Origin of the sequence: Microbacterium sp. LWH3-1.2, from assembly GCF_040675855.1 — a bacterium.
GTDB lineage: Bacteria > Actinomycetota > Actinomycetes > Actinomycetales > Microbacteriaceae > Microbacterium.
The window spans coordinates 1,980,653-2,093,265 of sequence record NZ_JBEGIK010000001.1 but is presented as its reverse complement, the minus strand read 5'-3'; the positions used below and the strand labels follow the sequence as shown (position 1 = coordinate 2,093,265).

The window sequence follows — 112,613 nt, the reverse complement described above, 5'->3', positions numbered from 1 at the left end:
CTCGTTGCCCAGCCCCGTGCCCGTCTCGCCGAGGCCGGCGTACATCATCGCGGCCACCGTCACGCCGACGTAGGTGAAGAGGAGGATCACCGTCGTCAACAGCGCCGCGCGACCCGGGATGCGCTTCGGATCCTTGGTCTCCTCGTTGAGGGCGAGGCAGGTGTCCCAGCCCCAGTAGATGAACAATGCCAGCAGGACAGCCTCGACGAAGCCGCTCCACTCGGTGAACGCGAACGGGTTGAACCACGACCAGTCGAACGGCGTCGGGTCCGGGGCGGTGCCGGCGAAGAACTGCCACAGCGCCGCGACCACGAAGATCGCAAGAGCCAGGTACTGGATCGCCAGCAGCACGTTCTGGATGCGCTCGCCGATCTCGACGCCCCGCCAGCTCACCCAGGTCATCGCCGCGATGAACACCACCCCCGTCGCGGTCACGAGCGGGACGTTGTCGGCGAGCAGCGCGTCCTCAGGGTTGCCGACGACGCCATCCACGAGCGCCCAGAAGTAGATGCCCGCGATCTGCGCGAGGTTCGCCAGCACGACCATGCCGGCGACGGCGACGCCCCATCCGCCCAACCAGCCGACCCACGGGCCGAAGGCCTTGGTGCCCCACGTGAAGGTGGTGCCGCAATCGGGGACGTCGCTGTTGAGCTCGCGGTACGCGAAAGCGATGAAGAGCATCGGGACGAACGCGATGACGAACGCGATGGGCGCCTGCGCACCGACCGCCAGCACGACGAACCCGAGGGTCGCCACCAGCGAGTAGACGGGCGCGGTCGACGCGAGGCCGATGACGGTGGAACCCCACAGTCCCAGCGTGCCCGCGGCGAGTCCCTTGCCCTCAGGCCGTTGCAGATCGATAGGGGTTGTAGCCACAGGCCGACGTTAGGGCGTGCGAGAAGCGCCGGTCAAGGCGTCCGCCCGACGGTCAGACCGGACATCTCATGATGGGAGGACAATGCGGACGGGGTCGGCTCCGGCGGAGATGAGCCACGCGCGCGCGGCACCCGGTTCGCAGTAGGGCGGCACCCCGCGGAATCCCGCGAGGACACGGAGCTCCGACGCACACGACGTGTCGATCACGAGGTCGTGGTCGCCCCGCACATCGGCGAGCAGGCGCCAGTGCCGCTGCCAGTCGTCTGGCTCCCCCACCACGACCAGGCGCGCGGTCGCAGCGGCACCGGGATCCGCGACGTAGTCGTCCACTGCGAGCACCCGATCTCCGTGCGCCTCCCAGGCGGCGAGCGCACGCCGGCCCGCCGGCGACCTGCGGGCCACGACGCCGGTGAGCGGAGCGAGCGGCATCCATTCGGGGTCGGGGACGGTCGGTTCACGGGGCGCGAGGGGCGCGATCGCGAGCTGGAGCGTCCGCCCGTCGAGTCGGCCGCGCCCGGCGGGCGCAGCGGCGTCGAACGTCGAAGGGTCTGCCCCGGCAGACGCGTGGTCGACGCGCGTGGGGTAGGGCAGCACGAGCCGTCGCGGGAAGAGCTCGGCGACGCGTGACACCGGCCCGCTCAGCCGGTGTGCACCCGCGACCACGAGCATCCCTGCGGCGCCGGCACGGCGCACGAGGCCCTCGATCCGCTCCATGACGACGTGCGCGTACTCGGGTGGCAGACGCAGCGGGATCGTGTCGAGGTCGTCGACGAGCACGGCCGATCCGGGGCGCGGCAGCTCCTCGTGGAGCGCGGCCACGGCGTCCCACAGTGCCTCGGGGTGAGCCGGAAGGCGTTGCGCCGTCCCCCGCAACTGCGCCGCGATGAGATCCAGCACGTTCGACACTCCGGACGCCGGCCCGCCGACTACCAGCAGTGCACGGTCGGACCCGCCGAGGAACGCCACCGGCTGCCGCTGTCGCTCCGGTTCGTCTGCGAGGCCGAGCAGCACGGTGCCTGCGGGAGGCGCCTCCGGCTCCGCCGTCGGGCGCGCGATGAGTTCGCCGAGGGTCAGCAGTCTCGGCAGCTCGGGCAGCCAGGGCCTGCTCGGTGTGCCGTTCCCGATCCGCAGCGCGGCGGCCGCCACATCGTCCGGGCCGGACAGCGCGATGCGCACCTGCTGCGGGCTCGCGTCGCCGGCGCGACGGACGAACGCCGTCCCGCGCCCCGACACCCCGCCGGGCAGTCGTGCGGCGTCGTCCGTCCCCAGCAGCGCCCGACTGTCGGCCGCGTCGGTGACGCGAAGGCTGACCCGCAGCGGGCAGTTCGCCAGCAGGTTGTCGCGGATCACGCCCGCCGCCCGCTGTGTGCCGAGGATGAGATGGATGCCGAGGGCACGGCCGCGTGCCGCGAGATCTGCGAAGAGCCCGTGCAGCTCGGGGTGATCGCCCAACAGGGCGGCGAGCTCGTCGACGACCACCACGAGCCGAGGCAGCCGCACACGCGGATCGCCGATGTCGCGGGCGCCCGCAGCGGCGATGGAGGCCTCACGGCGGCGCAGCTCGGCCCGCAGGCTCTCGATCGCGCGGCGAGCACCCGAGCCGTCGAGGTCGGTGATGACCCCGCTGACGTGCGGAACCCCCGCCAGCCCGTCGAACGCGGTTCCGCCCTTGAAGTCCGCGAGCAGGAAGGTCACCTCATCGGTCGACCGCGTCGCGCAGAGCGCGAGGATCCACGTGATGAGCAGCTCGCTCTTGCCGGACCCGGTGACCCCCGCGACCACCGCGTGAGGTCCGTCGGCGACGAGGTCGACGAGCACCGGCTCGCCGCGGCTCGCGCCGATCGCCGCAGCCAGCCCTCCCGACATGGCGGGCACGGCAGCCAGCAGCGGAGCCAGCGCGATCGGCTCAGGCGCCCCGCGCTGCAGTCCGAGGCTGCGCTCGGCGCGCGCGGAGAGCTCGGCCGCGATCTCCTCCGCCTGACCTCTGGAGATCGCCTCGACGCGCACCGGCACGACCTCGCCGGCGTGCTCGAGCCGCGCGACGTCGGGGGACGAGATCGTGAGCACCGCCTGGCACCGCGGCGGCAGCGGTTCGCCGGGACGGCCCCGCGCGATCACCAGATCCGCGTCGGCGGGGACCAGCCCGCCGGGTCCGACGATCGCCAGCGCCGATCCGCCCTGACCTTCGCGGTGTGGCAGTGCCTCCATCCAGTCGAGGCCTCGCCCGAGCGGCCCGACGATGCGCAGCTCGTCCGGCGCGAAGGCGAGGCACGCCTGCAGGACGAGCGCCCGTTGCGCGGCGGTCGCGAGAGTCTCGCCCCCGACGACCACGACGCCCGCGGCGAGCGGGAGCGTCACCGGCGCCCCCGAAACGCGAGCTGCGCGGCGACGCAGCTCCGCAGCATCCGGGTCGCCGTCTCCCCCGGTCACGCGGACGACGCTCGCGCGCTCGCCCTCGCCGATCACGAGTCGCGCGTCGCGCCCGCCGCGCCAGATCTCGCCCTCTCTGGTGACGAGGCGGGCGACATCGGGATGCCGCGCCCACAGCTGCGCTCGTTCGCCGTCGTGTCGCGCCGCCACCGCCGCAGCGACCTCGTCGCGTGCCCGCACCGCGTCGGCCGCGGCGCGACGGCCGTCGCGGCGGGCGGCGCGACGCGCGTCGAGCATCGTCGCCGCGGCGATCAGCGGACCGAGGAGCGCGAACCAGAGGGAGAACAGCGAGCCGGTGACCAGCCACAGCGCGACGGCGCCGACCACCGGGACGATCGCGGCCACGAGCGGCAGCGGCGGGCGCGGAGGAGGAGTCCAGGCGCCCGGGAGGGCGAGCGGCTCGTCGTCGAGCACAGCTCCGGTCGCGGAGGTGGAAGGAACGGGCGAACGCATGCGCCCAGTCCAGCGCGCGCCCGCGCGACGCAGATCGCGGCGACCCGGATCTGTGGAGAGCCGGGGTCAGTCCCCGACTGTGGAGGAATCGCGGTCGGCAGGCAGACCCACGTCGAGCACGATGATCGTGATGTTGTCTCGCCCGCCGTTCTCGAGCGCAGCCTCGAGCATGGCGGATGCCGCGTCGCCCGGGTCGGCGTTCTCTTCGAGGAAGTGGCGGATGCCGTAGTCGGTGAGCTCTTTCGTCAGCCCGTCGGAGCAGATCACGAAGCGGTCGCCGTCGAGCGCGTCCAGCCGGACGTAGTCGGGAGTGACTCCGTCGCTCGGGCCCACGGCGCGCGTGATGACGTTGCCGTAGGGGTGGTTCTCCGCCTCTTCGGGACTCAGTCGTCCTGCTGCGACGAGCTCCTGCACGACGGAGTGGTCGGTGGTGATCTGGACGATCGCGCCGTCGCGCACGAGGTACACGCGCGAGTCGCCGATGTTCAGCGTGACCCAGTGCGGCGCATCCCCCGACGTGTCGAGGAACACGCCGGTCACCGTCGTGCCCGTCCCGTCGTCAGTGGCTTCCGGGTGGGAAGCGATGTCCTTGACCGCGCGCGCGAGCGCCTTCTCGATCGTCTTCGGCGTCACCGTGCCGCTGTCGGCGACCGCGCGAAGGCGCTCGATCGCGCTCGCACTGGCGATCTCGCCCCCGACGTGTCCGCCCATGCCGTCGGCGACGACGAACAGCGGATACGACGCGAACATCGCGTCCTGGTTCACCTCGCGACGGCGTCCGGTGTCGGTCACGGCGGCCCAAGAGAGCTCGAGCAGGCCACCGGGAACCGGGACGGCGAGGGACTGGGTGGAAACTTCGGGCACGCCCTGTCCTCCCCGTCGGAATACGCCGGAGCCCTTCGCCCCCGCGTCCTCATATCCTAGTGGGTTACTCGACGGCGTCTTCGGACTCGGCGAGGGCGTCGACGACGATCTGCGCGGTCGTCGGGGGTGGCGGCTGCGGCACCGTCGGCAGCTCGACCGGCCCCTCATCCTCGGCCGCACCCTCGAACTGCGCGTTGTAGAGACGCCAGTAGGCGCGCTTCTGCGCGAGCAGCTCGGCGTGGGACCCCTGCTCGACGATCGCCCCGTTCTCCATCACGAGGATGAGGTCGGCATCCCGGATCGTCGACAGCCGGTGGGCGATCACGAACGCCGTGCGGTCCTCGCGCAGCCGCGACATCGCGCGCTGGATGAGCAGCTCGGTGCGGGTGTCGACCGACGACGTCGCCTCGTCCAGGATGAGGATGCGCGGATCGGCGAGGAACGCGCGCGCGATCGTGATGAGCTGACGCTCGCCCACGCTGAGGTTGGTGGCATCGTCGTCGAGCATCGTGTCGTAGCCGTCGGGCAGCGCGTGCACGAAACGGTCCACGTAGGCCGCTTTCGCCGCGGCGACGATCTCCTCCTCCGACGCGTCCGGCCGCCCGTACGCGATGTTCTCGCGGATGGTGCCGGCGAACAGCCATGTGTCCTGCAGAACCATCCCGGTGCGTGCGCGAAGGTCGTCGCGCGTCATCCGGCGGGTGTCGACGCCGTCCAGCACGATGCGGCCGGAGTCGACGTCGTAGAAGCGCATGATGAGGTTCACGAGCGTCGTCTTGCCGGCGCCGGTGGGCCCGACGATCGCAACGGTGCTCCCGGGCCGCGCCGCCAGGGTGAGACCGTCGATGAGGGGCTTGTCGGCCGCGTAGCGGAACGAGACGTCCTCGAACTCGAGGCGGCTGGCCGACTCCGGTGCCGTCTCGGCAGGGTCGTCGTCCGGCGTCTGCTCCTCCTCGTCGAGCAGCTCGAACACGCGCTCGGCGCTGGCGACACCCGACTGCAGCAGGTTCGCCATGGACCCCAGCTGGCTGAGGGGCTGCGTGAACTGGCGCGAGTACTGGATGAACGCCTGCACGTCGCCGATGGACATGAGCCCGGCAGCGACCTGCAGTCCGCCGACGACCGCGATCGCGACGTAGACGAGGTTGCCGATGAACATCATCGCGGGCATGATCACGCCCGACAGGAACTGCGCCCCGAAACTCGAGCGGTACAGCTCGTCGTTCTCGGTGCGGAAATCCGCCTCGACCTCCTTCTGGTGGCCGAACACCTTCACGACCGAGTGGCCCGAGAACGTCTCCTCGACGCGGGCGTTGAGCACCCCCGTCGTCTTCCACTGCTGCACGAACAGCTTCTGCGAGCGTCGGGCGACGAGCACCGTGATGAGGATCGTGAGCGGGATGGTGACGAGGGCGATGACGGCCAGCAGCGGCGAGATGATGAACATCATCGTCAGCACGCCGATCACGGTCAGCAGCGAGATGACGACCTGCGACAGGGTCTGCTGCATCGTCTGCCCGATGTTGTCGACGTCGTTCGTGACGCGGCTGAGCAGCTCGCCCCGCTGTACACGGTCGAAGTACGACAGCGGAAGACGCTGGACCTTGTCCTCGACCTGCAACCGCAGCCGATGCATCGCGCGCTGCACCACGCCGTTGAGGATGCGCGCCTGCAGCCACCCGAAGAGGCTCGAGAACACGTAGACGAGGAGCACGAGCGTCAGGATGCGGGCGAGCTGGTCGAAGTCGACGCCGGCGCCGGGCACGAAGTCCATCGCGGCGATCATGTTCGCCTGGTCCTGGTTTCCCGACGCGACGAGCTGGTCGACGACCTGCTGCGTGGTCATGCCCGCCGGCATCTGCAGCGAGATGAAGCCCGCGAACACGACGTTCGTGCCCTCGCCGAGCAGCTTGGGGCCGATCACCGAGAGCGTGACGGACAGGATGCTGAACACGAGGACCATGGACAACCGCGGCGTGTCCGAGCGCAGGGTCGCGAGCAGGCGCTTCGCACTGGGACCGAAGTTCTGCGCCTTCTCGCCACCCGTCACCTGCCCCATCGGGCCGCGCCCGATCGGCATCCGCTGCGGCGTCCGCCCCGGGCCGCTCATGCCGCCGCCTCCGCCGCGAGCTGGGATTCGACGATCTCCCGGTAGGTGTCGTTGGTCTCGACGAGGTCTTCATGCGTGCCGATGCCGACGATGCGTCCGTGATCGAGCACGAGGATCTGGTCGGCGTGCTGGATCGTCGAGACGCGCTGTGCGACGACGAGCCGCGTCGCGTCGGGCAGGTGCGTATCGAGCGCGCGGCGCAGCGCGGCATCCGTCCTCAGATCCAGGGCAGAGAACGAGTCGTCGAAGATGTACGACTCCGGCCGTTTCACCAGCGCGCGGGCGATCGCGAGGCGCTGGCGCTGCCCGCCCGAGACATTCGTGCCGCCCTGCGCGACCGGTGCCTCGAGCCCTTCGGGCATGGCCCGCACGAACTCGGCGGCCTGCGCGAGTTCGAGCGCCGTCCAGAGCTGCTCCTCGGTCGCATCATGGTCGCCGTACCGCAGGTTCGACGCGATCGTGCCCGAGAACAGGAATGCGCGCTGCGGCACCAGCCCCACGCGCGTCCAGAGCTCGTCGGGATCGTAGTCGCGCACGTCGACGCCGTCGACCCTGACGCTGCCGGCGGTCACGTCGAACAGCCGCGGCACGAGGCTGATGAGCGTCGTCTTGCCGGAGCCCGTCGAGCCGATGACCGCCGTCGTGGTACCGGGCTCCACCGCGAAGGTGAGGTCGTGCAGCACGGCGTCCTCGGCGCCCGGGTAGGCGAAATCGACGTGGTCGAACTCGATCCGGCCGGTGGGAGCGGGAGCGGATGCCGCGGCCTGGGGCGGCGACACCGACGGCTCGGTCTCGAGCACCTCGCCGATGCGGTTCGCGCACACGGCGGCGCGCGGGATCATGACGAACATGAAGGTCGCCATCATGACGCCCATCAGGATCTGCATCAGGTAGGTGAGGAATGCGAACAGCGTGCCGATCTGGACGCCGCTATTCTGCACCTGGAAGGCGCCGAACCAGATCACCGCGACGCTCGAGACGTTCATGACCAGCATCACGGCGGGGAACATGAGCGCCATCAGGTTGCCGGCGCGCAGCCCCGTCGCCTTCACATCGTCACTGGCGCGCTCGAATCGGGCCCGCTCCTGCGGTTCGCGCACGAACGCGCGCACGACGCGGATGCCACTCAGCTGCTCTCGCATGATCTGGTTGACCCGATCGATGCGCTTCTGCATCTGCGTGAAGGCGGGCACCATGCGCCACACGATCAGGCCGACGATGATGAGCAGCACCGGGATCGCGACGGCCATGAGCCACGACAGGCCCACATCCTGGCTGATCGCCATGATCACGCCGCCGATCGCGAGCATGGGCGCCGAGATCATGAGCGTCGCCGACACCTGCACCAGCATCTGGACCTGCTGGACGTCGTTGGTGTTGCGGGTGATGAGCGACGGCGCCCCGAACTGGCCCACCTCGCGCTGCGAGAACGCCACGACGCGATGGAACAGGTCGCCGCGCAGCTCGCGGCCCATTCCCATCGCCAGGCGCGAGCCGAAGTACACCGCGACGATCGCGCACACCACCTGCACCAGACTCACGATCAGCATGACGCCGCCGGTGGACCAGATGTAGGGGATGTCGCCGGTGACGACGCCGTTGTCGATGATGTCCGCGTTGAGCGTCGGCAGCCAGAGCGACGCGATCGACTGGGCCAGCTGGAAGACGACCACCGCGACGATGAGCGGCCACGCGGGACTCAGATACCGCACCAGGAGCTTTCCGAGCACGACGGTCCTTTCCGGCGCGCGGAGTCGTCCGCTCCCCGCACGGATAGCGACGCTACGCCTGCGTCGTCACCCTGGACAACCCGAGGCGTACGCCGTCGGCGAACTCCCCCGGCGCTCGGTCGTGAGGCGTCAGAGCGCGGCCTCCGGCGGCGGGAACAGCGCATCGATCACCGCGAGATCCGCGGCCGTCGGCGTCCACGCCGAGGCAGCCGCGGCGTTCGCCCGCACCTGGTCGGGCGTCGTCGCACCGGCGATCACGCTCGACATCGCCGGACGCGACAGCAGCCATCCGAAAGTCGCCTCGAGCATCGTGACGCCCCGCTCGTCGCAGAAGGCCTGGTACCCCTCGAGCGCATCCCACGGCGCGTCGTCGTAGATGTGGCGCCGCTGACGGATGATGCGGGTGTCAGCGGGTGCGGCGTCCCGCGTGAACTTGCCGGTCAGAAGTCCGTTGTGGAGCGGGAAGTAGGGGAAGAAGCCGAGGCCGTAGCGCTCGACGGCCCGCAGCACGTTCCGCTCGGCTTCGCGCGCGAGCAGGCTGTACTCGTTCTGCGACGAGACGAACGGCACGCTGTGGCGCATGAGGGCGGTGAAGTGGCCCTCGGCGATCTGCCAGCCCGAGAAGTTCGAGTGCCCGATGTAGCGCACCTTGCCTTCACGCACGAGGTCTGCCAGTGCGTCGAGCGTCTCTTCCATCGGGGTGTCGTTGTCGGGCACGTGCAGCTGGTAAAGGTCGATCCACTCGGTCTGCAGGCGGGTGAGGGATGCCTCGACCGCACGCCGGATGTATGACCGCGAGCCCTTCGCGCCCGACGGCGGGTAGCCCATGTCGCGGCCGGGGTGACCGAACTTGGTCGCGAGCGTGACCTGGTCGCGGCGGCCTTTGAGCGCCTCCCCCATGAGCGTCTCGGACTGGCCGGGGTCGCCGCCGTACATGTCGGCGGTGTCGAGGAAGGTCACCCCCGCGTCGATGGCGGCGTCCAGCACCTCCCGCGTGCCGTCGACCGTCTCGGTGCGGGTGCCCGGGCGGCCGAAGTTGTTGCAGCCGAGGCCGACGGCGGAGACGAGGAGGCCGGACGCGCCGACCCGGCGCAGGGGAACAGTCGAGGTCATGCGTCCACGCTATCCCCGGATACGGATGCTGCCGCCCCGCCGGAACGCGACAGCCCCTCGCCACGCGGCGAGGGGCTGTCGAGCGATGCTACGGCTTGGGCGCGTCGGGCGCCGGCGGCTCGGTGGTCGGCGGTTCAGTCGCCGGCGGCGCGGCGGCCGGAGGCTGCGCGGCCGGAGGCTCGGCGGCGGGCGGCGGCGTCACCGGGGGCTGCGCGGCGGGAGGCGGCACCGGAGCAGCAGGCGCAGCCGAGGGCGCGGGCGGCGGCGTGTAACCGGCGGGCGGCGCCGGCGGCGGGGTGTACCCGGCCGGGGGCTGGTACTCCGCGGGGGCACCGTAACCGGGCACGCCAGGAGCGGCCTGTGCCCCCGCCTGGTCGGGCTGCACCGGGATCCCCTGCCAGACGGTGGTGTCCTTCAGGAACGAGTTGCGCCACGGCGACGGCGTGATGTTCGGGTTCCAGCGCGAGCTGCCGAACGCCAAGATGCCGAGCCAGATGAGGGTGCCGACGCCGGGGATGAGCCACAGCAGCAGGAGCGCCCACGACGCGCCGAGCTTGGCGCCGATGCGCCAGCCGGAGAGGACCCAGGCCGCGATACCGACGAGGCTCAGGATCCAGCCGATGACGGGGATCTGGCCGAGGAACGCGGCGATCAGAATCGCCCCCAGCATGACCCACGGCGACAGATCACCGAGCTTTGCTGCGACCATCGAGTTGTAGACGGGCACCCATGCGCGCCAGCGGCCCTGCACACCGGCCTTGTCGAAGACCTTCATGAGGAACCACGAGCCGATGACGTAGCCGGCGACCGCCAGCAGGAAGAGGAAGGGCGCGAGGATGAGCCAGAACGCTATGAGCGCACCGACCCCGCTGCCGTCGTTGTAATCCATATGGAGCGACCTCCGAGAGAGTCGGTTCTGGACGCGTCGGGACGCGCCCGCGGAGCCCCTGCTCCGCTCGACACATGCTAGCGACGCTCTCAGCCGACTGTCAGCATTGACGACCTGATCCGGGGGATGGCCTCCCGATGCGTCGGGTGGATAGCCTGAGCACAACTCCCGACCGAAGGGCCGCCATGACCGATCAGACTCCGTCGTCCCCGACTCCCCCACCGCTGCCGCCGCAGTCCGCCGCCGACGCCGCGCGGGCCGCCGCCGATCCCGACGATACGGGTGTCCCGACGGTCCGGGGGGAGGTGGACGACGTCGGCCGAGGGTTCTTCTCCGCGCTGTTCGACCTCTCGTTCCGCACCTTCATCACGCGGCGGCTCGCGAGCGTGTTCTACTTCGTCGGCCTGATCGCGATCGCCATCGGGTTCATCGTGTACTTCGTCGGCGGCATCATGAGTGCGATCTCGCTCATGTGGCTCAACATCGGCGCGGGAATCACCGGGCTCGTCGCGACCATCATCGTGGTGCCGGTGGTGACCTTCCTGGCGATCATCCTGCTCAGGTTCATCATCGAGGCGGTCGTGGCCCTCATCGCGATCGCCGAGAACACCGAGCGCACCGCCGAGCACACAAAGCACTGAACGCGCCGCGTCGTCGACGTCTCGTACGCGGTGGGCCTGCTGTGCGCGGCAGGCCCCGCAGCGGTTCACCCCGAAGGCGCCCTCCTCAGGCGAAGAGCGCGAACTCGCCGGTTCCGGTCTCGCGCACACGGAGGCCTGCAGCATCCGCCCATGATAGGAACGCCGCGGCAGACCCGATACGCGGGCGGTCCTCCGCGAGCTTACGAACGAGCGCGCCCTTCGCGTGCTTGTTGAAGTGGTTGAGGGCGCGCACTGCACCGTCGGCACCCTCGGTCACGACGCGGACGTATCGCGATGCGACCTCCGCAGGCACCGGGCCCAGTGCGACGTACGCCTCGGAGCGGAGGTCGAGCACGAAGCGCGGTTCCAACGCCGCGAGGGCGGCAGTGACGTCCGCGCCCCACAGGCGCCGCAGCGGCGGCACGCCCGGGAGCGACGTCGCGGCGCCGAGGCGGTAGGCGGGGATCGGATCGAGCGCGCCCACCGGACCGAACGACGCCGAGTGCACGAGGACGTGGGCTCCCAGCCAGCGCCGGCCGGGGGCGGAGACGGATGCTGCATCGAGCGCGTCGAAGAGCACTCCGGTGTAGCGGTCGATCGCAGCCATCGACGGGCCGTCGCGCAGCGCGGCGTTCACGGCGACCTCGCCGCGCTGCTTCGGGCCGAGCTTGAGGACGCGTGCGGCGTGATCCTCGTCGTCCGACAGGGCGATCAGCGCGGCGACGACGGCCTCGCGCTGGGGCGCGAGCTGCGGCAGCGCGAGCCGCGTGACATCGAGCGGCGTGCCGCGGCCGCCCGCGCGCTTCGTCTCGGACGGCGGCAGCAGGATCAGCATGACTCTCCGTGGCGGGGCTCGAGGCGACGTCGCCGGATGAAACGACTCGGCCGATCCCCGAGGGGACCGGCCGAGTCGGAATGGTGGTGGATCAGGAGATCAGTGCGGCGTTGCCGGCCACGATCGTGAGGTCGTCGCCCTCCATCGACAGGAACCCGTCCTGCGCGTTGGCGATGATCTTCGTGCCCGAGGTCTCGGTGATGCGCACCTGACCCTCGGCGAGGATCGCGAGCACCGGCTCGTGACCGGTCATGAAGCCGATCTCGCCCTCGACGGTCTTGGCGACGACGAGCGACGCCTCTCCCGACCAGACCTCCGCGTCGGCGGAGACGAGGCTCACTTTGAGCGGCATGATCAGCCGTTCTCCTTCTGGATGCGCGCCCACTGCTCTTCGACGTCGGAGATGCCGCCGACGTTGAAGAACGCCTGCTCGGCGACGTGGTCGAAGTCACCCTTGACGATGGCGTCGAACGACTCGATGGTCTCCTTGATCGGCACCGTCGAACCCTCGACACCGGTGAACTTCTTCGCCATGTAGGTGTTCTGCGAGAGGAACTGCTGGATGCGGCGCGCGCGGGAGACGACGATCTTGTCCTCTTCCGAGAGCTCGTCGACACCGAGGATCGCGATGATCTCCTGCAGCTCCTTGTTCTTCTGGAGGATCTGCTTGACGGCGGTCGCCACGCGGTAGTGGTCCTCGCCGATGTAGCGCGGGTCGAGGATGCGGCTGGTCGACGTCAGCGGGTCGATGGCCGGGTACAGACCCTTCGACGCGATCTCACGCGAGAGCTCGGTCGTCGCGTCGAGGTGCGCGAACGTGGTGGCCGGCGCGGGGTCGGTGTAGTCGTCGGCGGGGACGTAGATCGCCTGGAGCGACGTGATCGAGTGTCCGCGCGTCGACGTGATGCGCTCCTGGAGCACACCCATCTCGTCGGCGAGGTTCGGCTGGTAGCCCACCGCGGAGGGCATGCGGCCGAGCAGCGTCGAGACCTCGGAACCTGCCTGCGTGAAGCGGAAGATGTTGTCGATGAAGAGCAGCACGTCCTGCTTCTGCACGTCGCGGAAGTACTCCGCCATGGTCAGGGCCGACAGCGCGACGCGCAGACGCGTCCCCGGCGGCTCGTCCATCTGGCCGAAGACCAGGGCGGTCTTGTCGAAGACGCCCGCCTCTTCCATCTCGCCGATGAGGTCGTTGCCCTCACGGGTGCGCTCGCCGACACCGGCGAACACCGACACACCGCCATGGTCCTGCGCGACGCGCTGGATCATCTCCTGGATGAGGACGGTCTTGCCGACGCCGGCACCGCCGAAGAGGCCGATCTTGCCACCCTGCACGTACGGGGTCAGCAGGTCGATGCTCTTGATGCCGGTCTCGAACATCTCGGTCTTCGATTCGAGCTGGTCGAACGAGGGCGCCTTGCGGTGGATGCCCCAGCGCTCGGTGACCTCGACGGTCTCGCCCGGAGCGGCGTTCAGCACGTCGCCCGTGACGTTGAACACCTTGCCCTTGGTGACGTCACCCACGGGAACCGTGATGGGGCCGCCGGTGTCGCGCACCTCCTGGCCGCGGACCATGCCATCGGTGGGCTTGAGCGAGATGGCGCGGACGAGATCGTCGCCGAGGTGCTGGGCCACCTCGAGGGTGATCTCCGATCCCTCGCCGTCGATCACGATCGTCGTCTTGAGCGCGTTGTAGATGTCGGGGATCGAGTCGTGCGGGAACTCGATGTCGACGACGGGGCCGGTGACGCGGGCGACGCGCCCGACGACCGCCGTCTCGGTCTTGTCAGCGGTGAGGCTCATGGCTTCTTCTCTTTCGTGTGGTCTGTGTGCGCAGGAGCGTTACTTGCCCGAGGAGAGGGCGTCGGCGCCGCCGACGATCTCGGCGATCTGCTGCGTGATCTCGGCCTGGCGCGCGTTGTTGCGCAGGCGCGTGTAGTCGGTGATGAGCTTGTCGGCGTTGTCGCTGGCGGACTTCATCGCCTTCTGGGTCGCGGCGTGCTTCGCTGCCGACGACTGCAGGAGGGCGTTGAAGACGCGGCTCTGGATGTACACCGGCAGGAGCGCGTCGAGCACCGTCTCGGCGTCCGGCTCGAACTCGTACAGCGGGTACACCGCGGCGGAGGAGGCCTCCTCGGCCTCGACGACCTCGAGCGGAAGCAGGCGCACCGTCTCGGGCGTCTGCGTCATCATGCTGACGAAGCGGTTGTAGACGAGGTGGATCTCGTCGACGCCGTTCTCCTCGCCGCCGCGGTCGTACGCGTCGAGCAGGGTCGCCGCGATCTCTTCCGCCGTGGTGAAGTGCGGCGTGTCGGTGTCACCGGTCCACTCCGCAGCGCTGTCCATGCGACGGAACTGGAAGTACCCGACGGCCTTGCGGCCGATGAGGTAGAACACCGGCTCCCGGCCCTCCTCGCGCAGCAGCTGCGCGAGCTCGAGGCCTTCACGGAGGATCTGCGAGTTGAACGCGCCCGCGAGACCGCGGTCGGACGAGAAGATCACGACCGCGGAGCGGCGGATCGTCTCTCGTTCGACGGTCAGCGGGTGGTCGACGTTCGAGTGCGTCGCCACGGCGGAGACGGCACGCGTCACGGCGCGCGCGAAGGGCGACGACGCGCGCACACGTGCCATCGCCTTCTGGATGCGCGAAGCCGCGATGAGTTCCATCGCCTTCGTGATCTTCTTGGTCGTCTGAGCAGAAGAGATCTTCTGCTTGTAGACCCGGAGTTGTGCGCCCATGTCTGCTAGCCCAGGCCCGCCTTAGCGGCGACCCTTGACGATCTTCTCCTGGTTCACGTCGTCGGCCTGCGCAGCTGCGACCTCTTCGTGGCCGGGCTTGGCGATCGACTGGCCCTTGCCGGCCTGGAACTCGAGGATGAACTCGTCGGTCTTCTTCGTCAGCTCCGCCACGGTGTCGTCGTCGAGGACGTTGGTGTCGCGCAGCGTGTCGAGGATCGTGGTGTTGCGACGCAGGTAGTCGAGCAGCTCGCGCTCGAACGACAGGACGTCCTCCACCTCGATCGAGTCGAGCTTGCCGTTGGTGCCGGCCCAGATCGAGACGACCTGCTCCTCGACCGGGTACGGCGAGTACTGCGGCTGCTTGAGCAGCTCGGTCAGGCGCGCACCGCGGGCGAGCTGGCGACGCGAGGCAGCATCCAGGTCGGAGGCGAACATCGCGAACGCCTCGAGCGAGCGGTACTGGGCGAGCTCGAGCTTGAGCGTGCCGGAGACCTTCTTGATCGACTTGACCTGGGCGTCACCACCGACTCGCGAGACCGAGATGCCGACGTCGACCGCGGGACGCTGGTTGGCGTTGAAGAGGTCGGACTGCAAGAAGATCTGGCCGTCGGTGATCGAGATCACGTTGGTCGGGATGTACGCCGAGACGTCGTTGGCCTTCGTCTCGATGATCGGAAGACCCGTCATGGAGCCGGCGCCGAGCTCGTCGGACAGCTTCGCGCAGCGCTCGAGCAGACGCGAGTGCAGGTAGAAGACGTCGCCCGGGTAGGCCTCGCGGCCCGGCGGGCGGCGCAGGAGCAGCGACACGGCGCGGTACGCCTCGGCCTGCTTCGAGAGGTCGTCGAAGATGACCAGGACGTGCTTGCCTTCGTACATCCAGTGCTGGCCGATGGCCGAGCCGGTGTACGGCGCGAGGTACTTGAAGCCGGCGGGGTCGGAGGCGGGGGCGGCGACGATGGTCGTGTACTCCAGCGCACCGGCGTCCTCGAGGGCGCCCTTCACGGCCGCGATCGTCGAGCCCTTCTGGCCGATCGCGACGTAGATGCAGCGCACCTGCTTGGTGGCGTCGCCCGACTCCCAGTTGGCCTTCTGGTTGATGATCGTGTCGATCGCGATGGCCGTCTTGCCGGTCTGGCGGTCGCCGATGATGAGCTGGCGCTGGCCGCGGCCGACGGGGATCATCGCGTCGATGGCCTTGATGCCGGTCTGCAGCGGCTCGTGCACCGACTTGCGCTGCATGACGCCGGGCGCCTGCAGCTCGAGGGCACGACGACCGACCGTGGCGATCTCGCCGAGACCGTCGATCGGGTTGCCGAGCGGGTCCACGACGCGACCGAGGTAGCCGTCGCCGACGGCCACCGAGAGCACCTCGCCGGTGCGGGTGACCTGCTGGCCGGCCTCGACACCGGAGAAGTCGCCGAGGACGACGACACCGATCTCGTGCTCGTCGAGGTTGAGGGCGAGGCCCTGAGTGCCGTCCGCGAACATCACCAGCTCGTTCGCCATGACACCGGGCAGGCCCTCGACGTGGGCGATGCCGTCGGCGGCGTCGACGACCGTGCCGACCTCGGTGGCCGCAGCCCCGGTGGGCTCGTAGGCGGCGACGAAGTCCTTCAGCGCGTCACGGATGACGTCGGGGCTGATAGTGAGATCTGCCATTGTTTTCCTTCGTTCATGGGGCCTCGGCCCCGAAAGCTCCGCGCGGTTCCTGTCTCGGTCCGGGCGGGAAGTCTGTGTCAGCCGGCGAGCCGCTGACGGAGGTCGGCCAGACGCGACGACACGCTCGCGTCGATGACGTCGTCGGCGATCTGCACGCGGATGCCGCCGACGACGGTCGGGTCGACGATCGTGTTCAGCGACACCGGCGTGCCGTATCGCTTGGCGAGCGCCGCCGTGAGGCGCTCGCTCTGCGCCGCGCTCAGCGGCGCCGCGGCCACGACCGTCGCGACCGCGCGGTTGCGCTGGTCGCCGACGACCTCCGAGGCGCGCGACAGCAACCGGCGCACGCGCCTGCCGCGAGGCTGACGGACGAGGGATGCCGCGATCAGCGTCGCCCCCGCGCCCGCGCGGCCCTTGAGCAGCGTCTCGACGAGCACGCCCTTCGCGGCGGGCTCACCCAGTCGGCTGCCCAGCGCGAGTTCGAGCTCGGGGTTGTCGGCCACCGTGCGCGTGAACGCGAACAGCTCGGCCTCGACGTCGGCCCTCGCATCGGCGACGGCCGCTGCCCGCACCGCGAGTTCCTCGATGCCGTCCACGAGATCCTCGGATGAGGACCACCGCTGCGCGACGGCGGTCGTCAGCAGCGACGCCGTCGTGGGCTTGACGGCATTGCCGAACACGTCGGCGACGACCTGTCGGCGGGCCTCGGCCGGCGCGGCGGAGTCGGCGAGCGCGCCGCTCAGCTGCGACGAGTCGCCCACGGCGCGCGCCACGGCGAACAGCTCGCCGGCCACGTCGAGGTCGACGCCCGACGCGGCGCGCAGCGCCGCCGTCGTCGCCGCCAGGGCCTGAGTGGTCGCGCTGCCCATTACGCCTTGGCCCCTTCGGACTCTTCGAGCTCGGCGAGGAAGCGGTCGACGACGGCCTGAGCCTTCTTGTCGTCGGACAGCGTCTCGCCGATCACGCCGCCGGCGAGGTCGAGGGCGAGCGTGCCCACCTCGCTGCGCAGCGAGACGAGCGCGGTCTGGCGCTCGGCCTCGATCTGCGCGTGCGCGGTCGTGGTCAAGCGCGCGGCCTCGGCGGAAGCCGTCTCCTTGGCCTCGGCGACGATCTTCTTGCCGTCCTCGCGGGCGGCGTCGCGGATCTCACCGGCCTCCTTGCGCGCTTCGGCGAGCTGCGCCGTGTACTCCTCGAGGGCGGCTTCCGCCTTGCGCTGTGCTTCGTCGGCCTTGGCGATGTTGCCCTCGATCGCAGCGGAGCGCTCGTCGAGCAGCTTCTTCATCCGAGGAAGGGCGACCTTCCAGAAGATGACCAGGATGACGATGAAGCACACCGACGACCAGATGATGTCGTACCACGCGGGGAGCAGAGGGTTGTGCGCCGCTTCGGCGCCCTCTTCCGCGGCGTACGTGACAAGAGCGTTCAGCATCCTGTCTCCTTAGACGAGAGTGTGGCGATCAGAAGCCGAAGATGAAGCCGGTCGCGATGCCGATGAAGGCGAGCGCCTCGGTGAAGGCGATACCGATCCACATGAGCACCTGCAGGCGGCCGGCCAGCTCGGGCTGGCGGGCGACGCCCTCGATCGTCTTGCCGACGACGATGCCCACGCCGATGGCCGGGCCGATCGCGGCGAGGCCGTAACCGACGGTGGCGATGGAGCCGGAGACCTCGGCGAGAACCGTAGTTGCGTCCACGGGGGTGTTTCCTTTCGGTTGTGGGCGGCCCTGCGTCTTCCCGACGCAGCGCCGTCCCGCTTTCAGTGCTCTTCGGCGACCGCGAGCTGGATGTAGACCGCGGTGAGAAGGGCGAAGACGTAGGCCTGGAGGACGGCCACCAGGATCTCGAACAGGGTGAAGACGAAGCCGAACGCGAGGCTGCCGGCGCCGAGGATCGACCACCAGCCGCCCATGTCGAAGATGAAGAACTGCGTGGCGGCGAAGAACAGCACGAGCAGCAGGTGGCCGACCATCATGTTCATGAGGAGTCGGAGGGTCAGCGTCACCGGGCGGATGATGAACGTCGAGATCAGCTCGATCGGCGTGACGATGATGTAGATCGGCCACGGCACACCCGAAGGGAACAGCGAGTTCTTGAAGAAGTTCTTCGGACTCTTCTTGATGCCGGCGTAGATGAAGGTGACGTAGCTCACGATCGCGAGCGTCAGCGGCACGGCGATGATGCTCGTGCCGGCGATGTTCAGGAACGGGATGATGCCCGTGATGTTCATGAACAGGATCATGAAGAACAGCGTCGTGAGGATCGGCAGGAAGCGCTGGGCGTCCTTCTTGCCGAGGAGGTCCTCGCCGATGTTGACGCGGACGAAGTCCAGCCCCATCTCGACGAGGCTCTGGAAGCGCCCCGGCACGACACGCATGCGGCGCGTGCCGAGCCAGAAGATCACGACGACGGCGATCGTGGCGAGGAACTGGATGAGGTGGATCCGGGTGATCGGAACACCGGCGAGATTGAAGAGGACCTCAGGGAAGAACTCATCGATCGAGGGCCCGTGGAAGACGGGGGGTTCATCCGTGGCAAAGGGGGCGATCAGGGTCGCAGCATGAATAGACAGCGCTGGCTCCAGCTTCGGGGCACCGGTCGAGAACCGTTGCGACGATGGTCGGTGAGCGTCACTCCGCAAGTACTCGCTGAGCGAGTGGGCGGGCGCTCGTTCAGCCTATCAAACTTGTGAGGTCGCTGAATCCGCGGGGTCACGGATCAGGACGCACCCGGTTCGTCGCCCCGCTTGTCCCCCGCATCGGGGTCGGTCGGGAGCGCCACATCGCTCACGTGCGGCACCCGCATGCGCACCATCACGACGACGTCGACCGCCAGCGAGGCGAGCACGCTCACGACGGCCGCGACGAAGAACACGGTGGGCTCGATCCACGGCTGACCGCGCAGGACGAGGAGGATCACGATGAACACGACGAACTTGAGAATCCATCCGCCCATCACGACGCCGAAGAAGATCGGCACGTAGAGCGGATCGCCGAACCAGCGGTTCGCGATGAGGATGCTCGCCCCGGTGATGCCGAGGAACACCGCGGCGACCAGGACGCCGGCCAGGGCGCTCCACAAGCCTGTCGTGCCCGCGACGAGGAAGCCGACGATCGCGCCGACGACGGCGAGGATCGCGGTGACCGTGCCCGACCACACCAGGACGGTGCGCAGGATCGGCGTGCTGGAGATCGGGGTGCGGGGGTTCGGACTGGTGCTCATCGGGCGTCCTCCTGTGCGGGCGCGGGATCGGGCTGCGGTGCGGGTTCGGGATCGGAAGACACCGACGCCGCGGCGACCTTGCGGCGGCGAGAGGGAAGAAGGGTGACGACGAGGCATGCGGCGATGCCGACGATGCCGTAGAACACGCCGAAGAGGTAATCCCCGGGCCACTGCAACGTCGTGCCGATGTACATGAGCAGCACCGAAAGGCTCACCAGCGCGGTCCACGCGTAGAAGATGAGCACGGCGTCGCGGTCGGTGTGGCCCATGTCGAGCATGCGGTGGTGCAGGTGCTTGCGGTCGGGCGAGAACGGCGACTTGCCCCTGCTCATGCGCCGCACGACGGCGAGGCCGAAGTCGAGCAGCGGCAGCAGCACGACGACGACCGGCAGGAGGATGGGGATGAACGCACCGAGCAGCTGCGAGCGGCCGAAGGCGTCGTTGTCGGCGATCATCGCGGGGTCGAAGTTCCCGGTGATGGAGATCGCCGAGCACGCCATCAGGAGGCCGAGCATGAGCGCGCCGGCGTCGCCCATGAAGAGGCGCGCAGGGCTCCAGTTCAGTGGGAGGAAGCCGATGCACGCGCCGATGAGCACGGCGGCGATGAGCGACGACAGCGTGAAGTAGGTGCTCGAGCCGATGTCGCGGAACACCATGTAGGAGTATGCGAAGAAGACGAGGTTCGCGATGAGGCACACACCGGCGACGAGCCCGTCGAGCCCGTCGATGAAGTTCACCGCGTTCATGACGACGACGATCGAGAACACGGTGAGGGTGAAGCTCGCCCAGCTCGAGAAGATCGTCATCCCTCCCAGCGGCAGCGTGTAGATCTGCAGCTGCCCGAACCACGCGATGACACCGGCGGCGAGGAACTGCGCACCGAGCTTGATCATCCAGTCGAGGTCCCACAGGTCGTCGAGGACGCCGACGACCACGATGAGCCCGGTCGCGCCCAGCAGCGCGTACATCTGCTGCGGCTGCGCCCAGACGATGGAGAAGTACGGATGCTGCGACGACACCGCGAACGCCGCCAGCACGCCGAGGAACATGGCGATGCCGCCGAGGCGCGGCGTAGGTGTCTTGTGCACGTCGCGCTCGCGGATGCCCGGATACAGCTTGTATTTGAGGCTGAGTCGCCAGACCGCCCACGACAGGACGAAGGTGACGGCCGCCGTGAGGAGGATCGTGAAGACGTACTGCTTCACGAGCGGTCGGGTTCCGGCGCCTCGGGCGCCGCAACCGCCTCAGGGCCCGGGGCAACGTCGGCCGCGGCATCCGTCTCGATGACCGCCGGGTGCGCCGCAGGCTCGAGGCCAGGGTCGGGCTCGAGGAGATCGCCGAGCACGTCCCGCAGCTGCTCGCGGCTGACGGCGCCGTCGCGCAGCACGCGCACCCGGGGCTCGTCGCCCACGACGAGGCTGGTCGCGTCGATGATCGTCGAGGGGATTCCGGTCTTCGACGGCCCGTCGCCGAGGTAGACGGCGACGCTGTCCTTCAGCATCCCTTCCGCGTCCTCGGCGGTGATGCCGGCCGCCATGCCGGTGAGGTTGGCGCTCGAGACGGCGAGGGGCCCGGTCTCTTCGAGGAGTTCGAGGGCGATGCGGTGCGCGGGCATGCGCACCGCGACGGTGCCGCGAGTCTCACCGAGGTCCCACGACAGAGACGGCTGCGACGGCAGCACGATGGTGAGGCCGCCGGGCCAGTAGGCCTCGACCAGACGCTCGATCGGCTCGGGCACCTCGGCGACGAGCGCGCGCAGCGTCGTGAGCCCGGCCACGAGAACCGGGGGCGGCGACTGGCGGCCACGGCCCTTCGCGGCGAGCAGGCGCGCGACCGCGGCGTGGTCGAAGGCGTCGGCGGCGACGCCGTAGACGGTGTCGGTCGGGATGACGACGAGTTCGCCACGCCCGATGGCCTGGCGCGCCTGGCGCATGCCGGTGAGCAGCTGTGACTCGTCACGGCAGTCGTAGATGGGGGACATGTCGCCCGCCAGTCTAGTTGCGAAGCCCCGGACGAACGCTCCGAAGCGGCGGCACGGTCAGGGGCGCAGCGCGGTGGTCGCGCGGTCGCGCGTCGTGAGGTCGGGGTGGGTCGCGGTGGCGCGCCAGCCGTCGGCCTCGAGGATCCCGCGGATCGCCTGGCCCTGCCATTCGCCGTGCTCGATCACGATCATGCCGCCGGGGTGCGCCAGGCGCATTCCCACCGCGCTCAGGATGCGGACGACGTCGAGGCCGTCCTCCCCTCCGTAGAGGGCCGCGGGCGGATCGAAGAAGCGCACCTCCGGATCGCGCGGGATCGCAGCATCCGGAACATAGGGAGGATTGGATGCCACGACCGACACCGTGCCGTCGAGCTCACCGAACGCGTGAGCCAGGTCGATGAAGGCGAGCGTCGCGTTGTCGGCGCCGACCCGCGCGAAGTTCTCCTTCGTCCATACGAAGGCGTCGATCGAGTTCTCGGCCGCGAACACCCGGGCGTGCGGCACCTCGGTCGCCATCGCGAGGGCGATCGCGCCGCTGCCGGTGCCGAGATCCACCGCGATGGGAGACACGGATGCCGCCGCCCGCAGCGCGTCGATCGCCAGCTGGGCGACGACCTCGGTCTCGGGACGGGGCACGAAGACCCCCGGGCCGACCCGCAGATCCAGGTGGCGGAACGGGGCCGTGCCGGTGATGTGCTGCAGCGGCTCGCGCGTGCTGCGGCGCGCGGCGAGTTCGTCGAGACGGGCGGCATCCTGAGCGGTGAGTCGGTCGCCGCGGATCGCCGCCGCCTGCACTCCCCCGCGCCCGGTGCCGAGCACGAAGGCGGCGAGCAACTCGACGTCGACGGCAGGGTCGGCGATGCCGGCCTCGGCCAGGCGCGCGGCGGCACTCCGAAGGGCGTCGGAGAGCAGGGAGTATTCGTCGGGGGAAGGCATGACCGATCCACTCTAGGCGGAGTGCTCCGGCCGGCGGCGCGGCCCGACGGGTCGCGATCGCGCTCCGATCAACGGGCTGATCCAGCGGGGACCGGTGAGGATACCGGGGCGGGGCGGGGCTTTCGTCACAGAAGGACTCAAAGGAAAAAGGGCCCCCTAGGCTGGTGCTCGATCCGCCGAGAACCCGCGAAAGGCCCGATATGACCGGCATTCATCCCGACATCACGTCCGCATTCGGCAACACGCCGCTGGTGCGCCTGAACCGCGTCACCGACGGCGCCGGCGGGAACGTCCTGGCGAAGCTGGAGTTCTACAACCCCGCCTCGAGCGTCAAGGACCGCCTGGGCATCGCCATCGTCGACGCGGCCGAGGCGTCCGGCGAGCTGCAGCCCGGCGGCACGATCGTCGAGGCGACCAGTGGCAACACCGGGATCGCGCTGGCGATGGTCGGTGCGGCGCGCGGCTACCGCGTCCTTCTCGCGATGCCGTCCTCGATGTCGATCGAGCGTCGCCTGCTGCTGAAGGCGTACGGAGCAGAACTCGTGCTCACAGACCCCGCCGGTGGCATGAAGGGCGCGATCGCGAAGGCGGAGGAGCTCGTCGCCGACATCCCCGGCGCGATCCTGGCCCGCCAGTTCGAGAACCAGGCCAACGTCCAGATCCATCGCAAGACCACCGCGGAGGAGATCATCCGCGACACCGACGGTCAGATCGACTACTTCGTCGCCGGCATCGGCACGGGCGGCACCATCACCGGCGTCGGCCAGGTGCTCAAGGAGCGCGTGCCCGGCGCCAAGGTCGTGGCCGTCGAACCCGCCGACTCGCCGCTGCTGACGAAGGGCACGCCCGGACCGCACAAGATCCAGGGCATCGGACCGAACTTCGTGCCGGCGATCCTCGACCAGGGGGTCATCGACGAGGTCATCGACGTGGAGTTCCCCGACGCGATCTCGACCGCTCGCGCCGTCGGCACGCAGGACGGCATCCTCGTCGGCATCTCGTCGGGTGCCGCCATCTGGGCCGCACTGCAGGTCGCCGCGCGTCCCGAGGCCGCGGGCAAGAACATCGTCGTCATCGTCCCCTCGTTCGGCGAACGCTACCTGTCGACCGCGCTGTACGAGGATCTGCGCGAAGATTGACACGTCACGACGGCGCGCCGGCAGGTCTTTCCGGGGCTCCGCTCCGGAGCCCCGGCCTGCTGGCGCGCGCCACGACCCGTTCGGGCACCGGCGCGACGTCGCTGGCTTCCGCGTAGCCTGATCGAGGGAGCACCACGTGCCCGGCATCCATTCCGACATCACCACCGCGTTCGGTGAGACGCCGCTCGTCAGGCTCAACGCGCTCACCGACGGCCTCGGCGCGGAGGTGCTCGCGAAGCTCGAGTTCTACAACCCGGGCTCGTCGGTCAAGGACCGCCTGGGCTACGCCCTCGTCGAGGCCGCCGAGGAGGCTGGAGAGCTGGCGCCGGGCGGCACGATCGTCGAGTCCACGAGCGGCAACACGGGCATCTCGCTCGCGCTGATCGGCGCTGCGCGCGGGTATCGCGTGATCCTGACGATGCCCGCCTCGATGTCGAAGGAGCGTCGCATCCTCCTGAAGGCGCTGGGCGCCGAGCTCGTTCTGACGGACCCCTACAAGGGCATGACCGAGGCGGTGGAGACCGCCCGGCGCATCGTCGCCGACACCCCCGGCGCCATCCTCGCGCGCCAGTTCGAGCACGAGGCGAACGCCGCGATCCACCGCAAGACCACGGCCGAGGAGATCTGGCGCGACACCGAGGGTCGCGTCGACTGGTTCGTCGCGGGTTCGGGCACCGGCGGCACGATCACGGGCGTCGGCCAAGTGCTCAAGGAGCGCAACCCCGACGTCAAGATCGTCCTCGTCGAGCCGAAGGACTCCCCCGTGCTGACCGAGGGCCGCGCAGGCGGTCACCGCATTCAGGGGATCGGCCCGAACTTCGTCCCCGAGGTGCTCGACCGCTCGGTCGTCGACGAGATCTTCGACGTCGAGTTCGACCACGCCATCGCGGTCGCCCGCGAGCTCGCGACCCGCGAGGGCATCCTCGCCGGGATGTCGGCCGGCGCTGCGGTGTGGGCGGCGCTCCAGATCGCGGCCCGTCCTGAGGCCGCCGGACAGCGCATCGTCGTGATCGTGCCCGACTCCGGCGAGCGCTACCTGTCCACCGCTCTGTACGAGCACCTGCGCGAACCGGAGGCCGAGACCAAGTGACCGAGGAACGCATCGGATTCTTCGCCAGGGCCCGCGAGGACGTCGCCGCGGCGAAGCTGCGCGACCCGGCCGCCCGCGGCGGCCTCGAGATCGCCCTGCTGTACCCGGGGCTGCACGCGATCTGGGGGCACCGCGTCTGGCACGCGCTGTGGACGCGGGACTTCCGCTTCGTCGCACGCGCCGGGTCGCAGATCACCCGGTGGCTCACCGGCATCGAGATCCACCCGGGGGCGACCATCGGCCGCCGCTTCTTCATCGACCACGGCATGGGCGTCGTGGTCGGCGAGACCGCCGAGGTCGGCGACGACGTGATGCTCTACCACGGCGTCACGCTCGGCGGCCGCCAGCGCGAGGGCGGCAAGCGCCACCCCACGATCGAGGACGGCGTCGCGGTCGGCGCCGGTGCCAAGATCCTCGGCCCGATCACGATCGGGGCGGGATCCGTCGTCGGCGCGAACGCGGTCGTCACGAAGGACGCCCCCGCCGACAGCGTCCTCGTCGGCGTGCCCGCCAAGCCGCGCGCCCGCCGTGTCGGGGACGACACCCGCGCGCTGCTGACAACCCCCGAGTACCACATCTGACCTTCCGGACACGGGTGCTGCGGCCGGCGGCTGCGCGCCGCTGCTCGGGTCCGGCCTGTCCTACGCCGCGCTGCGGCGGTAGATCGCGGCCGCGGCCGTCCGCGACGGCGCTTCGAGCTTGCGCAGGATCGCCGACACGTGCACCGACACGGTCTTGACGCTGATGTAGAGCCGTTGTGCGATCTGGCCGTTGCTGAGTCCTTCGGCGACCAGCTCGAGCACCTGCTCCTCGCGCGCGGTCAGCCGCGAGCGTGACGCGTCGCCGGTGAGTCCGGCGTCCGTCATCAGGGTCTTCGCGCGCGCGGCGAGGCCGTCCGCACCGAGCCCCTCGGCGTACGACGCGGCCGCCGCGAGCGCCTCGCGTGCTCCCGTGCGGTCGCCGTCGGCCAGGAGCGCCTCGCCGTTCCGCACGCGCGCATACGCGCGGATGTAGGCGGGTCCGATCGCGTCGATCGCAGCGGTCCACGGCCCCTCGCCGAGCTCGGCGGCGAAGACGGCCGCCCACAGCGGGGTCACCGGCCAGGCGTCGAATCCGGCGAGCACGGCGCGGTACGGCTCGACGTCGGCGTCCTCGCCGTGTTCGCGCAGCATCGCGACGGCCCGGGCCGCGATCGCGGTCAGCGGCAGAGCGAGCACGCCTCCGGCGGGGCTCTCCCACGCCAGCTGCGCGTGGGAGAGGGCCTCGTGCGCGTCGCCACGCGCGAGGGCGAGCTCGCCGAGGTCGTACGCCATGCCGAATCGCGTCTGGTACTCGTACGCTCCGAACCGGTCGAGTTCGAAGCGTGCCGCCTCCAGCGCCGCCTCGGCGCCGTCGATGCGGCCGCGCCAGATCGCGAGGCACACCAGCCGCTCCCGCAGGAACGCGGAGTAGAGCCCCGGTTCTACCAGCGGCAGCAACCCGCCGAGCTCCTCCGCCTCGCGAAGGCGCCCGGCGTAGATGTGCGCTTCGATCACGTTGGCCTCGATCATCACGAGCGGCCCCAGGTCCGCGACGTGCGAGCGCCCGTAGCCCATCCCCTCCTTCGCCACGGCTACCGCGTCGTCGTACCGGCCGACCTGCATGAGGGTGTTCGAGTAGTTGATGTAGTAGCGCATCATGGCGCGGACGAAGCCGCCCGAATACGCACGTGCTTCCTCGAACAGCGCGACGCCGCCGACGTCGCCCACGCTGGCGCGGCAGGTCGCCGAGATGAGCAGCGCCTGGGCGACGATCTCGGCGGCCACCGGGTCTCCGTCGGAGGCTGCTGCCGCGGCCGTGTCGCGCGCCTGCGCAGCGATGTCATCGCCGCGGCTCTGACGGCCGTTGAGCATATGGACACGCGCCGAGCTGAGCAGCATCCCTGCTCGCTGGACGTCGTGGCGCGGGTCGTCGCCGAGGATCGCGAGCGCTTGCTCGATGCTGTCGATGCCGTCCGACACGCCCGCCTGGAACTGGATGGTGGCCAGGTCGCCGAACATCTCGGCGCGTCCGACGACATCGGCCTCGGGCCAGAGGGCGATCGCCTCCCTCGCGAACGCGAGCGCGCGATCATTCCGGTTCGCCGACACGAGGGCGCCTGAGGTCCGGCGCAGCACCTCGTGACGCGGCATCCCGCAGACCGCCTCCGGGTCGGCCACGGCGTCCCACAGCTCGAGCGCCCGCTCCCCCGCCTCCGCTGCGGTCGACCATGCCGACGCGACGCTCGCCGCCCGCTGCGCCGAGACGGCCGCGGCGAGGGCACGGTCGGGCACGCGAGCGGCCCGCCAATGATGGGCGATGTCGGCGAGCACACGTGCCGTCGGCGGGGACTGCTCGAGCGCCACCGCGTACGCCGTGTGCAGGCGCGTGCGCTCGGTGGGCAGCAGTTCGGCGTACACGGCCTCCTGCATCAGCGCGTGCCGGAACGCATACGCCTCACCGCGGATCACCACGACCTGCGCATCCACCGCTTCGCGGACCGCCGCCTCGAGCACGACGTCGTCGCCGTCGAAGGCCGCCCGCAGCACCACGTGCTCCACCTCCACGCCGCCGGTCGCCAGCACCCGGGTGAACCGGCGCGCCTCGTCGTCCAGCCGTTCGTAGCGCAGCAGCAGCACGTCGCGCAGCGACACCGGAAGCCGCTCGCCCGAGAAACTGGCGAGCTCTTCGACGTAGAACGGGATCCCGTCGCTGCGCGCGGCGATGTCGTGGAGCACGCCGGCCGCCAGCACGTCGCCGTGCACGGCGGTGGCGAGCGCGCCGACCTCGGCGGGACTGAGGCGCGCGAGGGGCCGGTGTGTGACGAGGCGTGCACGGTCGAGCTCGGCGAGCACCGGGCGCAGCGGGTGGGCCCGGCCGACATCGTCCGTGCGGTACGACAGCAGCACGAACAGCGGCAGCGCCGCCGTGCGCCGCACGAGCCGCGCGGCGATGTCGCACGTCGTGCTGTCGGCCCAGTGGAGGTCCTCGATGATGACGACGAGCCGGTGCGTCCGGGCGAGCTGCGAGAACAGCTCGACGACGACGTCGGCGAGCCGCTCGGCGTCGCCGGGACTGCCGGCGAGGGCGGGCACGAGCACCCCGAGGGCGTCCGCACCGGGGCCTGCCGCGTCTCGCACCTCGTCGACGCCGAGGGCGTCGACGAGGTCACGGAGGAGGTCGGTGATCGCCGTCAGGGGCGCCGGGCCCGAGCCCGAGTCGACGCATGCGCCGCGCACGACCACGGCGTCGTCGAGGCTCTCGGTGAAGTCGCGCAGCAGCCGCGTCTTGCCCATGCCGGCATCGCCCGACACGACCACGGCGCGGCCTTGCGCGCCGACGGCGTCGACCTCGTCGCGCAGCGCATCGAGGTCCGCCTGGCGGCCGACGAGGGGCACCCGGCCGATCTGCATACCGCCCATCATCCCACCAGCCTCACGGATGAGGCGGCCGCCGAGAATCGGGAGGACTCCCTCCCCTGGGACCTCAGGTTCTGCGGTCCTGCACCTTGCTCTTGATGAACAGCGGCGGCAGAAGCCACGTCGCGAGCGCGGTCACGAGCCATACGACGAGCGTTCCGATGATCCACGCGACCGGACCGTCGATGCCGATGCCCGCGGCAGGGATGAGCACCGCGATGAGCAGCGCCACGAACGTCGACAGCAATCCGATGCCGCCGATCAGCGCGTTGGCGTGCCGCCGCGTGATCTTGAACAGCCAGGGCGCGAGGACGCTCTGGAGCACCGCGAAGATGACGACCGCGAGCAGGATCCCCCACCAGTCGTTCCAGTGCAGAGAGAAGCCCGGAAGGAGCAGGTCGGCCGCGATGAGGCCGAGCGCCGCCGACACCAGGAAGATGAGGGCGCGGATGAGCAGCGTGAGCACGCTCGAAGCCTAATGGCGCAGCATCCGTCCTCCACGGCGCGCCACGGATGACGAGACCGGGGATTCGCGCCGAGCCCGAGGATTTCGCCCGCGGTCTCGGCGGGAATCGCCGGTCTCGCCGACGCGTCAGGCCTCGTCGGAGCCCAGCGCCGCCAGACGCGCCTCTTCGTCGGCCGTGATGGCGGACTCGATGATCGGCTCGAGCGCGCCGTCCATCACCTGGTCGAGGTTGTAGGCCTTGTAGCCGGTGCGGTGGTCGGCGATGCGATTCTCGGGGAAGTTGTACGTGCGGATGCGCTCGGAGCGGTCCATGCCGCGGATCTGCGACCTGCGAGCGTCGGATGCCGCGGCTTCGAGCTCCTCCTGCTGCTTGGCGAGGAGGCGTGCCCGGAGCACGCGCATGCCCGCCTCGCGGTTCTGCAGCTGCGACTTCTCGTTCTGCATCGACACGACGATGCCCGTCGGCACGTGCGTGATGCGCACCGCCGAGTCGGTCGTGTTGACCGACTGGCCCCCCGGACCCGATGAGCGGAAGACGTCGATCTTCAGGTCGTTCGGGTCGATGTGGATCTCTTCAGGCTCGTCGACCTCGGGGAACACCAGCACGCCGGTGGTCGAGGTGTGGATGCGCCCCTGCGACTCGGTCGCCGGAACGCGCTGCACGCGGTGCACACCGCCCTCGTACTTGAGGTGCGCCCACACGCCCTGCGCAGGGTCGGACGAGGAGCCCTTGATCGCGACCTGCACGTCCTTGTAGCCGCCGAGGTCCGACTCGTTGCGCTCGAGGAGCTCGGTCTTCCAGCCCTTCGACGCCGCGTACTGCAGGTACATGCGCAGGAGGTCCGCGGCGAACAGCGCCGACTCGGCGCCGCCCTCGCCCTGCTTGATCTCCATGATCACGTCGCGCGCGTCGTCGGGGTCGCGCGGGATCAGCAGACGCCGCAGGCGCTCCTGCGCCTCGGCCAGCCCGGCCTCGAGAGCCGGAACCTCCTCGGCGAACGCGTCATCCTCACGGGCGAGCTCGCGGGCGGCATCCAGATCATCGGATGCCGCCGCCCAGTCCTCGTGGGCCTTCACGATGCGCGACAGCTCGGCGTAGCGCCGGTTCACCCGCTTGGCGCGCGCCGCATCGGCGTGCACCGCGGGGTCGGAGAGCTCCTCCTGGACCGCGCGGTGCTCGTCGATCAGCGCCCGGACAGAATCAAACATCGCGGGCTCGGACATCGAGGATCAGCGGATGCTGTTGTCGTGGTCGTGGCTGCGGCCACCGCCGTGCCCGCTCGCGGGCGCGGGAATCGACTTCTGCATCTGCACGAGGAACTCGACGTTCGACTGCGTCTCCTTGAGCTTGCCGAGCACGACCTCGAGGGCCTGCTGGGGATCGAGGCCGGCCAGCGCGCGGCGGAGCTTCCAGGTGATCTTGACCTCGTCGGGCGAGAGCAGCATCTCTTCGCGACGCGTGGACGACGCGTTGACGTCGACGGCCGGGAAGATGCGCTTGTCGGCGAGCTGGCGGTTCAGGCGCAGCTCGCTGTTGCCGGTGCCCTTGAACTCCTCGAAGATCACGTCGTCCATCTTGGAGCCGGTCTCGACGAGGGCGGTGGCGAGGATCGTGAGCGATCCGCCGTTCTCGATGTTGCGCGCAGCGCCGAAGAAGCGCTTGGGCGGGTAGAGCGCCGACGCGTCGACGCCACCGGTGAGCACGCGACCCGAAGTCGGCGCCGAGATGTTGTACGCACGGCCGAGACGAGTGATCGAGTCCAGCAGCACGACGACGTCGCGGCCGAGTTCCACGAGGCGCTTCGCGCGCTCGATGGCGAGCTCGGCGACCGTGGTGTGGTCCTCGGCGGGACGGTCGAAGGTCGAAGCGATGACCTCGCCCTTCACCGTTCGCTGCATGTCGGTGACCTCTTCAGGACGCTCGTCGACGAGCACGACCATGAGGTGCACCTCGGGGTTGTTGATCGCGATGGCGTTGGCGATCTGCTGCAGCACGATCGTCTTTCCGGCCTTCGGCGGTGCGACGATCAGGCCGCGCTGGCCCTTGCCGATGGGCGCGACCAGGTCGATGATGCGCTGCGTCAGCTTCTCGGGGGCCGTCTCGAGGCGCAGGCGCTCCTGCGGGTAGAGCGGCGTGAGCTTGCCGAACTCGACGCGCGCAGCGGCGTCGTCGACCGACAGCCCGTTGATCGCATCGACCTTGACCAGCGCGTTGTACTTCTGGCGGCTGGACTGCTCGCCCTCGCGGGGCTGCTTGATCGAGCCGACGACCGCGTCACCCTTGCGCAGGTTGTACTTCTTGACCTGGCCGAGCGAGACATAGACGTCGCTCGGACCGGGGAGGTAGCCCGAGGTGCGCACGAACGCGTAGTTGTCGAGGACGTCCAGGATGCCCGCGATCGGGATGAGGACGTCGTCCTCACCGATCTCGGTCTCGAACTCGTCGCCGGCCGCCTGACCGCTGCGGCGCTTGTTGCGCTGACGACCGCGACCGTTGCCCTGGGCCGGCTGCTCGTCGTCCTGCGCGTCGGCCTTCGCGGGCTCGGCGGCGGGCTGGGCGGTCTGGGTCTGGCCGCCCTGAGCGTTCTGGCCCTGGCCGCCCTGCGCGTTCTGGTTCTGGGCGTTGCGGTTGCGGCTGCGGCTGCGGCTGCGGCTGCGGCTGCGCGACGGGGTCTCGGCACCCTCGGCCTCGGCAGCCTGCTCGGTGCCCTCGCCCTCGGCGGGGGCCTCTGCGTCGGCCGCGGGTGCCTCAGCGGGGACGGATGCCTCCTCCGCGGCCTGCTCGCCGGCCTCGGCGGGCGCAGCCTCGGCGGGCGCAGCCTCGGCGGGCGCAGCCTCGGCGGGTGCGGCCCCGGCCGGTGCCGTCTCGGCGGTTGCGTCGGTCGGGGTCTCGGCAGGTGCCTCGGCCGCCGGCTCGGCCGGTGCGACGTCGGTGCTCTTGGCACGACGCGGCGCGCGCTTGCGCGGGGCCTTGGCCGGCGCGGCCGGGGCCTCTGCGGGCTCCTCGGCGGCGGTCTCGGCAGCGACGACCTCGGCGACGACCTCTTCGGCCACGACCTCGGCGACAACGGCCTCGGCGACCGCCTCCTCGGCGACGGCGTCCGCGCCCTCGGCCTCGGCGACGGCCTCCTCGGCGACGGCGTCGGCGATGATCGCCTCGGCCACGGCCTCCTCGGCCGCCTCCTCAGCGGCCTCGGCGGCGGCTGCGTCGCCCGTCTCCTCGGCGAAGATCGCCTCGGCGACCGCCTCCTCGGCGACCTCCTCCGCAGCGAGGGCCTCGACGACGGCCTCGTCTGCGACGGCGTCGGCCGCCTCAGCGGCCTCGACGGCCTCTTCAGCGACTTCCTCAGCCACGACGGCCTCGATCACGGCTTCCTCGGCCACGGCCTCGGCCTGGGCTTCGATGCTGTCGACATTCTCGACGGCCTCGGGCGCTTCCGCGCGCTCGTCGGCCGGAACGTCGGCGTGGATCTCGGAGATGGACTCCACGAGTTCTCCCTTGTGAAAAACGAACGATTGTGCACGAACGCACGGCGCTGGTGGCGTCTGCCTGCTTCGAACAGTTGTCACGCCTGTCGAAGCACCCGCCGACGGGGTGAGGGACCGCGAGGGTGCTCAGCGGACGTCGGCAGGTCAGAATGCCGTGCGGTGGTTTCGCAGATTTGCGACGGAGGCCAGATTCACGTCTTACGTGGAACCCTCCGCGTACTCCCTCACTGTACCACCCTTGAAGTCGACGGCGAGCATGAGCGCCTCCCACGGGGTGTCGGTCGCCGCCGCGGCGAGAGCGGCCGCCTCGAGGCGGCGTCCCGGGCCGTCGGCGAGCACGAGCACGCTCGGCCCCGCTCCCGACACGACGGCCGCGAAGCCCGCCGCTCGGAGGCCGCGCACGAGAGCGTCCGTCTCGGGCATCGCACTCGCGCGGTAGTTCTGGTGGAGTTTGTCCTCGGTGGCGGCCTGCAGCAGCTCAGGGCTCTGCGTCAGCGCCGCGATCAGCAGCGCGGAGCGCGAGACGTTGAAGACCGCATCCTCGCGCGGCACATGCATCGGCTGCAGGCTGCGGGCGAGCTTGGTCGACATCGTGAAGGTCGGAACGAAGACGAGCGGCGACACACCGCGGTGCACGAGAAGCTTCTTGTGCTGCGGGCCGTCCTCATCGACCCACGCGATGGTGAGGCCTCCGAACAGCGCCGGTGCGACGTTGTCGGGGTGACCCTCGAGCTCGGTGGCGAGGCCGAGCAAGGTGTCGGACCCGAGCTCGACATCGCCCTCCAGCAGTCCCTTCGCGGCCAGGAGGCCGGAGACGACCGCCGCGCCGGACGAACCGAGGCCGCGCCCGTGCGGAATCACGTTCTTCGCGACCAGGCGGAGTCCCGGCATCCGTCGTCCGACCGACTCGTACGCATACGCGATGGCGCGCACCACGAGGTGCGACGCGTCGCGCGGCACATCGGCCGCGCCGGCGCCCTCGACCTCGATCTCGAGCTCGCCTTCGGGCAGCGCCGTGACGTCGAGCTCGTCATACACGCTCAGCGCGAGGCCGAGGGTGTCGAACCCGGGTCCGAGGTTGGCGCTCGTCGCGGGCACCCGCACCACCACGCGGCGGCCCGGCGCCGGAGCGACGGCTGCGTTCACGCGGTCGCCGCCGCGGGAGCGAGCTCCAGGACGGACGCCACCTCCGACGTCGTGGCGTCGACCACCGTGGGCTCGACCTCCGAGCCGTCGGCGTTGCGCAGGGCCCAATACGGGTCCTTGAGGCCGTGGCCGGTCACCGTGAGCACGACACGCGCGCCCTGCGGCACGATGCCTGCCTCGACGCGGTCGAGCAGACCGGCGACGCTGATCGCCGACGCGGGCTCGACGAAGATGCCGACCTCGCCCGCGAGGAGCTTCTGCGCCGCGAGGATGCGGTCGTCGTCGATGGCGCCGAAGTACCCGTCGGTCGCCGCACGGGCCTCGAGCGCGAGGTCCCACGAGGCAGGGTTGCCGATGCGGATGGCGCTGGCGACCGTTTCGGGGTGCTTCACGACCTCGCCGCGCACGAGCGGCGCAGAGCCTTCGGCCTGGAAGCCGAACATGCGCGGCACGCGGGTCGACACGCCGGCCTCGGCCTCTTCGCGGTAGCCGCGGGTGTAGGCCGTGTAGTTGCCGGCGTTGCCGACCGGGATGAAGTGGAAGTCGGGAGCGTCACCCAGCTGCTCGACGACCTCGTACGCGGCTGTCTTCTGGCCGTCGATGCGGTCGGGATTGACCGAGTTGACGAGGTGCACCGGGTAGTTGTCGGCGAGCTCGCGCGCGATCTCGAGGCAGTCGTCGAAGTTGCCGCGGATCTGGATCAGCCGGCCGTTGTGCGCGACGGCCTGGCTGAGCTTGCCCATCGCGATCTTGCCCTCGGGCACGAGCACCGCCGCCGTGATGCCGGCGTGCGCCGCATACGCGGCCGCCGAGGCGGAGGTGTTGCCGGTCGAGGCGCAGATGACGGCCTTCGCGCCGTGCTCGATCGCGCGGGAGACGGCGACCGTCATGCCGCGGTCCTTGAACGACCCGGTGGGGTTCATGCCCTCGAACTTCACCCACACGTCGGTGCCGGTGCGGCGCGACAGCGCCGGCGCGGGCAGGAGCGGCGTACCGCCCTCGCCGAGCGTGACCACGGTCGAGGCATCCGTGACGCCCAGACGATCTGCGTACTCGCGGAGGACTCCGCGCCAAACGTGTGCCATGTCAGTTCTCCTTCAGAAAAGTCTTCAATTGCCTTCGACGCGCAGCACCGAGACGACGCGCTCGACGACGCCGCTCGCGGCGAGACGGTCGACCGTCTCACTCAGGTCCTGCTCCAGAGCCTTGTGCGTGCCGATCACCAGTCGTGCCACGCCGCCGTCGACGTCGCCGTCGGTCGGCTCCACGACCGTCTGCTCGACGGTCGCGATCGACACGCGGCCCTCGCTCAGGATGCCCGCGACCGTGGCCAGCACGCCCGGCTGATCGTCGACCTCGAGCGTGATCTGGTAGCGGGTCGTGACGCGTCCGACCGGGACGATCGGCAGGTTCGCGAGGGTCGACTCACCCACGCCCACGCCACCCGCGATGTGGCGCCGCGCCGCCGACACGACGTCACCGAGCACCGCGGAGGCGGTCTGCACCCCGCCGGCGCCCGCGCCGTAGAACATCAGGTTGCCCGCCGCCTCGGCCTGCACGAACACCGCGTTGTGCGCACCGTGCACGCTCGCGAGCGGGTGTGCGCGGTCGATGAGCGCCGGGTAGACGCGCACCGAGATCGATTCACCGGATGCCTCGGTCAGGCGCTCGCACACGGCGAGCAGCTTGATGACGTACCCGGCGTGGCGCGCGGCATCCATCATCGCCTTGTCGATCGCCGTGATGCCCTCGCGGTGCACAGCATCGAGCGGAACGGTCGTGTGGAACGCCAGGCTGGCGAGGATCGCGGCCTTCTGCGCAGCGTCGTAGCCCTCGACGTCGGCGGTGGGATCGGCCTCGGCGTACCCCAGGCGCTGCGCGTCCGCCAGCACGTCGGCGAATTCGGCCCCCTCGGTGTCCATGCGGTCGAGGATGTAGTTCGTCGTGCCGTTGACGATGCCCATGATGCGCTGGACGCGGTCACCGGCGAGCGAGTCGCGCAGCGGGCGGATGATCGGGATCGCCCCGGCGGCGGCCGCCTCGTAGTAGACCTCGGCGCCCACCTGGTCGGCGGCGTCGAAGATCTCAGGGCCGTGGGTCGCGAGGAGCGCCTTGTTGGCGGTCACGACGTCGGCGCCCGAGTTGATCGCGTGCAGCAGGTACTCGCGGGCGGGCTCGATGCCGCCCATGAGCTCGATCACGATGTCGGAGCCGACGATGAGCGAGTCCGCGTCGGTCGTGAAGAGCTCACGCGGCAGGTCGACGTCGCGCTTGGCGCCGACGTCGCGGACCGCGATGCCCACCAGCTCCAGTCGCGCGCCCGCCCGGTCGGCGAGCTCGTCGGCGTGCTGTCGCAGCAGCGAGGCGACCTGCGAGCCGACGGACCCGGCTCCCAGCAGTGCGACGCGGAGGCGGCGGTAGTCGGTCACTTGGGCTCGCTCCGCTCGCTCGGTACAGGCATGCGTTGTCTTCCTTCCGTCGGTGCGCCGGCGAGCTCGCGCCCGTCGTGCACGGTGCTGAGGCCGGCATCACGGGCGAGCAGATCGTCGATCGTCTCGCCGCGCACGATGACGCGTGCCTCTCCCCCGCGCAGCGCCACGACGGGCGGGCGGGGGACGTAGTTGTAGTTGTTCGAGAGCGAGAAGCAGTAGGCGCCGGTCGCGGGGACCGCGAGCATGTCGCCGGGCGAGACGTCGCCCGGCAGGTACTCGGCGTCGACCACGATGTCGCCCGACTCGCAGTGCTTGCCGACGACCCGCGTGAGGACCGGCTCGACATCGCTCGCGCGAGACGCGATGCGGGCCGAGAACTGCGCGCCGTACAGCGCCGGGCGGGCGTTGTCGCTCATGCCGCCGTCGACGCTCACATACAGACGGAAATCGCCGCTCTCGAGCGCGACCGGCTTGGTCGTGCCGATCTCGTACAGCGTCACCCCGGCGCGGCCGACGATGGCGCGGCCGGGCTCGAACGCGAGATTCGGAACCGGGATGCCGCGCACCTCGCACTGCCGCGCGACGGCCTCCGCGATGCCGAGGGCCAGCGCCTCGATCGGCGTCGGGTCGTCGACGGACGTGTAGGCGATGCCGAAGCCGCCACCCAGGTTCAGGACGGGCAGTTCGCCGCCCTCGCGGAGCTCTGCGTGGAGCTCCACCAGGCGGGAGGCGGACTCCTCGAACCCGGCCGTGCCGAAGATCTGCGAGCCGATGTGGCAGTGCAGACCCACCAACTCGAGCCCGGGGAGTTCGCGGATGCGAGCGGCAGCTGCCGGGGCATCCGTCAGTGTGAAGCCGAATTTCTGGTCTTCGTGGGCCGTCGCGAGGAAATCGTGCGTCTCGGCGTGCACGCCGCTGTTGACCCGCAGCAGCACAGCCTGCGTCGCGCCCCGGCGCTCGAGGATCGCGGCGAGGCGCTCGATCTCGATGAGGCTGTCGATGACGATCGAGCCGATGCCGGCCTCGACGGCGCGCTCGAGCTCGGCCATCGACTTGTTGTTGCCGTGGAAGCCCAGGCGCGCCGGGTCGGCCCCGGCCGCGAGAGCGACGGCGAGCTCGCCGCCGCTGCAGACGTCGACCGCGAGCCCTTCCTCCGTGACCCAGCGCACGACCTCGGTGCTGAGGAACGCCTTGCCGGCGTAGTAGACGCGGGCCTGCACCCCGTGCAGCGCGGCCGCCGCGCGGAAGGCGTCGAGGGTGCGGCGGGCGGTCCCGCGGACCTCGTCCTCGTCGACGACGTACAGAGGTGTCCCGAACCGCTCGCGCAGGGCGGTCGCGGGGATGCCGCCGAGCTCGAGCACGCCGTCCGCACCACGGGTCGCGGCCGCCGGCCACACGGCGGGGGCGAGCCCGTTCGCGTCGGCGGGGCGTTCGAGCCACGCGGGAGCGACGGAACGGATGTGCGGGTCGGCGGACACGGGGGACCAATCGGTGGGAGCTTCGACGCTGGCCGTCCGGGAGTGCGGGGGCGGCTCTGCCAGGCCGGAAGGGTCACGCGCCTGGCGGTGGTAGCAGTCTATGGCACGCGGCCCCGCAGCCCCGCGTCGTGTGACGCCCCACGGCGCCTCAGGCGCAGGTGCCGTTCTCCTGGAGTGCGGGATCGGTCGCGATGGCCCCGTCGACGTCGAAGTCGGCGACCAGGGCGTCGCCGGTCACCTCGACGGCGGTGAGCGTGACGCCTGCCGGCAGGTACTGGGCGACGCACACGTCCCAGTCGCGCACCACGCCGTCGGCGAGTCGGCCGAACGTCTTCTGCACCTGTGCCGCCGACACCTCGGCACCGCCGAGCTGCAGCGACGCGGGCGTGAGCACGAGGTCTCCCTGATCGGCCGATGGGGTGAGCGCCGCACCGACCGGGACGGTCGCGCCGAACAGAGTCAGGTCGACCTCCATGGTGATGTTGGGCGCCGCCAGCCCGAGGCTGTCGACGGGGAAGCCGTCGACATTGGACATCAGCTCTCGCAGCTGCTGCTCGTCGAGCACCACCGTCGCGTCCGCGTCAGTGATGGCGCCGTCACGGACGGACACGCCGTGCGCGACGACCGAGATGTCGCCGGTCACCTGCGCGTCGGATCCCTGGCCGCCGATCGTGACGTCGTCGGACGAGATCGTCAGCTCGGTCAGCGTGCCGGCGATGAGCTGCGGGAGCACCGCTCCTTCGATCCCGACGTCGATCTGCTGATCGGCGGGCAGCGACAGCTGGGTGCGCACCTGGTCCTGCACGATCCCGGTCACCACCTGGCGGGCGATCGCCTCGGCGGCGAACCACGCGGCCACGGCGAGCACGGCGACGATCGCGAACGCCACGATCCAGGGCCACACGCGGCGCGATCGCTCCGGTGCCGACTGCACCATGCCCTCCGGAAGGGGTTCGGTCACCTGCGTGCCGCCTCTGGCCATGCCTACATCCGTTCCGGGGCGGTGACCCCGAGAAGATCGAGTCCGTTGCGCAGCACCTGGCCCGTGGCGTCGTTGAGCCACAGGCGGGTGCGGTGCACCGGCTCGACGGGCTCATCGCCCAGCGGGATCACCCGGCAGTTGTCGTACCAGCGGTGGTAGAGCCCGGCGAGCTCCTCGAGGTAGCGGGCGACGCGGTGCGGCTCGCGCACCTCGGCGGCGAACGCCACGATGCGCGGGAACTCCTGCAGCGCGCCGAGGAGCGCCGACTCGGTCTCGTGTGTCAGCAGCTCGGGGGCGAACTCGGAGCGGTCGACGCCCGAGCCGTGCGCGTTGCGCGCCACGTTGTGCGTGCGTGCGTGGGCGTACTGCACGTAGAAGACGGGGTTGTCGTTGGTGCGCTTGCGGAGGATCTCCGGGTCGAGCGTGAGCGGCGAGTCCGCGGGGTAGCGCGCGAGCGAGTACCGCAGCGCGTCGGTGCCGATCCAGTCGCGGAGGTCGTCGAGCTCGATGATGTTGCCCGCGCGCTTCGACAGCCGCGCGCCGTTGACCGACACGAGCTGCCCGATGAGCACCTCGATGTCCTTCTCGGGGTCGTCGCCCGCCGCGCCCGCGAGAGCCTTGAGACGGTGCACGTAGCCGTGGTGGTCCGCGCCGAGAAGGTAGATCTTGTGCGCGAAGCCGCGGTCGCCCTTGTTGAGGTAGTACGCGGCGTCGGCGGCGAAATACGTGTACTCGCCGTTGGAGCGACGGATGACGCGATCCTTGTCGTCGCCGAAGTCGGTGGTGCGCACCCACACCGCACCTTCTTCATCGAACACGTGGCCCTGCTCGCGCAGGCGGTCGACGGCCTCGTCCACGAGGCTGGGCTCGCCGCCCGACCCCTTCGCGTGGAGCGTGCGCTCGCTGAAGAAGACGTCGAAGTGCACGTTGAACTTCTCGAGCGACGCCTGCAGGTCGCCGAGCTGCAGCTCATAGGCCCGGTCGCGAGCGATCAGCAGCTGCTCCTCCTCGGAGAGCGACAGCAGCTCGGGCACCGCAGAGACGACGCGCTGCGCCAGATCGTCGATGTACGAACCCGGGTAGCCGTCCTCGGGCGTCGGCTCACCCTTGGCTGCGGCGAGCACCGAACGGCCGAAGCGGTCCATCTGCGCGCCCGCGTCGTTGACGTAGAACTCACGGACGAGCGTCGCACCGCTGGCGAGCAGCAGGCGCGCCAGCGAGTCGCCGAGTGCCGCCCAGCGGGTGTGGCCGATGTGCATCGGACCCGTCGGGTTGGCGCTCACGAACTCGAGGTTGATGGTGTTCCCACGCTGGGACTCGTTCGTCCCGAACGCCGCGCCCGCGTCGACGATGGTCTTCGCGAGCGCGCCTGCGGCCGCGGCATCCAATCGGATGTTGATGAAGCCGGGTCCGGCGACCTCGACGTCGGCGACGCCGTCGATCTGCGCGAGACCCGCCGCGATGTCTGCGGCGAACTCGCGCGGGTTCGCACCGACGGCCTTTGCGAGCTTGAGCGCCGCGTTCGAGGCCCAGTCGCCGTGGTCGCGGTTCTTGGGCCGCTCGAGCGGCAGATCGGCGACGGTGAGCCCGTCAGCCGCACCGGGTCGTCGCGCCTCCGCGAGCGGGGCGACGACGGCGAGCAGGGCGGCGGAGAGGGCTTCGGGATTCATAGCCCGTCAAGTCTACGGGCGCCGCCTGCTCGGCCCCGTGCCCGGGCTCAGGAGATCTGCACCAGGGCGCCGAAGTCGTCGGCGGCGGGATCGGACGTCTGCGGCAGCGCCTCGGGCAGCGTGTCGAGGCCGTCCAGGGTCGCGGCCTCGGGGACCACCCAGGCGTCGACGCGCAGGCGCTTGAGTCCCACGTAGCCGCCGTGGTAACTGAGGAACGCGCAGTCCGCCGCATCCCGACCCGTCGCGATGCGCACGAGCGAGCTTCGGTTCGCGAGGCGCGTCGCGTCGATGACGTACCAGGCGCCGTCGAGGTACGCCTCGGCGACGGCGTGGAAGTCCATCGGGCGCAGCCCCGGCGCGAAGCACGCGGCGTAACGGGCCGGCATGTCCATCGCGCGCAGGAGCGCGATGACGACATGTGCGTAGTCACGGCAGACGCCCTGACCGGTCATCAGCGTCGTGACCGCGCTGTCGGTGCCCTGGCTGAGGCCGGGGGTGTACGTGGTGCTCGTGGAGACGAACTCCGAGACGGCCGCGATCAGGTCGTGGCCCGACAGCCCTTTGAACTGGCGACGGGCCTGCTGGAACACCTCGTCGGACTGCGCATAGCGGCTCGGACGAAGGTAGGTGATGGCCTCGAGGTCGCTCGTGCGGTTGCTCGCAGCCTGCCCGTCGACCGTCGCCTCGTAGCGTATCTCGAGGTGGCCGGGCTCGCCCGTGAGGCGGTGCAGACGGCTGCCGGACTGGTCGACGATCTCCGTCGGCGTGTACACGCGATCACCCTGTGTGAACGTCAGCTGCTCACTCGAGATCGGCACCGCCTGGGCGGCTGCGATCTGGAAGATGAGGTCGACGGATGCCCCCAGTTCGAGGTCCATCTCAGCGGTCACGACGCGTTGCACCGAAGTATCCTCGCATGCCGCGCGGACTCGATCGCACGGGGTTGACAGCCTCTTCCCGGGATTGCTCAGCAAGCGGTTCCCACCCTCAGGATCGACTCCCACTTTTCCCCAGCTCACCGCCCGTGCGCGGCCCGCATCAGGGCATGACTTACCCTCTTCACATGCACGCGCCCGGCCGCACCCGAGCTCGGCGGCTCTGGCTCCCCCTGATGGGCGCAGCCCTGGCCGTCGCCGCAGTGTGCGCGGTGGCCTTCCTGCGACCCTGGGGCGCACCCGAACCGGTGGCTCCTGCGGCGGCGGCCGAGGGTGACGTCGCGGTCGCAGCATCCGTTCCTCCCGCTCCCCTGGTGCTCGACGAGGGCGCACGCGTGCTGGTGTTCGGCGACTCGTGGGTCTACGGCTCGGCGGCGACCGTGCCGACGCTCGGCTTCGCGTACCTGCTCGCCGACGAGCTCGGCGTCGAGACCATCGTGAACGGCGTGCGCGGCAGCGGCTACCTCAAGCCAGGCCTTGACGGGCCGGCGTACGGCGAGCGCATCGACGTACTGGACCCGGCGCTCGACCCCGACCTCATCATCGTCGAAGGTTCCATCAACGACCGCAGGCTCTATCCGAGCGGATATCGGGATGCCGTCACCGCCGCGTGGGACGCCCTCGAGGCCCGCTATCCCGACGCCGAGATCGTGATCCTCGGCCCGTCGCCGCAGGTTCTGCCCGTGGAGGACGCGACCCGGAGGATCGACGCCGATCTCAGCGAGCTCGCCGGCGCGCGCGGCTGGTGGTACATCTCCCCCATCGCGGAGGACTGGATCACCGACGCCAACTACCCGGAGGTCATCGACACCGGTCCCATCGGGCGCGACCACCCCTCGACCGACGGCCACGCGTACCTCGCCGACCGCGTCGCGACAGCGATCGAGCGCATGGAGCAGCAGCCCGCGATCGTCGCGGACGCGCCCCTCGACGACACTCCCCGCGCTCCCTGAGGTGGCGGGGCCGACGCCGCCCGGGTGGTAGTCTCGATCGGCACGCCTCCGTAGCTCAGGGGATAGAGCGTTGGTTTCCGGTACCAAAGGTCGCAGGTTCGATTCCTGTCGGGGGCACCAGTCGGGACAAGGGGTCGCGGGGCATTCAGCCCTCGCGGCCCCTTTCTCGTGACAACACGTTGACAATATTCGTGACGCGCTTCGCCTGATCGAGAGCGGCTGCCACGGCATCCAGGTCGGCGTCGAAGAGGTCCGGTACACATCGAGCGTCATCGCTGCCAGTGTCGAATCATGCGCGACGGTCAACGGCCGCCGGTCGATGTCGCCAGCAGAGGGATGATGGACTCATGCCGGCCGGACTCGAGAGACATGAACTGCGCCGGCGTGCAGCTGCCGATCACGCGAGTGGCGCGAGCGCGATCCGCATAAGCGCTGTGAGGCACCCCGGGCGCACGTTCGCAGCCGGTCAAGCGCGCGAGCGCGATGAGGGACCGATCTGCGGGCCAACCGGCGTCCACTCCACTTCGAGCAGAGCGGGATCGTGCCAAACGTCCGCGTAGCCCGGGGCGATCACAAACCTCGTCCCGGGAGCCATCTCGAGAACTCGCAGAAGCGAGGGCTCCTGATCGATGAGATGGCTCAAGTGCCACGGCCTGAAGAAATCGTCGTCACTCGAGAGCTTGCCCGTCCAGACATACCAACCGCTGGTACTTGCGGTTGGAGGATGCCGCAGTCCGTGCAGGGGCCATTCCCAATCGCCCTCGATCAGCGACGCGGAGACGCCAGCGAGCAAGTGCAGCTCATCCCCATCTCGCTGGCGGTCGGGGTCAGTCACAGAGTCAGCGTACGACGCGAATGAATGGCCCCGTCGAGTGCGGAGAGGGACCGCCTTGCGACACATCGCAGCCGCGATCGCCTGCCCACGCAGAGTCGATCGCGCGAACCGCTGCTTGAACTACTGTGTGACTCTATGTACTGTGTGTCGCATGGTAGACGTCGCGAAGCACGAACAGGACCTCCGAAAGGGCGTCCTCGTGCTCGCTGTGCTGTCGCAGTTACGCGAGGAGCAGTACGGCTACTCGCTGCGGCAGGCGCTCCAGGAGCGCGGCATGCCGATCGAAGAAGGCACGCTGTACCCCCTGCTGCGACGGCTCGAAACACAAGGCCTCCTCGCCTCCCGGTGGCTGGGCGAGAACGGCCCGCCACGCCGGTACTACTCGCTCAGCGCCGAAGGTGCCGAACTGTACCGAGAGCTGTCCGCATCGTGGGCCTCTCTCGCGACCGTGCTGTCCCATCTCCTGGAAGGAGAAAAGCGATGAACCCGGATGCGCTCGTCGAGTCCTACGTCGCCGAAGTCGTACGCCAGCTGCCAAGGAAGCAGCGCGCCGACGTCGGGTTCGAACTGCGCTCGCTACTCACCGAGGAACTGCGCGGCCGCGCCGGCGACAACGAACCCGACACCACCATGACGCTCGAGCTGCTCGCCGACCTCGGTCGGCCCGCCGATGTTGCCGACCGTTACCGGTCGGCCGGGTTCACGATCATCCGGCCGGCGGACGCGCCCCGGTTCGCCTGGATCTCGCTGGCCGGCGTGGCCATCCAATGGGCGATCACCCTCACCGCGACGTACACCGCCGCACCGACCGGCGCCGGTGACGACTGGCTCAGCCGGCTGGGCGCCTGGTGGCTGTCCGCAGGGCTCGGCGCGTTCTGGTGGCCCGGCCTGCTCATCTCGCTGAGCATCATCGCGGCACTGATCGCCGCGCGGCGCAGCGGCGACGGCACAGACTGGACACCCCAAGCGGCCGCCAAGCTCGACCGCGACAGCATCCGCCGCCCCCTCTACGTGCTCGCGATCGCAGGCGGCCTCGTGGGCATCGCAGCCCTCGTGGCCGCGATCAACCTCGCCACCTGGTGGCCGGGACTACCGCAGCCACTACTCGACGCGTTCGCGATCAACGAGGACTTCCTGACCAACAGGGCCCCCTGGGCACTCGTGCTCTGGGCGGCCACCTTCGCCAGCATGATCGCCGTGCTCGTCGCCGGACGCTGGACACGCACCACCCGGCTGCTCGCCATCATCGGCAGCGCGCTCTGGATCGCCCTCATCCTCTGGTGGATCGCAGCCGGTCCGATCTTCGTACAGCCCTACGCCGATCTAGTGGCCAAGGGATGCCTCCTCCTCGTCGCCGGACTCTGCGTGCTCGATCTCGTACTCACCGCACGCCACCTGCGAACGGGCATCCCCGCGCCGGCGGTCTAGCGGCGTAGGCATGTCAGAAACCGCGAGTCGACCCCACAGCCGCGACCGCAGAAACCCTCGTTGGCATCGGTGTGGTGGAGTCCATCGAGCGGGGAGAGCTCTGCGGTCCCGGAGGTGGGTGCGTGGGTGCGCGCGCACGCTGGCTACGCCTCTGCCCGCGCGTTCAGCGACCCCGCTACGCTCGGCTGCGTATCCTCCAACCTGCGCGCTTTGCCGTCAGCCGGCGTGCATGGTGCCCGAGGATGGACAGATGAGGATCGATGTTCGGCGGGTCGTTGTCGTGGGGTTGGTTTACGCGTGTGCGCTCGGGCTCGCGGGTTGCACTTCTCCCACCGCGGCTGCGCCTTCGCCGTCTGCCACCTCGAACCTTGAGGCGCTGTGCGCAGATACCGCGGTGGCATTGTGCGCGAACATCTCGGACGGCATCGTGGTGACCGTCGCGGAGGCTGCGACGGAGCGGGAGACTCTCGAGCTCGCGGGTCGGCTCTCTGAGCTAGCAGCCGCGGCATCGCTCGACGCGGGCGCGGTCCTTGAGCGTGCCGCGGTCGACATCACACCACTCGACCCCGAAGTCTCCAACCCGCCTCGATGGCGGCTCCCGGTGTATCCCGGCGACTCGGCCGAGGTCGAACACCGCCTCCGCGACATACTGACTGTCGCGGCAGTACCAGGCACCCTCGGTATCAACGTCGTCGACGGCTGGCCCTCTGTCACCGTTGCCAGCCTCGACCAGTTCGACCCAGTGTTTGACGCAGTATCGGCCACGCCATTGTTCGACGCGGGAGGAACCTACACGTTGTTGTCCCTGGACGAGCAGCTGCGAATCGTGCACGTACCGGACCGCACCTCGAACGAGGCAATTCACGAGATCGTCGACATCGCCCGCGACTATCCCACGGCAGAAGTCCTTCTCGAAGCGCCGACTGCTGGTCTCCAGTTCCCGACCCTCTATGTCGCGCGCCTCACCCCCGAAGAGGTCGTTCAGCTCGACAGCCGACTGCGCGACCCGCGTCTTGCGACCGCCGACCTCGATGGCTACGCGCTGTCGTACGTGCTCGCATCTACCGGAACCGATGGCACTTCGTACACCAACGGAACGTTCGGTGCGGTCCCCACCGAGTGACGTCGCGGAGAATGGCGAGCGGGTAAGCCCGTGACTGCGAAGGCTTCGGCCGTTAGCCAGGGCGGCCTCGACCATTACTTATGTGCGGTGCACCGACCTCGCCCGCGAAGACCATCGCCACACACACAAAGAGCGAGAACCAGCCAACGAAGTCCCACACAACGTCGAGCCGCCTCGGTTTCGCCCCCGTTCGAGCGCGCCAGGCACGGCGGCCCTCGGGATTGCTCATCGCGTCCAATCTGACATCAGCACGCGCCCATCGGCCAACGCTCGCGGGATGTCTCGTTGCGGGACCCCCTGGTGCACGCAACGTCGTGCTTCGGGCCCACACTTGCCCACTCGGTGAAATTCGACATGAGTGCGGCGCTGGCTGTGAAACGTCCCCAGACCGGCAGGGAGCGGGATCCTTCACCCGAACCCCGCCGCGGACTAGCGTGGGGTCGTGTCCGCATCCGCGACCGACGCCCGCACCGCGCACGCCGCCGGCGTGCGGCGGCTGCTCGAGAGTTACTGGGCGCTGCCGCCGGACGCGCAGGTCCGGCTCGCCAAGCGCACCTCGAACCTGTTCCGCTCGCGCGCGGAAACTGCCGCCCGCGGCCTCGACACGTCGGGGTTGACGGGAGTCATCCGCGTCGATCCTGAGGGTCGCACGGCGGACGTCGCGGGCATGTGCACCTACGAGCATCTCTTCGCCGCGACTCTGCCGCACGGGCTTGCACCCCTCGTCGTGCCGCAACTGAAGACAATCACGGTCGGCGGCGCGGTCACGGGCCTGGGCATCGAGTCGACGTCGTTCCGAAGCGGGCTGCCGCATGAATCGGTGGTCGAGATGGACATCCTCACCGGCGCGGGCGAGGTGATCACGGCATCCGCGAGCAAGCACGCCGACCTGTACCGGGCGTTCCCCAATTCCTACGGCACTCTCGGCTACGCGGTGCGTCTGCGCATCGAACTCGAGACGGTCCAGCCGTTCGTGACTCTCCGGCACGTGCGCTTTCACACGATCGCCGATCTGATGGCGGCGATGGACCGTATCGTCGCGTCGCGTCGCCTGGACGACGTGCCGGTGGACTATCTCGACGGCGTGGTGTTCAGCGCCGACGAGAGCTACCTGTGCGTCGGGACCCAGAGCTCCGCGCCCGGCCTGGTCAGCGACTACACGGGTCGACACATCTACTACCGGTCCATCCAGCACGACGACGCCGGGAAAGCCGACCGGCTCACCACCCACGACTACCTCTGGCGGTGGGACACCGACTGGTTCTGGTGCTCGGCAGCGTTCGGGGCGCAGCATCCCCTCGTCCGCCGCCTGTGGCCCCGACGCTACCTCCGCAGCGCCACGTACAGCAGGCTCATGCGGCTGGAACGCCGATTCGACATCGGCGATCGTCTGGAGAGGATGCGCGGGCGCCCCGCGCGCGAGCGCGTGATCCAGGACATCGAAGTGCCGATCGCCCGATGCGACGAATTCGTCGACTGGTTCCTCCGGAACGTGCCGATCACACCCATCTGGCTCTGTCCGCTGCGATTGCGCGACCATGACGCGTGGCCGCTCTACCCGCTGCATCCATCCGCGACGTACGTCAACGTCGGCTTCTGGTCCACCGTGCCGGTCGGGGCGATCGAAGGCGAGACGAACCGGCTGATCGAGCAGAAGGTGCGCGAGCTGGACGGGCACAAATCGCTGTACTCCGACGCGTACTATTCGCGGGAGGACTTCGACTCGTTCTACGGCGGGGCCGACTATCGAGCGGCGAAAAGGCGGTACGACCCCGGCGGGCGACTGCTCGACCTCTATCAGAAGGCCGTGGAACGACGATGACCACACCCAAGGAACGGACGGATGCCTCGGCCGATGGCGACGCGGCCGGCACGGCGTCCGGGAAATTCACGCTTGCCGAGGTGCTCGAGATATTCACGGCGGGCAGGCTGCCGCTGCGCTTCACCGCGTATGACGGCAGCACCGCCGGCCCTCCCGATGCGCCCTTCGCCCTTGACCTGAAGACACCCCGCGGCACGACTTACCTCGTCACCGGGTTTGGCGATCTCGGGCTCGCGCGCGCCTACATCGCCGGCGATCTCGACATCCGCGGTGTGCACCCGGGCGACCCGTACGAGCTGCTCAAGACACTCGAGAGCCTCGAGTTCACGCGACCATCGCCGCGGCTCATGGCCCGGATCGTCCGCTCGATCGGCCTCGAGCACCTGCGCCCGGTCGCGCCGCCGCCGCAGGAGGTGCCCCCGCACTGGAAGCGCGTCGCCAGCGGCCTGCGGCACAGCAAGTCGCGCGATGCCGAGGCGATCCATCACCACTACGACGTCTCGAACACCTTCTACGAGTGGGTGCTCGGCCCGTCGATGACCTACACGTGCGCGTGCTACCCGCACCTCGACGCTTCGCTGGAGGAGGCGCAGGAGAACAAGTGCCGGCTCGTGTTCGAGAAGCTGCGGCTGAAGCCGGGCGACCGGCTGCTCGACGTCGGCTGCGGCTGGGGCGGCATGGTGCGCTACGCCGCTCGTCGGGGCGTCCACGCCCTCGGGGTGACGCTGTCGCACGAGCAGGCCGCGTGGGCGCAGCGCGCCATCGCCGACGAAGGGCTGGAGCACGCTGAGGTGCGGTACGGCGACTACCGCGACATCGCCGAGACCGGTTTCGACGCGGTGTCGTCGATCGGACTGCTCGAGCACATCGGGGTGCGCAACTACGAGTCGTACTTCCGCTTCCTGCGCTCGCGGATACGCCCGGGAGGCCTGCTGCTCAACCACTGCATCACCCGCTGCGACAACAAGACCGAACCCGCCGCGCAGGGTTTCATCGACCGCTACGTCTTTCCGGACGGCGAGTTGACCGGTTCCGGTCGCATCATTAGCGAGGCACAGGATGCCGGACTCCAAGTGCTGCATGAGGAGAACCTCCGCCCCCACTACGCACTGACGCTCCGTGACTGGTGCGCCAACCTCGTCGAGCACTGGGACGAAGCCGTCGCCGAGATCGGACTGCCTGCCGCAAAAGTGTGGGGCCTTTACATGGCCGGATCACGGCTCGCCTTCGAATCGGGCGGGATCGAGCTGCACCACGTCCTGGCCGTAAACTCCCGGGGGAACAGCGACGATGCCGACCTCCCGCTGCGGCCGTGGTGGACGCCATAACGGCACGCGGACGGAGTCGTTGCGATTCACATCTCAACTCCGCCACGCTCCGTGCGGCGCCCTGCCACGCCGTCAGGCCCGAGATCGGCAGGCTCGCCCCGATTGTGAAGTCGACATCACCGGGCAGCGGTGCCAGGTTGCGTGCCTCCACCGCCACCTGCTCTGCCAAGGTCCCGTCTCGGTGCCAGTCCGTGATGCCGAACACCCGCCGCCCCAGCGAGAGACCGGCCGTGCCATAGCCGAGCGCGGTGACCACCCCGGCGAACTCGTGCCCGATGATCGGCCGAAGTCGCTCCCGCCCCGAGCGATCGACCCACGTCGAGGGCCACTCCCACTCCGCCGGGACGAACCCTGACGCATGGACCTCCACCACGACATCGTTGATGGCCGGCGTCGGATCCGGCGCCTCCGTGAGGCTGATACCGGCCGCCTCCGCGGATCGATCCGTCGCGACGATCGCTTTCACTCGCCACCTCCGCTGCCTTCGGGTCGAGTACCTCGATGGGTCTGTGGCACCCCGTGTGATCTTCTGCCACCAAGCACGGCAGCGGGGTTCGCGCGCAACGAGGAGGTTCGCGTTGCCCAGGAAGATCATCATCACACCGGACGCTCCGAGCTCGCCGCTGTACAGTCAGGCGGTGCGTGCCGGCACCCATCTCTACGTCTCCGGCGTCGTGGGCTTCGACGTCGGTACGGGGACCCTCGCCGGTGAGACGATCCAGGAACAGACGCGCCAGGCGCTCGCGAACTGCGAGACGATCCTGAAGGCGGGCGGGGCCGGGCTCGAGGACGTCGTCGAGATCGGCGTCCTCCTCACGAGACCCGAAGACTTCGCCGGGCTCAATGAGGAGTACGCGCGCTGGTTCCCATCGGCCGCACCCGCGCGGTATGTCGCGAAGCTCGGCGTCGAGCTGCCCGGCATTCTGGTGTCATACGAATGACCGCCGTCACCGCGTAGGGGCAGCACGCGGCGGCGGTCAGCGTCGCTCAGTCAGCCGCCGCGGTCAGCATCAGCCGCTGAGGGACTCTCTGCAGGGGGTCACCCCGGGACGGGACGGGCCGATTCTGCACGGGCAAGTTCATTCAATTGAGCGAGTCGACGTCTCTGTCCAGATGGTTGCGGGCACCCCACAGCGCGAGCTGCGTGCGGTCGTCCATGCCGACCTTCTTCAACGCAGACTGCATCTGCGAACGGACGGTGTGCACGGAGACGCGAAGGCGGTCGGCGATCCGCTCATTGCTGGTGGTGCCGCTGGACAGCACAGCGACCACGCGCCGTTCAGCCGCCGAGAGCCGGGCGACCATCTCGGGGTCGGCCGCGCCACGTCGTGCGAACTCGCGGACCACCGGCGTGGTCACCCGGTGCGAGATGAGCGCCTCCCCACGCATCGCGGCGTGAATCGCCGCCAGCAGCTGGTCGGAGTCGTGACTCTTCAGGAGATAGCCGATCGCGCCGGCGTCGAGCGCATCCGTCACGTAGGCGTCCATCGCATAGCTGGTCATCACGATGACCGCGACCCTTCGCTCGTTCGTCGACCGGGTCAGTTCCCGCGTCGCCTCGACACCGCTCATCCCCGGCATCTGAAGATCCATGAGCACCACATCGGCGCGTTCGCGGTGCGCGACGGTGACGGCGGCTACGCCGTTGGAGACCTCGCCGAGGACGTGGATCCCCCGGGCCGCCTCGAGCTGCAGGCGCAGCCCTTTACGCACAGAGCGGTTGTCGTCGGCGATCAGCACACGGATCGAGGTGGAGCCGTCGGTCATATTCGCGCTTTCAGTCGGTCGTGGCGAAGGGGATGCCGAACCGCACCATCCAGCCGCCCTCTGGTGTCGCCCCGAACATGAACGTGCCCCTCAGCAGGTCGATACGTTCCCGGATTCCGCTGAGCCCCCAGCCCAAGCCGAGGCCAGAGACGGGCTGAGTCCCGGAGGGCGCGGACCCGTTGGAGATCAGCACCCCGACGCGGTCGGGTCCCACCGTGATCTCGACGTCGACCTCCGCGCCGGGCGCATGCTTGGCCGCGTTGGTGATCGCTTCCTGCGTGCACCGGTACGCGGTCGCGGAGACGACAGCAGGAAGCTCATCGACGCGGCCGCTCGCGGCGAGCCGGATGTTCATCCCGCGCCTTCGCCAATACTCGAAGAGCTCGGCCGCCTGCCTCAGGTCTCGGGTCATCTCCCGCGGCTCCGTGCCGACGGCGCGCAGGTCGGTGAGCGCCCCCGCGAGGCTCGCGGCGGCGAAGCGGCCTTCATTGCGGACCTCCTCGACGAGTCTCAGCGCATCGCCGGGTCGTTCGGGCGCGATCGTCAACGCCGCGTCGGCCAGCGTGATCAATCCTGCAAGGTGCTGCCCCGCCACATCGTGAAGCTCCTGCGCGATCCGGGCACGCTCCCGCTGCTCCGCCTCCTCGACACGCTTGTCGTGCTCCCGCTTGGCTGCCTCCGCCTCGGTGCGCGCGAGGGCAACACGCCGAGTCTTCACCCCCCACCACGCGCCCAGTGCGGTCCCGGCGATCGCGGGTGCCGCGATCCGCACCGCCTCTGCCGTCACGAAGCCGACCGCGATGGTCGGTGCCAGCCCGGTCGTGAAGATCCAGAGGATCATGGCGCCCGCTGTGACCACCACGACGCCCACCAACCACGCGATCGTAACGGCGAGCGGCCTCCGCGTCGCGAGCAGGAACAACGCCAGCGCGATCACGAGGTACATGCCGATCAGCCATGTCGGCACCGCCAACCCCACCATGAGCCCGATGTAGACGACGGTGACGATCAGGACCGTGGCCTCGGGCACTCGGTCACTCAACAGGAACGAGGCCGCCTGGACAGCGCACCCGAGCACGAGCAGCGACAGCAGCACCGGCGGGGGGAAGATGAGCGTCCACTCCACCCCGCCCTGGATGAGGGCGGCAAGTGGTTGCACGAGAACCTGGACGGTCGTCGTCACGAAGACCGTTAGCGCGAGAATCAAGGTGGACCGCCGCGTACCCAGAATCCGATCCACGGTCGCAGGAAGCTCGGCGGGTCCTGCCGAGGCGACCGCGTCAGAACGCGGGTCGGCGTTGGGTGCGGGAGCGGTCACGCCCACGACCCTAGTTGGCTGCGACGGTGCACCGCCCCCGGCCACGGTGGGCGCTAGGCCGCCGTGCCGACGGGGTCCGGGCGCGACCAGGTCCGTGCCGTTCGTCCTTTTGGGTGAAGTTCGTCGACTGTGTGCGGGCTCTCTCCGACGCGACGTCCACGTCGATCGGTCGCCTGTTCGCGGTGATCCGCATGTGCTGAACCCGTGCGATGCGTTGTCTCACGCGGGATCACAGCGCCGAGCAGTCCCGAAGCCGAGTGCGCAATGAGGGTCCGGGGAGCCCGTCGGAAACCCGCATGGCTCCATCGAGCCGTCGTGCGTGGTGGGAGTGTGGGGCCGCTGGCGCGATCATCGCGGGATCAGAGTGTGGGACTCTCACCCAGGTTGAGCGGCAGCCCGAGTGGGGCCTCGATCGAGGGCTTCATCGAGGCCCCACTCGTCCGTGGATTGCCGCCGGCGCGGACGCGCGGACTGGAACACGAATGGAGCAATGGATGAGCACTCCGCCTATCGACCCTGCCGGGATCGGGCTCCCGGGAACCTTCTCGATCGACATCTCTGCGTACCTGCCGGATCCGATGGCCGAGCCGACAGGGTGAGCGCGAAGCGGTGAGGTGACGAGTGATGGCCCCGCGTCCGCGCCGACCCGTGTGCGGATCGTCCCACGACGCGCTCAACCAGCCGACTCCTCCGGGGAGGGCCCGCGTCGATGCTGTCAAGCCCGTTCCCCTCCGCCCCGTGCCGAAGCAATCTGTGACGCATCACGTGATGCTCGCCCGCACGAGAGGAGTCGGACATGGTGGATTCCACACCCGAGAAGGACGAAACGCGCGGCGAGGCCATCGTTTTCTGGTCGTGGCTCGTATTCCTCGCGCTCGGCCTCGCGTATATGATCACCATCCCGCTGGTGGGGCGATGAGCATGCGCCCGATCCGCCCGCTCCGCGACAACGCTCTGAGCCTCGCCTTCGGCGCACTGTTCGTGCTCGCCCTTTCCGGCCAATCGATCGCCGGATTCCTCGAGGGCAACGAGCGGCTGCAGGAGCACGGCCTCGCACCGCTCGGGTTCGATGCCTACCTCACGTCTTCGGACTTCGTGGTCGACGTCGCCGAGAACTGGCAGTCCGAGTTCCTGCAGTTCACCCTGTTCATCGCTGCCACGATCTGGCTGGTGCAGCGCGGTTCCCCCGAGTCGAAGAAGCCGGGCGATGAGGGGCCAGGCAGCGACGAGGAGCAGCTCGTCGCCGAGCACGCACGAGCGGACTCCCCCGAGTGGGCGCGGGTACGCGGCATCCGTCTCGCGATGTTCTCGAACTCGCTGCTGCTGGTGATGGGGGGCGTCTTCGTGCTCTCGTGGCTGGTGCAGTCGCTCGCGGGCACCGTCGTATTGAACACGGAGAACGCGGAGCACGGGCAACCCGCGATCACCTGGGCCGAGTACCTCGTCACTCCGGACTTCTGGAACCGGACGCTTCAGAACTGGCAGTCGGAGTTCCTCGCCGTCGGCGCGATGATCGCACTGTCGATCTTCCTGCGGCAGCGCGGCTCGAGCGAGTCGAAGCCGGTCGGAGCGCCGCACCGCGAGTCGTCGGTGGAAAGCGAGTGACGTCGCAGATCCGGACGCATTGCGGGTCGGAGGGAGCCTGTCAAGGGCTGGCTCGCGTCTTCTGAGCAGAGGACGATGAGGAGCGAGCGGATCGACGTCCGCCATTTGCGACCCGGAGCGCTTCGGCCGCCGACCCTCCCCAGGAGGCCCAGGATGGGCAAGTTGATCTATGAAGGGACCGTCAAGGTCGATTTCGACGACCGGACCCTGGCACACCTTCAGCTGGTGATCGGAACGAAGCTCCGGCGGGGCGAGCCGTTCCACTTCACATGGCGCGACGACGCCAGCATCGGCGACGGACGCACAACGGTGTGGATCCATCCGAGATGCTCGCTGGTGTACAAGTTCTACGGCAGTCGCAAGCCGCAGCTGAATCCGGCATGGATCGACGCGCTGGCGTATACGGCGAACTCCCCGACGGGCTTGTACCTCGTGCCCGAGCCGGCGATGCCGCACGCCGACGGCGCCGAGGAGCACGACCTCGTCGGCTGACGAGTGCCTGGCCTGACGTAGACCTCCGCGCGCGACCTGTCAAGGCGCTTCGCGGCGCCGCGCGACGGCAGTGAGATGGGCGGCGGCGATGGGAGTGGTGATGAAGAGGATCGACATCTACTACGGCGGAGACCACTACAGCATCGGCGGGCGCCGTTTCGAGGACCTGCGCGACGAGATCGAGGCCGGTCTCGCCGGGGGCCCCTACTGGCTCGAGGTCAACGACGGCGAGGGCGAGATGCGCGTCGCCCATCTGCTGCTGATGCCGGGGGTTCCGCTCGCGATCATCCCGATCCCCGACGAGTTGCCCGCGCCCAGTCCCGATGCGATCTGGTCCGGCGGCGGTCCGCCCTTCGTCGGCTGATCGCTGGAACGGATGCGGCGGCCCCGCCTGACGGGGCACCTCACGCGTCGCGATGCGATCTGCGCTCGCCGGCGGGCTCCGCCTCGTCGGGCAGCGTCGAGGTCGGGATGACGACGACGTCCTGCACCTTCCAGTCGAGGGCGGCGACGGCCTCGCGCGCCGCTTCGATCTCGCCGAGGCGCACGTCATCGTGCGTCGGCACCACGAACACCTCGACGTGGAACACCTGACCCATGTCGCGCATGCGCACGGCCGCCTCGCGCACCCACGGGAGCTCTTCCACGCGGTTCGCGATGCGGGTGATGAGGGGATGAGGCCGGGCGTCGTCTTCCGTGCGTGCCCGCTGGTCGATGAGATCCAGGACGGCCGCGCGCGAGTTGCGCCAGCCGTCCCACACGATCCCTATCGAGATGAAGAGGGCGGCCGCTCCGTCCAGCCACCACAGGCCGACGCCGACCCCGAGCACGCCGACGATCGAGGCCGCCGTGGACGTCCAGTCGGCCTTGGCCATGTCGGCGTCCGCGTAGAGCACCTTGTTGTGCAGCTTCGGTGCGAGCTTCGCCTTGGCATGTCCGTAGAAGAACGGCCCGATGACGGTGACGGTCATGACCGTCACCATGAACCAGCCGAGCCAGATCGTCTGCCCGAACACGACCACCGTGCCGATCGAGGGATGCTCCGAGCGGATCAGCCCGCTGATCGCCTCGTAGGCCAGGTTGCCGCCGACGGCGAGCAGAGCCACCCCAGCGACGAGGTGTCCGACCCCCATGACCCGATGCAGGCCGAACGGGAAGGCCCGCGACGGTGGACGCCTGATGAAGAGCAGGGCGACGAGGAAGGAGATCTGCGGAATGAGCGACAGCATGTCTTCGATCCACGCGGTCTTCATCGCCTGCGAGCCGCCGACGACGAGGGCGATCAGCCCGATCGTGACGATGCTGTAACCGATGGTGAACCACTCCCAGCGGATGGCGCTGCGGAGCGCCTGCTGCTGCGTCGAGGGCAGGTCGGTGCGGCCCATCGTCTTCACCGCGCCGCCTCCTTGTCGAGGTAACCCTCCACGGTGGCCAGCCACGCGTTCTCACCGAGGGGCAGGAGCAGGACGACGGGAGCGTTCGCGCCGGGGATGGTGTCGTATCCGCGGGTGACGGCCGCCCTGGTCGACCACGGGGTCGCGTCGGTCATGCCGCCGATCGCGAGATCGAGGTCACCCGCCTCGAGCCCGTCCACCAGATCCTCCTCGCTGCCGATCGTCCAGGTGACCTTCGCGTCGATCGACACCGCGAATTCCTCGACGAGGTGGGCGAGGGTGCCCCCGACGTCCGATCCGTCGATCGTCACGAGCTCCCCTGATGCCGACGCCCCGGCGCGCAGCTCACCGCCGCGCACGCGATCCAGTGTCCCCTCCGGATCGCTCGGCACGGTGGTGGCGCAACCCGCGATGCACAGTGCCAGGACCAGCAGGGGCACACTCCACGCGCGACGCCACCGGCTCATGCCCCGAGTCTCGTCCGACCCCGGGAATCCTCGGGAGCGCCTTGACCCCCTCCGACGCGCCTGCTACTGCACACCGCTGCCAGAGCCGATCGTCGGCGTCGCGACGGGCGGCACCGGCGATCGGCGGGACGCGGTTACGGCAGGACGATCTCGAAGTCCGGGTCGCCCTGGTCGAGCACCCCGAGGAGCTGTGTCAGCACGCCGACGTCCCCACGGATCTCGATGCCCTCGGAGTCCTTGTCGCCACCGGCCAGCCGGATCAGGCGCGGCTTCGAGAGCGTGAGCTGCAGCGGGGTCCGCGGGTCGGCGTCGCGCTCGACGTATATCAGCACCCCGTGGCGCAACGTCAGGTGGAAGGTGCGATCGAGATCGGCGAGGCTGACGTCGAGCGACAGGTCGAGATCCCACGCCTTCGGGCCGTTCACCCGGATCGCGACGGCGTCGAGGAGCTGCTCGGGCGTGAGCTGGGCGATGATCAGCGGCGCGGCCGTCTGGGTGGGCGTGCCGAAATTGCCCTCGCGCAACTCGGTGGCCCCCGACAGGAAGAAGTTGCGCCAGGTGCCGTTCTCGGCGCCGAACGCCAGCTGCTCGAGGGTGTCCGCGTACAGAGCGCGGGCTCCCCCGTGATCGGCGTCCGTGAAGACCGCGTGATCCAGCAGCGTGGCCGCCCAGCGATAGTCTCCCGCGTCGAACGCCTCCTGTGCGACTTCCACGACCCTGTCGGCGCCGCCGATCGCCGCGACATACCGCTCCGCGAGCGCCTGCGGCGGGTGGGGCCACAGCCGCGCAGGGTTGCCGTCGAACCAGCCCATGTAGCGCTGGTAGATCGCCTTGACGTTGTGGCTGACCGAGCCGTAGTAGCCGTGCGTGCTCCACGATGCCTCGAGCGCGGGCGGCAGCTGGATCATCTCCGCGATCTCGGCGCCGTTGTAGCCCTGGTTGAGCAGCCGCAGCGTCTGGTCGTGCAGGTAGCCGTAGAGGTCGCGCTGGATCGCGAGGAAGTCCCGGACCTCCGCGTTGCCCCACGTAGGCCAGTGATGCGACGCGAATACCACCTCGACGTCGTCGCCGTATCGCTCGATCGCCTCGGTCAGGTACTGCGACCAGACGTGCGGATCACGCACGACCGCGCCGCGCAGCGTCAGCAGGTTGTGCAGCGTGTGCGTCGCGTTCTCGGCCATGCACAGCGCCCGGTACCGCGGCAGGTAGAAGTGCATCTCGGAGGGCGCCTCGGTGCCCGGCGCCATCTGGAACTCGAACTCCACGCCGTCGATGGTGTGCACCTCGCCGGTCGTCGTCACCTCCAGGGTCGGCGGGAGGATGGTGGGGTTCCCGGTCGATGTCGTCTGCCCGAGCCCGGCACCCACCTGCCCCCGCGGTCCGCGCTCGAGCGCAGCGCCGTACATGTACCCGGCACGGCGTGCCATGGCGGTTCCCGCGTAGACGTTCTCGGCGACCGAGTGCTCGAGGAAGCCCGCGGGCACCACGATCTGCACCGTGCCCGCCGTGACGTCGTCCTGACTCACGATGCCGAGCACGCCGCCGAAGTGGTCGATGTGGCTGTGGGAGTGGATGACCGCGTGGATCGGGCGCTCACCCCGATGCTTCCGGTAGAGCGCGATCGCGGCCGCCGCCGTCTCGATCGAGATCAGCGGATCGACCACGATGACGCCGGTGTCGCCCTCGATGACCGACATCACCGAAAGGTCCAGTCCGCGAACCTGGTAAACGCCCGGCACGACCTCGAACAGCCCGTGCTTCGCGACGAGCTTCGACTGCCGCCACAGGCTCGGGTTCACCGTGTCGGGCGCATCCCCCGCGACGAAGTCGAAGGTCGAGGCATCCCACACCACTTCGCCCTTGTCGTTGCGGATCGTCGGATCGTCGAGCGTCCCGATGAATCCGCGATCGGCGGCGGCGAAGTCGTCGACGTCGTCGAAGGGCAAGGCGGCGAGGACCGCCGCGTGAGCCTCGCGGATCGAGGCTTCGGGTTTGCGCTGTTGCATGGTCCTGTCCCCCTTCGTCCGGCCTCGGCGGCCGTGGTCTTCAATCCTGCGATGCTCGCGATCCGAGCCCGGCGACAGCCTCGCGATTGGTCGCGAAGAACGTCTGGCCCGACAGCAGCCCGAGCTGTTCCAGGCGAGCCCTGGTCGGTGTCCTGACCCGGCTGAACGCCAGGCTCACCCCTTCGTGGTCGAGCCACTCCTCGAGTGAGGCGAACGCCTCCGCACCGGTCACATCGATGTCGGTCACCGCCTCCATGTCGATGACGACGTGCTTCACCCGCTCGTCGGCGCCGGTCACCGCCCGCTTGACCGCCGACGAGAAGACACTGCCGTTCGCGAAGAACAGCGGTGCCGCCATGCGCACGACCACGATGCCCGGCGCCGTCGTGGTGCCGGCCTCGGCGTCCTCCAGGAGCGACTGCTTCGCGTCGTCGTCGGCGGCGAGCACGTCGATCGAGGGGTTCGCCGCACGCTGGGCGAGGTTGATGAGGGCCAGTACGAACGCCACCACGATGCCGGGGATCGCGCCGATGAACAGCGTCACGACGAAACACACCGCGCCGATGGCGAACTCGAAGCGGTCCTGCCGCCAGAGCAGCCGGAACTCGCGGATGCCGAGCAGCGGAAGGATGGCGACCCCGACGACGGCGCCGATGGCGGGCGAGGGGATGTCGGCCAGCAGCGCGGTGCCGAACAGCAGGAGCAGAAGCGTCCCCACCGCCAGCACCAGCGACGGAAGCTGGGTGCGCGAGCCCGCCTGGTCCATCGCGGCGGTGCGCGATGTGGACGATCCCATCGAGAAGCTGCCCTGGGCACCGGCGGCGATGTTGCCGAGGCCGAACGCGAGGAGGTCGCGGTTGGCGCGGAACGGATACCCGTGCTTCTCGCCGTAGGACCGCGAGACGAGGAGGCCTTCCGCCGTCGTGATGAGCGTCAGCGCGATCGCCGACGGGATCAGCGCCATCCACATCTGCCAGTCGATGACGGGCCACGTGAGCGTCGGCGGGCCGGCAGGAATCTCACCCAGGACGTCGACGCCCTGTCGATCGAGACCCGTCAGCACGACGAGCAGCGTCGAGAGGACGAGGACGACGAGGGCCCACGGCACGGCCTTCGCGAACCTCGCGCCGAGCAGCAGGATCGCGACAGACACCGCCGAGATCCCCAGCGACCACGTGTTGACCGTCTCGAGGTTCGACACCAGCCCGAACACCTTGTCGACGAACTCGCCGCCGGAGTCGATCTGCACACCGAGCATCTTCGCGATCTGGCTGACCAGGATGTCGAGCGCCAGACCGCCGACGAATCCGATGAGGATCGGCTTGGAGAGGAAGTTCGCGAGGAATCCGAGCTTGAAGACCGCCATCAGCACGAACATGACGCCGCAGATGATCGCCTGCGCGAGCGCCAGCGTCGCGTAGTCGGCGCTGCCGGCGGTCGCGAGACCGCCGATCGAGGAGGCGACGAGCGCGGCCGCCGCGGCGTCGGGGGAGGCGACGAGCTGGCGCGACGACACCACGAGCGCATAGACGATCGTCGGCACGATCAGCGCGTACAGGCCCGCGGTCGCCGGAAGCCCCGCGATCTGCGCGTACCCGATGTTGAGCGGGATCGCGATGGCCAGCAGCGTGACGCCCGCGGTGAGCTCCGTCACGAGGTTCTGCCGGGCCAGGCCGGCGAGGGGGCGCTGCATTCCTGCTCCCGGGGTACATGGGGTCACAGACCTCTCCACCCTGGCATAGGTGAGCGGCCTCCCACGGGACCGCCGGACCGATCGGGGGCAACGGCTGCATCGCTCGCCAGCGTCGACGACCATCCGCGCTGCGCCCGTGCGGCCGCGGGCGCCAGCCCCGCCTCGCCGGGGCTCCGGCTTCGACGAGAGCCCCGACGGTGCCGGCGCAAAAGCGATGATCCCCTCGGTGCCGAAGCGCCGGGGGGATCGTCAATGCGATGTTGGGTTTCTGTGTTCCGGGTCCCTTTCGGGTCCTACGTTTCTGTTTTCTCTTCGCAAGGTCAAATGTCCTCCTCATGGCCCCCATCGTCAAGAGTTCACGAAGAAGTCATCTCGACGTGAGGTTGAGGGTGAGGGATGCTGCGCCCCGGCGCACGTCGTCGAGGCGCAGCATCCATTCCATCACTGCGCGAAGCGCTCCTTCATCGCGTCCATGCTCTTGCCCGCACCGTGCGACTTGCCGGGCGAGCTGACGGCGTTCACGGTCGACGTGTCGAACGCGAACGTCATGACCGCCGCGGCGACGGCATCGGCGTTCACGTCGAGGGCGAACGTGTTGATGTTGCCGACGAGGTCGTAGTCCTCGCGGAGCGCATCATAGAGCGCGGCGTCCTGTCCCTCGCCCGTGAGGTTGTCGCACGGGTCGTGGTAGCACGGATCGTAGGGCGCACCGGCTACCCCGCCGTAGAGCGCGGCCTCGGCCACCGTCTTCGGCACCTCCGCACCCGTGAACAGTCCGCCCGCTGGGATGCCCACGGCGATGAAGGGGCCGTAGTCCGATCGTCCGGAGAACTCGCTGTCCTGCGACGGCAGACCGCGGCCGTCGTAGAACGCCTCGAAGACGTCCTCGATCTCCGCAGACCCCTCCGGGATGAAGCCCGGCGCCGCCGTGCCGCCGGAGTTGTCACCGTCGTAGACGCCGAACATGAAGTTCGGCGACCCGATCATGTCGAAGTTGAGGTACAGCGCGATGTCCGCCGCCTCCTCGGCCGACAGTTCGGCGACGTAGTGCTCCGAGCCGAGCAGACCCTCCTCCTCGGCACCCCACCACGCGAAGCGCACCGTGTTGTTGGGCTTGGTCTTCTTCATCTGGATGGCCGTCTCGAGCAGCGCAGCGCTCCCCGAGCCGTTGTCGTTGATGCCCGCGCCGTCCTGCACGCTGTCCAGGTGCGCGCCCGCCATCACCGTGTTGTCGTCGTTGCCGGTCTCGGTCTCGGCGATCACATTCCACGCCTGCCGCGGCTCGGTGTCGTAGTCCACGGTCACGGTCACGGTCGCACCCGGAGTGGCCGCGAGGTTCTCGCCGACGGCCGAGGTGACCGCCACGACGGGGATCGTGAGGCCCGTCGCGTCGCCGATCATGCTGATCAATCCGGTCCGGTCCGCGACACCGGGGCTGGCGGGCTGACCCTCGTTCATGATGATGGCCGCCGACGCGCCGGCCGCCTGAGCGTTGAGCGCCTTGACGGCGAAGCCGCACGAACCGCGCTGCAGCAGGGCGACGGCACCCGCGGGGAAGCCGGCGAAGTCCCCCGCCTCGCAGCCGCTCGTGTTGCTGTTCGGTGGGAGCGCGGCAGCGGGGATCACGAGCCCCACCGGCGTGAGCGCACCTGTCGCGGTGCCCTCCGGCGTGCCGCTGTCGAACGAGTTCCGCAGGAAGTCGACGCCGTTCACGAACTCCTGCGGCTGTGGCGAGACGCGGATGAGTTCGCTGTTGTCGTCGAAGTACGGGAAGGTGAACTCCTGCACCTCGGGCGTGTAGCCGGCCGCCGTGAGCTGGGCGACGACGTAGTCGACGGAAGCCCGGTAGCCGGGCCTGCCGGCCGCCCTGTCGCCGTACTGGTCCGCGATGTCCTGGAACGCCTCGAGGTGTGACATCACCCCCTCGAGCGTCACTGCCTTCTCGATCTTCTTCACCGAGTTGTTGCTCGGCGCCGCGTACGCGGGTCCCGCCAGCGCGACGGTGGACGTCAGGGCGACCGCGGTGGCGATGGCCCAGGCGCGCCTGGTTCTCATGGGCATTGTCAGCCTCTCCGCCGGGGACCCCTCTGTCACCGGCTTCCTGCGGGGATGCTCACACACGCGCGCCACGCGTTCCAGACCGTGACCCGGGATTTTCATCGAGCTCTCATAATTGCTCGGGAGTGGAACGGATGCGGCGACCCGGCGCACGGGCCGGGTCGCCGCATCCGTTCCCCGAAGTCACTCGTGGCCGACGAGCTTCAGGCCCACGACGCACCCGACGAGCCCGAGGATGAGGAGCATCTTGACGAGTGAGACCGCCTCGTCCCCGGTGATCATCGCGTAGGCGACGGTCAGCGACGCGCCGATGCCGACCCACACCGCGTACGCCGTGCCGGTGGAGATGTCGCGCATCGCCCAGGCGAGGCCGCCCATGCTGGCGACCAGCGCGGCGCCGAAGATCACCGAGGGCCAGAGCTTCGTGAAGCCCTCGGTCTTGCCGAGCGCGGTGGCCCAGACGGCCTCGAGGATGCCGGAAACGATGAGGATGACCCACGCCATGACTGTGCTCCTGGCCAGTCTTGTCGCGTACCGGGTACTGATCCGTCGTCCGGGGATCCGATCGGGGACCCGCTGGCCACCCTAGCCGCTCCCCCTGGGCACCCCCTGGGCAGCGCGGAGTCAGACCAAGAAGAGCCCGTCGAGCATGCCCGGGTTGTGCGCGTGGACGAGCACCAGGAACACGACGGCGTCGAAGAGCAGATGCACCGTGACGACATAGGCGAGCGAGCGCGTCTTCATGAAGATGAAGCCCTGCAGCAGCGCGAACGGGATGGTGAGCAGCGGCCCCCAGGCCCGGTAGCCGAGCTCCCAGAGGAACGACACGAACACCACCGACTGGAGCACGTTCGCCTGCCAGAAGGGGAAGTGCCTCCGCAGCAGCGCGAAGCAGGTGCAGATGAAGAAGAGCTCGTCCCAGATGCCGACCGCGCCGACGCCGACGAACAGGCGCGCGATGAGCTCGGGCGCGTCGACGACCGGCCAGTTGAGGTACACGCCCGAGGTGATGAAGTAGAAGGGCAGGATCAGCCAGCCGAGCAGCAGCACGGCGATGAGCCAGGTCCACTGGAACCGCGTCCACCGCTCGCCGCCGCGCCATGGGAACCGGATCGCCCGGTCACGGTACAGCCACCGCGAGATCACGTAGGGCACGGCGACCGCACCGCCCAGCGCGAGCGCGAACCGCGCGATCGCGAGGTTGTCGAGCTCCGCCTTGAGCGGGATGGCGCTCACGATGAGCAGCCCGACGGCGATGAGCGAGAGGTCGCGCACGAGAGAGGGAGGACGGATGCCGCCGTCCGGCGCCGGCGGCCGGGCGGCAGCATCCGTCCGCTCCATCAGCAGCGCGACGGCAAGTCCTGCCGTCAGCAGCACCCACCCGAGCCAGGGCACCCGCACGACGAAGAACGCCGGGGCGGCGAGGCAGACGAGCAGGGCGGGTGCGAGGCCCCACGACCAGGTGCCGACGGCCGGCGCGGGCGGGGCGTCGGGATGTGCGGGCATACGCGGCGGCTCCGGTCGGGTCGGATCGGGTCAGTGGTCGAGCGGGTGGTCGATCTCATCCTTCGACATGCGCGCGACGACGTAGGCGAGCGCGCCGAGGATCAGTGGAATCACACCCGCCGCGATGAAGATGACCTCGATCGGCAGGACCTCGGCGAGGGGCCCGGCGAGCGCCATCGACAGCGGCATGAGGGCCAGTGAGACGAAGAAGTCGAGACTCGAGATGCGGCCGAGCATATGGCGAGGCACACGGCGCTGGAGCAGCGTGCCCCAGATCACGTTGCCGTAGCTGAAGCCGAAGCCGACGACGAACAGGCACAGCGCCATCAGCCAGTACTGGTGCGTGATGCCGACGATCGCGAAGGGCAGCGTGCTGACGCCCCACACGCCCATCATGACCGTGAGGTAGCGGCGCGGGAGCTTCATCGACGACACGACGATCGACCCGAGCACGCCGCCGAGCCCGTAGATCGCAAGGAGAAACCCGAACAGGCGCGGATCCTCGCCGATGCGGTCGCGGGTGACGAAGGGCAGGAGCACTTCCTCGGGGCCGACGAACACGAGCACCCACCCCGTCGCGAAAAGCAGCGTCCACAGCAGCCACGGCGTGCGCACGGTGAACCCCACGGCCTCGCGCAGGTCGTGGAGCACGCCCCGCACACCCTCAGGCGCCTCGTGGTGCTCCCCCGGCGCGGCGGGCGGCTCGGGGCGCACGAACAGCAGCAGCACGAACGCCAGCGCGTGCGCCGCGACGACACCCCATGCGGCATGCGCGGGCGCGAGCACCGCCGCGACGATCACACCGGCCGCCGCCGGGCCCGCCGCCTGCTGGAGGGCGGGACGGATCGCCCCCTCGAGCCCGTTCGCGGCGAGCAGCTGAGCGGGCGGCAGGATGCGCGGCAGGATCGCGCTGTACGCGGGGAAGAAGAAGCCCGCACCCGCGCCCATCACGAACGCGACGACCGCGAGGTGCGGGATCGTCGCCGCGCCGAACACGCCGGCCACCGCGACCGATGTGATCGCGAGCAGGTTCACGAGCTCGACGAGGCGCAGCAGCAGCCGGCGCGGCACGCGGTCCGCCGCGACGCCTCCGGGGATCGCGCAGACGAGCAGCCCCACGGCGTTCGCCGCCGCCACGGCGGAGAGCTCGACCGGCCCGCCGCCGGCCTCGATGACCGTATAGACCATGACGACGGCCCACATGCCCGCGCCGAAGATCGACAGCACGACGGCGCCGAACAGCATCCGGAAGTCGCGGTGGCCGAGGGGCCGGACGAACCGCCACGGGTCGCGGCCCGACAGCGGCACCTCACGAGGCGGAGCCTCGCTCTCCGGCTCGCGCGCGGAGTCGGGCGTCCGTCCCGGACGCCGGACCGGGCCGGTCAGGGGTCCGGTGGGTCCGCTCATGACCTCGCGACGCGGCGATACGACAGATCTCGGATGTCGCGTCCCACGCGCGCGCCCTTGCGCTCGAAAGCGGTGAGCACGCGGCCGTCGAAGCGCGGCGCCCACTCGCCCTCGAACGTCGCCTCGAAGTCCGCCGCCGACGACATGACCTCGCGCATCTGCAGCGCGTAGTCCTCCCAGTCGGTCGCGAGCCGCAGCATCCCGCCGTCCTTCAACGCACGTGCCGCGATCGCCCCGAAGCCCCCCGCGACCAGGCGGCGCTTGGTGTGCTTCTTCTTGTGCCACGGATCCGGGAAGAAGATCCAGAGCTCGTCGACGGATGCCTCGGGCAGCAGGTGCTGCAGCACCTCGGGCGCGTTCGCCTCGACCAGGCGCAGGTTGCGCGCGCCCGCCCGGTCGGCGTCGAGCATGGTGCGGGCGAGTCCGGCCCGGAACACCTCGATCGCGAGGAAGTCCGTGTCGGGGCGCGACGTCGCGGCGTGCACGATCGCGTGGCCCTGGCCCGAGCCGATCTCGACGATGAGCGGCGCTGCGCGCCCCCACACCGCCGCGGGGTCGATCGCCGAGTCCGGCAGGATGCTCGTGGCCGCGCGGTCGCGCGGCACCTCGATCACGAAGTGCGGTGCGAGCTCGCTCCACGCGCGCTCCTGGGCGTCGGACATCCTGCCGCTGCGCCGTACGAAGGACACCGGCTTCTCACGGAAGGTGCGGGGCTCGGGCGCAGGCGTGGCACGGTTCGTCACCCCTCCAGGCTACCCAGGGCGTCCGACGATTCCCGCGGGAGTACAGCTGGTTGGAAGAGGGTGGGTGCTTCCCGACGTCTCGTCGACCAGCTTTGCTCCCGCGGCAGGAGCGAGCCGCGCCGGACGCTGCGAGCGGGCTATTGCGGGACGGTGACGAAATCGATGAGCTCCTCGACGCGGCCGAGGAAGGCGGGCTCGAGGTCGCGATAGGACTTCACCGACGCGAGGATGCGCTTCCACGCCCGGGCGATGTCGGCCTGGTCGCGTGCGGGCCAGCCGAGCGCGCGGCACACGCCGACCTTGAACTCGATGCCGCGCGGCACGCCGGGCCAGCGCTCGATGCCGACCGCGCGGGGCGTGACGCACTGCCACACGTCGATCCAGGGGTGGCCGACGATCAGCACGTGCTCGCCGTGGCGACCGCGCGCGATCGCGTCGGCGATGCGCGACTCCTTCGAGCCGGGCACGAGGTGGTCGACGAGCACGCCGTAGCGGCGCTCAGCCGAGGGCGGCTCCTCGTCGAGCGCGGCGTCGAGGAGGTCGATGCCCTGCAGGTACTCCACGACGACGCCCTCCTCGCGGAGGTCGTCGCCCCACACCTTCTCGACGAGCTCGGCATCGTGCCGGCCCTCGACGAGGATGCGGCTGGCCCGCGCGACGCGCGCACGCGACTCCGCCGCCGCGAACGAACCCGAGGCCGTGCGCTTCGGACCGGTCGGGGCCGCGGCGGGCGCCGGCGGCCCGAGCACGACGTCCCTGCCGTCGATGAGGAACCCGGCGCCCAGCGGGAACAGCCGGCGGCGGCCGCGGCGGTCCTCGAGCTCCACCATGCCGCCGGACGCACCGACGACGGCGCCGCAGAAGCCGTCATCCGCCACCTCGACGACGAGATCACGGGATGCCGCCACCCGCGGCAGCTCCCGCACCCCGTGGCCCTTCCAGCCCGTGGCCAGCACATCGGCGCCGTAGCGATCGTCCATGGTCCTCCTCCGGATCGGCCAGGCTACCCGCCCGCCCGCGCCCGGCCGGGGAGCGACCCGCGCCCGCCCGGCCTGCCGGATACGTTCTCGGCGAACACACATGAGGCGTCGGGCCCGTGGGCTATCGTCGTATCCTCGCGGCTGAATAGACTCGCGGGAGGGGGAACCCGAGTCCCAGAGGGGGGATCGATGCGACTGCGATGGGCTGCAGCGCTGGCGTCCGCTGCGGTGGTCGCGGTCTCGGCGATCGGCAGCGGAGCGGCGCTCGCGACTCCCCCGGTCACGCTCGGCTCGGGCTACGTGCTCGACGACGCCGACGTGCTGTCGTCAGGCGAGGAGTCCGAGGCGCAGGGCCGCCTCGAGCAGCTCAAGACCGACACGGGGCTCGACCTGTGGGTCGTATACGTCGACCAGTTCTCCGAACCGCCGGCCGCCTCGGACTGGGCGAACCAGACCGCCGACGACAACGGACTGGGTCCGACCCAGTACCTCCTCGCGATCTCCACCGAGGGCCGCCAGTACTACCTGTCGGCCGACTCCGCGGGGCCGCTGAGCGAGGACCAGGTCGCCGCGATCGAGCAGCAGCAGATCCAGCCCGCCCTGCGGCAGGACGACTGGCTCGGCGCCGTCGATGCGGCGGCCGACGGAATGACCGACGCCGTCGGCGGCGGAAGCGGCGCCCCGGGCGCGGACCCGGGTGGCAGCGGGTGGCTCACCTGGCTGCTCGTCATCGTCGTGGTCGGCGTCGGCATCGTTCTGCTCGTGGTGCTCCTGCGCCGCCGCAAGAAGGGCGCCGTGACCGCCGGCACCGCGGGTCCGCCTCCGCCGAGCATCGAAGACCTCGAGAGACGCGCGTCGTCGCTGCTCGTCGAGACCGACGACGCCATCAAGACCAGCGCGCAGGAGCTCGGCTTCGCGAGGGCCCAGTTCGGGGATGCCGCGACCATCGAGTTCGAGGCCGCGCTCGCGACCGCGCAGCAGAGCCTCGACGAGGCGTTCGGGCTCAAGCAGAAGCTCGAGGACCACCTCCCCGATTCCGAGCAGGACGCGCGCGCCTGGAACGAACGGATCATCGCGCTCTGCGAGGCCTCCAACGCACTCCTCGACGAGAAGGCAGCGGCGTTCGACGAGCTGCGCAAGCTCGAGCAGAACGCCCCCGAGGCGCTCGCGCGCGTGCACGACGCGAAGGCGAAGGCGGAGGCATCCCTCGGCCAGGCGGTGTCGCGGTTGCGGAGCCTGCAGACGGCGTACGCACCCGAGGCGCTGGCGACCGTCGTCGACAACCCCGAGCAGGCGCGGCAGCGCCTCGCGTTCGCAGAGGAGCAGCTCACCGCCGCGCAGACGGCGGTCGGCTCGGGCGACGGTGGCGAGGCCGCCGTCGGCATCCGGGCCGCCGAAGAGGCCGTCGGCCAGGCGACACTGCTCGAGAACGCCATCGACAAGCTCGCGACGGACCTCGCCGAGGGTGAGCGCAACGCCATGGCCCTCGTAGCCGAGCTCGAGTCCGACATCGCCGCGGCGTCGGCCCTTCCGGACGCCGACGGACGGATCGCGGGCGTCATCGCGTCGACGAGGCAGCAGCTCGACGCCGCCCGCGCCCAGCTCAACGGCACCGCCAAGCGCCCGCTCGCGGCCTTGCAGGGCCTCGAAGCGGCGAATACGCAGATCGACACGCTCGTGCAGGGCGTGCGGGACGCCGAGGCCCAGGCCCAGCGCGCACGTCAGATGGTCGGTCAGGTCATCATTCAGGCGCAGGCCCAGGTGTCGGCCGCCGAGGACTACATCACCGCGCGGCGCGGCGCGGTCGGGGCCCAGGCGCGGACGCGTCTCGCCGAAGCCGGCGCCTCGCTCGCCCGTGCGCAGGCGCTGCAGGCGAGCGACCCGCAGCAGGCGATGCAGCAGGCGCAGCGCGCCGATCAGCTCGCAGGGCAGGCGATCCAGCTCGCGCAGAACGACGTCGGCGCGTTCGACGGCGGCATGGGCGGCATGTTCGGCGGTGGCCAGCAGGGCGGGCAGTCCGGCGGCGGCATGCTCGGCGCTGTCCTCGGCGGCATCGTGCTCAACTCCGTGCTCGGCGGGGGTCGCTCCTCAGCCGGCTCGGGCGGCGGCCTCGGCGGCATGCTGGGCGGCGGCGGAGGGCGCTCCTCGGGCGGCATGCGACCCGGTAGCTTCGGAGGCGGCGGCACGCGCGCCCGCCGAGGAGGTGGCCGCTTCTGACCCGAAACCGCGGAGCCGCCCGCGCGCAGCGGGCCGCGGCATCCATCCCCAGACCAGACTCACCGACCCAGAACTGAAGTCCGATAGGAAGGAAATCCGATGGCGAAGCAGTCCATCTTCGGTCGCATCTCGACCCTCATGAAGGCGAACATCAACGCACTCCTCGACTCGGCCGAGGACCCGCAGAAGATGCTCGACCAGCTGGTGCGCGACTACACGAACTCGATCGCCGACGCGGAGTCGGCCATCGCCGAGACGATCGGCAACCTGCGCCTGCTGGAGCGCGACCACCAGGAGGACGTCCAGGCGGCGGCCGAGTGGGGCAACAAGGCGCTCGCTGCCAGCCGCAAGGCCGACGAGCTGCGCAAGGCCGGCAACACCACCGACGCCGACAAGTTCGACAACCTCGCCAAGATCGCTCTGCAGCGCCAGATCAGCGAGGAGAACGAGGCCAAGGCGATCGCGCCGACCATCGCGACGCAGAACGAGGTCGTCGACAAGCTCAAGGACGGCCTCAACGGCATGAAGCAGAAGCTGGAGCAGCTTCGCTCGAAGCGCTCCGAGCTGCTCGCACGCGCCAAGACCGCCGAGGCGCAGAACAAGGTGCACGACGCCGTCAAGTCGATCGACGTGCTCGACCCGACCAGCGAGCTCGGCCGGTTCGAAGACAAGGTGCGTCGCCAGGAAGCCCTCGCGGCCGGCAAGCAGGAGCTCGCCGCGTCGAGCCTCGACCAGCAGTTCCTCGCCCTCGAGGACGTCGGCGAGCTGACCGAGGTCGAGGCCCGTCTCGCCGCCCTCAAGACCGGTGCGCCGGTGCAGGCCGCGATCGAGAACTGAGCCCACCGCTCGCCGAGGGGCGCCGGTTCCGCACGGATCCGGCGCCCCTCGCGTATGCCTCCAGCGAACGACGGGCGGGACGGATGCCGCAGCGCCCGGTCTGCGCGAAGATGAGGGGATGACGCGTTACCTCGTGGTCCCCCAGTGGCAGGGGAGCCCGTCCTCCCGCGCGATGCAGCTCATCGACGGCGCCCAGGCGATCGCGGGAGACCTCCCTCGGTCCTCCACCACCGTGCTCGACGTCCCCATGGAGGCGGGCGAGTCACTGGGCACGGGCATCCATCGCCTCAGCGCCCTGCAGCGCGTGCGCGGGATGGTCGCACAGGCGTTGGACGCCCACGACGCCGCCGCGCCCGACGAGCCCGTGCTCACGATCGGCGGCGACTGCGGCATCGCACTCGCCCCCATCGCGCACGCCGCCCGCCGGTCCCCCGGGCTCGCGGTGGTCTGGATCGACGCGCACCCCGACCTCAACTCGCCGGACTCGTCGCCATCGGGCGCCTTCGCGGGCATGGCGCTGCGCGCCGTGATCGGCGACGGCGACCCCGGTCTGGCCCTGCCCGCGGGAACGATCGCCGCCGACCGCGTCGTCGTCGGCGGTGCACGCTCGTTCGACGACCCCGAACTCGAGCTCGTGTCGGAGCGCGGCATCGCGGCCCTCACTGTGGAGGCGCTGCGCGAGGGCGACGCCCTTGCCGACGCGGTCCTTGCGACCGGTGCGGACGCCGTGTACATCCACGTAGACATCGACGCACTCGACCCCGCCGAGATCGCAGGCAACGCCCATCCGGAGCCCTTCGGGGTCACCGTGGCCGAGCTGACCGTCGCGGTCGCGCGGCTGCGTGAGCGCGTGCCTCTGGTCGGGGCATCCCTCGCCGGGTACTCCCCTGCGTCGCTCGCGTCGGCCACCGACGATCTGGGCGCGATCCTGCGCGTGATCGGGGCGCTGGCGTGAGTCCCATCCCCACGCCGCCCGCGGGGTGGCGCGCCGCGGCCGAGCGCGCCGTCATCCGGGGGCGGCGCATCGACGACGCCCTCCCCGCGTTCCTGCTGGATTCGCCCATCAGCCGCGTCGGGTACTGGTACGGCTGCGCGGTGGGGTGGGTCTGGGGAACGCTCTGGAGCACCGGGCCCGTCCAGCAGCGCGAGGGCCTGTGGGTGTTCCGCGGGATGCCGCGCTGGACGTTCCCACGCGGCGGATCGTGCGTGGGCGGATGCTTCCTCACCGGCGACGGCCGCATCACCGACGCGCTGCTGCGGCACGAGGCGGTGCACAAGCGCCAGTGGCAGCGCTACGGGCTGCTCATGCCCGTGCTGTACCTGCTGGCCGGACGCAACCCGCTGCGCAACCGGTTCGAGATCGAGGCAGGCCTCGAAGACGGCAATTACGTTCCCCGCGGCGCGGCATGACCGGATGGTCCCGGGGGGCTCGGCGGAGCGCGACCGGATCGGGGCCGGCCGCGCCGCTCAGCGGGTCACTTCTGCCCGTGAAGATGGGCGTTGCAGCCCCATTCCCCCAGCTCGGGGATGACGACATCGGAAGCACCGCCGCCGTTCAGGCTGAGGGCCTTGCGGTCCGCCTGGTCGAACTGGCCCCAGTTCTGGGTCACTCCGCGCTCCACCTCTGAGCCGTCCGACTCGTGATCCTCCAGCCCGGAGAATGAACACGGTGAGTTCGCGTTGCTCCGCGCGCCGGTCGGGTCCCCGTTGGCGTTGAACTCACCCGCGAACGCGCCGCCCGCCGAGCCGAGTACGATGACGGCCCCCACGGCGAACCCCAGCATGATCTTCCTGCGCATGATGCGCCCCTTCCCAGGAGAAAATGGGCGAGCGTCGAGCTCGCCCGCCGCTAGCGAACTCCTCGACCCGGGCGCCGTCAATGGGGTGAATACCGGCCTGGTACCTAGGGTCTCGAGCCCGCCACGCGGCGTCAGACAGACAGGACGAGCGCGGGGCTCAGCGCGCGGTGGCGAGGCCGTACTGCGCGGGGGTGTGGATCGCATCCGTGCGGATGCCGAGATGGACCAGGTGGTCGACGATGTCGGCCGTGCCGAGATAGCCGCCCAGCAGGTGGATGCGGGTCGCGTCGCCGTCGGTGCACAGCATCTCGTCCGCCCACGCGGTGACGGCGCGCGTCAGCGCCTCGCCGGACCCGCAGCCGCGGCCGGTGCCGGGGGCGCCTGAACGCTGCGAGCGGTCGAGCCATGTGACGACCATGCGGCTCGGCGCGGTGATCTCAGCCAGCCATGAGGCGTCGGGGACCTCGACGAAGACCCGGCCCGTCGAGCAGATCGGCAGCGTCGCGAGCACGGCCTCGAGCTCGGCCAGCGATGACTCGTCGGCCGTGATCAGATGCTGGACGCGCGTGTGACGCGACGCTCGGCACGCCGACGCGTTGTGCGCGGCACTCTGAGGCTGGATGTTCTGAACCATGGCCCCTCCACTATACCTCCTGATGAAGGGTTGCCTTACCTCATTACCGTCCGTGAACAACGGATGCCCCGTTCCTAGGCGTCACGCTGAAGCAGCACGCGGCGAAGCTCCACGAGCTCTTCGTCGGCGAGCCCGTGCGTGCGCAGATATTCCGCAGCCGAGCCGTAGCGCTCGTCGACGTCGGCGAGGAGCGCGTGCATCACCGGCGCGGGCGAGCGCGCGACGAGGTCCTCGACGTTCACCGCGCGGGGATGCATGGATCGGATGAGTGCCACGACGTAGCGATTGCGTCGCGCCGGCAGCAGCGCCTCCGTGCGCGCGTAGTCGGCGATGACCTCGTCGGCATCGACGCCCGCTGCAGCCAGCGTCAGCGCGACGGTGACACCGGTGCGATCCTTGCCCGCGGTGCAGTGCACGAGCACCGGCTGGTCGGCGAGGATACCCCGCACCACCGCCACCACGTTCTCCGACGATTCGTCGACGATGAGGCGGTACATCTCGTCGAGACTGAGGTCGTCGCGGAAGAACGAGTCGACCGAGCCCAGGAACAGCGGCACACGCTGGGTCACGACGTCCAGGCCCGCGGTGCGGCTGGGATCGCGGGCGACCTCGTCATCGGCGCGCAGATCGATGATGCGGCGAAGTCCGAGGCCGGCGAGGGCCCTCCCGCCCTTCGCCCCGAGCCGTGCCAGGTTTCCCGAGCGGAACAGGACGCCATACCGGGTCGTCGACGCACCCGCGCGGAGCCCTCCGACATCGCGCAGGTTCACTGCGCCGGGAACGACGGGGTCGGAGAACGCCAGCCGGCCCGACCGCGCGGGATCCGACGGATCGACCGGGTCGACCGACGGCGGATCGTCCGTCACCACGCCGCGCCCGCGGCGGCGTCCTTGTCTTCGCCGACGAGGTCGTCGCGGGGCGGCGTGCTGTACCGGCCCGCGATGGCGATCCGGTTGAACGCGTTGATCGACACCAGGATCCAACTGAGGGCGACGTACTCCTTCTCGCTCAGCACCCCGCCGATGCGGTTGTAGACGTCGTCGGGGATGCCGTCCTCATGGATGTAGACGTAGGCCTCGGCGAGCTCGAGGCCCGCGCGCTCCCGGTCGGAGAAGACGCCGGACTCGCGCCACACCGGGAGCTGCGCGATGTCGTCCGCCGTGACGCCGGCGGCGAGCGCCCGCTCGACGTGCACCCGCACGCAGTACGCGCAACCGTTGCGCTGCGACGCGTGGATCTGCACGAGTTCCTTGAGCCGGTCGTCGATGCCGTTCTCGGCGGCGATGCCGCCCACGGTCTTCGAGAAGGCCGAAAGCGCCTGGTAGGCGGGTCGCGCCGCCCGCGAGAGGTGCACGCGGTGTTCTGCCGTCATGACGCCAGACTACCGAGGGCACGCGCGCGCGGGGCCGGGCGTCGTCGGGGTGGGGCATGATGAGCGGGTGAGCGGCCCCATCGACGAATTCTCGTTCCTTCCCGAGCAGGCCGCGGAGGCCGGCATCGAGGCATCCGTCCCCCGCGGCGAGCGGCTGTCGCTCGCGCTCGCCGACGGGCGCAGCCTGAGCGCGCTGCGCTACACCCCGGCGGACTCCCCCGATGCCGCGCCCGTGGTGACGTTCCTCCACGGCGCGGGGCTCAATGCCCACACGTGGGACACCACTGTCCTGGCGCTCGGACTTCCCGCGCTCGCGATCGACCTCCCCGGCCACGGGGATTCGTCCTGGCGCGACGACGCCGCGTACGTCGCGCGCGTCCTCGCACCCGACGTCGCCGCGGGGATCGACGCCTGGACGGACGCCCCGCAACTGCTCGTCGGGCAGTCGCTGGGCGGGCTGACCGCCGCCGCCGTCGCGGCATCGCGACCCGACCTGGTGCGCGAGCTCGTCGTGATCGACATCACACCGGGCTTGGATCCGAACGCCGGAGCGCGGCAGATCCGCGACTTCTTCGCGGGCCCGGCGACCTGGGCGACGCGCGACGACCTCGTCGACCGTGCACTCGCCTTCGGGCTCGGCGGCGGCACGCGCCGCAAGGCCGAACGCGGCGTCTTCTTCAACTCCCGCATCCGCTCCGACGGCCGCGTCGAGTGGAAGCACCACTTCGCGCGCCTGGCGAACGCGGCATCGGCATCGCCCGCGGCCGCCGCGAGCGCGGCCGCGCAGCAGGACGCGGTCTCCTCGGTGCTCGGCGAGTCCGGCTGGGAGGACCTCGCCGCCGTCACCGCCCCGACTGTGCTCCTGCGCGGCGAGCGCGGCTACGTCACGGAGGAGGACGCCGCGGAATTCGCGCGACGTGTGCCCGCAGCATCCGTCGACGTCGTCGCGTCGGGGCACAACGTGCAGGAGGAGATCCCACTCGAGCTGGGGGCACGGCTGCGCGCCATGGCCGCCGTTGCGTGACCGCTGCGGCGCCGGTGGGGAAGCATTAACGCTTCTGTTGCGTTCCGGGTAGCGGGTTGCCGAACGCCGCCGCGGAATCCCTAGGCTGATACCCACCGGCAGCCCCGACCCCCCTGGGCGGCCGGCGCCTCGCCCAGTACGCGGGACGCATCCCGAAAGGACATTCATGCTCCGTCGCACCGCTCTCGCCGCAGCGTCGCTGCTGGCCGCCGGTCTGCTCGTCCTCAGCGCCTGCAGCGGTGGCGGCGGGAGCTCCGCGCCGACGACGCCCGGCGAGCCCGATCCGGACGCTTCTGTCGCGATCCGGCTGGTGCTCGAGCCCAGCAACCTCGACATCCGCGAGACCGCGGGGTCGGCGCTGGACCAGATCCTCGTCGACAACATCTACCAGGGCCTCGTCGCCCGCACGCCCGAGCAGGACATCGTCCCCGCGCTCGCGAGCGACTGGACGGTCTCGCCCGACGGCGTCACCTACACGTTCACGCTGCGCGAGGGTGTGACGTTCCACGACGGGCAGGAACTGACCCCCCAGGACGTGGTGTGGTCGCTCACCACGCGGCGGGACAGCCCGCAGTGGCGGGACTCGGCGCGGCTGGCGAACGTCACCTCGATCACCGCGGAGGGGCAGGACATCACACTGACTCTCAGCGAGCCGGACTCGAGCCTGCTGTGGAACCTCACGGGCCGCGCCGGCATCGTCCTCAAGGAGGGCGACACCGTCGACTACAAGACCAAGACCAACGGCACAGGTCCATTCGTGCTGACCCAGTGGCGCCAGGGTGACAGCATCACCTTCGAGCGCAATGACGCCTACTGGGGCGAGGCCTCCGGCGCGGCCGAGATCGTCTTCGATTACATCCCCGACAACCAGGCCGCGCTCAACGCGGCGCTCGCAGGTGAGGTCGACGTGGTGACCGGGTTCGACGCGAACCTGAAGGAGCAGGTCGAGCAGGACGGCGACTTCGCGCTCGTGCTCGGCAGGTCCACCGACAAGGGCACGCTCGCGTTCAACCAGACCTCCGGCCCTCTCGCCGACAAGCGCGTGCGCCAGGCGATCCGCCAGGCGATCGACCACGACGCCATCATCGAGGCGCTGGCGTCGGGCCAGACCCAGTACGGGCCGATCCCCGAGCTCGATCCCGGCTACGAAGAGCTGTCGGACGTCGCACCATACGACCCCGAGGCCGCGAAGGAGCTCCTCACGGAGGCGGGCTACGAGGACGACCTCGAGCTCACGCTGACGATCCCCAACTTCTACTCGACGACGATCCCGCAGATCCTGGTCTCCGACCTCGACGAGGTCGGCATCACGCTCGAGGTCGACTCGGTCGACTTCACCACGTGGCTCACCGACGTCTACACGAACCACGACTACGACCTGAGCTTCGTGCTGCACACGGAGGCCCGCGACTTCGAGAACTGGGCGAACCCGGACTACTACTTCACCTACGACAACGCCGAGGTGCAGGAGCTGTACGCCCAGTCGCTGGCGGCCACCGACGAGTCCGAGGCCGCAGATCTGCTCGAGAAGGCGGCCCGCATCGTCTCGGAGGATGCGGCGGCCGACTGGCTGTACAACGGAGCCTCCGTCGTCGCGATCGGCCGCAACGTCGTGGGCATGCCCACCATCAACGTGAACGAGCGGCTGAACGCAGCCGAGATCGCCCAGAGCAACGGGTGATCCGGTACACGCTGACCCGATTCGCCCTGCTCCTGCTCGGGCTTCTCGTCGCCAGCGTGCTGATCTTCGTCACCCTCCGGGTACTCCCCGGTGACATCGCGCACCTCATCGCCGGTGTGGGATCCACCCCCGAGCAGCAGGACGCCATCCGGGAGCGGCTGGGCCTGGGCCGCCCGCTCCCGGAGCAGTACCTCACCTGGATCGGCGGGCTGTTCCGCGGCGACCTCGGCACATCGCTGCTGACGGGCACGAGCGTCGTGGACGAACTCGCCGAGAAGGCGGAGGTGACCGTGCCCCTCGGCATCCTGTCGCTGACCGTCGCCGTCGTGATCAGTGTGCCGCTCGGTGTGCTCTCGGCGATGCGGCGCGGGCGCGCCGCGGGCACGGGACTCAGCGTCGGCGCGCAGACTCTCGCCGCGGTGCCCGTGGTGTGGGCGGGCATGATGCTCGTCGTGGTCTTCGCGGTGTGGCTCGGCTGGCTGCCCGCGCAGGGCTTCCCGCGGTCGGGCTGGAGCGATCCGTGGGCGGCACTGCGCTCGCTCATCCTCCCCGCCCTCACGATCGGCATCGTCGAGGGCGCCATGCTGCTGCGGTTCGTGCGCAGCGCGACCCTGCAGGCCGTCGGCCAGGACTTCGTGCGCACCGCCGCCGCGAAGGGACTCACCCGCGACCAGGCGCTGATCCGCCACGGCCTGCCCGTGGTCGGCCTGTCGGTGATCACGGTGCTCGGCCTGCAGGTCGCGGGCATCATCGTGGGCGCCGTCGTGATCGAGCAACTGTTCTCCCTCCCCGGCATCGGCCGCATGCTCGTCGCCGACGTCGCCGCCCGCGACCTGCCGAAGGTGCAGGGCGAACTCCTGGCCCTGACCGGTTTCGTGCTCATCGTCGGGTTCGTGGTCGACCTCGTGCACCGCGTCATCGACCCCCGGCAGCGGGAGGCACCATGAGCCCGTCGACGAGCTCAGGGAGCGTGCACGGGACGGATGCTGCGCCCGCGGCGCCGCCCGCACCGCGGCGTCGGTCGCGGTGGGCGTGGCTGGGGCGGCTGTGGGCGCTGTCCACCGGACGCTTCGGGTTGATCGTGGTCGCGGTCGTCGTCCTCACCGCGATCGTCTCCCGGTTCTGGACGCCGTTCGACCCCCAGAAGGTCGATATCGCGAACCGCTGGGCCCTCCCCGGCTGGCCCCACCTCCTCGGCACCGACGGTTCTGGCCGCGACATCCTGAGCCTCCTGATGGCCGGCTCCCGCACCACCGTGTTGGTCGCGATCGGCGCCGGCGTCGTCGCGACGGTGATCGGCATCTCGCTCGCCGCGCTCGGCGCCCTCACCGCGCGGTGGGTGCGCGAGTCGGTGGCGGTGTTCGTCGACATCCTCATCGCGTTCCCGGTGCTGATCATCGCGATGATGATCTCGGCGGTGTGGGGCGGATCCCTGTGGGTCGTGATCTGGGCGGTCGGCATCGGCTTCGGCGTGAACATCGCCCGCGTCACGCGACCGGAGCTGCGCCGCGTGCTGCACAGCGACTTCGTCCTCGCCGGGCGGGCGTCCGGCCTCACTCCGGCGCAGAACCTGTGGCGCCACCTCCTCCCCAACGTCGCGCCGGTGTTCATCGTGCAGCTGTCGTGGGGCATGGCGGTCGCCGTGCTCGCCGAAGCGGGACTGTCCTATCTCGGATTCGGCGCGCCGGTCACCGAGCCGTCGTGGGGTCTGCTGCTCGCGCAGCTGCAGCAGTTCATCGCCGTGCACCCGCTGTCGGTGGTGTGGCCCGGCCTCGCCATCACGGTCACCGTGCTGGGGCTCAACCTGCTCGGAGACGGCCTACGGGAGGCCACCGACCCGACGCTCTCCCGCAGCCCCTTCGCCACCCGTCGCGCGCGTCTTCACATCCCGGAGGTGGTGTCGTGAGCCTCGAGGTGCACGACCTCACGGTCGACCTCGGCGAGCGCCGCGTCGTCGACGGCGTCTCGTTCGCCGTGCCCGACGGCGCACGCGTCGGCCTCATCGGCGAGTCGGGCTCGGGCAAGTCGCTGACGGCCCTCGCGATCCTGGGGCTCCTCCCCGATGGCGCGACCGCCTCGGGCAGTGTGCGGTGGAACGGCCGCGAGATCCTGGGCCTTCCCGATCCCGAGCTCGCGGAGCTCCGCGGTGACGAGATCGGCATCGTCTTCCAGGAGCCGCGCACCGCGCTCAACCCGATCCGCACGGTCGGCCGCCAGATCGCCGAGTCGATCCGCATCCACGAGGGGCTGTCGAAGCGGGATGCTGCTGCCCGAGCGATCGCCGAGGCATCGCGTGTCGCCCTCCCCGATCCGCACCGCATCGTTGCGCGCTACCCCCACCAGCTGTCGGGCGGCCAGCGCCAGCGGGTCGCGATCGCCATGGCGCTCGCATGCCGGCCGCGGCTGCTCATCGCCGACGAGCCGACGACAGCGCTTGACGTCACGATCCAGGCCGAGATCCTCGAGCTGCTGCTGTCGCTCGCCCGCGACGACGGCATGTCGCTGGTGTTCATCACGCACGACCTCGCGGTGCTGTCGCAGATCGCCACGCACGGTGTGGTGCTCGAGCGGGGACGCGTGGTGGAGGAGGCGCCGGTGTCGCGGCTGCTCTCGGCTCCGGAATCCGTCGTCACCCGGGAGCTTCTGCGCGACGCGACCGCGACTCTCTGGCGGCCGGAGGGCGGTCGCACCCGCGCGCCGGGGGCCCCGGGTGATGCCCCGGAAGGAGGAGGATGACCCTGCTGATCCGCGGGCGCGGGCTGACGCGCCGCTACCCCACGCCGAAGACGCGGCTGTTCGAGAAGCGGGCATTCACGACGGGACTCGAAGACGCCGACATCGACGTGCGCGAGGGCTCCGCCGTCGGTCTCATCGGCGAGTCGGGCTCAGGCAAGTCGACGCTCGTGCGCCTGCTGCTGGCCCTCGACACCCCCTCCGCCGGAACCGTGGACTTCGACGGGCGACCGGTCGACGCCAAGGATTCGGCGCGCTCGCTGCACTGGCTGCGCACGCAGACGGGGATCGTCTTCCAGGACCCTTACGCGTCGCTCGACCCGCGCATGAGCGTCGGGCGCATCATCGGCGAGCCGCTGTGGGCACTGGGGATCGACGGCGACCGCCGCGCGCGTGTCCGCGAGGTGCTGGACGACGTCGGCCTCCAGGCCGACATGGCCGACCGCTTCCCGCACGAGTTCTCGGGCGGCCAGCGGCAGCGTATCGCCCTGGCGCGCGCGATCGTGCACCGTCCCCGCCTGCTCGTCGGCGACGAGCCGCTGTCGGCGCTGGACGTCACGGTGCGCGCGCAGATCCTCGAACTGCTCGGCGAGCTCCGCGCCCGCGACGGTCTCACGCTCCTGATGGTGTCGCACGACATCGGCGTCGTGCAGAACCTGTGCGACGAGGTCGTCGTCATGAAGGACGGCCGCATCGTCGAGGAGGGCCCGACCGAGAAGGTGCTGCTGCAACCGCAGGTCGCGTACACCCGGCGACTGCTGGCGTCGATCCCGGTGATCGACGCCGGATCGGCGTGACCGCCTCGGGGGCGGCGAGGCGGCGAGGGCCGTCGGAGCCCGCCGATAGGTTCGGAGCATGAGCCCCGGAATCGTCCCCCCGTACCTGCTCGCCCGCATCGCCGCCGTGCAGGAGGAGGACTGGGCTCGCGCGGCCGATGCGGCGCACCGCACCCTCGTGGCGCCGCGGGAGTACCGTCCGGTGCGCTCACGTCTGCGGCTGTCGATCCAGGAGCCGGGCACGCTCGTCGCGGAGGCGACGCCTGCGCCCGATCGCGAGATCTCCGACGCGAAGCACCGCGAGCTGCTTCCGGGCACACGGGTGCGCGGCGAGGACGACCCGCCGACCGGGGACGCCTCCGTCGATGAGGCGTACGAGGGACTCGGTGCGACGTACGACTTCTGGTGGGACGCGTACGCGCGCGACAGTATCGACGGCTCGGGCAGCTCGCTCCTGTCGACCGTGCACTACGGTCGCGACTACGACAACGCCTTCTGGAACGGCGAGCGCATGGTCTTCGGCGACGGCGACGACGAGGTGTTCCGGGGTTTCACGCGATCGCTCAGCGTCATCGCCCACGAGCTCGCGCACGGCGTGATCGAGGACGAGGGCGGCCTGCTCTACCGCGGGCAGTCCGGCGCGCTCAACGAGTCGATCGCCGACGTCTTCGGAGCCCTCGCCGAGCAGCACCGGGAGCGACAGGCCGTCGACGAGGCGACGTGGCTCATCGGCGAGGGGATCTTCACGGATGCCGTTGAGGGCGCCGCCCTGCGATCGCTCAAGGCGCCCGGAACCGCGTACGACGACGACGTGCTCGGCAAGGACCCGCAGCCGGCGCACATGCGCGACTACGTCGAGACTCGCGACGACAACGGCGGCGTGCACGTCAACTCGGGTATCCCCAACCACGCCTTCTATCTCACGGCGAAAGCGCTCGGCGGCCACGCGTGGGAGCGCCCCGGGCTCATCTGGTACCGCGCGCTCACGTCGGGGACGCTCCCCTCCACCGCGGACTTCCTGACGTTCGCCCGCGCCACCCTCGCGGCTGCGGCCTCGGAGTACGGTGAGGAGTCGGAGGAGGTCGACGCCGTCCGCGCCGGGTGGACGGGTGTCGGCGTGATCCCGGATGACCGAGAAGCCGAGTCCTGACGCGACCGCCTCGTCCGCTGCGCCACCGGCGGTCGAGGTCGACATCGCGCGCACCGGCGGCATCGCCGGCATCACGCGGCGCTGGTCGGCGCAGCCGCCCGTCGCAGAGGCGCCTCAGTGGATCACGCTCATCGATCGCTGCCCGTGGGGCGAGGCGGGCACCTCGACCGGCGAGCACGACGACGATGCCCCCGCAGCCCCGCCGCGCTCGGCGCCGCGACGCCGGGATCCGATGCCCGATGGTTTCGTGTGGTTCATCCGCGCGACGTGGTCGGGTGCGGATGCGCGAGAGGCCGAGCTGCCAGACGACGAGGTCGTGGGCGCGTGGCGCGAGCTCGTCGACGCCGTGCGCGACTGGAACCGGCAGCGCTCCGGAACCGGTCGGGCGGGTCGCTGAGGATCAGCGCGCGAAGAGACCCTTCTTCTTCGCCGGCTTGAGGGCCTTCTGCATGTAGATCGTGCCGAGCCAGCGACCGAATTTGAAGCCGACGCGGCCCATGCGGCCGACCTCGACGAAGCCGAGCTTCTCGTGCAGAGCGACCGAGCCCTCGGCGCCCTTGTCGCTGATCACGGCGACCATCTGCCGGATGCCCGCGGCTTCGCACGCCTCGATGAGCGCTTCGAGCAGCGCCCGGCCCAGCCCCTTGCCCGTGGCGGCCTGACCGAGGTAGATCGAGTTCTCGACCGAGAACCGGTAGGCGGACTTGCTCGACATCGGCTGCACGAGCGCGTATCCGAGGATCTGGCCCGACGGCGACTCTGCGACGAGGAAGGGCAGCCCCTGCTTGGTGAGCCGGTCGCGCTTCTTGCGCCACTGCGCCACCGACCAGACGTCCTCGTCGAAGGTCACGACCGAGTTGGTCACGTAGTAGTTGTAGATCTCGCGGATGTCGGGGATGTCCCTGTCCTCGACGGGACGGATCGTGAACGAGAACGGACGCTCGGGCTCGGCCTGCCGCTGCAGATGGCGCGGCAGCTTGCGGCGATCCTTCTCGTATTCCTCTTCAAGCATGAACTCTCCTGGATCTGCGGTCGGCGGGCCCCCTAGACGGGCAGCCGCCAGTCGACGGGGTCGGCTCCCTGCCGGGCGAGCAGCTCGTTGGCCCGCGAGAACGGCCGCGACCCGAAGAACCCCCGGCTCGCCGAGAGGGGCGACGGGTGCGCCGATTCGATGATCGACGTGGCGCCCAAGAGCGGCCGCAGGTTCGCAGCATCCCGTCCCCACAGGATCGCCACGAGCGGCCTTCCGCGCGCGACGAGTGTGCGGATCGCGTGGTCGGTCACCTTCTCCCAGCCCCAGCCGCGATGGGATGCCGGCGCCCCCGGCGCGACCGTGAGCACGCGGTTGAGCAGCATGACGCCCTGGTCGCTCCAGGCCGACAGGTCGCCGTGCGGGGCGCGCGGAATGCCGAGGTCCGACTCGAGCTCCTGGTAGATGTTGCCGAGACTCCGCGGCAGCGGGCGCACGTGCGCGTCGACCGCGAAGGACAGCCCGATCGGATGCCCCGGCGTGGGGTACGGGTCCTGCCCCACGATGAGCACCTTGACGTCGGGAAGCGGTCGCTGGAACGCGCGCAGCACGCGGTCGCCGGCCGGGAGGTACTGCCGCCCGGCGGCGACCTCGGCGCGGAGCCGCTCTCCCAGCGCCGCGATGTCGGTGCCGACCGGGGCGAGAGCCGTCGACCACCCCGGGTCGATGAATCCCGCGTCGGCGAGCTCGGGCAGGGTCATCGCCATGTCAGACGCGCTTTGTCGTCGTCATGACGTCGGCGACGGGGATCACGGCGCCGCGGGAGCAGACGGCGCCGGCCGGGTACGTGACGACGGTGCCGCCGGTGAGAGTCACAGCTCCTCCGTGCCCCGCGGGCGCAGCGGGCCGCGCGCGAGGAGGAACTGCGCCGACTGCGCGACCGGGCGCATCGTGATGAGGTCGAGGTTGACATGTCCGGGAGCGTTGAGAGCGTAGGCGATGACGTCCGCGACGTCGTCGGCAGTCAGCGGGTTCTGGACCCCGTCATACACGCGCTCCGCGGCCACGCTGTCGCCGCCGAGGCGGTTGAGGGTGAACTCCGGCGTGTGCACCATGCCCGGCGCGACCTCGATCACGCGGATCGGCTCGCCGTTGAGCTCGAGCCGGAGGGCGTGCGCCAGCATCGCCTCGCCCGCCTTGGCGGCGTTGTAGCCCGCGCCGCCGGCGTAGGCGGTCTGCGCGGCGGTGGAGGTGACGAAGAGTGTGTCGGCGTGACCGTCGGATGCTGCGGCCCGGCGCAGCAGCGGCATCAGCGCTGCGACCAGCCGCTGTGCCGACAGCACGTTGACGTCGAACATCCACTGCCAGTCCTCGACCCGGCCGTCCTCGACGCGGTCGGTGCCGCGGGCCCCGCCGGCGACGTGGACCAGCGCGTGGACCGGGCCCGAATCCGCAAGGAAACCGGTGAGGGCCTCGACGTCGGCATCCGTCGTCAGGTCCGCCGCGAAGGCGACAGCACCGGCCTCGGCTTCGAGCGCGGCGAGCCGATCGGCGCGTCGTGCGACGCCGACCACGTCCCATCCGCTCGCGCGCAGCGCGCGCACCGCCGCCTCGCCGATCCCCGAGCTCGCCCCGGTCACCACCGCACGTCTGTTCGCCATACCGACAACGCTACCCACGTCGCGCCGGGCGGCACTCCCCGACCGGGAATCCGTGGCCGGAGCGCGTTACGTCACATTTCCCCGACGTTGTTGACAACCCCGGGTTCTCCGTACTGTCGAACTCGGCTGGGGGGCACGCTCCCGGCATCCGATCCCGCAGGAGCAGGCCATGTCCGCACCCGAGAACTGGCGTTTCGAGACCAAGCAGATCCACTCGGGGGCTCAGCCCGACCCGGTGACCAAGGCTCGCGCGACGCCGATCTACCAGACCACGTCGTACGTCTTCGACAACGCCGACCACGCGGCGAACCTCTTCGCGCTCGCGGAGTTCGGCAACATCTACACTCGCATCCAGAACCCGACGCAGGCAGTCGTGGAGGAGCGCCTCGCCGCGCTCGAGGGGGGCACCGGCGCCCTGCTGCTCGCGAGCGGCCAGGCTGCGGCCACGTTCGCGGTGCTCAACATCGCCGAGGCGGGCGACCACATCGTGTCGTCGAGCTCCATCTACGGCGGAACGTACAACCTCTTCAAGTACACCCTCGCCAAGCTCGGCATCGAGGTCACCTTCGTCGAGAACCAGGACGACCTCGAGGAGTGGCGCCGCGCCGTCCGCCCGAACACGAAGCTGTTCTTCGCCGAGACCATCGGCAACCCCAAGATCAACGTGCTCGACATCCGCGGCGTCGCCGACGTCGCCCACGAGAACGGCGTGCCGCTCATCGTCGACAACACGATCGCGACTCCGTACCTCATCAAGCCGTTCGAGCACGGCGCCGACATCGTCGTCCACTCGGCCACGAAGTTCCTCGGCGGCCACGGCACCACCATCGGCGGCGTGATCGTCGACGGCGGCACCTTCGAGTGGTCGAAGAACGTCGACAAGTTCCCCGGCCTCACCGTTCCGGACCCCTCCTACCACGGCGCGTCGTACACGGCGGCGGTCGGCGATGGCCTCGCCTACATCATCAAGGCGCGCGTGCAGCTGCTGCGCGACCTCGGATCGGCGATCTCGCCGAACAGCGCATGGCTGCTCATCCAGGGCATCGAGACCCTGTCGCTGCGCGTCGAGCGTCACGTTCAGAACGCTCAGGAGATCGCGGAGTGGCTCGAGAACCACTCCGACGTCGCCTCGGTCAACTACTCGGGTCTGCCGACCTCGCCCTGGTACGCCGCAGCGAACACCTACGCCCCGAAGGGCGTCGGTGCGGTGCTGTCGTTCGAGCTCAAGGGCGGTGTCGAGGCGGGCCGCGAGTTCGTCAACTCGCTGGCGCTCTTCAGCCACCTCGCCAATATCGGCGACGTGCGCTCGCTCGTCATCCACCCGGCGTCGACGACGCACTCGCAGCTCACGCCCGAGCAGCAGCTCACGACGGGTGTCACGCCGGGTCTCGTTCGTCTCTCAGTGGGTCTCGAGAACATCGACGACCTCAAGGCCGACCTCGAGCAGGCGCTCGCCGCGGCTCGCCGGGTGTCGGAGGCAGCTCGCGCCTGATCCCTTCCTCGGGATACGGATGCCGTGTGCCCGCGCTGTGTGCGGGCACACGGCATCCGTCATTCCCGGTCGCTGTCGGGCTCGTCCGCGAAGTCGGCCGCCAGCTCCTCGGCGGTGAGGTGCGCGCCTGGAACCGGACGTGGGAGCGTCGGCGCGGCGTCGTCACTGTGCCAGGGCCGCTGATCGCCTTCGGTGCCATCGCTCTCGGCCTCGTCGAAGATGACGTCGGTGTCGTGATCGAGGTCATGTTCCTGCGGCGGCACCGCCGCGCGGGGCTCGTGGGCGGGCATGAAGGGCTCAGCGGTCGACATGCGCGCATTCTGCCATGCGCGGTGTAACAGACGGCACCACCCCGCATGCGCACGCGAGAATGGACGAATGGACTGGCAGACCTCCGAAGACACGGTGCCGAGCGCACCCGTGACGGAGGCCGACGCGCGTCTGCTACTGGGCCGCCCTCCGGCGACTGGTGCGTGGCGCGACGGCGACCCGCTGGGCGAGCGCCAGTTCGCCGCGTTCGGGGCGTTCCGCACCGAGGGCGGCCGCGAGCTGCCGGCATACCGCCTCGCGTACGAGACCTGGGGCGAGCTCAACTCCGCCCGTGACAACGCCGTGCTCGTGCTGCACGCGCTCACCGGCGACAGCCACGTGCGCGGGCCGGCGGGGGCGGGGCACCCGACCTCCGGCTGGTGGGACGATATCGTCGGTCCCGGTGCGCCGATCGACACCGACCGCTGGTTCGTCGTGGCCCCGAACATGCTGGGGGGATGCCAGGGGTCGACGGGCCCGGCGTCGATCGGCCCCGACGGCTACGAGTGGGCGTCGCGCTTCCCGTACCTCACGATCCGCGACCAGGTCGCCGCGCAGGTGCGCCTGGCCGACGCCCTCGGCATCGACGTCTGGGCAGCGGTCGTGGGCGGGTCGATGGGCGGCATGCACGCGCTCGAGTGGTCCATCATGCTCCCCGATCGCGTGGAGCGCGTGGGCATCCTGTCGTCGCCGCCCGTCAACACGGCCGACCAGGTCGCCCTCAACTCGGTGCAGCTCGAGGCGATCCGCGTCGACCCGCGCTTCCAGGGCGGCGAGTACTATGACGCCGGGGACGGTGACGGCCCGAACCGCGGGCTCGCTCTCGCGCGCCGCATGGCCCTGCTCAACTACCGCTCCCCCACGGAGCTCAACCAGCGCTTCCAGCGCACCTGGCAGTCTGGCGTGAGCCCGCTCGGGCACGGCGGGCGCTTCGCCGTCGAGTCGTACCTCGACTTCCACGGCAACAAGTTCACGCGGCGCTTCGACGCGAACTCGTACATCACGCTGGTCGAGGCGATGAACTCCCACGACGTCGGCCGCGACCGTGGGGGCGTCGAGGACGCCCTCGCCCTCGTCACCGCCAAAGCCCTGGTGCTCGGCATCGACAGCGACCGGCTCTTCCCCATCGACGGGCAGCACCGTATCGCGCGCGGCATCCGCAACACCCTCGATGGCGACCGCGCCGTCGTCCTCTCGAGCGACTTCGGCCACGACGGCTTCCTCATCGAGACGACGGCGGTCGGCGCCCACGTGCGCCGGCTCCTCCAGGCCTGACGCCCGTGGTCCTCAACCCGTCCGCTGGTAGCGCCAGGGCAGCGCGCCGATCTCCAGGCGATGACGGGAACCGGATGCTGCGCCCCCGGCGTCGCCCTCCCACTCGTCGTCGCCCTGCCAGAGCAGCAACGGGCCCTCACCGCCACGACGCGCGACCGTCTCGAAGCGCTGTACGCCGCCGAGGCGCGCCGCGCCGGCGACCGACTCCGCGTCGGCGTGATCGGCCAGGCCATGGAGCGTCACCCAGGTAGGCGGATACAGCGTGAAACCGCCGTGACCGTGCCGCGCGAGTGCGTCGGCGGGCCGCAGCCACTCGGCGGTCACAACCTCGTCGGCCGACAGCGTCAGCGCACCTGCGTCGGCGCGCGTCACGAAGAACCAGGTGCGGATCCGCAGCGCGAGGCCGGGCGGTGGATCCCAGCACGACAGCGTCACGAGCGCACCGGAGTCGAGCGCGAGCCCGGTCTCCTCGTGCGTCTCGCGCACCCCGGCGCGGCGGGCGGCGGTCTCTTCGGGCTCGTCGTCGGCGCCGTGGTCGGCGTCTTCGAGCTTTCCGCCGGGAAAGACCCAGGCGCCGGCGAACGATCCGCGGTCGGGCCGTTCGATCATCAGCACCTCGAGCCCGTGGGCGCCGTCGCGCAGCAGCACGACCGTCGCGGCGACGGGGACGGCCGGGTCGGTGGCATCCTCGGGCCGGCGCGTCCTCGCGCCGCCGATCGAGTCGCTCAGCGCTTGCAGCGCACGGTCCGCGTTCGGCGTCGGTTCCGGCATCCGCTCACTCTACCCATCGCGCGGACCGGTCCCGGCGGACAGCTCAGACCGCGACGCGCACCCCGCGCCGCTCGAGAATGAGGCTCGCCGTCGCGAGCACCAGCCCCGCGAGGGCGAGTCCCACGCCCACCAACGCCGGTGCCCCGAATCCCCAGCCGGCGGCGATGACGACGCCGCCGAGGAAGGCGCCGAGGCTGTTGCCGATGTTGAGCGCCGAGTGGTTCAGCGCCGCAGCGATCGACTGGTTGTCCTCGGCGACGTCCATCAGCCGCGTCTGGATCGTGGGGCTGAGGACGGACGCCACGAACCCGACGGCGAACACGAAGAACGCGAGCGCCCAGATCCACTGCGCGGTGATGGCGAGCATCGCGAGCACTGCCGCGAGTCCCACGAGTCCTCCGATCAGCGTGCGTTTGAGGTCGACGTCGGCGAGATGCCCGCCGACGAGGTTGCCGACCGTCATGCCGAGGCCCATGAGCACGAGCACGATCGGCACGGACCACTCCGGCGAGCCCGCGACCTCCGTCACGAGCGGCGCGACGTAGCTGTACACCGCGAAGAATCCACCGAATCCGATCGCACCGACGCCCAGCGCCAGCCACACCTGCCCGATGCGGAACACCTTGAGCTCGGCGCGGAGCGTGCGCGACGGATCGCCCGGATGCTCGGGGACGAAGAACGTGATCAGCACGGTCGCCGCCGCGAAGATCCCTGCCACGACCATGAACGCCGCACGCCATCCGAGCTGCTGGCCGAGATACGTGCCCAGCGGCACGCCGACGACGTTGGCGACGGTGAGGCCGGTCAGCACGAACGCGACGCCCTTCGCCCGCTTGCCCGGACCGAGCACGTCCGCCGCGACGAGCGCCCCGATACCGAAGTACGCGCCGTGCGGGAGCCCCGCGAAGAAGCGGGATGCCGCGACCCACTCGAACGTCGGTGCCAGGAAGGTGAGCGCGTTGAAGACGGTGAGCGCGAGAGCCAGACCGATCATCACGCGGTGGCGCGGGTACTTCGCGACGGCGCCTGCGATCGTCGGCGCGCCGACCACGACGCCGAGCGCGTAGAGCGAGACGAGCCAGCCGGCCTGATAGATCGCGTCCTCCTGGCGGAGCTGCCAGAGCGACGGAAGCAGGTCGGAGCCGATGTTCGGGAGCAGGCCCATGACGACGAACTCGGTCATGCCGATACCGAAGCTGCCGACGGCGAGGGAAAGGAGCGCCCACGTCGCCGCCCCCCTCGTGAGATTCGAGGAGGTCACGGCGTCATGCTAGCGGTGGCCGCAGCATCCTGTCGAATCGATTCGGCACGGGGACGCGGAACGCCACCAGCCCGCGGGAGCGACGGGTCAGTCGGCGTCGGCCTCGCCCTCCCGGCGGTCGATCGCGGCCTCGAGCCGCTCGATCTTTCCGTCGAGCTCGCCGGAGTACCCGGGACGGATGTCGGCCTTGAGCACGAGCGAGACCCGCGAGCCGTAGGGCGCGACGGCGTCGGTCGCACGCCTGACGACGTCGAAGACGTCGTCCCACTCCCCCTCGATCTCGGTGAACATCGACGTCGTGCGGTGCGGCAGGCCGCTGTCGCGCACGACGCTCACGGCGGCCGCCACGGCATCGTGCACCGAGCCGTCGGCGCGGCCGGTTCCGCTGGGTGCCACGGAGAAGGCGACGAGCATGGGGACCTCCGACTCTGGGGAGCGACGGGCGGCGGAAGCTGCGGCCCGACGTCTACTCTGACACGCGCAGCGGCACCGCCTGACGCACGGGCACTCGCGCCACGCGCACCACCACCCACACGAACAGCGCCAGCAGAGTCGCGTTGCGCAGCACGAGCAGCCACACGGCCGCGGGTGTCAGCACGAGGATCCAGTCGTACCAGAACGGGAAGATCGCCTGCGTGAGGGCCAGGATCACGACGGTGAGGCCGGCGGGACCCAGCCACCGGCGCCGATCGATCGCGAGGCCGATGACGATCGGCGCAATCAGCCACGTCATGTACTGCGGCGAACCCACCTTGTTGAGAACGATGAAGCCGAGTACGAACGCGGCCGCCAGCGGCGGGAACAGCGCGACGAACGACGCGCCTCTCCAGGTCTTGACGGCACCGGTCACCGCGATCCCCAGCATCCCGAGCATGAGGACCGGGGTCATCAGCATGATGACGATGTCGACCGAGGGGCCGGTGATCTGGAACGTGATCAGGTCAGGGTCGTAGAAGATCCGCGCACCGGGCACCTCGCCGAGGGCCAGCAGCAGGTAGACGCTGCTCACCGGCGCTTCGATCTGCAGGCCGCGTGAGGTCTGGTCGCCCACGAAGCCGAGGAGGTGCGGGCCACCGCCGGCGAGCAGGACGACGGCGACGACGACCGCCGAGACGGCCGCCGCTGCCCCGACGATCGCGAGCCGGCGGCGCACGGCGATCACGGCGGCCGCGAGCAGTGCCGCCGGCCACACCTTGATCCAGGTCGCGACGGCGAGGAGCGCGGAGCCGAGCCAGGGGCGCCCGACGAGCCACAGGGAGCCGGCCACTGCGAACGGCACCGTCATCGCGTCGAGCCGGTACATGCCCACGCCGCCGAGCGCGAGGATCGCCGCCAGCCAGAACCACGCGGCGAGCATGCGGCCGCGCGACCTGCCAGGGCCCACCAGGAGTGCGAACGCGGCGGCGTCCAGCGCCGTCACGAGCAGCCCCCAGCCGAGCGTGTAGTCCACGACCCCGCGGAACACCCCGACGAGCAGGATCGGCAACTGCGCCAGCGGCGGATAGATCCAGTCCTCGGTGATGCCGGGGAACGCATCGCCGCCGAGCGTGAGGCCCGCCCACCAGCGATACAGCTGGTCGACGTCCCAGGACGCAGCGTGGTCGTCCACGAACCCGAGCCAGATCACCGCGGCGTGGACGAGGACGAACGCGATCCACACCCACGTCCGCCGCAACACCCTTTCATCCTAGGGAGCGCGGACGAGCGTCCCAGGACGCGGTGGGACGTGATGCTGTGTACGTCGCGGGGCGCGTCGTGCGTGCTCAGGCGCGGGCGAGCACCTCTGCGACCGCGCGGGGCAGCGCCTCCGCGACGTCCAGCGCCGTGATCGGCCCGTCCCCGAACGGCGGAGAGCTCGACGCGCCCGCGATGCTCGCCCCCTCGGCGGCGATCGCACCCGCCCGCCCGTGCAGCCACGCGCCCGAGGCGGCGAGCGCAGCGAGGGAGGCGGCATCCGTGTGTCCGTCCTGAGCGAGAGCACCCGCGACCAGGGCTCCGATGACGCCGGCGAGCACGTCGCCGGTGCCCGCGGTGGCGAGCCACGGTGTGCCCGCCCCGACGGTAGCCGCCCAGCCGTCCGGTGCGACGACGACGGTCACCGCGCCCTTCAGAAGCACCACTGCTCCGGTGGCCTCCGCGGTCTCGCGGGCGGCGTCGATGCGGTCGGCCGGCGCGTGCCCGAGGCCGAGCGCCGCGCGCAGCCGCGCGTGCTCGCGGTCGTGCGGCGTGAGGATGCGCGGTGCCGTGGCCTCGGCGGCGAGATCCAGGGCGCCCGCGTCGACGACGACGGGGTCGGTGTCGGACAGCAGGGCCCGCAGGGCCGCGGTGTCGGACGGAGTGCGGGCCGAGGCATCCGTTCCCGATCCGATCACCCATGCCTGCACGCGCCCGTCGGCCGACACCGTCTCGGGCCGTCGTGCCAGCACCAGAGCGGTCGGACGTTCGGGTCCGAGGTAGCGCACCATGCCGAGGCCTGTGCGCCAGGCCGCCTCGACACCGAGGACCGCGGCTCCCGGATAGGCCTCGGAGCCCGTCCGCATGCCCAGCACGCCTCGGGAATACTTGTCGTCGTCGGCGGTTGGCCTCCGCAGGGCGCGAGCGGCATCGGCGCGCGTCCACGTCCTCACCATGCGGCCACAGTACCGCGCACCCCATCCGATCCGGAGACCCGATGAGCCGCCTTTTCACCCCCCTCACCCTGCGCGACGTGACGGTGCGCAACCGCCTCTGGGTCTCCCCGATGTGCCAGTACAGCGCCGTCGATGGCGTACCGCAGGAGTGGCACCACACGCATCTGGCGCAGTTCGCGTCGGGCGGTGCGGGGATGGTCGTCGCGGAGGCGACGGCGGTGTCGCCCGAAGGGCGGATCTCGCCGGAGGACACCGGCCTGTGGAACGACGCGCAGCGCGATGCGTGGACGCCGATCGTCGCCGCGATCCGCAGCCGCGGCGCGGTCGCCGGCGTGCAGCTCGCGCACGCGGGGCGAAAGGCCTCGACATGGTCGCCGTTCTCGGGGAGCCGGGGATCCGTCTCCGCCGGGGAGGGCGGCTGGAGCACCGTCGCCCCGTCGGCGGTCGCCTTCGACGGCTACACCGAGCCCCTGGCGCTGGACGTCGCCGGCATCGACCGCATCGTCGACGACTTCGCGGCGGCCGCCCGCCGTGCCGTCCAGGCCGGCTTCCAGGTGCTCGAGGTGCACGGCGCCCACGGGTACCTGCTGCACCAGTTCCTCTCCCCGCTGTCGAACCTCCGCGAGGACGAGTACGGCGGCTCGCTCGAGAACCGCGCGCGCCTGCTGCTGCGGGTGCTCGACGCGGTAGCCGATGCCGCCCCCGGCATTCCCGTCATCGTGCGCTTCTCGGCCACGGATTGGGCAGAGGGCGGCTGGAATCCCGACGAGACCGCGACCGTCGCCGGCTGGGCGGCCGAGCGCGGCGCGGACTTCTTCGACATCTCCAGCGGCGGGCTCGTCGCCCACCAGAAGCTCACGAGCGGGCCCGGGTACCAGGTCGAGCTCGCGGCGCGGGTGCGGCGAGAAGCCGGCGTGCCGGTGAACGCCGTGGGCATGATCGACGACGCGGCGCACGCCGAGCGGGTGCTCGCCGAAGACCTCGCCGACGCCGTGATGGCCGGCCGCGAGTGGCTGCGCGACCCGCACTACGGCCTGCGCGCCGCGTCCGAGCTCGGCGCCGAGATCGACTACTGGCCCGCCCAGTATCTCCGCGCCCGCCTCTGACCCGGAGAGGTTCCCCCGGATTCGGGGCGCCGCCCGCACGTTCGGGGCGCGCGCCGTGCGCCCCGAACGTTCGCGACGCGCCCCACCCCCGATTCACAGACCCGGACAGAGATGAGCGGATGCCGCGGCCCCGGGCCGCGGCATCCGCTCATCTCCTTCCGTCAGAAGCCGCGGCGGCGGGTCGCGTCCTGAACCTCGCCGATGAGCTCCTCGATGATGTCCTCGAGGAACAGCACCGCGGTGATCTCCCCCGACTCGTTGCGCACCTGCGCGAGGTGGCGCCCGGCGCGGCGCATCACGGCGAGCGCGTCCTCCAGATCGGTCGACTCCAGCACCGGCACCATGTGGTGGATGCGCTTCGTCGCGATCGGGAGCGCGACGTCGGTCGCGGCATCCGGTCCCTCCGCCGCACGGAGGATGTCCTTGAGGTGGACGTAGCCGAGCGGGAGGCCCGCCTCGTCGACGATCACGTAGCGCGAGAAGCCGTGCTTGGCGACCGCACGTTCGATCTCGTCGGGCGTCGTGACCTCGGGGAGCGTCACGAGATGCGACAGCGGCACCGCGACGTCGGCGGCCTTCTTGTCGGTGAACTCGACGGCCGCGGCCACCGTTCCCGACGTGTCGTCGAGCACGCCCTCGATGCGGGACTGGTTGACGATGGTCGCGACCTCCTCGAGCGTGAAGGTCGAGGAGGCCTCGTCCTTCGGCTCGACGCGGAACAGCCGCACGATGTGGTTCGCGGTCCAGTTGAGCGTCACGATCACCGGGTGGAAGATCTTCGACACCCACACGAGCGGCGGCGCGAGCATGAGCACCGCACGGTCAGGCACCGAGAAGGCGAGGTTCTTCGGAACCATCTCGCCGAACACCACGTGCAGGTACGACACGAGGATCAGCGCGACCGCGAAGGCGATGCCGTCGACGACGGCTTCCGACCAGCCGGTGAGCCCCAGCGGCTCGGCCAGCAGGTGGTGGATCGCGGGCTCTGAGACGTTCAGGATCAGCAGCGAGCAGATCGTGATCCCGAGCTGGCTCGTCGCGAGCATGAGCGTCGCGTGCTCCATCGCGTACAGCGCGGTCCTGGCCGACCGCGAGCCCTTCTCGGCGAGGGGCTCGATCTGCGAGCGACGTGCCGAGATGACGGCGAACTCGGCACCGACGAAGAAGGCGTTGGCGATGAGGAGCACCACCAGCCAGGCGATTCCGGCCCAGTCGCTCATCGGCGATCACCCCCCTCGGCCGCATCATCGTGGGGCATCGGCGTCGGCCTGAACCTCACTCGGTCGACGCGGCGGCCGTCCATGCGCTGCACCTCGATGGTGCCGTCCTCGATCTCGAGGGCGTCGCCGACCACGGGGATGCGCTCGAGCACGCTCATGATGTAGCCGCCGACGGTGTCGTAGACGTCCCCCTCGGGGATGCGGATGCCGGTGCGGTCGCGCACCTCGTCGGGGCGCAGCTCACCGGGGAAGATGACGGCGTCCTGGACCCGCACGATTCCCGCGCGACGGCGGTCGTGCTCGTCGAGCACCTCGCCGACGATCTCCTCGACGAGGTCCTCGAGCGTGACGACCCCGGCGGTGCCGCCGTACTCGTCGACCACGACGGCCATCTGGTAGCCGCGGGCGCGCAGCTCGGAGACGAGTACGTCGAGATGGACCGGCTCCGGGATGCGCAGCGGCTCGGTCGCGAGCGCCGCAGCCGGGACATCCGCCCGGCGCTCGCGCGGCACGCCGACGGCGGCCTTGAGGTGCACGATGCCGGTGATGTCGTCCATGTCTTCGCCGTACACGGGGAACCGGCTGTGGCCGGTGCGCCGGGCGAGTTGGATGACGTCCTCGGCCGAATCATCGGCGGCGAGTGCGTGGATGCTCGGGCGCGGCGTCATGACGTCGGCCGCCGAGAGCCGCGCGAAGGTGAGGCTGCGGTCCAGGAGCGACGCGGTGTCCTCCTCGAGGACGCCGGCGCTGGCCGAGCGGCGGACAAGGCTCGAGAGCTCCTCGGCCGTGCGGGCGCCGGAGAGCTCCTCCTTGGGCTCGATGCCGACGGCACGCAGCACGCCGTTCGCACTGCCGTTGAGCACGACGATCGCCGGGCGGAACACCGTGGTGAAGGCGACCTGGAACGGCATGACGAGCTTGGCGGTCTGCCGCGGCACGGCCAGCGCGAAGTTCTTGGGCACGAGCTCGCCGAGGATCATCGAGAAGACGGTCGCGATCGAGATGCCGATGATGGCGGCCAGCGGCCTGGAGACGCCGCTCGGGATGCCCCACGCGTCGAACACGGGAGCGAGCAGGTTCGAGATCGCCGGCTCCATCGTGTAACCGGTGAGCAGGGTCGTCAGGGTGATGCCCAGCTGCGCGCTGGAAAGGTGCGTCGAGGTGATGCGCAGGGCGCTGATCGTCAGCGACAGACGGGACTCGCCCGCCGCCTGACGGGCTTCGAGGTCTGCCCGGTCGAGGTTCACGAGCGCGAACTCGCTCGCGACGAACAAGCCCGTGCCTATTGTCAGAAGAAGCCCCACGCCCAACATGACGTAATCCATCACGCGCTCCCCCTTCGCTTCAACCGGCGGTCAGGCCCATTGATCGGGGTGGAGGGTCGGTGGGGCGATTGTCTGCAACTAGGAGGGTCGTCCATCGTGCCGACCAGTCTACGACAGGCGCTCGCGCGCGATTCCGGGGAATGAGGGATGCCGCGGCCCGCGGAATCCGGTCGGACCCGCGCTGTCAACCCCTCTGCGCCGGACCGCCGGAGCGCCCGCGGTGGGGGGCATGACCGACACGAGCGCCGACCGGCAGACGGGTCCCGGCAACGCACAGGGCCCGGAGCACCCCGACAAGCCCGACACGCCCCGCCAGATGGAGAAGCGCTCGTGGAAGTACGTCCTCCGGAAGACGGCGCGCGAGTTCTCAGCCGACGAGTGCACCGACATCGCGGCGGCACTCACCTGCTACTCGGTCCTCGCGATCGTCCCCGGCGGGCGGCCGTGTTCTCGATCCTCGGCCTGATCGCGCGCACCGCGGAGGCCACCGACGCCATCGGCGAGGCGCTCGGACTCGGCGAGGTGGGCGGAACCCCTGAGGGGGAACGGATGCCGCGGGTGGCGCAGCATCCGTCTTCGCTCACCAGCTGACCGGCAGCGCCTTACCCTCTTCGTAACCGGCCGCCGACTGCAGGCCGACGCGGGCGCGGTCGTGGAACTCGGCGACCGTCGAGGCACCGGCGTAGGTGAAGGAGGACCGCACGCCCGATGTGATCATGTCGAGCAGGTCCTCGAGTCCGGGGCGGAGCGGGTCGAGGTAGATCCTCGACGACGAGATGCCCTCGGCGAACAGCTCCTTGCGGGCGAGATCGTAGGGGTCCAGTCGCCCGAAGCGCTCGTGCACGGCCTTCGTCGAGGCCATGCCCCACGACTCCTTGTACGCGCGGCCGGCGTCGTCGACCTGCAGCTCGCCGGGCGCCTCGATGGTTCCCGCGAACCACGAGCCGATCATGACCGATGCCGCACCCGCCGCGAGCGCCAGCGCGACGTCGCGCGGGTAGCGGACGCCGCCGTCGGCCCACACGTGCGCACCCATGATGCGGGCGGCCTCGGCGGTCTCGAGCACCGCGGAGAACTGCGGGCGGCCGACCGCCGTCATCATGCGCGTGGTGCACATGGCGCCGGGGCCGACGCCGACCTTGAGGATGGTCGCGCCGGCGGTGACGAGGTCGTGCACGCCTTCGGCGCTCACGATGTTGCCCGCCGCGATCGGGATGCCGAGGTCGAGGTCGGCGACGGCGCGGAGCGCCCGGAGCATCCCCTCCTGGTGACCGTGCGCGGTGTCGACGACGAGCACGTCGACGCCCGCGCCGGCGAGCGCCTTCGCCTTCGACGCGACGTCGCCGTTGATGCCGACCGCGGCTGCGACGATCAGCCGGCCGGACGCGTCGACGGCGGGGCGGTACAGCGTCGAGCGCAGGGCGCTGCGACGCGAGAGGGTCCCGACGAGGTGCCCATGATGCAGCACGCACACGGTCTCCGCCTCGGCGGCGACGATCACGTCGAACGCGTGGCGCGCGCTTTCGATGTCGTCGGCATCGACGGATGCGGCGCGCCCGCGCGCGAGGTCGCCCAGGCGTGCGTCGGGCAGGGCCGTGCCGAGCCGGGTCGCCGGAACGATGCCGAGGATGTCGTCGGCGTCGACGTGGCCCGACGACGCATCGGCGACGACGATGCCGTGCCCCTCGGTGGCGGGGAGGAGCCGCGCGGCGTCGGCCACGGTCGCATCCGCCGGCAGTACGAGCGGGGTGTCCCACGAGACCGGCTGCGCCTTGACCCAGCGGATGGCGGCGTCCAGCTCCTGCAGCGGCATGTCCTGCGGGAGGACTCCGAGGCCCCCGCGACGGGCCAGCGTCGCAGCGAGCCGAGCGCCCGTGACCGAGTTCATGTTGGCCGAGACGAGCGGGAGGGTGGCCGTCGTGCCGTCGCCGGGAGCGAGGTCGACATCGAGCCGGCTCGTGATCGCCGAGCGACGCGGGACGAGGAAGACGTCAGAGTACGTCAGGTCGACGTCGGGGGTTTCGCCGTAGAACTCCATGACCGCCAAGGGTAGTGACACTTCCTGTGCGGATAATCATGCGGGTTCTTTCAGGTTTCGCGCGGACTGCAGCCGGAACGGCTCGCGAAGACTGGGCTAGGCTTGACGGTCGTGGGTGAGGGCGATTCGTGCCCCGCGCGCATCCCAGAACTTCACCGATGAAAGCAGGCGATTCAGCGTGTCGAGCCAGGTGACGGGCGTCGGGGTTTCGAACGAAGGAGAGTTCGGAGCCAACGAGTGGCTCGTCGAGGAGCTGTACGAACAGTTCAAGATCGACCGGAACTCCGTCGACAAGGCGTGGTGGCCCGTTCTCGAGGCCTACCACCCCGCCGAGGGAGCAGCAGCACCGACCCAGGCAGCGCCCACGGCGCCCGAGCCACCGGCGCCGGCGCAGCCGGCGGCATCCGAGCCGCGTCCGGTGACGGCGCCGATCCCGGTGATCGGCGCACAGCCGGTGGCCCGCACCACCGCGCGCCCGGCAGCACCTCAGCCGATCCCGGCGCAGGCGCCGAAGGCCTCGCCCTCGGCGGCCGACGGCCAGGCCGACGCCGACGTCGTCACGCCGCTGCGCGGCATGCCGAAGACCCTCGCCGCCAACATGGACGAGTCGCTGACCGTCCCCACGGCGACGAGCGTCCGCACCGTGCCGGCGAAGCTGATGATCGACAACCGCATCGTCATCAACAACCACATGTCGCGCACCCGCGGCGGCAAGGTGAGCTTCACGCACCTCATCGGATGGGCGATCATCCAGGCGCTCAAGGAGTTCCCGAGCCAGAACGTCTTCTACGCCGAGATCGACGGCAAGCCATCGCTGGTCGCCCCGGCGCACATCAACCTCGGCATCGCGATCGACCTTCCGAAGCCCGACGGCACCCGCGCCCTGCTCGTGCCGAGCATCAAGCGCGCCGAGCAGCTCACCTTCAACGAGTACCTCACGACGTACGAGGATCTGGTCACCCGCGCGCGGGGCAACAAGCTGACGGCAGCCGACTTTCAGGGCACCACGATCTCGCTGACCAACCCCGGCGGCATCGGCACCGTCCACTCGGTGCCGCGCCTCATGAAGGGTCAGGGCTGCATCGTCGGCGCCGGCGCCCTCGAGTACCCCGCCGAGTTCCAGGGCGCGAGCGAGAAGACGCTCAACGAGCTCGCGATCGGCAAGACCATCACGCTCACGAGCACCTACGACCACCGCGTCATCCAGGGCGCCGGGTCGGGCGAGTTCCTCAAGAAGGTGCACGAGCTGCTCATCGGCCAGCGCGGCTTCTACGAGGACATCTTCGCGGCGCTGCGCATCCCGTACGCGCCGATCCACTGGGCGGCCGACATCAACGTCGACCTCGCCGAGCGCGTCGACAAGACCGCGCGCGTGCAGGAGCTCATCAACTCGTTCCGGGTCCGCGGTCACCTCATGGCCGACATCGACCCGCTCCAGTACATGCAGCGCACGCACCCCGACCTGGAGATCGAGCAGCACGGCCTCACGTTCTGGGACCTCGACCGGGAGTTCGTCACCGGCGGCTTCGGCGGTAAGCGCCAGATGAAGCTGCGCGACATCCTCGGAGTGCTGCGCGACTCGTACTGCCGCACGATCGGCATCGAGTACATGCACATCCAGGACCCGACGCAGCGCGCGTGGTTCCAGGAGAACGTCGAGGTCAAATACCAGAAGCCCGGCCACGACGAGCAGCTGCGCATCCTCGACAAGCTCAACCAGGCCGAGGCGTTCGAGACCTTCCTGCAGACGAAGTACGTCGGCCAGAAGCGCTTCAGCCTCGAGGGCGGCGAGTCGCTGATCCCGCTGCTCGACGAGATCCTTCAGGGCGCGGCCCAGGCGGGCCTCGACGGCGCCGCGATCGGCATGGCGCACCGCGGCCGCCTCAACGTGCTGACGAACATCGCCGGCAAGACCTACGGCCAGGTGTTCCGCGAGTTCGAGGGGTCTGTCGCGATCGGGTCGAAGAGCGGCTCGGGCGACGTCAAGTACCACCTGGGAACCGAGGGCACGTTCTCCGCCGACAACGAGTCCGAGCTGCCCGTCTACCTCGCCGCGAACCCGTCGCACCTCGAGACGGTCGACGGCGTGCTCGAGGGCATCGTCCGCGCGAAGCAGGACCGCAAGCCGATCGGCACCTTCACGTGGCTGCCGATCCTCGTCCACGGTGACGCGGCCTTCTCCGGCCAGGGCGTTGTCGTCGAGACCCTGCAGATGTCGCAGCTGCGCGGCTACCGCACCGGCGGCACCGTGCACGTGGTCGTGAACAACCAGGTGGGCTTCACGACGACTCCCACCGACGCACGCAGCTCGGTGTACGCGACCGACGTCGCCAAGACGATCCAGGCTCCGATCTTCCATGTGAACGGCGACGACCCCGAGGCCGTGACCCGCGTCGCGCAGCTGGCCTTCGCCTACCGCGAGCGGTTCCACCGCGACGTCGTGGTCGACCTCGTCTGCTACCGCCGCCGCGGCCACAACGAGGGCGACGACCCGTCGATGACGCAGCCCCTGATGACGAACCTCATCGAGGCCAAGCGCTCGGTGCGGCGCCTCTACACCGAGGCTCTCGTCGGTCGCGGCGACATCACCGAGGAAGAGTACGACAAGGCGAAGCAGGACTTCCAGAACCGGCTCGAGATCGCGTTCGCCGAGACGCACGCGGCCGAGACGGGCTCCTCGCCCATCCTCGTGCCCGACGCGAGTGCCCAGCCCGCCGCCGGTGAGCCGGCGACCACGGGAGTCTCGCGCGAGGTCGTCTCCCTCATCGGCGACACCTTCGTGAACAAGCCCAACGGCTTCACGGTCCACGCCAAGCTGCAGCAGCTTCTCGACAAGCGCCTCGATATGAGCCGCAACGGCTCGATCGACTGGGGCTTCGGCGAACTGCTCGCGTTCGGCTCGCTGCTGCTCGAGAAGACCAATGTGCGCCTCGCCGGCCAGGACTCGCGCCGTGGCACCTTCGTGCAGCGCCACGCGGTGCTGCACGACCGCGCGAACGGTCAGGAGTGGATCCCGCTCACGAACCTCAGCGAGGACCAGGGCCGCTTCTACGTCTACGACTCGCTGTTGAGCGAGTACGCGGCCATGGCATTCGAGTACGGCTACTCGGTCGAGCGCGCCGACTCGCTCGTGCTGTGGGAGGCCCAGTTCGGCGACTTCGCCAACGGCGCCCAGTCGGTCATCGACGAGTACATCTCGGCGGCCGACCAGAAGTGGGGCCAGCAGTCGAGCGTCGTGCTGCTGCTCCCCCACGGCTACGAGGGTCAGGGACCCGACCACTCGTCTGCCCGCATCGAGCGATATCTGCAGATGTGCGCGCAGGACAACATGACCGTCGCGCGCCCGTCGACCCCCGCGTCGTACTTCCACCTGCTGCGCCGCCAGGCGTACGCGCGTCCGCGCCGCCCGCTGATCGTCTTCACCCCGAAGGCGATGCTGCGTCTGCGCGGGGCGACGAGCCCGGTCGAGGACTTCCTCACCGGCCGGTTCGAGCCGGTGATCGACGACGACCGGAGCATCGACAAGTCGGCCGTCAAGCGCGTACTGCTTCACGCCGGCAAGATCCACTGGGATCTGCGCGCCGAGCTCGACAAGAACCCGAACCCCGAGATCGCCCTGGTGCGGCTGGAGCAGTACTACCCGGCCCCGATCGACGAGCTCAACGCTGTGATCGACTCGTACCCCCACGCCGAGCTGGTGTGGGTCCAGGACGAGCCAGAGAACCAGGGCGCCTGGCCCTTCATCGCCCTCGAGGTCGTGAAGAGCCTCAACGGTCGCACCATCAGCCGCGTCTCCCGCGCGTCGGCGGCTTCGACCGCCACCGGGTCGCCGAAGGTGCACGCGGCCGAGCAGGCCGCGATCATGCAGCAGGCTCTCACGCTGTAGGCGGAGCGCTCCGCTCGTTCGGCCCTGGAGGACTCAGCTCTGCGCTGAGGAGTCCAGGGCCGAACTGCGTTCAGCCGGGACGATCGTCGTCTTCACCTCGACGAAGGCCCCGGGATCTGCGGCCTGGCCGCCACCGATCGCCTCGTCGTCGGGCGCGGGGTCTGCGGGTCGCTGCGAGCGACGAAGCAGCTTGAACACCGTGACGAGGATCGCGGCGAGCGCGAGCGCGGCGGCCGGGAGCAGATTCGCTCCCGCCAGGAGCAGCAGGCCGATCGACAGCACCGCGGCGACGACCGCCATGAACCAGCCCGCGGTGAAGCGCGGCAGGATGAGGGTCGCGGCGATCATGCCGGCGGCGTAGATCGACACCATGTTGCTGGTGTGGATGAGGATGAACGTCTGCAGGTCACCGCCGGTGGCGAGCGCGATCGCGCAGTAGACCATCGCGATGATGAACGTCAGCAGGAGAGCGCGCCGGGGGACCCCGCCCGACTCGGCTCCCGGCGCGAGCACGCGGGGCAGATCGCCCGATGATGCGAGCGAGGCCCCCAGCTTGCCGAACGCGGCGAGGTACGCGTTCATCACGCCCAGGACGACGATCGCCGCGATGGCGCCGATGGCGGTGGGTCCGAATCCCGGCGCGACGGCGTCGGCGAGCGAGAGCAGCGGCACCGCGCCGGCACCCGCATCCTCGCCGAGCACGCCAACGGTCACGACCTGCAGCAGCAGGTACGCGAGGCCTGTCACGACGAGCGCGATGGCGGTGGCGATCGGGATGCTGCGGCGCGGGTCGCGAAACTCTCCCGAGATGTGCGTGCCCACCTCCCAGCCGGCGAACGCCCAGACGAAGAGACTGATCGCTGTGCCGACGCCCGCCCACCCGTGGGGCAGGAACGGCGAGAAGCTCGCCGCCTCGACCGCGGGGAACGCCGTGGCGACGACGAAGACGACGATGCCGACGAGGAGCCCGGTGAGTACGAACTGCACCCAGCCGGCGACGCGCACGCCGAGCATGTTGACGGCGAACGGCGGCACGAGGATCGCGAACAGGAGTATCGGCACTGCGTCGCGATCGATGTGCAGGATCGCCGACAGGTACTCGGCGCCGAGGAACGCGAGCACCGGGAACCCTGCGGCCACCCCGAAGTAGAACCAGTAGCCCGTCGCGCGGGCGGCGGTGCTGCCGAGCGCGCGGCGCACGTAGCTCGCGACCCCGCCGGGATCGGGGTAGCGCGCGGCGAGCGCCGCGAAGGTGCCCGCGAGGGGCACCGCGAGAACGATCACGGCGAGCACCGACACGACGGACGCCGGGCCCGCCACGTCGGCTGCCAGACCGGGAAGCACGAGGAGCCCGGTGCCGAGCACCGACGCGATGTAGAGCGCCGTGCCCTGGACCACTCCGAGGCCCCCGCGCTTTCCGCTTCGAGTCACCGTCCCAGTGTGGCGGGGATGTGCGACACCCGGCCGCGCCTGCGCCGCCGACCTGGTGCGGATTCCTGCCAACCCTCGCAGCCGCGATCCTCAATCGAGGTTCTGCGCCGAGATGCGGAGCCAGCGAGGGCGTGTCGGCCCTGACCTCGGCGCAGCTCCTCAATTGAGGACGCGCGGGACGCCGCGGCTCAGACCTCGAGCGGGTCGACGCCGGCGCGGACGAAGGCGGCGGCGGCGGCATCCGTCGACGCCTCGCGGTCGGTGTCGACGAGGCCGAGGCGCGTCCGCCGGTCGAGGAGGTCGGCGATGCTCAGGGCGCCCTCGATGCGCACGCCCCACTCGAGCTCCTGCGCCGTCACACCGCGCGCGGCGGACGGGCCTGGCGGGAGAGCGGCCGCGTAGGGCGCCTCGGCGCCGAACCGGCGCACCAGACGCGGCGCCGCGGCGATCTCGCCGAGGCGGTGCCGGGGCCACGCACCGACGAGCGGTATGGAGCGGGTGGCCGACGGGCGGGACGCGAACCCGGGGTCGCGGCGTATCACGGCGTCGACGGCGTCCTCTGCCATCCGCCGGTAAGTCGTGAGCTTGCCTCCGACGATGCTGAGGACGCCGCTCGCGGACTCGGTGATCGCGTGGCGGCGGGAGAGGTCGCTGGTGTCGTGGTCGTCCGCCCCGGCGAGCAGCGGGCGCAGCCCGGCGAAGGTCGAGAGCACGTCGCTGCGCGCGAGAGGCTCCTCGAGCACCGTGTTGAGCGTGCCGAGGAGCATGTCGACCTCGGCCTCGGTCGCGTGCGCCACATCGGGGACGGGCCCGTCGGCAGGCACATCCGTGAGGCCGATGTAGGTGCGGCCATGCTGCGCGGGCAGTGTGAAGACGAACCGGCTCGACGAGCCGGGGATCGGCACGGTGAGCGACGCGTCCGAACCGCCGAGGCGGGCCGTCGACACCACGAGGTGCGTGCCGCGACTCGGACGCAGCCGCACGTCTCGGTCGAGCTCGCCCGCCCACACGCCCGTCGCACCCACGACGGCGCGCGCGTGCACGCGGAGCGTCTCGCCGGTCACGATGTCGCGCAGGGTCGCCTCGCGCCCCGTGACCTCGACGGCCTCGACACGGGTGAGGACGGATGCCCCGTACCCGGCGGCCGTCCGCGCGACGGCGACGACGAGCCGGGCATCGTCGATGAGCTGCCCGTCCCACCCGCGCACGCCGCCGCGCAGACCCTCGGCGCGAACCGCGGGAGCGAGCGCGAGCGTCGCGCCGCGGCCGATCGCGCCGGGCGGCCGCAGCAGCGATCCGGGCGTTCCGACGGCACGGCGCAGGCCGTCGCCGAGCTCGTACCCCATGCCGATGTACGCCCCGCGCACGACGTGGCCGGGCTCGTGCAGCGGAACGACCTGCGCGAGCGCGCGCGTCAGGTGCGGCGCGGTGCGGGTGAGGAGGATGTGCCGCTCGGTCGCGCTCTCGTACGCGATCCCGACCTCGCCCGACGCCAGATACCGCAGGCCGCCGTGCACGAGCTTGGAGCTGAAGCGGCTGGTGCCGTGCGCGAGGTCGTGCCGCTCGACCAGTACGGTGCGCAGGCCCCGGCTCGCAGCATCCAACGCGATCCCGGCTCCGGTGATGCCGCCGCCGATGACGAGCACGTCGAGCTCGCGCTCGCCGGTGAGGGCGTCGAGTTCGCGCGCCCGCCGAGCAGCCGAGAGCGCCGACGGGCCGGGCGTGCGCCCCACGATCCGCGTCGTCACTGCTCCCCCAAGGCGGGCGCCAGGTAGCCCCGCAGCGCGTGGGCGAGCTCGGCGCGCCAGGCTCTCTCGGGCAGCCACTCGGCGACGAGCGGGGCGGACTGCACGGCGGACTGCGCGACCAGCAGCACCATGGCCGCGAGCTGGCGCGGTTCTCCCGCGCGAACGTAGCCCGCGCGCTGCCCCGCCTCGATGCGCCGGGCGGTCTCCGCGTGGATCGCGCGCTGGCTCGTTCCCAGCCGGTCGAGGATGTAACGGGCGAACAGCTCCGGGTCGGTGTCGCGCAGGCGGTCGACGAGGGGCAGACGCCGCACGCGGTCGGCCGTCTCGACGAGCAGCGCGACGAGCTCGCCGAGGTCGCCGGACTCCCCCGCCTGGGCGGGTAGCGCGGCGACGAGCTCGCGCGTGACGAGGGCGGCGAACACCGCCTGGGCGTCGGGCCAGTACCGGTAGAGCGTCTGCCGGGCGATCCCGCAGCGACGCGCGATGTCGGATGCCGTCGTCCGACGGATGCCGTGCGCCAGCACCTCGGCCAGCGCGGCGTCGAGGATCGCGGTCTCGGTGTCGGGCACTCCATCGGCCATGTGACAACCATACATAATGTGTCATACTGTCGCCATGGCTGCGACGGTGCACACCGACTCCCCCGGCGACCCCGCGACCCCGGCGCGGCCCGTCGCCATCCCGACGCCGCGCCCACGCGGCGACTGGGACGCGTGGGGGTCCGAACCGGCCCGCCTCCCGGCCGCCGCCAGGGCGATCGTCGCGACGCTGCTTCCCGGCAAGGCGCACCCCGTGCCGCGCCGCGCCGAGCCCGTCCTCACGCCGTCGCTGCTGCCCGATGACGACCTCGCCGCCCTCGCCGCGGTGGTCGGCGCCGATGCGGCGTCGCGCGACGATGCGGTGCGACTGCTCCACCTCGGCGGCAAGAGCACGCGCGACCTGCTGCGTCGCCGCCTCGACGAGCCGCAGGCCGCGCCGGACGCGGTGGTCTCCCCCAGGGCCCACGACGAGGTCGCCGCTGCCTTGCGCGTGTGCGGCGACCGCGACATCGCCGTCGTGCCCTTCGGCGGGGGCACCTCGGTCGTGGGCGGCGTGGACCCCGTGCGCGGCGCGCAGCGCGCCGTGATCGCCCTCGACCTCAGCCGCACCGCGGCGCTCCTCGCGCTCGACGAGGTGTCGCTCCTCGCGACGTTCGGCGCGGGCACGACCGGTCCTCAGGCCGAGGAACTGCTCGGTGCCCGCGGCTACACGCTCGGCCACTTCCCGCAGAGCTTCCTGTACGCCTCCCTCGGCGGGTATGCGGCGACGCGTTCGAGCGGCCAGGCCTCGCGCGGCTACGGCCGCTTCGACGACCTCGTCCACGCGCTGCGCGTCGCCACTCCGGCCGGAGACCTCGACCTCGGGCGCTCCCCCGCGAGCGCCGCCGGCCCCGACCTGCGCGAGCTGTTCCTCGGCTCGGAGGGCGCCTTCGGGGTCCTCACCGAGGTCACGGTCCGCGTGCGCCGGGTGCCGGCGGCTACCGCGTACCGCGCCTGGTCGTTCCCGGACTTCACCGCCGGCGCGTCGGCGTTCCGCGAGGCCACGCAGCGCGGCATCCGTCCCACCGTCCTGCGGCTGAGCGACCAGACCGAGACGCGCGTGAACGCCGCGATGGGCGGACACCTCACCCGGATGCGCGGCTGCCTCGCCGTCGCCACCTTCGAGGGTGCGACGCGCGCCGAGGCCGAGGCCACGCGCGATGCGCTCGACGCCGTCTTCCGGGCTCATGGCGCGACATCGCGCGGCGAGGACCCCGCGCTCTCGTGGGAGCGCGGCCGCTTCGCCTCGCCCGCGCTGCGCGACTCCCTCATGGACCTCGGCGTCCTCGCCGAGACGCTCGAGACCGCGACGACCTGGGCGAACCTGCCCGCTCTCAAGAGCGCCGCGACCGCCGCGCTCACCGAGAGCCTCACGGACTCGGGAACCAAGCCGATCGTGCTGTGCCACATCTCGCACGTCTACCCGGCGGGCGCCTCGCTCTATTTCACGGTGGTCGCCGCGCTCACCGACGATCCGCAGGCCCAGTGGATGAGGGCGAAGGATGCCGCGTCCCGTGCGATCGGCGACGCCCACGGCACGATCACCCACCATCACGCCGTGGGGCGCGATCATCGGCCGTATCTCGAGGCGGAGATCGGCCCGCTCGGGGTCGACGTGCTGCGCGCGGTGAAGAACGTGCTCGATCCCCGGGGCATCATGAACCCCGGCGCACTGATCGCGCCCGCTGCGGACGCGGCGGAGCGCGCGTGAGGGTCGCGCTGCTCGTCAACCCCGCGGCCCGCGCCGGAGCGCACACCGGTGCCGCCACGAAGGCCGCCGAACGCCTGCGCGCGCACGGCGTGCAGACGTCGATCCTGAGCGGCGGCAGCGCGGCGGAGTCGTCCGCGCTGCTGCGGACCGCGATCGATGTCGGCGTCGATGCCGTCGTGGTCGCGGGCGGCGACGGAACCGTGAACCTCGCGATCCAGGAGGTCGCGTGCAGCGGCATCCCCCTCGGAATCGTGCCGTCGGGCACCGGCAACGACTTCGCGGCGACGCTCGGGCTGCGAGAGCTCGACGTGACGGCGGCGGCCGACGCGATCGCGGGGGGCGTCACGCGCACGATCGACGTCGCGCGGGTGACGCGCGGGGACGGGTCGACGCGGTACTTCGGGTCCGTCCTCGCCAGCGGGTTCGACTCCAAGGTCAACGATCGCGCGAACGCGATGCGGTGGCCGCGGGGCGGATCACGGTACAACATCGCGATCCTCGTCGAGTTCCTGACGCTCGCCGGCATCCCGTACGAGGTGGATCTGGAGCTCGCGGACGGCACTCGCGAAGAGATGCGCGGCGACCTGGTGATGGCGACCGTGGGCAACGGACGCACGTATGGCGGCGGCATTCCGATCTGTCCCGTGGCCGACCCGGCCGACGGCCTGCTCGACGTCGTCCTCGTGCGTCCCGCCGGCCGGCTGCGTCTGCTGCGCCTGCTTCCCCGGGTGTACCAGGGCACGCACGCGAACGTCGCCGAAGTCTCCATGCGGCGGGTGCGCTCGGTGCGGCTGGCGTCGCCGGGGGTCACGGCCTACGCCGACGGCGACCCGATCGGCCCGCTGCCGCTGACCGTCGATGTGGCGCCCGGCGCGCTCACCATCTTCACGCCCGCCAGCTGAGGAGGCTGGGCGGATCCGCCCGGAGAACATGGGGAACTCCCGCCGCTCGCCCGGTCGCGTGCGGCCTCGCCAACGCCGAACTGGCACACGAGCTCTTCATCTCGCCGAAGACGGCCGATCATCACGCCTGTGCCGTGTTGCCGAACTCGGCATGGCGAGCCGCCGCGATGTCGTGCGCGCCACCGCCTCGCTCGGTCTCGACTGACGCGTCGGGCGTCAGTGCGTCGCCTGGGCCGCCCGGAGCTTGGCCAGCACCTGGTCACGCAGCTCCTCGGGCGCGCTCTCTTTGCAGGCGCGCGCCAGCACCTCGGTCAACGTGGTCGCGACGAGCGCCTCGTCGCGGCAGCCCTCGCAGTTCGCCAGGTGCTCCGCGATGTCGCTCTGCTCGGTCTTGCAGACCTCGTGGCGCAGGTACTCCTCCAGGTCGCGCCGGGCCTTCTCACAGCCGCAGTCGGTCATTTCGTGCTCCTCGTGGCGGCCGGGGTGATGCCGCGCTCTTTCGCGTAATCGGCCAGCAGTTCACGCAGCATCCGCCTGCCACGGTGCAGACGGCTCATGACCGTGCCGATGGGGGTCTTCATGATGTCGGCGATCTCCTGGTAGGCGAAGCCCTCGACGTCGGCGAGGTACACCGCCAGCCGGAAGTCCTCCGGGATGGACTGCAGCGCGTCCTTGACGACCGACGCGGGCATGTGGTCGATCGCCTCAGCCTCGGCCGAGCGGGTGCTCGTCGCGGTGGTGGACTCGGCACCGCCGAGCTGCCAGTCCTCGAGGTCGTCGATCGTGCCCTGGTACGGCTCGCGCTGCTTCTTGCGGTAGGTGTTGATATAGGTGTTCGTCAGGATGCGATACAGCCACGCCTTGAGGTTGGTCCCCTGCGTGAAGGTCTTCCACGAGGCGAACGCCTTGACGAAGGTCTCCTGCACGAGGTCGGCCGCATCGGCGGGGTTGCGCGTCATCCGCATGGCCGCGGCATACAGCTGGTCCATGAAGGGCAGCGCCTGCTCTTCGAACTGCGTGCGGGGATCCTGGTCCTGGTCCGCCTGCGCAGCCTGGTCGGTCGAGTCGCTCATCACGCGCCAGTCTACGGCGGGCTCTTGCACACGACCTGAGACGTGCGCGTCACGCCCGGCCAGGAGGGGCGCCTCGTGATCGAGGCGCTCGAGAGTGGCGAACATCCGGCTCCGCTCGGTAGGTTGCTCCCGGCTGGTGCCCACCGGGTTCAGTAGGGTAGAACCCGATGACAGCCGACGCGTATTCCCCGCCCTCCGCGCCGATCGAGCGCGGTCACTGGCCCGCGCCCGTCGCGGACGGCGCACTGCACGCCACGGTGACCGTCCCCGGCTCGAAATCGCTGACGAATCGCGAGCTGATCCTCGCCGCACTCGCCGACGGACCGAGCCGCCTGATCTCGCCGCTGCACTCCGACGACTCCGCACGCATGATCGATGCGCTGCGCTCGCTCGGCGTCGGCATCGAGCTCGTCGAGGGCACCGGGCTCTACGGCGACGACATCGAGGTGACGCCGGTGTGGCCGCTGCACGGCGACACCGTCGTGGACTGCGGCCAGGCGGGCACCGTCATGCGCTTCGTCGCCGGCCTCGGCGGCTTCGCCCGCGGCGACGTCACCCTTACGGCGCACGAGAGCGCGCTGCACCGCCCGATGGGTGCCATGATCACGGCGCTGCGCGACGTCGGGGTCGACATCGACGACGGCGGCCACTGGGCGCTCCCCTTCATCATCCGCGGCCACGGTCACGTGCGCGGCGGCGAGGTGACGATCGACGCCAGCGCGTCGAGCCAGTTCGTGTCGGGCCTCCTGCTCGCTGCGCCCCGCTTCGACGTCGGCCTGCAGCTGCGCCACTCCGGCGAGCGGCTGCCGAGCATCCCGCACATCGACATGACCGTCGAGGCCCTCGGGCATCGCGGCGTGCACGTCGAGCGTCCCGGTGTCGGCGAGTGGATCGTGCCTGCCGGCCCGATCCGCGGCAAGGACGTGGCGATCGAGCCCGACCTGTCGAACGCGGCGCCCTTCCTCGCAGCCGCGATGGTCGCGGGCGGCTCCGTCTCGGTCACCGGCTGGCCCGCGCACTCCACCCAGCCCGGTGCGATGCTGACCGAGATCCTCTCCCTCATGGGCGCCCGCGCGGTGCGCCGCGGGGGCTCCCTGACCGTGACCGCGGGTCCCGCGATCCAAGGCGTCGACCTCGACCTGTCCGCCGCGGGCGAGCTGACCCCCACGATCTTCGCGCTCGCGGCCTTCGCCGACTCCCCATCCACCCTGCACGGCATCGGCCACATCCGCGGCCATGAGACCGACCGCATCGCGGCCCTCGTCGCGGAGCTGCGCAGCCTCGGCGGCGAGGCCGAGGAGCTGCCGGACGGCATCCGCATCGTGCCACGCCCGCTCCACGGCGGGACCTGGCATGCGTACCACGACCACCGCATGGCGACGACGGGCGCCCTCATCGGCCTGGCCGTCCCCGGCGTCGAGGTCGACGACATCGGCACGACCGCCAAGACGATGCCCGAGTTCCCGCAGATCTGGCAGCGGATGCTCGACGGCGAGCACGCCGAGGGCGGGCTCTCCGAGGAGACGATGCGCGCCTCGTGAGACGGCGGCGCGCGCAGGGGTTCGCGGGGCGATCGGGATGAGCAGCGTGAACCGACCCGGGATCACCCGATGAGCGGGACGACACCGTGAGCTGGCTCGACGACTTCGAGGACGACGACGAACCGGGGTTCGACGAGGCGGACGTCCGGGTACGGCCGAACCCGAAGGCGAACCGTCCTCGCACCAAGCGCCGTCCGGCGCACAGCGACGCCGAGATCGCGCGCGTGCTCGGCGTCGACCGCGGTCGCTACACCGTGCTGGTGGACGAAGACCTCCCGACCGAGCGCACCGTGCTCGCCGCTCGCGCGCGCGAACTGCGCAAGACGCCGATCGTCACGGGCGACCGTGCCCGCGTCGTCGGCGACGCATCAGGGGACGAGGGCACTCTCGCACGCATCGTCGGCATCGAGGACCGCACCTCGCTCCTGCGGCGCAGCGCCGACGACACCGACCAGGTCGAGCGCGTCATCGTCGCCAACGCCGACCAGATGCTCGTGGTCGTCGCGGCGGCCGACCCGGAGCCGCGCCCGAGGCTCGTCGACCGATACCTCGTCGCAGCACTGGATGCCGGCATCCGCCCTCTCCTCGTCGTGACGAAGACCGACCTGGCAGACCCTGCAGAGTTCCTCGCGCACTTCGACGGCCTCGACCTCGAGGTGTTCACCAGCGGGCGCGAGGAGATGCCGCTCGAGCGGATCGGCGCGGCGCTCATCGGCCACTCGACGGTGTTCGTCGGGCACTCGGGCGTCGGCAAGTCGACGCTCGTCAACGCGCTCGTGCCCGATGCGAAGCGCGCCACCGGCCACGTCAACGTCGTGACCGGACGCGGGCGGCACACCTCGAGCTCGACCGTGTCGCTGCGCTACCACGGAGCGGCGCTCGACGGCGGAGCGCGGGGCAACGGCTGGGTCATCGACACCCCCGGCGTGCGTTCGTTCGGCCTCGGCCATGTGAATCCCGCCAACATCCTCCGCGCCTTCACCGATCTCGACGAGATCGCCCAGGAGTGCCCGCGCGGCTGCACGCACCTGCCGGACGCGCCGGACTGCGCCATCGTCGAGGCCGTCGAGGCCGGCCGGCTCGGCCCGGGCGGCGCCGCCCGCCTCGACTCGCTGCAGCGCCTGCTCGAGACCTTCGCGAAGAAGGCCCAGGACACCGCGACCTAGAGTGGAACGGTGACCACGACGCGCCTCGAACCCGGTTCCCTCGCTCCCGCCTTCACGCTCCCCGACCAGGACGAGCAGGCGGTGACGCTCAAGGACCTGCGGGGCGGACGCGTGATCCTGTTCTTCTATCCCGCGGCGATGACTCCGGGCTGCACCAAGGAGGCGTGCGACTTCCGAGACAGCCTCACCCCGCTCCAGGCGGCCGGGTACACGGTGCTCGGCATCTCCCCCGACGAGCCCGAGAAGCTCCGGCGGTTCCGGGAGCGCGACGGACTCGCCTACGACCTGCTGAGCGACCCCGGCCACAAGGTGCTCGAGAAGTACGCCGCGTGGGGCGAGAAGGTGAACTACGGCAAGACGTTCATGGGCGTCATCCGCTCGACGTTCGTCATCGACGAGAAGGGCCGCATCACGCACGCGCTGTACAACGTGCGGGCGACCGGTCACGTCGCCCGCGTGCGGACGCTCCTGGGCGTCTGAGACGGCTCCTGGGCGCTACGCCCCCGGAGCATGCCGGCCGGCGTCTTCGTCGCGCTGGCGGCGCGCGGCGCGTCCGGCGTCGCGCACGGCGATCAGGAGCAGCACCAGCACCACCAGAGCGGGGACCGCGAGCGCGAGCCCGAGCGCCGGGTCGGCGAAGGCGCCGGTGGCGGCGCCGAAGGCGACGGCGAGGATCAGCAGCTGCGTGACGATGCCGCCCGAGCGGCCCCACGACTGGCCGCGCCAGATGGCGAAGGCGAACGCGATGACCGCGGTGGCGCCGACGAGCGTGAGCACCGCCAGCGCGATGGCACTCTCGATCGATCCGGTGTCGCCCGAGGCGATCGCGACGATCTCACGTACCGTGAGCGCGGCGATGCCGAGTCCCTCGAGTCCCACCAGCACCGCGGCGATCCTTCCGGACATGTTTGTCCGCATTCTCCGTCGACTCCTTCTTCCACCGACAGCGGTTTGTGCGATCCCTCCATAGCCCCCGGGGAACACTCAGCAAGTCCTGCACGAACCCGCCGATCAACCCTTGATTCAGGTAAACCGCTATGGGACCATTGGTGAAGCCGTGTGCTCCCACAGCGACGTGGGGCGAGATCCTCTCGCACATCCCACAGGGTACCGGACCCGAACCGGACCTCTATTCCCCACCCCCTCTGTCACAAGGAGCACCACCATGGACTGGCGCGACAAGGCCGCCTGCCTGACCGTCGACCCCGAACTGTTCTTCCCCGTGGGGAACACCGGACCCGCCGTCGATCAGATCGAGAAGGCCAAGTCGGTGTGCGCACGCTGCACCGTCACCGAGATCTGCCTGCAGTACGCCCTCGAGACCGGCCAGGACTCGGGCGTGTGGGGCGGTCTCTCCGAGGACGAGCGCCGCGCCCTCAAGCGGCGCGCCGCCCGCGCGCGCCGCGCCTCCTGACACCCGGCGCCCACAGCGCTTCGATCGAGCGGATGCCGCGACCAGCGGCATCCGCTCATCGCTGTCAGCTCTTCGCGCGCTCGATGTAGCGCAGCGGGATGTCGATCGTGACCTCCGTGCCGCTGCCCATGATGGTGTGCCAGTCGATGGTGCCACCGAGCTCGCCCTGGATCAGGGTGCGCACGATCTGCGTGCCGAGGCCGCGGCCGACCTGACCTTCCGGCAGGCCGGACCCGGTGTCGCGCACGCGCACCTCGAGGCGGTCGTCGGTGCGCTCCGCGATGATCTCGACGTCACCCTCCTGCCCCGCGAGCCCGTGCTCGACGGCGTTCGTGACGAGCTCGGTGAGCGCGAGGGCGAGGGGCGTGGCGTACTCGCTGGGCAATGTGCCGAAGCGGCCCGTGGAGTGGGTCTTCGCGCGCGTGTTGGGCGCAGCGGCGACCTCGGCGACGAGCTTGAGCACACGCGCGAACACCTCGTCGAAGTCGACGTTCTGCGCGAGGCCCTCCGAGAGCGTGTCGTGCACGACGGCGATGGCCGACACGCGCCGCATCGCCTGGGTGAGAGCGTCGCGCGCCTCTTCGGTGTGCGAGCGGCGCGCCTGTATCCGCAGGAGCGATGCGACGGTCTGCAGGTTGTTCTTGACGCGGTGGTGGATCTCGCGGATCGTCGCGTCCTTGGTGATGAGCTCCTGCTCCTGGTGGCGGATCTCGGTCACGTCGCGGCACAGCACGATCGCGCCGATGCGCGTGCCGTGATCGCGCAGCGGGATGGTGCGCAGCGAGACCGTCACGCCGCGGGCCTCGAGGTCCGCGCGCCACGGCGCGCGGCCGGTGACGACGACCGGCAGCGACTCGTCGAACTGGCGCTTCGTCGGGAGGATGCCCGTCACGACCTCCACCAGCGACTCGCCCTCGAGCTCGTCGTCGAAGCCGAGCCGGTTGAACGCCGACAGCGCGTTGGGGCTCGCGAACGTCGTGATGCCGTCGACGTCGAGACGCACCAGGCCGTCCGACGCGCGCGGTGCGCCGCGCCGCGGCGAGGTCGGCGCCGTCAGGTCGGGGAAGTCGCCCGACGCGATCATGCCGAACAGGTCGTCGGCGCAGTCGTTGAAGGTGATCTGCTGCCTCGAGGGGGTGCGCGCCTCGCCGAGGTTGGTGTGGCGCGTGATCACGCCGATCACCGTCGCCCCTTTCCCGCTCCTGCGGGCCACCGGGA

At 70.4% G+C, this 112,613-nt stretch carries 106 protein-coding genes, 1 tRNA gene, 1 pseudogene and 1 riboswitch (2 of these 109 running past the window's edge); of the genes and pseudogenes, 40 read left to right on the top strand and 68 right to left on the bottom strand.

What is annotated here, in order from left to right; genetic code table 11:
• From MRBLWH3_RS09610 to MRBLWH3_RS09580, 7 genes are all read right to left on the bottom strand, one after another.
• Positions 1–876, bottom strand: partial view of an APC family permease gene (locus MRBLWH3_RS09610; protein WP_363431047.1) — the 5' portion only. It extends 690 nt beyond the left edge of the window; 876 of the gene's 1,566 nt are visible here — the first part of the coding sequence; it begins with the start codon at positions 874–876; the stop codon falls past the left edge of the window.
• A gap of 66 nt (positions 877–942) precedes the next feature.
• Entirely contained in the window at positions 943–3,759 is a 2,817-nt protein-coding gene (locus tag MRBLWH3_RS09605) for an FtsK/SpoIIIE domain-containing protein (RefSeq protein ID WP_363431045.1), read from the bottom strand.
• Between the two features lie 66 nt (positions 3,760–3,825).
• Entirely contained in the window at positions 3,826–4,623 is a 798-nt protein-coding gene (locus tag MRBLWH3_RS09600) for a PP2C family protein-serine/threonine phosphatase (RefSeq protein ID WP_363431043.1), read from the bottom strand.
• 64 nt (positions 4,624–4,687) lie between these two features.
• Positions 4,688–6,733, bottom strand: a complete 2,046-nt coding sequence (locus MRBLWH3_RS09595) for an ABC transporter ATP-binding protein (protein WP_414685341.1) — start codon at positions 6,731–6,733, stop codon at positions 4,688–4,690.
• The gene (locus MRBLWH3_RS09590; RefSeq protein WP_363431041.1) at positions 6,730–8,463 is read right to left on the bottom strand and encodes an ABC transporter ATP-binding protein; all 1,734 of its coding nucleotides are present in this window, start codon (positions 8,461–8,463) and stop codon (positions 6,730–6,732) included. The genes MRBLWH3_RS09595 and MRBLWH3_RS09590 overlap by 4 nt, the downstream gene beginning before the upstream one ends.
• Positions 8,464–8,592: 129 nt before the next feature.
• The gene (locus MRBLWH3_RS09585; RefSeq protein ID WP_363431038.1) at positions 8,593–9,576 is read right to left on the bottom strand and encodes an aldo/keto reductase; all 984 of its coding nucleotides are present in this window, start codon (positions 9,574–9,576) and stop codon (positions 8,593–8,595) included.
• An 88-nt stretch (positions 9,577–9,664) separates the two neighbouring features.
• Positions 9,665–10,465 carry a large exoprotein gene (locus MRBLWH3_RS09580; protein ID WP_363431036.1) on the bottom strand — a complete coding sequence of 267 codons (801 nt, stop codon included), beginning with the start codon at positions 10,463–10,465 and terminating at the stop codon, positions 9,665–9,667.
• A 185-nt stretch (positions 10,466–10,650) separates the two neighbouring features.
• Between MRBLWH3_RS09580 and MRBLWH3_RS09575 the strand changes: the two genes are divergently transcribed.
• Positions 10,651–11,106 (top strand): DUF4282 domain-containing protein, encoded by a 456-nt coding sequence (locus MRBLWH3_RS09575; protein WP_363431033.1) that lies wholly within the window; start codon positions 10,651–10,653, stop codon positions 11,104–11,106.
• Between the two features lie 85 nt (positions 11,107–11,191).
• Here the strand turns inward: MRBLWH3_RS09575 and MRBLWH3_RS09570 are convergent, their stop codons facing one another.
• The 13 genes from MRBLWH3_RS09570 to prmC all read right to left on the bottom strand — a co-directional run bounded on the left by MRBLWH3_RS09570 (position 11,192) and on the right by prmC (position 22,475).
• Positions 11,192–11,941 (bottom strand): YaaA family protein, encoded by a 750-nt coding sequence (locus MRBLWH3_RS09570; RefSeq protein WP_363431030.1) that lies wholly within the window; start codon positions 11,939–11,941, stop codon positions 11,192–11,194.
• Between the two features lie 91 nt (positions 11,942–12,032).
• On the bottom strand, positions 12,033–12,293 hold the full coding sequence (locus MRBLWH3_RS09565; protein WP_045297537.1) for a F0F1 ATP synthase subunit epsilon: 261 nt from the start codon (positions 12,291–12,293) through the stop codon (positions 12,033–12,035).
• A gap of 2 nt (positions 12,294–12,295) precedes the next feature.
• Positions 12,296–13,744, bottom strand: a complete 1,449-nt coding sequence (gene atpD, locus MRBLWH3_RS09560) for a F0F1 ATP synthase subunit beta (protein WP_363431027.1) — start codon at positions 13,742–13,744, stop codon at positions 12,296–12,298.
• A 39-nt stretch (positions 13,745–13,783) separates the two neighbouring features.
• Positions 13,784–14,680 (bottom strand): F0F1 ATP synthase subunit gamma, encoded by an 897-nt coding sequence (locus MRBLWH3_RS09555; RefSeq protein WP_116193930.1) that lies wholly within the window; start codon positions 14,678–14,680, stop codon positions 13,784–13,786.
• 21 nt (positions 14,681–14,701) lie between these two features.
• A complete protein-coding gene (gene atpA / locus MRBLWH3_RS09550) occupies positions 14,702–16,339 on the bottom strand; it encodes a F0F1 ATP synthase subunit alpha (RefSeq protein WP_363431023.1) in 1,638 nt (545 codons plus the stop codon).
• A gap of 77 nt (positions 16,340–16,416) precedes the next feature.
• Positions 16,417–17,208, bottom strand: a complete 792-nt coding sequence (locus MRBLWH3_RS09545; RefSeq protein ID WP_363431020.1) for a F0F1 ATP synthase subunit delta — start codon at positions 17,206–17,208, stop codon at positions 16,417–16,419.
• On the bottom strand, positions 17,208–17,768 hold the full coding sequence (locus MRBLWH3_RS09540) for a F0F1 ATP synthase subunit B (RefSeq protein ID WP_363431017.1): 561 nt from the start codon (positions 17,766–17,768) through the stop codon (positions 17,208–17,210). Before MRBLWH3_RS09540 ends, MRBLWH3_RS09545 begins: the two co-directional genes overlap by 1 nt.
• A gap of 28 nt (positions 17,769–17,796) precedes the next feature.
• Positions 17,797–18,033 (bottom strand): ATP synthase F0 subunit C, encoded by a 237-nt coding sequence (gene atpE / locus MRBLWH3_RS09535; RefSeq protein WP_159845304.1) that lies wholly within the window; start codon positions 18,031–18,033, stop codon positions 17,797–17,799.
• A gap of 62 nt (positions 18,034–18,095) precedes the next feature.
• Positions 18,096–18,887, bottom strand: a complete 792-nt coding sequence (gene atpB / locus MRBLWH3_RS09530) for a F0F1 ATP synthase subunit A (RefSeq protein WP_363435422.1) — start codon at positions 18,885–18,887, stop codon at positions 18,096–18,098.
• Positions 18,888–19,054: 167 nt separating this feature from the next.
• Positions 19,055–19,558: a hypothetical protein gene (locus MRBLWH3_RS09525; RefSeq protein WP_363431015.1), complete on the bottom strand. Its 504-nt coding sequence runs from the start codon at positions 19,556–19,558 to the stop codon at positions 19,055–19,057.
• Complete coding sequence (locus MRBLWH3_RS09520; protein WP_363431013.1) at positions 19,555–20,763, bottom strand: MraY family glycosyltransferase; 1,209 nt, start codon at positions 20,761–20,763, stop codon at positions 19,555–19,557. Before MRBLWH3_RS09520 ends, MRBLWH3_RS09525 begins: the two co-directional genes overlap by 4 nt.
• Positions 20,760–21,539 (bottom strand): L-threonylcarbamoyladenylate synthase, encoded by a 780-nt coding sequence (locus tag MRBLWH3_RS09515; protein ID WP_363431010.1) that lies wholly within the window; start codon positions 21,537–21,539, stop codon positions 20,760–20,762. The genes MRBLWH3_RS09520 and MRBLWH3_RS09515 overlap by 4 nt, the downstream gene beginning before the upstream one ends.
• 57 nt (positions 21,540–21,596) lie before the next feature.
• A complete protein-coding gene (gene prmC, locus MRBLWH3_RS09510) occupies positions 21,597–22,475 on the bottom strand; it encodes a peptide chain release factor N(5)-glutamine methyltransferase (protein WP_363431008.1) in 879 nt (292 codons plus the stop codon).
• Positions 22,476–22,675: 200 nt separating this feature from the next.
• On the opposite strand from prmC, the gene cysK (MRBLWH3_RS09505) reads away from it, so the two are divergent.
• From cysK (MRBLWH3_RS09505) to epsC, 3 genes are all read left to right on the top strand, one after another.
• Entirely contained in the window at positions 22,676–23,614 is a 939-nt protein-coding gene (gene cysK / locus MRBLWH3_RS09505) for a cysteine synthase A (protein ID WP_363431005.1), read from the top strand.
• A gap of 136 nt (positions 23,615–23,750) precedes the next feature.
• Entirely contained in the window at positions 23,751–24,704 is a 954-nt protein-coding gene (gene cysK / locus MRBLWH3_RS09500) for a cysteine synthase A (protein WP_363431002.1), read from the top strand.
• Positions 24,701–25,285, top strand: coding sequence for a serine O-acetyltransferase EpsC (gene epsC, locus MRBLWH3_RS09495; protein ID WP_414685338.1), 585 nt, complete (start codon positions 24,701–24,703; stop codon positions 25,283–25,285). Before cysK (MRBLWH3_RS09500) ends, epsC begins: the two co-directional genes overlap by 4 nt.
• Before the next feature lie 60 nt (positions 25,286–25,345).
• Here epsC and MRBLWH3_RS09490 read toward each other — a convergent pair whose 3' ends face one another.
• From MRBLWH3_RS09490 to MRBLWH3_RS09440, 11 genes are all read right to left on the bottom strand, one after another.
• Positions 25,346–28,135 carry an ATP-binding protein gene (locus MRBLWH3_RS09490; RefSeq protein WP_363431000.1) on the bottom strand — a complete coding sequence of 930 codons (2,790 nt, stop codon included), beginning with the start codon at positions 28,133–28,135 and terminating at the stop codon, positions 25,346–25,348.
• A 73-nt stretch (positions 28,136–28,208) separates the two neighbouring features.
• Positions 28,209–28,607 carry a hypothetical protein gene (locus tag MRBLWH3_RS09485; RefSeq protein WP_363430997.1) on the bottom strand — a complete coding sequence of 133 codons (399 nt, stop codon included), beginning with the start codon at positions 28,605–28,607 and terminating at the stop codon, positions 28,209–28,211.
• A 126-nt stretch (positions 28,608–28,733) separates the two neighbouring features.
• Complete coding sequence (gene prfA / locus MRBLWH3_RS09480; protein ID WP_363430995.1) at positions 28,734–29,816, bottom strand: peptide chain release factor 1; 1,083 nt, start codon at positions 29,814–29,816, stop codon at positions 28,734–28,736.
• A gap of 21 nt (positions 29,817–29,837) precedes the next feature.
• A complete protein-coding gene (gene rho, locus MRBLWH3_RS09475) occupies positions 29,838–32,096 on the bottom strand; it encodes a transcription termination factor Rho (RefSeq protein WP_363430992.1) in 2,259 nt (752 codons plus the stop codon).
• Positions 32,097–32,294: 198 nt separating this feature from the next.
• Positions 32,295–33,242: a homoserine kinase gene (gene thrB / locus MRBLWH3_RS09470; protein WP_363430989.1), complete on the bottom strand. Its 948-nt coding sequence runs from the start codon at positions 33,240–33,242 to the stop codon at positions 32,295–32,297.
• Positions 33,239–34,327, bottom strand: coding sequence for a threonine synthase (gene thrC, locus MRBLWH3_RS09465; RefSeq protein WP_342000713.1), 1,089 nt, complete (start codon positions 34,325–34,327; stop codon positions 33,239–33,241). Before thrC ends, thrB begins: the two co-directional genes overlap by 4 nt.
• A gap of 24 nt (positions 34,328–34,351) precedes the next feature.
• Entirely contained in the window at positions 34,352–35,671 is a 1,320-nt protein-coding gene (locus MRBLWH3_RS09460) for a homoserine dehydrogenase (protein ID WP_363430986.1), read from the bottom strand.
• Positions 35,668–37,152: a diaminopimelate decarboxylase gene (gene lysA / locus MRBLWH3_RS09455; RefSeq protein WP_363430983.1), complete on the bottom strand. Its 1,485-nt coding sequence runs from the start codon at positions 37,150–37,152 to the stop codon at positions 35,668–35,670. Before lysA ends, MRBLWH3_RS09460 begins: the two co-directional genes overlap by 4 nt.
• Positions 37,153–37,300: 148 nt before the next feature.
• Complete coding sequence (locus MRBLWH3_RS09450; protein ID WP_363430980.1) at positions 37,301–38,134, bottom strand: DUF2993 domain-containing protein; 834 nt, start codon at positions 38,132–38,134, stop codon at positions 37,301–37,303.
• 2 nt (positions 38,135–38,136) lie between these two features.
• Entirely contained in the window at positions 38,137–39,804 is a 1,668-nt protein-coding gene (gene argS, locus MRBLWH3_RS09445) for an arginine--tRNA ligase (protein ID WP_363430978.1), read from the bottom strand.
• A gap of 47 nt (positions 39,805–39,851) precedes the next feature.
• On the bottom strand, positions 39,852–40,706 hold the full coding sequence (locus MRBLWH3_RS09440) for a transglutaminase-like domain-containing protein (RefSeq protein WP_363430976.1): 855 nt from the start codon (positions 40,704–40,706) through the stop codon (positions 39,852–39,854).
• A 161-nt stretch (positions 40,707–40,867) separates the two neighbouring features.
• Between MRBLWH3_RS09440 and MRBLWH3_RS09435 the strand changes: the two genes are divergently transcribed.
• Together MRBLWH3_RS09435 and MRBLWH3_RS09430 are read left to right on the top strand one after the other, a co-directional pair.
• Entirely contained in the window at positions 40,868–41,692 is an 825-nt protein-coding gene (locus tag MRBLWH3_RS09435) for an SGNH/GDSL hydrolase family protein (protein ID WP_363430974.1), read from the top strand.
• Positions 41,693–41,736: 44 nt separating this feature from the next.
• Positions 41,737–41,812 (top strand) — tRNA-Arg (locus MRBLWH3_RS09430).
• A 346-nt stretch (positions 41,813–42,158) separates the two neighbouring features.
• On the opposite strand, the gene MRBLWH3_RS09425 is transcribed toward MRBLWH3_RS09430, so the two are convergent.
• Positions 42,159–42,527 (bottom strand): immunity protein Imm33 domain-containing protein, encoded by a 369-nt coding sequence (locus tag MRBLWH3_RS09425; protein ID WP_363430971.1) that lies wholly within the window; start codon positions 42,525–42,527, stop codon positions 42,159–42,161.
• Positions 42,528–42,678: 151 nt separating this feature from the next.
• Here MRBLWH3_RS09425 and MRBLWH3_RS09420 point away from each other — a divergent pair, with 151 nt between their 5' ends.
• The 5 genes from MRBLWH3_RS09420 (at position 42,679) to MRBLWH3_RS09400 (ending at position 48,228) form a co-directional block, all read left to right on the top strand.
• Positions 42,679–43,011, top strand: a complete 333-nt coding sequence (locus MRBLWH3_RS09420) for a PadR family transcriptional regulator (protein WP_363430968.1) — start codon at positions 42,679–42,681, stop codon at positions 43,009–43,011.
• Positions 43,008–43,955 carry a hypothetical protein gene (locus MRBLWH3_RS09415; RefSeq protein ID WP_363430965.1) on the top strand — a complete coding sequence of 316 codons (948 nt, stop codon included), beginning with the start codon at positions 43,008–43,010 and terminating at the stop codon, positions 43,953–43,955. The genes MRBLWH3_RS09420 and MRBLWH3_RS09415 overlap by 4 nt, the downstream gene beginning before the upstream one ends.
• A gap of 250 nt (positions 43,956–44,205) precedes the next feature.
• Positions 44,206–45,078: a hypothetical protein gene (locus MRBLWH3_RS09410; RefSeq protein WP_363430963.1), complete on the top strand. Its 873-nt coding sequence runs from the start codon at positions 44,206–44,208 to the stop codon at positions 45,076–45,078.
• A 442-nt stretch (positions 45,079–45,520) separates the two neighbouring features.
• Positions 45,521–46,900: an FAD-binding oxidoreductase gene (locus MRBLWH3_RS09405; RefSeq protein WP_363430960.1), complete on the top strand. Its 1,380-nt coding sequence runs from the start codon at positions 45,521–45,523 to the stop codon at positions 46,898–46,900.
• Positions 46,897–48,228: a class I SAM-dependent methyltransferase gene (locus tag MRBLWH3_RS09400; protein WP_363430958.1), complete on the top strand. Its 1,332-nt coding sequence runs from the start codon at positions 46,897–46,899 to the stop codon at positions 48,226–48,228. The genes MRBLWH3_RS09405 and MRBLWH3_RS09400 overlap by 4 nt, the downstream gene beginning before the upstream one ends.
• A 133-nt stretch (positions 48,229–48,361) precedes the next feature.
• Here the strand turns inward: MRBLWH3_RS09400 and MRBLWH3_RS18440 are convergent.
• A pseudogene (locus MRBLWH3_RS18440) lies at positions 48,362–48,823 on the bottom strand (alcohol dehydrogenase catalytic domain-containing protein); the annotation flags it as partial.
• Between MRBLWH3_RS18440 and MRBLWH3_RS09395 the strand changes: the two are divergent.
• Positions 48,807–49,169 carry a RidA family protein gene (locus tag MRBLWH3_RS09395; RefSeq protein WP_363430955.1) on the top strand — a complete coding sequence of 121 codons (363 nt, stop codon included), beginning with the start codon at positions 48,807–48,809 and terminating at the stop codon, positions 49,167–49,169. The pseudogene MRBLWH3_RS18440 and the gene MRBLWH3_RS09395 overlap by 17 nt on opposite strands.
• Before the next feature lie 142 nt (positions 49,170–49,311).
• Here MRBLWH3_RS09395 and MRBLWH3_RS09390 read toward each other — a convergent pair whose 3' ends face one another.
• Both MRBLWH3_RS09390 and MRBLWH3_RS09385 read right to left on the bottom strand, forming a co-directional pair.
• Positions 49,312–49,995, bottom strand: coding sequence for a response regulator transcription factor (locus MRBLWH3_RS09390; RefSeq protein WP_363430953.1), 684 nt, complete (start codon positions 49,993–49,995; stop codon positions 49,312–49,314).
• 10 nt (positions 49,996–50,005) lie between these two features.
• Entirely contained in the window at positions 50,006–51,313 is a 1,308-nt protein-coding gene (locus MRBLWH3_RS09385) for a sensor histidine kinase (protein WP_363430950.1), read from the bottom strand.
• A 796-nt stretch (positions 51,314–52,109) separates the two neighbouring features.
• Here MRBLWH3_RS09385 and MRBLWH3_RS09380 point away from each other — a divergent pair.
• The 4 genes from MRBLWH3_RS09380 (at position 52,110) to MRBLWH3_RS09365 (ending at position 53,774) form a co-directional block, all read left to right on the top strand.
• Positions 52,110–52,232, top strand: coding sequence for a hypothetical protein (locus MRBLWH3_RS09380; RefSeq protein ID WP_363430947.1), 123 nt, complete (start codon positions 52,110–52,112; stop codon positions 52,230–52,232).
• Positions 52,229–52,918 carry a DUF6766 family protein gene (locus tag MRBLWH3_RS09375; protein WP_414685335.1) on the top strand — a complete coding sequence of 230 codons (690 nt, stop codon included), beginning with the start codon at positions 52,229–52,231 and terminating at the stop codon, positions 52,916–52,918. Before MRBLWH3_RS09380 ends, MRBLWH3_RS09375 begins: the two co-directional genes overlap by 4 nt.
• A gap of 153 nt (positions 52,919–53,071) precedes the next feature.
• Positions 53,072–53,410, top strand: coding sequence for an ATP-dependent DNA ligase (locus tag MRBLWH3_RS09370; protein ID WP_363430944.1), 339 nt, complete (start codon positions 53,072–53,074; stop codon positions 53,408–53,410).
• Between the two features lie 100 nt (positions 53,411–53,510).
• The gene (locus MRBLWH3_RS09365) at positions 53,511–53,774 is read left to right on the top strand and encodes a hypothetical protein (protein ID WP_363430941.1); all 264 of its coding nucleotides are present in this window, start codon (positions 53,511–53,513) and stop codon (positions 53,772–53,774) included.
• A 40-nt stretch (positions 53,775–53,814) separates the two neighbouring features.
• Here MRBLWH3_RS09365 and MRBLWH3_RS09360 read toward each other — a convergent pair whose 3' ends face one another.
• The 10 genes from MRBLWH3_RS09360 to MRBLWH3_RS09315 form a co-directional block, all read right to left on the bottom strand.
• Positions 53,815–54,795, bottom strand: a complete 981-nt coding sequence (locus MRBLWH3_RS09360; RefSeq protein WP_363435414.1) for a cation transporter — start codon at positions 54,793–54,795, stop codon at positions 53,815–53,817.
• 5 nt (positions 54,796–54,800) lie between these two features.
• The gene (locus MRBLWH3_RS09355) at positions 54,801–55,271 is read right to left on the bottom strand and encodes a hypothetical protein (protein WP_363430938.1); all 471 of its coding nucleotides are present in this window, start codon (positions 55,269–55,271) and stop codon (positions 54,801–54,803) included.
• 134 nt (positions 55,272–55,405) lie between these two features.
• A complete protein-coding gene (locus tag MRBLWH3_RS09350; protein WP_363430935.1) occupies positions 55,406–57,277 on the bottom strand; it encodes an alkyl/aryl-sulfatase in 1,872 nt (623 codons plus the stop codon).
• A gap of 40 nt (positions 57,278–57,317) precedes the next feature.
• The gene (locus tag MRBLWH3_RS09345) at positions 57,318–58,970 is read right to left on the bottom strand and encodes a SulP family inorganic anion transporter (RefSeq protein ID WP_363430932.1); all 1,653 of its coding nucleotides are present in this window, start codon (positions 58,968–58,970) and stop codon (positions 57,318–57,320) included.
• A 441-nt stretch (positions 58,971–59,411) separates the two neighbouring features.
• The gene (locus tag MRBLWH3_RS09340) at positions 59,412–61,025 is read right to left on the bottom strand and encodes a M20/M25/M40 family metallo-hydrolase (protein ID WP_363430930.1); all 1,614 of its coding nucleotides are present in this window, start codon (positions 61,023–61,025) and stop codon (positions 59,412–59,414) included.
• A gap of 186 nt (positions 61,026–61,211) precedes the next feature.
• Positions 61,212–61,532, bottom strand: coding sequence for a DMT family transporter (locus MRBLWH3_RS09335; RefSeq protein ID WP_363430927.1), 321 nt, complete (start codon positions 61,530–61,532; stop codon positions 61,212–61,214).
• A 9-nt stretch (positions 61,533–61,541) separates the two neighbouring features.
• Positions 61,542–61,606, bottom strand: a riboswitch (guanidine-III (ykkC-III) riboswitch).
• A 46-nt stretch (positions 61,607–61,652) separates the two neighbouring features.
• Positions 61,653–62,534, bottom strand: a complete 882-nt coding sequence (locus tag MRBLWH3_RS09330) for a CPBP family intramembrane glutamic endopeptidase (RefSeq protein ID WP_363430924.1) — start codon at positions 62,532–62,534, stop codon at positions 61,653–61,655.
• 30 nt (positions 62,535–62,564) lie between these two features.
• Complete coding sequence (locus MRBLWH3_RS09325; protein WP_414685399.1) at positions 62,565–63,779, bottom strand: MFS transporter; 1,215 nt, start codon at positions 63,777–63,779, stop codon at positions 62,565–62,567.
• A gap of 158 nt (positions 63,780–63,937) precedes the next feature.
• Positions 63,938–64,603: a tRNA (guanosine(46)-N7)-methyltransferase TrmB gene (gene trmB, locus MRBLWH3_RS09320; protein ID WP_363435411.1), complete on the bottom strand. Its 666-nt coding sequence runs from the start codon at positions 64,601–64,603 to the stop codon at positions 63,938–63,940.
• Positions 64,604–64,821: 218 nt separating this feature from the next.
• Positions 64,822–65,664, bottom strand: a complete 843-nt coding sequence (locus tag MRBLWH3_RS09315) for a DUF3097 family protein (protein ID WP_363430920.1) — start codon at positions 65,662–65,664, stop codon at positions 64,822–64,824.
• A gap of 189 nt (positions 65,665–65,853) precedes the next feature.
• Here MRBLWH3_RS09315 and MRBLWH3_RS09310 point away from each other — a divergent pair, with 189 nt between their 5' ends.
• The 4 genes from MRBLWH3_RS09310 (at position 65,854) to MRBLWH3_RS09295 (ending at position 70,128) form a co-directional block, all read left to right on the top strand.
• Positions 65,854–67,881: a TPM domain-containing protein gene (locus tag MRBLWH3_RS09310; protein ID WP_363430917.1), complete on the top strand. Its 2,028-nt coding sequence runs from the start codon at positions 65,854–65,856 to the stop codon at positions 67,879–67,881.
• A gap of 99 nt (positions 67,882–67,980) precedes the next feature.
• Positions 67,981–68,718 (top strand): PspA/IM30 family protein, encoded by a 738-nt coding sequence (locus tag MRBLWH3_RS09305; RefSeq protein ID WP_363430914.1) that lies wholly within the window; start codon positions 67,981–67,983, stop codon positions 68,716–68,718.
• Positions 68,719–68,836: 118 nt separating this feature from the next.
• Positions 68,837–69,673, top strand: a complete 837-nt coding sequence (locus MRBLWH3_RS09300) for an arginase family protein (protein WP_363430911.1) — start codon at positions 68,837–68,839, stop codon at positions 69,671–69,673.
• Positions 69,670–70,128: a Fe-S oxidoreductase gene (locus MRBLWH3_RS09295; RefSeq protein ID WP_363430909.1), complete on the top strand. Its 459-nt coding sequence runs from the start codon at positions 69,670–69,672 to the stop codon at positions 70,126–70,128. Before MRBLWH3_RS09300 ends, MRBLWH3_RS09295 begins: the two co-directional genes overlap by 4 nt.
• A gap of 65 nt (positions 70,129–70,193) precedes the next feature.
• Here MRBLWH3_RS09295 and MRBLWH3_RS09290 read toward each other — a convergent pair whose 3' ends face one another.
• The 4 genes from MRBLWH3_RS09290 to MRBLWH3_RS09275 all read right to left on the bottom strand — a co-directional run bounded on the left by MRBLWH3_RS09290 (position 70,194) and on the right by MRBLWH3_RS09275 (position 72,523).
• The gene (locus MRBLWH3_RS09290; protein WP_363430906.1) at positions 70,194–70,517 is read right to left on the bottom strand and encodes a hypothetical protein; all 324 of its coding nucleotides are present in this window, start codon (positions 70,515–70,517) and stop codon (positions 70,194–70,196) included.
• Between the two features lie 157 nt (positions 70,518–70,674).
• Positions 70,675–71,151, bottom strand: a complete 477-nt coding sequence (locus MRBLWH3_RS09285; RefSeq protein WP_363430903.1) for an SIP domain-containing protein — start codon at positions 71,149–71,151, stop codon at positions 70,675–70,677.
• A 74-nt stretch (positions 71,152–71,225) separates the two neighbouring features.
• Positions 71,226–72,017, bottom strand: coding sequence for a tyrosine-protein phosphatase (locus tag MRBLWH3_RS09280; protein ID WP_363430901.1), 792 nt, complete (start codon positions 72,015–72,017; stop codon positions 71,226–71,228).
• The gene (locus MRBLWH3_RS09275) at positions 72,014–72,523 is read right to left on the bottom strand and encodes a carboxymuconolactone decarboxylase family protein (RefSeq protein WP_045297469.1); all 510 of its coding nucleotides are present in this window, start codon (positions 72,521–72,523) and stop codon (positions 72,014–72,016) included. The genes MRBLWH3_RS09280 and MRBLWH3_RS09275 overlap by 4 nt, the downstream gene beginning before the upstream one ends.
• A gap of 67 nt (positions 72,524–72,590) precedes the next feature.
• On the opposite strand from MRBLWH3_RS09275, the gene MRBLWH3_RS09270 reads away from it, so the two are divergent.
• The 8 genes from MRBLWH3_RS09270 to MRBLWH3_RS09235 all read left to right on the top strand — a co-directional run bounded on the left by MRBLWH3_RS09270 (position 72,591) and on the right by MRBLWH3_RS09235 (position 80,284).
• The gene (locus tag MRBLWH3_RS09270; protein WP_363430899.1) at positions 72,591–73,547 is read left to right on the top strand and encodes an alpha/beta fold hydrolase; all 957 of its coding nucleotides are present in this window, start codon (positions 72,591–72,593) and stop codon (positions 73,545–73,547) included.
• A 166-nt stretch (positions 73,548–73,713) separates the two neighbouring features.
• Positions 73,714–75,228, top strand: a complete 1,515-nt coding sequence (locus MRBLWH3_RS09265) for an ABC transporter substrate-binding protein (RefSeq protein WP_363430897.1) — start codon at positions 73,714–73,716, stop codon at positions 75,226–75,228.
• Positions 75,225–76,175: an ABC transporter permease gene (locus MRBLWH3_RS09260; protein WP_363430894.1), complete on the top strand. Its 951-nt coding sequence runs from the start codon at positions 75,225–75,227 to the stop codon at positions 76,173–76,175. The genes MRBLWH3_RS09265 and MRBLWH3_RS09260 overlap by 4 nt, the downstream gene beginning before the upstream one ends.
• The gene (locus MRBLWH3_RS09255; RefSeq protein WP_363430891.1) at positions 76,172–77,134 is read left to right on the top strand and encodes an ABC transporter permease; all 963 of its coding nucleotides are present in this window, start codon (positions 76,172–76,174) and stop codon (positions 77,132–77,134) included. The genes MRBLWH3_RS09260 and MRBLWH3_RS09255 overlap by 4 nt, the downstream gene beginning before the upstream one ends.
• A complete protein-coding gene (locus MRBLWH3_RS09250) occupies positions 77,131–77,964 on the top strand; it encodes an ABC transporter ATP-binding protein (protein WP_363430888.1) in 834 nt (277 codons plus the stop codon). Before MRBLWH3_RS09255 ends, MRBLWH3_RS09250 begins: the two co-directional genes overlap by 4 nt.
• Positions 77,961–78,758 (top strand): ABC transporter ATP-binding protein, encoded by a 798-nt coding sequence (locus MRBLWH3_RS09245; protein WP_363430885.1) that lies wholly within the window; start codon positions 77,961–77,963, stop codon positions 78,756–78,758. The genes MRBLWH3_RS09250 and MRBLWH3_RS09245 overlap by 4 nt, the downstream gene beginning before the upstream one ends.
• Positions 78,759–78,816: 58 nt before the next feature.
• Positions 78,817–79,887, top strand: a complete 1,071-nt coding sequence (locus tag MRBLWH3_RS09240) for a M4 family metallopeptidase (RefSeq protein ID WP_363430882.1) — start codon at positions 78,817–78,819, stop codon at positions 79,885–79,887.
• The gene (locus MRBLWH3_RS09235) at positions 79,865–80,284 is read left to right on the top strand and encodes a hypothetical protein (RefSeq protein WP_363430879.1); all 420 of its coding nucleotides are present in this window, start codon (positions 79,865–79,867) and stop codon (positions 80,282–80,284) included. Before MRBLWH3_RS09240 ends, MRBLWH3_RS09235 begins: the two co-directional genes overlap by 23 nt.
• 3 nt (positions 80,285–80,287) lie before the next feature.
• Here MRBLWH3_RS09235 and MRBLWH3_RS09230 read toward each other — a convergent pair whose 3' ends face one another.
• The 3 genes from MRBLWH3_RS09230 to MRBLWH3_RS09220 form a co-directional block, all read right to left on the bottom strand.
• Positions 80,288–80,899, bottom strand: a complete 612-nt coding sequence (locus MRBLWH3_RS09230) for a GNAT family N-acetyltransferase (RefSeq protein ID WP_363430876.1) — start codon at positions 80,897–80,899, stop codon at positions 80,288–80,290.
• A gap of 32 nt (positions 80,900–80,931) precedes the next feature.
• On the bottom strand, positions 80,932–81,624 hold the full coding sequence (locus MRBLWH3_RS09225) for a uracil-DNA glycosylase (protein ID WP_363430874.1): 693 nt from the start codon (positions 81,622–81,624) through the stop codon (positions 80,932–80,934).
• Positions 81,625–81,729: 105 nt separating this feature from the next.
• Complete coding sequence (locus tag MRBLWH3_RS09220; RefSeq protein ID WP_363430871.1) at positions 81,730–82,518, bottom strand: SDR family oxidoreductase; 789 nt, start codon at positions 82,516–82,518, stop codon at positions 81,730–81,732.
• A gap of 169 nt (positions 82,519–82,687) precedes the next feature.
• On the opposite strand from MRBLWH3_RS09220, the gene MRBLWH3_RS09215 reads away from it, so the two are divergent.
• Complete coding sequence (locus tag MRBLWH3_RS09215; protein ID WP_363430868.1) at positions 82,688–84,010, top strand: bifunctional o-acetylhomoserine/o-acetylserine sulfhydrylase; 1,323 nt, start codon at positions 82,688–82,690, stop codon at positions 84,008–84,010.
• A gap of 59 nt (positions 84,011–84,069) precedes the next feature.
• Here the strand turns inward: MRBLWH3_RS09215 and MRBLWH3_RS09210 are convergent, their stop codons facing one another.
• Positions 84,070–84,321 carry a hypothetical protein gene (locus MRBLWH3_RS09210; protein ID WP_363430866.1) on the bottom strand — a complete coding sequence of 84 codons (252 nt, stop codon included), beginning with the start codon at positions 84,319–84,321 and terminating at the stop codon, positions 84,070–84,072.
• Between the two features lie 67 nt (positions 84,322–84,388).
• On the opposite strand from MRBLWH3_RS09210, the gene metX reads away from it, so the two are divergent.
• Positions 84,389–85,594 carry a homoserine O-acetyltransferase MetX gene (gene metX / locus MRBLWH3_RS09205; protein WP_363430863.1) on the top strand — a complete coding sequence of 402 codons (1,206 nt, stop codon included), beginning with the start codon at positions 84,389–84,391 and terminating at the stop codon, positions 85,592–85,594.
• A 12-nt stretch (positions 85,595–85,606) separates the two neighbouring features.
• On the opposite strand, the gene MRBLWH3_RS09200 is transcribed toward metX, so the two are convergent.
• The 5 genes from MRBLWH3_RS09200 to MRBLWH3_RS09180 all read right to left on the bottom strand — a co-directional run bounded on the left by MRBLWH3_RS09200 (position 85,607) and on the right by MRBLWH3_RS09180 (position 90,256).
• The gene (locus tag MRBLWH3_RS09200) at positions 85,607–86,365 is read right to left on the bottom strand and encodes an NUDIX hydrolase (RefSeq protein ID WP_363430859.1); all 759 of its coding nucleotides are present in this window, start codon (positions 86,363–86,365) and stop codon (positions 85,607–85,609) included.
• Between the two features lie 43 nt (positions 86,366–86,408).
• Positions 86,409–87,626: an MFS transporter gene (locus MRBLWH3_RS09195; RefSeq protein ID WP_414685331.1), complete on the bottom strand. Its 1,218-nt coding sequence runs from the start codon at positions 87,624–87,626 to the stop codon at positions 86,409–86,411.
• Positions 87,627–87,713: 87 nt separating this feature from the next.
• Positions 87,714–88,040 carry a thiamine-binding protein gene (locus MRBLWH3_RS09190; protein WP_363430856.1) on the bottom strand — a complete coding sequence of 109 codons (327 nt, stop codon included), beginning with the start codon at positions 88,038–88,040 and terminating at the stop codon, positions 87,714–87,716.
• Between the two features lie 52 nt (positions 88,041–88,092).
• On the bottom strand, positions 88,093–89,304 hold the full coding sequence (locus tag MRBLWH3_RS09185) for a glycosyltransferase 87 family protein (RefSeq protein WP_363430853.1): 1,212 nt from the start codon (positions 89,302–89,304) through the stop codon (positions 88,093–88,095).
• A gap of 85 nt (positions 89,305–89,389) precedes the next feature.
• Complete coding sequence (locus MRBLWH3_RS09180) at positions 89,390–90,256, bottom strand: ADP-dependent NAD(P)H-hydrate dehydratase (protein ID WP_363430850.1); 867 nt, start codon at positions 90,254–90,256, stop codon at positions 89,390–89,392.
• A gap of 41 nt (positions 90,257–90,297) precedes the next feature.
• Between MRBLWH3_RS09180 and MRBLWH3_RS09175 the strand changes: the two genes are divergently transcribed.
• Positions 90,298–91,362: an NADH:flavin oxidoreductase/NADH oxidase gene (locus tag MRBLWH3_RS09175; protein ID WP_363430847.1), complete on the top strand. Its 1,065-nt coding sequence runs from the start codon at positions 90,298–90,300 to the stop codon at positions 91,360–91,362.
• 161 nt (positions 91,363–91,523) lie between these two features.
• Here MRBLWH3_RS09175 and MRBLWH3_RS09170 read toward each other — a convergent pair whose 3' ends face one another.
• Entirely contained in the window at positions 91,524–92,582 is a 1,059-nt protein-coding gene (locus MRBLWH3_RS09170) for a hemolysin family protein (protein ID WP_363430845.1), read from the bottom strand.
• Complete coding sequence (locus MRBLWH3_RS09165; RefSeq protein ID WP_363435405.1) at positions 92,579–93,907, bottom strand: hemolysin family protein; 1,329 nt, start codon at positions 93,905–93,907, stop codon at positions 92,579–92,581. Before MRBLWH3_RS09165 ends, MRBLWH3_RS09170 begins: the two co-directional genes overlap by 4 nt.
• A 229-nt stretch (positions 93,908–94,136) precedes the next feature.
• On the opposite strand from MRBLWH3_RS09165, the gene MRBLWH3_RS09160 reads away from it, so the two are divergent.
• Complete coding sequence (locus tag MRBLWH3_RS09160; protein ID WP_363430842.1) at positions 94,137–94,373, top strand: hypothetical protein; 237 nt, start codon at positions 94,137–94,139, stop codon at positions 94,371–94,373.
• Entirely contained in the window at positions 94,352–94,498 is a 147-nt protein-coding gene (locus tag MRBLWH3_RS09155) for a hypothetical protein (protein ID WP_363430840.1), read from the top strand. Before MRBLWH3_RS09160 ends, MRBLWH3_RS09155 begins: the two co-directional genes overlap by 22 nt.
• Here MRBLWH3_RS09155 and MRBLWH3_RS09150 read toward each other — a convergent pair.
• Positions 94,488–95,945 (bottom strand): GuaB1 family IMP dehydrogenase-related protein, encoded by a 1,458-nt coding sequence (locus MRBLWH3_RS09150; protein ID WP_363430837.1) that lies wholly within the window; start codon positions 95,943–95,945, stop codon positions 94,488–94,490. The two genes, MRBLWH3_RS09155 and MRBLWH3_RS09150, sit on opposite strands and share 11 nt — an antisense overlap.
• 178 nt (positions 95,946–96,123) lie before the next feature.
• Here MRBLWH3_RS09150 and MRBLWH3_RS09145 point away from each other — a divergent pair, with 178 nt between their 5' ends.
• Positions 96,124–99,831: a multifunctional oxoglutarate decarboxylase/oxoglutarate dehydrogenase thiamine pyrophosphate-binding subunit/dihydrolipoyllysine-residue succinyltransferase subunit gene (locus MRBLWH3_RS09145; protein WP_363430834.1), complete on the top strand. Its 3,708-nt coding sequence runs from the start codon at positions 96,124–96,126 to the stop codon at positions 99,829–99,831.
• A 33-nt stretch (positions 99,832–99,864) separates the two neighbouring features.
• On the opposite strand, the gene MRBLWH3_RS09140 is transcribed toward MRBLWH3_RS09145, so the two are convergent.
• From MRBLWH3_RS09140 to MRBLWH3_RS09130, 3 genes are all read right to left on the bottom strand, one after another.
• A complete protein-coding gene (locus tag MRBLWH3_RS09140; protein ID WP_363430831.1) occupies positions 99,865–101,262 on the bottom strand; it encodes an APC family permease in 1,398 nt (465 codons plus the stop codon).
• A 188-nt stretch (positions 101,263–101,450) separates the two neighbouring features.
• Positions 101,451–103,010: a glycerol-3-phosphate dehydrogenase/oxidase gene (locus tag MRBLWH3_RS09135; RefSeq protein WP_363430828.1), complete on the bottom strand. Its 1,560-nt coding sequence runs from the start codon at positions 103,008–103,010 to the stop codon at positions 101,451–101,453.
• Positions 103,007–103,591: a TetR/AcrR family transcriptional regulator gene (locus tag MRBLWH3_RS09130; protein ID WP_363430825.1), complete on the bottom strand. Its 585-nt coding sequence runs from the start codon at positions 103,589–103,591 to the stop codon at positions 103,007–103,009. The genes MRBLWH3_RS09135 and MRBLWH3_RS09130 overlap by 4 nt, the downstream gene beginning before the upstream one ends.
• A gap of 34 nt (positions 103,592–103,625) precedes the next feature.
• On the opposite strand from MRBLWH3_RS09130, the gene MRBLWH3_RS09125 reads away from it, so the two are divergent.
• Together MRBLWH3_RS09125 and MRBLWH3_RS09120 are read left to right on the top strand one after the other, a co-directional pair.
• Positions 103,626–105,299, top strand: coding sequence for an FAD-binding oxidoreductase (locus MRBLWH3_RS09125; RefSeq protein ID WP_363430823.1), 1,674 nt, complete (start codon positions 103,626–103,628; stop codon positions 105,297–105,299).
• Positions 105,296–106,201 carry a diacylglycerol kinase gene (locus tag MRBLWH3_RS09120; RefSeq protein ID WP_363430820.1) on the top strand — a complete coding sequence of 302 codons (906 nt, stop codon included), beginning with the start codon at positions 105,296–105,298 and terminating at the stop codon, positions 106,199–106,201. The genes MRBLWH3_RS09125 and MRBLWH3_RS09120 overlap by 4 nt, the downstream gene beginning before the upstream one ends.
• Positions 106,202–106,417: 216 nt before the next feature.
• On the opposite strand, the gene MRBLWH3_RS09115 is transcribed toward MRBLWH3_RS09120, so the two are convergent.
• Both MRBLWH3_RS09115 and MRBLWH3_RS09110 read right to left on the bottom strand, forming a co-directional pair.
• Positions 106,418–106,660, bottom strand: coding sequence for a zf-HC2 domain-containing protein (locus tag MRBLWH3_RS09115; protein ID WP_363430817.1), 243 nt, complete (start codon positions 106,658–106,660; stop codon positions 106,418–106,420).
• The gene (locus MRBLWH3_RS09110) at positions 106,657–107,274 is read right to left on the bottom strand and encodes a sigma-70 family RNA polymerase sigma factor (RefSeq protein ID WP_363430814.1); all 618 of its coding nucleotides are present in this window, start codon (positions 107,272–107,274) and stop codon (positions 106,657–106,659) included. The genes MRBLWH3_RS09115 and MRBLWH3_RS09110 overlap by 4 nt, the downstream gene beginning before the upstream one ends.
• Before the next feature lie 167 nt (positions 107,275–107,441).
• Here MRBLWH3_RS09110 and aroA point away from each other — a divergent pair, with 167 nt between their 5' ends.
• The 3 genes from aroA to bcp all read left to right on the top strand — a co-directional run bounded on the left by aroA (position 107,442) and on the right by bcp (position 110,461).
• The gene (aroA, locus tag MRBLWH3_RS09105) at positions 107,442–108,815 is read left to right on the top strand and encodes a 3-phosphoshikimate 1-carboxyvinyltransferase (RefSeq protein WP_363430811.1); all 1,374 of its coding nucleotides are present in this window, start codon (positions 107,442–107,444) and stop codon (positions 108,813–108,815) included.
• A gap of 86 nt (positions 108,816–108,901) precedes the next feature.
• Positions 108,902–109,981, top strand: a complete 1,080-nt coding sequence (gene rsgA / locus MRBLWH3_RS09100) for a ribosome small subunit-dependent GTPase A (RefSeq protein WP_363430808.1) — start codon at positions 108,902–108,904, stop codon at positions 109,979–109,981.
• A gap of 9 nt (positions 109,982–109,990) precedes the next feature.
• Complete coding sequence (bcp, locus tag MRBLWH3_RS09095) at positions 109,991–110,461, top strand: thioredoxin-dependent thiol peroxidase (protein ID WP_363430805.1); 471 nt, start codon at positions 109,991–109,993, stop codon at positions 110,459–110,461.
• 15 nt (positions 110,462–110,476) lie between these two features.
• Here the strand turns inward: bcp and MRBLWH3_RS09090 are convergent, their stop codons facing one another.
• Positions 110,477–110,887, bottom strand: a complete 411-nt coding sequence (locus tag MRBLWH3_RS09090) for a histidine kinase (RefSeq protein ID WP_363430802.1) — start codon at positions 110,885–110,887, stop codon at positions 110,477–110,479.
• Positions 110,888–111,146: 259 nt separating this feature from the next.
• Here MRBLWH3_RS09090 and MRBLWH3_RS09085 point away from each other — a divergent pair, with 259 nt between their 5' ends.
• On the top strand, positions 111,147–111,395 hold the full coding sequence (locus tag MRBLWH3_RS09085; protein WP_018171995.1) for a WhiB family transcriptional regulator: 249 nt from the start codon (positions 111,147–111,149) through the stop codon (positions 111,393–111,395).
• A gap of 64 nt (positions 111,396–111,459) precedes the next feature.
• Here MRBLWH3_RS09085 and MRBLWH3_RS09080 read toward each other — a convergent pair whose 3' ends face one another.
• On the bottom strand, positions 111,460–112,613 hold the 3' portion of the coding sequence (locus MRBLWH3_RS09080; RefSeq protein WP_363430799.1) for a sensor histidine kinase. 331 nt of this gene lie beyond the right edge of the window; 1,154 of the gene's 1,485 nt are visible here — the last part of the coding sequence; the start codon falls outside the window, past its right edge; the stop codon is at positions 111,460–111,462.

What these genes read in the sequence shown, in the direction of transcription:
- atpD (WP_363431027.1), bottom strand. Translation starts at nt 13,744, where the DNA reads ATGAGCCTCACCGCTGACAAGACCGAGACGGCGGTCGTCGGGCGCGTC.
- cysK (WP_363431005.1), top strand. Translation starts at nt 22,676, where the DNA reads ATGACCGGCATTCATCCCGACATCACGTCCGCATTCGGCAACACGCCG.
- MRBLWH3_RS09410 (WP_363430963.1), top strand. Translation starts at nt 44,206, where the DNA reads ATGAGGATCGATGTTCGGCGGGTCGTTGTCGTGGGGTTGGTTTACGCG.
- MRBLWH3_RS09330 (WP_363430924.1), bottom strand. Translation starts at nt 62,534, where the DNA reads ATGCCCGCACATCCCGACGCCCCGCCCGCGCCGGCCGTCGGCACCTGG.
- MRBLWH3_RS09275 (WP_045297469.1), bottom strand. Translation starts at nt 72,523, where the DNA reads ATGACGGCAGAACACCGCGTGCACCTCTCGCGGGCGGCGCGACCCGCC.
- MRBLWH3_RS09210 (WP_363430866.1), bottom strand. Translation starts at nt 84,321, where the DNA reads ATGTCGACCGCTGAGCCCTTCATGCCCGCCCACGAGCCCCGCGCGGCG.
- MRBLWH3_RS09300 (WP_363430911.1), top strand. Translation starts at nt 68,837, where the DNA reads ATGACGCGTTACCTCGTGGTCCCCCAGTGGCAGGGGAGCCCGTCCTCC.
- MRBLWH3_RS09110 (WP_363430814.1), bottom strand. Translation starts at nt 107,274, where the DNA reads ATGAGCGACTCGACCGACCAGGCTGCGCAGGCGGACCAGGACCAGGAT.
- MRBLWH3_RS09580 (WP_363431036.1), bottom strand. Translation starts at nt 10,465, where the DNA reads ATGGATTACAACGACGGCAGCGGGGTCGGTGCGCTCATAGCGTTCTGG.
- MRBLWH3_RS09450 (WP_363430980.1), bottom strand. Translation starts at nt 38,134, where the DNA reads ATGGCCAGAGGCGGCACGCAGGTGACCGAACCCCTTCCGGAGGGCATG.
- MRBLWH3_RS09415 (WP_363430965.1), top strand. Translation starts at nt 43,008, where the DNA reads ATGAACCCGGATGCGCTCGTCGAGTCCTACGTCGCCGAAGTCGTACGC.
- MRBLWH3_RS09225 (WP_363430874.1), bottom strand. Translation starts at nt 81,624, where the DNA reads ATGGCGATGACCCTGCCCGAGCTCGCCGACGCGGGATTCATCGACCCG.
- MRBLWH3_RS09360 (WP_363435414.1), bottom strand. Translation starts at nt 54,795, where the DNA reads ATGGGCCGCACCGACCTGCCCTCGACGCAGCAGCAGGCGCTCCGCAGC.
- atpA (WP_363431023.1), bottom strand. Translation starts at nt 16,339, where the DNA reads ATGGCAGATCTCACTATCAGCCCCGACGTCATCCGTGACGCGCTGAAG.
- MRBLWH3_RS09340 (WP_363430930.1), bottom strand. Translation starts at nt 61,025, where the DNA reads ATGAGAACCAGGCGCGCCTGGGCCATCGCCACCGCGGTCGCCCTGACG.
- MRBLWH3_RS09235 (WP_363430879.1), top strand. Translation starts at nt 79,865, where the DNA reads ATGACCGAGAAGCCGAGTCCTGACGCGACCGCCTCGTCCGCTGCGCCA.
- prfA (WP_363430995.1), bottom strand. Translation starts at nt 29,816, where the DNA reads ATGTTTGATTCTGTCCGGGCGCTGATCGACGAGCACCGCGCGGTCCAG.
- MRBLWH3_RS09245 (WP_363430885.1), top strand. Translation starts at nt 77,961, where the DNA reads ATGACCCTGCTGATCCGCGGGCGCGGGCTGACGCGCCGCTACCCCACG.
- MRBLWH3_RS09325 (WP_414685399.1), bottom strand. Translation starts at nt 63,779, where the DNA reads ATGCTGTTCGGCGCCGTCGTGCTGTCGATCTTCGGCGCGGGCATGTGG.
- MRBLWH3_RS09375 (WP_414685335.1), top strand. Translation starts at nt 52,229, where the DNA reads ATGAGCATGCGCCCGATCCGCCCGCTCCGCGACAACGCTCTGAGCCTC.
- MRBLWH3_RS09575 (WP_363431033.1), top strand. Translation starts at nt 10,651, where the DNA reads ATGACCGATCAGACTCCGTCGTCCCCGACTCCCCCACCGCTGCCGCCG.
- MRBLWH3_RS09085 (WP_018171995.1), top strand. Translation starts at nt 111,147, where the DNA reads ATGGACTGGCGCGACAAGGCCGCCTGCCTGACCGTCGACCCCGAACTG.
- MRBLWH3_RS09215 (WP_363430868.1), top strand. Translation starts at nt 82,688, where the DNA reads ATGTCCGCACCCGAGAACTGGCGTTTCGAGACCAAGCAGATCCACTCG.
- argS (WP_363430978.1), bottom strand. Translation starts at nt 39,804, where the DNA reads ATGAATCCCGAAGCCCTCTCCGCCGCCCTGCTCGCCGTCGTCGCCCCG.
- MRBLWH3_RS09435 (WP_363430974.1), top strand. Translation starts at nt 40,868, where the DNA reads ATGCACGCGCCCGGCCGCACCCGAGCTCGGCGGCTCTGGCTCCCCCTG.
- trmB (WP_363435411.1), bottom strand. Translation starts at nt 64,603, where the DNA reads ATGTCCGACGCCCAGGAGCGCGCGTGGAGCGAGCTCGCACCGCACTTC.
- MRBLWH3_RS09350 (WP_363430935.1), bottom strand. Translation starts at nt 57,277, where the DNA reads ATGCAACAGCGCAAACCCGAAGCCTCGATCCGCGAGGCTCACGCGGCG.
- MRBLWH3_RS09570 (WP_363431030.1), bottom strand. Translation starts at nt 11,941, where the DNA reads ATGCTGATCCTGCTGCCGCCGTCCGAGACGAAGCGCGCGGGCGGCCGC.
- MRBLWH3_RS09355 (WP_363430938.1), bottom strand. Translation starts at nt 55,271, where the DNA reads ATGAGCCGGTGGCGTCGCGCGTGGAGTGTGCCCCTGCTGGTCCTGGCA.
- MRBLWH3_RS09175 (WP_363430847.1), top strand. Translation starts at nt 90,298, where the DNA reads ATGAGCCGCCTTTTCACCCCCCTCACCCTGCGCGACGTGACGGTGCGC.
- MRBLWH3_RS09165 (WP_363435405.1), bottom strand. Translation starts at nt 93,907, where the DNA reads ATGGATTACGTCATGTTGGGCGTGGGGCTTCTTCTGACAATAGGCACG.
- MRBLWH3_RS09125 (WP_363430823.1), top strand. Translation starts at nt 103,626, where the DNA reads ATGGCTGCGACGGTGCACACCGACTCCCCCGGCGACCCCGCGACCCCG.
- MRBLWH3_RS09515 (WP_363431010.1), bottom strand. Translation starts at nt 21,539, where the DNA reads ATGTCCCCCATCTACGACTGCCGTGACGAGTCACAGCTGCTCACCGGC.
- MRBLWH3_RS09130 (WP_363430825.1), bottom strand. Translation starts at nt 103,591, where the DNA reads ATGGCCGATGGAGTGCCCGACACCGAGACCGCGATCCTCGACGCCGCG.
- MRBLWH3_RS09240 (WP_363430882.1), top strand. Translation starts at nt 78,817, where the DNA reads ATGAGCCCCGGAATCGTCCCCCCGTACCTGCTCGCCCGCATCGCCGCC.
- MRBLWH3_RS09150 (WP_363430837.1), bottom strand. Translation starts at nt 95,945, where the DNA reads ATGGAGTTCTACGGCGAAACCCCCGACGTCGACCTGACGTACTCTGAC.
- MRBLWH3_RS09315 (WP_363430920.1), bottom strand. Translation starts at nt 65,664, where the DNA reads ATGGACGATCGCTACGGCGCCGATGTGCTGGCCACGGGCTGGAAGGGC.
- MRBLWH3_RS09255 (WP_363430891.1), top strand. Translation starts at nt 76,172, where the DNA reads ATGAGCCCGTCGACGAGCTCAGGGAGCGTGCACGGGACGGATGCTGCG.
- MRBLWH3_RS09390 (WP_363430953.1), bottom strand. Translation starts at nt 49,995, where the DNA reads ATGACCGACGGCTCCACCTCGATCCGTGTGCTGATCGCCGACGACAAC.
- MRBLWH3_RS09220 (WP_363430871.1), bottom strand. Translation starts at nt 82,518, where the DNA reads ATGGCGAACAGACGTGCGGTGGTGACCGGGGCGAGCTCGGGGATCGGC.
- MRBLWH3_RS09545 (WP_363431020.1), bottom strand. Translation starts at nt 17,208, where the DNA reads ATGGGCAGCGCGACCACTCAGGCCCTGGCGGCGACGACGGCGGCGCTG.
- MRBLWH3_RS09190 (WP_363430856.1), bottom strand. Translation starts at nt 88,040, where the DNA reads ATGCTCGTCGCCTTCTCCGTGGCACCCAGCGGAACCGGCCGCGCCGAC.
- MRBLWH3_RS09200 (WP_363430859.1), bottom strand. Translation starts at nt 86,365, where the DNA reads ATGCCGGAACCGACGCCGAACGCGGACCGTGCGCTGCAAGCGCTGAGC.
- MRBLWH3_RS09540 (WP_363431017.1), bottom strand. Translation starts at nt 17,768, where the DNA reads ATGCTGAACGCTCTTGTCACGTACGCCGCGGAAGAGGGCGCCGAAGCG.
- thrC (WP_342000713.1), bottom strand. Translation starts at nt 34,327, where the DNA reads ATGGCACACGTTTGGCGCGGAGTCCTCCGCGAGTACGCAGATCGTCTG.
- MRBLWH3_RS09595 (WP_414685341.1), bottom strand. Translation starts at nt 6,733, where the DNA reads ATGAGCGGCCCGGGGCGGACGCCGCAGCGGATGCCGATCGGGCGCGGC.
- MRBLWH3_RS09380 (WP_363430947.1), top strand. Translation starts at nt 52,110, where the DNA reads ATGGTGGATTCCACACCCGAGAAGGACGAAACGCGCGGCGAGGCCATC.
- MRBLWH3_RS09345 (WP_363430932.1), bottom strand. Translation starts at nt 58,970, where the DNA reads ATGCAGCGCCCCCTCGCCGGCCTGGCCCGGCAGAACCTCGTGACGGAG.
- MRBLWH3_RS09370 (WP_363430944.1), top strand. Translation starts at nt 53,072, where the DNA reads ATGGGCAAGTTGATCTATGAAGGGACCGTCAAGGTCGATTTCGACGAC.
- prmC (WP_363431008.1), bottom strand. Translation starts at nt 22,475, where the DNA reads ATGCCTTCCCCCGACGAATACTCCCTGCTCTCCGACGCCCTTCGGAGT.
- MRBLWH3_RS09585 (WP_363431038.1), bottom strand. Translation starts at nt 9,576, where the DNA reads ATGACCTCGACTGTTCCCCTGCGCCGGGTCGGCGCGTCCGGCCTCCTC.
- MRBLWH3_RS09305 (WP_363430914.1), top strand. Translation starts at nt 67,981, where the DNA reads ATGGCGAAGCAGTCCATCTTCGGTCGCATCTCGACCCTCATGAAGGCG.
- MRBLWH3_RS09420 (WP_363430968.1), top strand. Translation starts at nt 42,679, where the DNA reads ATGGTAGACGTCGCGAAGCACGAACAGGACCTCCGAAAGGGCGTCCTC.
- MRBLWH3_RS09525 (WP_363431015.1), bottom strand. Translation starts at nt 19,558, where the DNA reads ATGAGCACCAGTCCGAACCCCCGCACCCCGATCTCCAGCACGCCGATC.
- MRBLWH3_RS09290 (WP_363430906.1), bottom strand. Translation starts at nt 70,517, where the DNA reads ATGCGCAGGAAGATCATGCTGGGGTTCGCCGTGGGGGCCGTCATCGTA.
- MRBLWH3_RS09565 (WP_045297537.1), bottom strand. Translation starts at nt 12,293, where the DNA reads ATGCCGCTCAAAGTGAGCCTCGTCTCCGCCGACGCGGAGGTCTGGTCG.
- metX (WP_363430863.1), top strand. Translation starts at nt 84,389, where the DNA reads ATGGACTGGCAGACCTCCGAAGACACGGTGCCGAGCGCACCCGTGACG.
- MRBLWH3_RS09490 (WP_363431000.1), bottom strand. Translation starts at nt 28,135, where the DNA reads ATGCAGATCGGCCGGGTGCCCCTCGTCGGCCGCCAGGCGGACCTCGAT.
- MRBLWH3_RS09605 (WP_363431045.1), bottom strand. Translation starts at nt 3,759, where the DNA reads ATGCGTTCGCCCGTTCCTTCCACCTCCGCGACCGGAGCTGTGCTCGAC.
- MRBLWH3_RS09555 (WP_116193930.1), bottom strand. Translation starts at nt 14,680, where the DNA reads ATGGGCGCACAACTCCGGGTCTACAAGCAGAAGATCTCTTCTGCTCAG.
- MRBLWH3_RS09115 (WP_363430817.1), bottom strand. Translation starts at nt 106,660, where the DNA reads ATGACCGACTGCGGCTGTGAGAAGGCCCGGCGCGACCTGGAGGAGTAC.
- MRBLWH3_RS09400 (WP_363430958.1), top strand. Translation starts at nt 46,897, where the DNA reads ATGACCACACCCAAGGAACGGACGGATGCCTCGGCCGATGGCGACGCG.
- MRBLWH3_RS09285 (WP_363430903.1), bottom strand. Translation starts at nt 71,151, where the DNA reads ATGGTTCAGAACATCCAGCCTCAGAGTGCCGCGCACAACGCGTCGGCG.
- MRBLWH3_RS09335 (WP_363430927.1), bottom strand. Translation starts at nt 61,532, where the DNA reads ATGGCGTGGGTCATCCTCATCGTTTCCGGCATCCTCGAGGCCGTCTGG.
- aroA (WP_363430811.1), top strand. Translation starts at nt 107,442, where the DNA reads ATGACAGCCGACGCGTATTCCCCGCCCTCCGCGCCGATCGAGCGCGGT.
- MRBLWH3_RS09180 (WP_363430850.1), bottom strand. Translation starts at nt 90,256, where the DNA reads ATGGTGAGGACGTGGACGCGCGCCGATGCCGCTCGCGCCCTGCGGAGG.
- MRBLWH3_RS09090 (WP_363430802.1), bottom strand. Translation starts at nt 110,887, where the DNA reads ATGTCCGGAAGGATCGCCGCGGTGCTGGTGGGACTCGAGGGACTCGGC.
- MRBLWH3_RS09230 (WP_363430876.1), bottom strand. Translation starts at nt 80,899, where the DNA reads ATGCTTGAAGAGGAATACGAGAAGGATCGCCGCAAGCTGCCGCGCCAT.
- MRBLWH3_RS09160 (WP_363430842.1), top strand. Translation starts at nt 94,137, where the DNA reads ATGACCGACACGAGCGCCGACCGGCAGACGGGTCCCGGCAACGCACAG.
- MRBLWH3_RS09170 (WP_363430845.1), bottom strand. Translation starts at nt 92,582, where the DNA reads ATGAGCGACTGGGCCGGAATCGCCTGGCTGGTGGTGCTCCTCATCGCC.
- MRBLWH3_RS09265 (WP_363430897.1), top strand. Translation starts at nt 73,714, where the DNA reads ATGCTCCGTCGCACCGCTCTCGCCGCAGCGTCGCTGCTGGCCGCCGGT.
- MRBLWH3_RS09365 (WP_363430941.1), top strand. Translation starts at nt 53,511, where the DNA reads ATGAAGAGGATCGACATCTACTACGGCGGAGACCACTACAGCATCGGC.
- MRBLWH3_RS09310 (WP_363430917.1), top strand. Translation starts at nt 65,854, where the DNA reads ATGCGACTGCGATGGGCTGCAGCGCTGGCGTCCGCTGCGGTGGTCGCG.